Genomic DNA, 114,285 nt, shown 5'->3' on the forward strand with positions numbered 1-114,285 from the left:
ACTGGCGGCTGGCAGATGTGCTGGGTGATGAGGCTGCGTTGGAGCGGGTGGAGGTGCTGCAGCCGGCCTCGTTTGCGGTGATGGTGTCGCTGGCGGAGTTGTGGCGGTCGTTGGGTGTGGTGCCGGATGCGGTGGTCGGGCATTCGCAGGGGGAGATCGCTGCCGCGGTGGTGGCGGGTGGCCTGTCGTTGGAGGACGGGGCCCGTGTCGTTGTGCTGCGTGCACGGTTGATCGGGCGTGAGCTGGCGGGCCATGGCGGGATGGCGTCGGTGGCGTTGCCAGTGGCGGTGGTGGAGGAGCGCCTGGCGCGGTGGGCTGGGCGTTTGGGTGTGGCGGTGGTCAACGGGCCGTCGGCCACTGTGGTCGCCGGTGACACGGACGCGGTGGCGGAGTTCGTGACCACATGTGAGGCGGAGGGTGTGCGGGCGCGGCGTCTGCCGGTGGACTATGCCTCGCACTCGGCGCATGTGGAGACACTGGCAGCCGAGCTGGAGGAGATCCTGGCCGACGTCCGTCCGGTGAACGGCGAGATCCCGTTCTACTCGACGGTAGAGGCTGGCCTCGTGGACACGGCGTCGTTGGATGCGGGGTACTGGTTCGGGAATCTGCGTCGGCCAGTGCGGTTCCAGGAAACGGTCGAGCGTCTCCTCGCTGACGGTTTCCCGGTGTTCGTGGAGGCCAGCGCGCACCCGGTGCTGACAGCTGCGGTCCAGGAGACAGCGGAATCCATGGGCCGGAAGGTATGTGCGGTCGGTTCCCTGCGTCGCGAGGAGGGGGGTCTGCGTCGTTTCCTGACCTCGGTGGCGGAGGCGTTCGTCCAGGGCGTCGACGTCACCTGGCCCGCCCTCTTCGACGACAGCGGCGCGCGTCTCGTCGACCTGCCCACCTACCCCTTCCAGCACCAGCGTTACTGGCTCGAGTCAAGCCCCTCCACGACGGTGACCGAGTCCGCCGCAGCGTCAGGAATCGAGAGCTGGCGTTACCGCGTGGCGTGGAAGGGCCTGTCGTTGCCGGAGCCGGTGCGTCTTGACGGCCGGTGGCTGCTCGTCGTGCCCGAGGACCTGGACGCGGACGGCACACGTGTCGCCCACGACGTCGAGCACGCCCTCACCACCCACGGCGCCACGGTCTCCCGCCTCACGGTCGACGTGACGGCGACGGACCGCACCGACCTGGCGGCGCGGCTCACCACCACCGCGGCCGAAGAGCAGGAACCCCTCGTGGGAATCCTCTCCCTCCTGGGCACCGATGAGCGGCAGCACCCGGATCATCCGGGCGTCGACCGTGCCACGGCAGGCACGATGCTGCTCGCGCAGGCGTGCGCGGATCTGGACGCGGACGTGGCCCGGGGGGTGGAGCCGAAGCTGTGGGTCGTGACCCGTGGGGCGGTCGCGGTGTCCCCCGCCGAGCGCCCGTCGTCAGCGGGCGCCCAGGTCTGGGGCCTGGGCCGCTGTGCGGCGCTCGAACTCCCCACCCGGTGGGGCGGGATGGTGGACCTTCCCCGGGCGGCGCGGGATACCGGACGGCAAGGGCGGCAGCTCGTCCGTGTGCTGTCGGAGACCAGTGCCGAGGACCAGGTGGCGCTGCGCGCGTCGGGCGCGTACGGCCGCAGGCTGCTGCCCGCCTCCAGCCCTTCCGCATCCGCCCGCCGGGCCGCGATGGGCGGCTACCAGCCGCGCGGCACGGTTCTGGTGACCGGCGGAACCGGATCCCTCGGAGGCCATCTGGCACGGTGGCTGGCCCGCAACGGCGCCGAGCACATCATTCTGGCCGGGCGGCGGGGCGAGGGCGCGCCAGGAGCCGCGGAACTGTCAGCGGAGATCAAGGAGCTGGGCGCGGAGGTGACCGTCGCGGCCTGCGACGTGGCAGATCGGAACGCGTTGCGGGACTTGCTGGATGCCCTGCCGGCCGGGCAGCCGCTGTCGGCGGTGTTCCACGCTGCCGGTGTCCCGCACTCGGCGCCGCTCGCCGAGACGGATGTGGCAGGGCTCGCCGCCGTAGTCTCGGGCAAGGTCGTCGGGGCGCGGCATCTGCACGACCTCACCAGGGAGAAGGAGCTGGACGCGTTCGTGCTGTACGCGTCGGGAGCGGGCGTGTGGGGGAGTGGCGGGCAGAGCGCATACGGAGCCGCCAACGCCGCACTGGACGCGCTGGCCGAACAGCGCCGGGCGGAGGGACTGACCGCCACATCGGTCTCCTGGGGGCTGTGGGACGGCGGAGGCATGGCCGGCGAGCAGGGCGAGGAATTCCTCACCGCCCTCGGTCTGCGGGCGATGGAGCCCGAGTCGGCCGTCGCCGCCCTGGGCGAGGCACTGGACCGGGGAGACACCTGTGTGAGCGTGGTCGACGTCGACTGGTCCCGGTTCGCCCAGTCGTTCACCGCTTTCCGGCCCAGCCCGCTGATCGCGGACCTGCCCGGGGTGCGTACCGCGCCGGACGGACCGGCGGGCGGACCGTCGGAGGGCCTCTCGGGCGGCGCACGGCCCGGCGGCGCAGCCGACCATGGAGTGCTGGCACGGCTCGCCCGGGCCACGGGCGACGACCGGCGGGAGATCCTGCTCGATCTCGTACGCCGCCACGCCGCCGCCGTCCTCGGTCACCCGGGGCCGCAGCACATCGAGCCCGACGCCGGGTTCCGAACGCTGGGGTTCAGCTCGGTCACCGCCGTGGAACTGGCGAACAAGCTCGGTGCGACCGTGGGCACCAAGATCCCCGCCACCTTCGCGTTCGACCACCCCAACGCCCGTGCCGCGGCAGCCCGCCTCGACGTCCTGCTGGCGGTGCCGAGCGACGAGGCCACGCGGGAGGCGGAGATCCGGCAGGCACTGCAGAACGTGCCGCTGGCCCGGCTGCGGGCCGCGGGCCTCCTCGACGGTCTGCTCGAACTCGCCGGACTGGAAGCGGAGTCCGGCGGCCGGGCCGACCTGTCGGGCGGCGAGCCGCATCGCGGCGCGGCCACGCCGGACGAGGAGTCCGCCCTGGCGGAAGTCGACGGTCTGGACGCCGAAGCACTGGTCGACCTCGTCCTCAACCAGTCCGACTCCTGACCGCTGCGGGCGCCGCCGGGGCCCGCCGTTCCGTCGCCGCCTTCGGCCGCACGAACCACACAGACCTGACCGGGCCACGGCCCGGAGCTCAGCAAGGAGACCACTCATGGCTCTGTCCCAAGAGAAGGTGCTAGAGGCACTGCGCACCTCCGTCAAGGACGCCGAACGGCTGCGCAAGCGCAACCGCGAACTCCTCGCGGCCCGTCACGAGCCCATCGCGATCGTCGGCATGGCCTGCCGCTATCCCGGAGGGGTCCGTTCGCCCGAGGACCTCTGGGAACTCGTCGTGTCGGGGACCGACGCGGTGGGTCCCTTCCCCGAGGACCGGGGCTGGGACGTGGAGCGGATCTACGACCTGGACCCGTCAGTCCCGGGCACGACCTACTGCCGCGAGGGCGGATTCCTGTACGACGCGGGAGACTTCGACGCGGCGTTCTTCGGGATAGGACCGCGCGAGGCCACCGTGATGGACCCGCAGCAGCGCCAGCTCCTGGAGGCGTCCTGGGAAGCCCTGGAGCAGGCCCGGCTGGACCCGCGCGCGCTGCGCGGCAGCCAGGGCGGTGTGTTCGTCGGCGCGGCGAACCAGGGCTACGTGCCGGGCGACGCGGCCGCGTCGGGACGTCTGCCGGAGGGGGCCGACGGTTACCTGCTCACCGGCAATGCCGACGCGGTCCTGTCGGGCCGGATCAGCTACTTCCTGGGCCTGGAAGGCCCGTCCATGACCGTCGAGACGGCCTGCTCCTCCTCGCTGGTGGCACTGCACCTGGCGGTGCAGGCGCTGCGCCGCGAGGAGTGCGAGTTCGCCCTGGCGGGCGGAGTCGCCGTGCTCGCCAACCCGGCCGCCTACGTGGAGTTCGCCCGGCAGCGGGGGCTCGCCCCGGACGGGCGCTGCAAGGCGTTCGACGACGCGGCGGACGGTACGGGCTGGGCCGAGGGCGTGGGTGTCCTGGTGGTGGAGAGGCTGTCGGACGCGGTACGCAAGGGGCATCGGGTCCTCGCCGTCGTGCGGGGTACGGCGGTGAATCAGGACGGTGCCAGCAGCGGTCTGTCCGTGCCCAATGGGCCCTCCCAGCAGCGGGTCATCCGCCGCGCGCTGGCCGACGCCCGGCTGAAGGCCGGCCAGATCGATGCGGTGGAGGCGCACGGCACCGGTACCCGGCTGGGCGACCCCATCGAGGCACAGGCCCTGCTGCACGCGTACGGTGAGGAGAGGAGCCCCGAACGCCCCTTGTGGGTGGGGTCGTTGAAGTCGAATTTCGGTCACGCGCAGGCGGCAGCCGGAGTGGGCGGCGTCATCAAGACGGTGATGGCGCTGCGGCACGGTGTGCTTCCCCGCACGCTGCATGTGAAGAGCCCGACGCGGCACGTCGACTGGGGCGACGGGCAGGTGCGGCTGCTGACCGAGACGGTGCCGTGGCCGCGGACCGGCGCCCCCCGGCGGGCAGGAGTCTCGGCCTTCGGCGTGAGCGGCACCAACGGTCACGTCATCCTCGAAGAGGCGCCGCCCGCACAGCTCGAAGAGGAGCGGCCGGCCGTGGCGGGGCGGCCGGGCCTGGTCCCGTGGACGCTGTCCGGCCGTACGGGGCCAGCGCTGCGCGAGCAGGCCGCGCGCCTGGCAGCACACCTGGAACAGCACCCGGGCCTCGACCCGCTGGACGTCGGGTTCTCGCTCGCCATGACCCGTACCCACTTCGAGCACCGGACCGTGCTGCTCGCGAATGCCTCCGCCGAGGGCGGATCCCGTGCCGAAACGCTCGGGGCGCTGAAGGCGATGGCGGAAGACCGCGACCCGGGCGGGGCGGTGCGGGACACCGTGCAGGGCGAAGGGCGTACCGCCTTCCTGTTCAGCGGGCAGGGCAGTCAGCGACCCGGCATGGCGCAGCAGCTGTACGCGCAGTACCCGGCGTTCGCACGGGAGCTGGACACGATCGCGGAGCATCTGGACGCCCATCTGGACCGGCCGTTGTCGACGGTGATGTTCGCGGAGGCCGGTTCGCCGGAGGCCGCGCTGCTCGACGGCACGCACTACGCCCAGGCCGCCCTGTTCGCCGTAGAGGTCGCGTTGTTCCGGCTCCTCGAAGGCTGGGGGCTGCGCCCCGACGTGCTTCTGGGGCACTCCGTGGGCGAGCTGGCCGCGGCCCACGTGGCCGGGGTGTTCGGGCTGGCGGACGCCTGCGCACTGGTCGCCGCCCGCGGCCGGCTCATGCAGGAACTGCCGGCCGGCGGCGCGATGCTCTCGGTCCGTGCCGCCGAGCACGAGGTGCGGGACCTGATCGCCGGACAGGAGGACCGCATCGCGGTGGCGGCCGTCAACGGGCCCCGCTCCATCGTCGTCTCCGGGGACGAGGACGCCGTCTCGGCGCTTGCCGAGGAGCTGACCGAGTACGGCGTGCGGACCAAGCGCCTGAACGTGAGCCACGCCTTCCACTCCCCTCGGCTGGACTCCATGCTGGAACCGTTCCGCCGGGTCGCGGACGCCGTGGAGTACCACGAGCCGACGTTCGACGTGATCAGCGGCCTGACCGGCCGCGCGGCCGAGGCCGGGGAACTCACCGCCGCCGACTACTGGGTCCGGCAGGCGAGGGAGACCGTCCGGTTCCACGACGGGGTGCGCGCCGCTCGCGCGCGCGGCGTCAGCACCTTCGTGGAGCTGGGGCCGGACGCCGTGCTCTGCGGCCTGGCCCTGGAGACCCTGGAGGAGGAGCCGGCCGGGGACACGTCCGCCGAGGTGCCCGGCCGGGCGCGGGCCGCGTTGGTGCCCGTGATGCGTCGGGAGCGGCCGGAGGGCAGTACCCTCCTGATGGCGCTCGCCACGGCCCACGCGCGCGGCGTGCAGGTGGACTGGTCCCGGTTCTACGCCGGCACCGGTGCCCGCCACACCACACTGCCCACCTATGCCTTCCAGCGCCAGCGGTTCTGGCTGGAGGCGGCGGCCCCCGTGCCCGCGAGGGACGCCGGGCCCGGCGCGCCCGCGGTGGGCGGGACGGCCGGACCGGCCGACGCGGAGGAGACCACCGGTTCGGCGGCCCGGCCCGCGCTGAGTGCGCAGGACCTGCTCATGCTGGTGCGGACACAAGCGGCGGCCGCACTCGGTCACGCCGAACTGGAAGACGTACCGGCCGACACCCCCTTCGGCGACATCGGTTTCGACTCGCTCGCCGCCATCGAACTGAGCGTCGCCCTGACCGGTGCCACCGGGCTGGAGGTGCCCTCCTCCCTCGTCTTCGAACACCCCACCCCCAGGGAACTGGCCGGGCACCTGGCAGCCGCCCTGACGGCCGCCGACAGCGACGGCACACCTGCCAAAGGCTCGGACACGGCCGGTGAGAGCAGCCTGGTGGCGATGTACCGGCGGGCCGTGCGGCTCGGCCGGGCCGAGCCGTTCATCGGCACACTCGCCGAACTCGCCGCCTTCCGGCCCGCCTTCGCCGCCGATCAGGTCCTCGCGGAAGGAGAAACCCTCGGGCAGGCGGCCGCCGCATGGCAGCCGGCTCCGGTACCCCTGGCCACCGCGGACGGTGCGGGACCGGAGCTGATCTGCTGCGCGGGCACGGCGGTGGCGTCGGGTCCGGAGGAGTTCACCGCACTGGCCGCGGCCCTGGACAACCGGCTGACCGTGTCGGCGCTGCGCCAGCCCGGCTTCCGCGCGGACGAGTTGCTGCCCGGCTCCTTGGACGGGCTGCTCGACGCCCAGGCGGACGCGGTGCTGCGGCACACCGGTGACAGGCCGTACGCCCTCCTCGGCCACTCGGCGGGCGGGGCGCTGGCACACGCGCTGACCTGCCGACTGGAGGAGCGCGGCGCGGGTCCCACGGCGCTGATCCTGGCGGACGTCTATCTCCCCAGCTCGCCGGGGGCGATGGGGGTGTGGCGCAACGAGATGCTCGACTGGGTCATGCAGCGTTCCGTGGTGTCGATCGACGACTCCCGGCTGACGGCGATGGGCGCCTACAACCGGATGCTCCTGGAGTGGGTGCCGAGGCCCACGAAGGCGCCGGTCCTGTTCCTGCGCGCGACGGAGCCGGTAGGGCAGTGGTCCGGGGAACCGGAGAGCTGGCGGGCACGCTGGGACGGCGGCGACCACACCGCCGTCGACGTGCCGGGCACCCACCTGACGCTGATGACCGAGCACGCCCGCCACCTCGCGGCGACCGTCCGCAGCTGGCTCGACACCCTGTGAACCGCCCCGGGGAGGGCTGCGCCGGGCGCCGGACGGCTGCTTCCCCCGTTTCCGTACACCGCGACACCTTGGAGGACTCCCGTGACAGCGCAGTGGACCATCCCGTCCGCACTCGGCCGCAGGCTTCAACGCACCTACGTGGGCTACTGGTTCGCAGGAACGCATGGAGACCCGTACGCGCTGATCCTGCGCGCCCAGCGGGACGACACCACCCCCTACGAGGAGGAGGTCCGCGCACGCGGACCGGTGTTCCGCAGCGAGGTGCTGGACACCTGGGTGATCGCGGACGGCGCCCTCGCCCGGTCCGTCCTGACCGACGCCCGCTTCGGAGCGCTGACCCGCGCGGGAGGACGGCACCGCGCGGAACTTCTCCCGCCGGCAGGCCCCGAGACCGGTCCGGCCCGGGCACGGGAGCACGGCGGCGTGTCGGCCGGCGCCGATCCGGCGGTGTCGGCTGTGTCGGCGCAGGACGAGGTGGCCGTTGAGGCCATCGCCGAGCAGGTGTCACGCACCCTCCTGGGCGGGCTCGGCGCCGGCTTCGATCTCGTCGCCGATTTCACGCGACGCCTGCCGGCGCAGGTCCTGGCGGAATTCCTGGGGCTGCCCGCGGCCCGGCGCGGCCGGTTCGAGGAACTGCTGGCCGGCTGTGCCCGCAGCCTCGACAGCCGGCTGTGCCCGCAGACTCTCGACATCACACGGACCGGCCTGGGGGCAGCGGCCGAGCTTCGGGACCTGCTCGCGCGCCACCTCGGCGACGGCGGACCACGGTCCGCTCAGGCGGCTCTCGCTCTGGCAGTCGAGGTGGCCGCACCCGCCGGTGCGCTCATCTGCAACACGTTCGAGGTGCTGGGCAGCTCTCCCGGGCAATGGGACGCCCTCTGCCGGAACCCGGACGAGGCCGACGCCGTCATCTCCGAGACCTGGTGGCGGCGGCCGCCGGTGCGGGTGGAAAGCAGGATCGCGCAGCAGGACGTCGAACTGGCCGGAGTACCGATCCCCGCAGACGGGCATGTGGCGATCCTCGTCGCCGCCGCCCAGCGCGACCCGGCGGTCACCCCAGGGCCGACGGAGAACGGCACCAGCGTCGCTCTGGGGCTCCTCGGCGAGGCGCACTCCACCTCTGCCGCCCGGACGGTCCGCGCCCTCTCCCGCGGTGCGCTGCGGGTGCTCGCGCAGGAGGCGCCGGACCTGCGGCCGAGCGGGACAGCGGTGCGTCTCAGGCGGGCGCCCGTCACGCTCGGCCACGCCCGCCTCCCCGTCGCCCGGACGGGATCCGGGGCACTGACCCACCCGGGTGCGGCATGAGCACCCGCGACGAACACCGACTGCCGAACGGGGAGACGAGCCGATGCGCGTCCTGATGACGTCGATCGCCCACAACACGCACTACTACCACCTGGTGCCGCTGGCCTGGGCCCTGAAAGCCGCGGGCCACGAGGTGCGAGTGGCCAGCCAGCCCCGCATCACCGACATCATCACCGGGTCCGGCCTCACCGCCGCACCGGTCGGTGACGACAAGGACATGATGGAGCTGTTCGCCGAGATCGGCGGAGACATCACTCCGTACCAGGAGGGACTGGACTTCGCCGAGGAGCGGCCCGAGGCACGGTCCTGGGAGCATCTGCTCGGCCAGCAGACCGTTCTGACCTCAATGTGCTTCGCGCCGCTCAACGGCGAGTCCACGATGGACGACATCGTCGCGCTGGCCCGCTCCTGGCAGCCGGACCTGGTGATCTGGGAAACCTTCACCTACGCGGGAGCGGTCGCCGCCCATGCCGTGGGCGCGGCGCACGCCCGCATCCTGTGGGGCCCCGATGTCATCGGTCAGGCCCGGGAACGGTTCCTGGAGGCCAAGGCAGAGCAGGCTCCCGAGCACCGGGAGGACCCGATGGCCGAGTGGCTCGGCTGGACCCTGGAGAGGCTGGGCCTCCCGGCGGCCGGAGACGGGCTGGAGGAGCTGCTGAACGGCCAGTGGGTCATCGACCCAGGCCCCAAGAGTGTGCGGCTCGACCTTCGCGAGCCGATCCTGCCCATGCGCTTCGTTCCCTACAACGGCCCTGCCGTCGTACCCGACTGGCTGTCCGAGCAGCCGAAGCGACCGCGCGTCTGCCTCACCCAGGGAGTGTCGGGGCGCGAGACCCACGGCAAGGACATCGTCCGCTTCCAGGACCTGCTCACGGCGCTGGGCGACCTCGACATCGAGATCGTCGCCACGCTGGACAGCACCCAGCGGGAGAACCTGACGGAAGTCCCCGACAACGTCCGGATCGTCGACTTCATCTCGATGGACGTGCTGCTGCCGAGTTGCGCCGCGATCATCTACCACGGTGGCGCCGGCACCTCGGCGACAGCCCTCCTGCACGGCGTTCCACAGATCGTCATCGGCGCGCACTGGGACGTGCCGGTCAGGGCCCGGCAACTCGACGAGCTGGGCGCCGGCATCTTCATCCGGCCCGAGGACCTGGACGCGGCCACACTGCGCGCGGCGGTTCGGCGAGTGCTCACCGAGCCTTCCCTCCAGCAGACCGCGGACCGGCTGCGGGCCGAGATGCGGTCCAACCCCACCCCCGCGGAGACCGTACCGGTGTTGGAGCGGCTCACCCGGAGCCACCGGCAGTCCCGCTGACCACCCGGCCGGTGCACGGTGCGGGACCGTGTGCCGGGGCACCACCGTCGCCGGCGGTCGTCGGACCGCCGTCCGGTCGTCTCCCGTAACCAACGGATGGAGCAGAGCAGCACATGGAATTCGAAGGTCAGGTCGCGCTCGTGACGGGGGCCGCCAAGGGCATCGGCCGTGCGACGGTCGTCCGGCTGGCGGAAGCCGGATGCGACATCGCGCTCAACTACCACAGCTCGAAGTCACAGGCTGAGGAAGCCGCCGAGCGCATCGCCGCACTGGGCCGCAAGGTCGAACTGTTCCCGGGTGACATCTCCCGCCCCGAGACCGCACGGCAGCTGGTGGCCGCGGTGCACCAGAAGTTCGACCGGATCGACATTCTGGTGAACAACGCGGGCATGGCGCGGGACAAGCTCCTGTTGACCATGGAGGCGGACGACATCCACCAGGTCATCGCCACCAACCTCGTCGGCCCGATGTTCCTCACCCAGGCCGTCGCACTCACCATGCTGCGTCAGCGTTCCGGACGCATCGTCAACATCACCTCCGCGGCCGCGAGCAAGCCCGGAAAAGGCCAGTCCAACTACGTCGCGTCCAAGGGCGGCCTGGAGGCGTTCACCAAGGCGATGGCGGTGGAACTCGGATCCCGTGGAATCCTCGTCAACGCGGTCGCTCCCGGCATCGTCAAGACCGATCTGACCGAGGCTCTCCGCGACGGGGCGCAGCCGGAACTCCTGGCCCGGCAGGTGATCGGGTCCTTCGCCGAGCCTGAGGCGGTGGCGGAGGCAGTGGCCTACCTGGCGAGCCCTCGCAACACGCACACGACGGGCACGGTCCTCACCGTCGACGGCGGCCTCAAGATGGTGTGAGCGCCACCGGACACAGGACCGCCGCCCTGGCGACGGCCAGGGCGGCAGAGGCGGGAGGAAGCGGGTGGCATGAGGAAGAAGATCGACCCGTGGACGGGGCTGATGGGCGACGACGCCTGGGGCCGCCAGAGCGGGACCGGTTGGGACTGGCTCGACCAGCACGCGTACCACTCCGAGTCATGGGCACGGGCCGAGGGACTGCAGAACTTCCTGCTGCGCCGCGGCAGCAAGGAGGTGCCGAGGACCGAGGCACAGCCCGGTGACATCGTCTTCTACGAGCAGGTGGCTCCCGGCACGGAAACCGCCCCCGGCGAGACCCACCACGCCGCCGTCGTAACCACGGTCACCCCGGACGGAGACATCAAGCTGACCCAGCACACGAGCTCGTTCCAGAACGTAAGTCTGGACAGCCGGGAACACATCGCGAACAGGAACGGGGGCGAGCAGCGCATCCGCATCGTCCGCCCGGAACCGGATTGGTACTGATGGCCACCACCTCGCCCTCACCCGCCGCGAGCGACGGCACGGTGCGCCCGCGTGCCGTCACGCCGGGCACCGTGACGGCGGCGCTGCTGGTGCCGCTGCTGACCGTGGCCGGTGTGGCCACCTCCCTGCACACGCAGGAGATCGAGCACGGGTGGGCCGACCGGCAGCGCGAAGCCTGCCGGCGCCTGCCCTTCCCGATGGCGGAGTACGTCGCGGGGTGGGCCGGTGTGGGCCTCGGCCTGGCGGCGGTGGCCGTGTGCGTGCTGCTCGCACGGCGGCTGCGCGGACGGTACGGCCGGCGGCTCGGGGAGAACTGGCCGGGTCTCGTCGCCGGTACCACTGTCTGGTTCAACGTTCTGGCGATCCCGATGGAACTGATCCAGCTGTACGTCGTCTACTCGGCCGCCGCGGCGGGGATCAACCTTGGCGACGGGTGCTGACGAGCTCGTGCACGGTGGGCGGGTGAGACGTCGGGGCCAGTGGCCTGTTGCCCGGCGTCAAGCTGAGGGCACGGGGAACGGCGGGGTGGTGCCTCATCGGACGCTGCCCGAGGGGATGGCAGCGGCCGGGAGCCGTGATTCTCAAGCTGCAACCGAGCCGGCCCGATCGAGGGGAAGATCTTCGAATCCCCATCCCGGCCATCACTCCGTTTCCTAGCCTGGTCTGGGGCGGTCACGGGCGAGGCAGCAAAGGTGTGAAGCGTGGCTGGGGGCGACTTGTCGGAGAGGGCCGACGGCCTTGCCGTGGTCCTTTCGATGTGCAGGTGCTCGCAGTCCTGAAGAAGGTGCCCATGCCATGGGCGAGTGACTTCGTCGCCATTCGGTGCGGGGCTCCTCGGGCGCCAACCTTTTGTTGACGCCGGAGGGTCCAATACGTTCCTGACCTGCACGAAAACGGATTTCTCGTGTTACGTTCTGCAACCGGATCGGGCGCAGCAATGAAGAGATCGTCCAAGCCCGCCAGGACTGGATGCAGGGCACCCGCTTCGGCTAGGCAAAGGGCTACGACGGCCCCCGATCCCCGTCCCCAACTCCCGCCGGCCCCCCTGAAGCCCCGCGGCCGGGTGCGCTGAACTGCTGGTTTGTTCAGAAGCCCGCTGGGTGCGGTGCTCGCACCCAGTCTTCCGGTTTTGGTCTGGCGATTGGCTGAAAGTCACCCACACCCGGGTGGGGTCGCGAGTCGCCCCCGCGTGGCGGCGACCATGCTGCGCTGCCCCGCCGCAGCGATCTCGGTCTGCGGCCGCCTCCTCAGGGAGCGCAACGGCCGCAGCCAGCGTTGACGGGCCCATCCCGGTCCGTTGCGCAGCTCGGCGTAGCGGACGACTGCGTTGGGGGTCATCGTTCGGATCCACATCGGTCTTCCGACCATGATGCGTTCGGCGCCGGCCGAATCGCCTTCGAGGTTCCACCGCGTGGGATCGAGTACGACGTCGGTGTAGATCTCGGCGACGAACTCACAGTGTCCCGCGTGGCCGATGGTGAAGCCGCGGGTCTCAGGGTGGTCCGTGTGGCCGGTGGTGCCAGAGAATCCCTGGTCCAAAGCGATCTTCAATGCCTCTACGGATCGGGACTGCGGGTCGTCCCATTGGGAGGTGTTCTGCCTTCCCCTGGTGCGCAGCAGCTCTTCGACCGCCGGCGCCGCTGAGGAGGTCCAGCCGTCGGCGAAGCCGTCGCTCGGCCCGAAGCCGCGTAGGTTGTCCTTGCTTCCGAAGAGGCAGATGTCGACGCGCTGGCCGTGCACATTTCGCAGCCGAGTGTGCATGACTACGGCTTCCCGGGTGTGCCATGCGGCGAACTCGGCGAACTCGACTTTGCCGACACCCTTGACGTAGGAGGCCGCGGGTTCCTGGTCCAGGCTTTCCGTCGCCGCGGTACCGAGGTGACTCTCAATCCGGCGCGCCTCTTCCAGGCGGTTCCGCGTCACACGCTGTCGGGGCCCGATGCCTCCTTGGAGGCCGATGAACGAGAGGCCGAGGGTCCAGGTTTGCCGTCCGGTGAGCTCGATGCCGTTCTCTTCGGCAACTTGTCGGACTGCTCGATCCGACCAGTAGACGTATCGGCCGACCTCGTTGCTGGCTGCCATCCGACCTCGAATTCGTTGGTGCCCCCGTATGCCGGAGTGGGGTCATGCTGGCACGGCAGCACCGGTGCCTGGCGTGGTCGGCGGGTTCCCGCACGGGACAGCCTCCGACCTGCTAGGGAGTCAGGGTTGGCAGTGCCGTGATACCGGTGCATGCGCCGAATCCTGCCTGGAGGGCGGTGTTGGGGCTTAGGGTCGTGGTGACCGGGTGCTTGGTCCGGCGCTTTGGAAGGGCTGTCAGGATCCGTGACGTCGTCAACCGCCGCTGACCATGGGATCGCGCTTACCGAGCGCGTCATCTCCGCTGTGGAGGCTGACCCGCAGCGGCTCGTCCTCGACTACGACCGGTTCGTGGGGCCGTGGGTCGAGGGGGAGGCGGAGCCGGTGCCCGGCGAGGTGCTTGACGGGGCGGTCTTCCCCAGCGGGCGGCCGCTGCCGCCCAGCCTGCGGCGTTGGCTGGCGTACGACAGCAGCCTGCTGCGCCGCTCCGGCTGGTTCCGGCCGGCCGAGGAGTCGGTTCGGTCCTGGGAGTTCGCGCCCCTGCCGCTCGGCGAGCTGGCCGTGGTGGCGCTCGGCGAGGGCTGGGGCGCGCCGTTCGGGGCGCTGTCGGAGCGCTTCGACGAGTGCTCCCTGCTGCCCGGCGGATCGGACTCCCGGCGCGTGCTGGCCACGGGCGAACCCGACGCGTACGGCGAGTACCCGGTGTTCGCGCTCGACGTGGACGACCTGCCGTGCATCGAGTTGATGTACCCGGGGCTGGACGTCTACCTGGCGGACACCGCCGGGGTGATCGGCCGTTCGGGGAACGGCTATTCCGCGCTGGCCGGGGATCCGCGCTACAGCCGGCGGATGCTCACCCAAGCGCGGCGCTACCTGGCGGGTGAGCTGCACGAACTCTGCCTGGACTGGCCGGAGTAGGGCGGTAGAGCGGTCCGATGTTGTTGTGTGCCGGGGGCCCGGCCCGGCCCATGGCGGCAGGTGGGCCACGGGCGCCTTCGGGACCCGGCCACGAGTAGAACTAGCCGGGGACGGCCGGGCCTAGGACGCGGGCCAGGGCGGTGCGGGAGGAGACGCCCAACTTGCGGTAGGCGCTGCCCAGATGGGAGTCGACCGTGCGGTGGCTGAGGAAGAGGCGCTCGGCGATCTGCCGGGAGCGCAGTCCCGCGGCGGCCAGATCGGCGACCTCCCGCTCGCGCTCGCTCAGCGCGGACCAGAGGTCCGCGACCCGGGAGCCCGCGCTCGGATGGGGGCTCAGGGCCGGCCGAGTGTCGGCGGAGAGGCGGGCTCGGACGCGTTCGGCTTCCTCCACGGCCAGGGCCGCCCCGCAGGCCCGGGCCATGGACTCGGCCCGGGCCAGAACGTCCAGTGCGGCGCCCGGACCGCGTACCAGCGCGGTCGCCGGTGCCGAGGCGATGAGCGTCCACGCGTGCTGCACGGGCAGGCCTCCACCACGGAAGGCCTCCGCCGCCCGCTCGAACAGCTCCAGCGCCCCGGCGTGCTCCCCGCGCGCCGACCGCAGCTGGGCGCCGGCCCGGTGGACGCACGCCCACTGCAACGGCAGACCGAGCCGGCCGGCGTCCGCCTCCGCGTCGGCGAGCAACCGCTCGGCGCCCACGGCGTCACCGCCGGCCAGCGCGGCGGTCGCCATCAGGGCGAGGAGCGAGGGCCGGAAGGCGGGCTGCACCTGCGGCAGGCCATCACCGCCGCCGCCGTCCCGCAGCGTCCGCAGGCAGCCGGTGGCGTCCCCGCCGAGCAGCTGTGCGTGCGCCAGCAGGCTGATCGCGGAAGTGGCCCACCAGCCCCGGCCGAGAGCTACGACGTCCACCGCCCGCGCCGCGAGCGCGACCGCCTCGCCCGCGTACCGCCGCCCCCGGGCCCAGACCAGCGTCATGGCGCGCATCGCCGTCGCCAGCGTCACCACGTCGGGCGCGCCGACCGCGCGGGCCAGCTCTCCCGCCTCGACGGCCCGGCGCTCCGCCCCGTCGAGCCGGCCGGCCCACTGGTCGATCATGGTCAGGCCCAGCAGCTGGTGGGCGCGGATGTGCTTCTGCGCCCCGCCGGTCGCGGCATCCAGACCCCGCTGGAGGTGGCGGCGGGCGTCCGGGAACCGCTCCAGGTACAGCTCCGCGCAGCCGAGGAGGGCGAGGACGTCCGGGGTGTGGCCGGCCACCCCGTCCGGCAACGCGTCCACCAGAGCGGCGCAGCGGGTCACTTCGGGCGCTCCCCGCGCGATGTCGCCGGAGAACACGTCGCAGAAGGCGATGAGGACGCCCAGGGCCGCCGAGGCGGAGGGCCCGGCCTCGGTCCGCGCCCGGGCGGCCTCCCGCAGCAGCGGCCGGATCCGGTCGTGGGTGCCGCGCAGGACGTGCACCAGCCCGTACTCGTAGATCAGCTCGGTGGCCTCGGGGGACAGTACGGCGGGCAGCGGCCGGGGCAGCAGCGCCATCCCGGTGCGGGCGATGGCCTCCGCCTCCTCGTAGCGGCACAGCAGCCGCTCCGCGTCGGCGCAGACCGCGTACGCCCGCAGCAGCAGCCGCGGGGTCAGCCGAGCGCCCCCGTCGTCGGCCCGCCCGGCGGGCCGGGGGTCAGCAGGCCGGGAACCGCCCTCGGCGAGCAGGTCATGGGCGAGGGCGCGGGCCTCCCGGATGTGTCCGGAGGCGATGAGCGCCCGGCAGTGCGCGAGCTCCCAGGCCGCCCGCTCCTCGACCTCCCGGCCACGGGCGGGCAGCGCGTCCAGGGCGAGCCGCAGCCAGCGGGCCGCGATCGCGGGTGCCCGGGTGACCGTCTCCGCGGCCCCTTCGGCGAGGACGCGAGCCGCGGCGGCCCCATCGGTGTGCACTAAGTGCTCCGCGTGCCGGGCCCGCTCCACGGCCGGGGCGCCCCGCTCGGCGGCCATCCGCAAGGCCCGCCGGTGGGCGTCCAGCAGGAAGGGAAGCTCGCAGTCGGCGTGGGCGACCTGCCCGACGACCGGATGACGGAACGCCAGCCGCTGGCCGTGGCCCGCCGGACGCACCAGATCCGCGCGGACCAGCTCCGCGCACGCCGCCAGGCCGTCCCGCGCGCCGAGCCCGGCGATCCGGGCGGCGTCCGCGGGCCGGAACGTCCCGCCCAGCACGGCCGCCGCCCGCGCGGCGGCCCGCGCCGGTCCGCTCAGCGCGCCGAGCTCGGCGAGCAGCGGCGCCGCCTCCCGCAGCAGACGGTCCTCGTCCCCGCCCGCCCGGTCCGGCCACAGCCCGGCATCGAAGCCGGCCGCGACCAGCAGCCGCAGGTACCCCGGAAGTCCCTTCGACGCGGTGTGCAGGACCGCCGCGGAGGCCCCCGTCCTGCTCGGGAGTGCATACGCGGGGGCCGTGGCCGCATCCGGCGCTCCGGCCCCGTACGCCCCCACCGCGAGCGGTCGGCGCCAGCGGTCGAGCAGGGCCGCCACCGCCGCCACGTCCAGCGGGCCGGCCTCCACCCGGACGATCCCAGCCGTCCGTACGCCCAGGTCAAGCGCCTCCAACAGGGCCGGCGGACTTTGCCGGGGCCGGTGCGCCAGAACCAGCACGAAGGGGGAGGGGGAAGGAGCGGAGGACGAGAGGGAGCGGATCAGCCGGAGCGCCAGCTCCAGCGAGGACGGATCGGCCCGGTGCATCTCGTCGACCAACAGCACGCCACCGGCGGCCCGCTGCCGGATCAGCTCGTACCAGGCGGCCGGGTCGGCCGGGTCGGACCCCTCGGCCAGCCCGGTCCGCCCCGCGGCGTCGCGGAAGACCCGGAACGGGCCCTCGCCCGCGCGGGGCGCGCGGGCCCAGATCACCGGAAGCCCGCGCCGCCCGGCCTGCTCCGCCAGCCAGCAGGCCAACTGCGTTTTGCCGGAACCCGGTTCACCGGCGATCTCGACCACGGCCCCCCGGCCGCGCTCCAATCCGTCCAGGACCTGCGAGAGCCGCGCGCTCTGCGCCTCACGTCCCACCGGCGGACCGTCCGCCATCGGTGACGGCACAACGAACATCACCCCTCCCCCCTGCGGCCGCTGCTCGATCCAGGCATTGCCAAGGCAATGCCAAGGCAATGCCAAGGCAATGCAAGGCGAGGCCGCACGTCAGTCTCGGAAACCTCTCCCCCCGCTCCTCACTTTGTAGCGCGCCGCACTGACAACGACCCGGCGCCGCCGACGGCTCACTTCACCGACGGCGTCCTGCGCTACGTATCCGGTTGCGTAGTTCTACGGCTGTGCGGGGCCGGGCCACCGGGAAGACTGCCGTCCCGTCAGCTCATCACCCCGACCTGGGAGAACCCGTGAAGTTGAGATCCATTGCGGCGACGGCCGTACTCGGCGCCGTCGTCTTCACCGCCGTTCCGGCCGCTGCCGTCCCCTTCAGCGCCTACGCCTGCGGTGGCTCCACCCTCTGCCAGGACGAGGACCCGGGCGACGAGGGCGGCGGCGATGAAGGCGGCGGCGGTGGCAACTGGGGCGGCGGCGACTGGGGCGGCGAAGGAGGCAGTGGCGAGGGAGGCGACGGCGGCGGCGACTGGAGCAACGACCCGGGCGACCCCGGGAACGTCCCCTCCGATCCGGGGGGCTCGGGGGTGGAGATCGTGGACGGGCCGATCGGCCAGCCCATCGACGCGACCCTGCCCGAGGTCGTGGTCACCGGGCACGCCACCCGTCCCTCCGCCCCGGCCAGCCCCGGCATCCCGACGACCCACGGGGGCGGCGTCAGCGGCCCCGGCCCCCTGGTCACCGTGCACAGCCGGGGCAGGGTGTGGGAGGAGCGCGGGAAGTGCTACCGCAACCAGTCCGGCTCCGTCGAGGCCAAGTACAGCCAGGGAGTGACCTACACGGTCGCCACCCAGACCAGCACCAACATCTCGGCGACGGCGCTCCAGATGCTCACCGCCCAGATAGGTACGCAGCTCAACACCACCGTGACCGAGACCTACAACACCGAGCTCACGCTCAAGCCGGGTGAGTCCTGGGCCGTTTACGTCGAGTACCAGACCAATGTCTACGCGATCACCACGTCCGACTTCTGGGGCAACTACTCGACCGAGTTCGTCAACGTCACACAGCCCACCGGCGTCGTGGCGGGTCGCGCCTGCTAGGTCCTGATGTCACATGTCCCGCCCACCTCAGCAGTGACGCGAGGGAGACGGCTGCTGGGTGGAGCGGGGGCGGTGGAAGGGCCTGTCGTGGGGGCCGTCGGGCGGTCACGCGCCGTCCGGCGGCCAGGTGTCGCGGTCGCGGCGGTGGTGGAACTCCGTCAGTTCCGAGGCGAGGACGTCGAAGTGCGGGAGCGGGGCCCACAGGCCGCGCTCGCCGATGACGTAGAGGCGGCGTTTGGCCCGGCTCGCGGCGACGTTGAGCAGGTGCGGGGTGCGGGCCGCCCAGTCGCGGGCGCCGGGCCGACCGCCGCCGAGCACGAGGACGACGACGTCGGCTTCCTTGCCCTGGGCCCGGTGGACGGTGGCGCAGCGCTCCTCGATCAGTTCGGACGTCCAGCCGTCACGGCCGCGGCAGATCTTCTGGCATTCGGCGACGAGGGCCCGGAAGGGGGCGATGACGCGCACGCGCTCGACGCCGACGCCCTGCCGGCGCAGGTGGTCGAGGACGAACTCGAAGGCCCGGCGGTCGCGTTCGCCCCACGGCGCGTCGGACGGGCGGGACGGGTCGTCGGTGGCCAGCCAGCGGCTGGGCAGCAGGCCGTCCCGTTCCGCATCGGGGAACGCCTTGTGTGCGGTGCCGTGGACCATGAGGCCGCCGTACGCGACCTCGTTGCTGACCGTGAACATCGGCTCCTCGCAACGGCGGTGCACGCGCAGCGGCGAGCCCACCCAAACGTGCTCGTCGCCGGTGTCCGGGGCCGGCAGGTAGGTGCCGTAGCGGTTGGTCCGGTCGGCGACGGCCTGGGCCGAGGTGGCCGACGGCAGCCAGTGCTCGTCGACGCCGTAGGCGCGCAGCAGTCGGCGCTGGAGGGCCCCGGGCATGGTGACGACGGGTTCGAGCTGGAGCGGATCGCCGACCAGAACGGCCCTGCGGGCCCGCCACAGCGCGCCGGCGGCGGCCTGCGGGGTGGCCTGCCCGGCCTCGTCGACGAGGACCCAGCCGATGGACTCCCGGCCGAGGCGGGCGAACATGCTCCCCACGGAGGAGAAGGTGGTCGAGACGACGGGCACCAGGAGGAACAGGGTCTGCCAGGCGTGCGCGACCTCCTCGTCGGGGACGGCCCCGTTGGTCCCGGCCATCAGCTCCATGAGGACCTGGAGGTTGCCGCGGACCTTCTTCGCGGCCCCGGCGACGAAGGCCCGGTGCAGGTCGAGGGCGCGCAGGAACAGGTCGCTGCGCGCGGTGGACCACGCCTCGTCGGACCAGGGCGAGCCGAGTTCCTGGTCGGCTTCGCCGAGGTGGGCCCAGCCGAGCGGCAGGGACGGCAGCGTCCGGGCCGCCTCCCGCAGTTCGCGGTGGTGGCCGTCGAGTTCGGCGACGGCGCCCCGCAGGTCGCGGCGGGACGAGTCGGCGCTCTGCCGGGCCTGCCGCAGGGAGGCGGCTGCCGAGGACTCCCGCGCGCTCGCGGCCCGTTCGCCGGCGCGGGCGGCGGTGAGGCCGTCGGCCGCCTCGTCGACCGCGCCGCCGGACCGGGCGTGCCGGCCGGCGGCCAGGGATTCGGCGCGCACGGCTGAGGCGACCTGCTCCAGGGACTCTTCGAGCGCGGCGCGCTGCTGGACGAGCAGGTGCGCGAGCTCGGCCTGGGTGTGCTCCTGCTGCCGTTCGGCGGCCTGCCGGTCGGCCGCGCTCTGCAGCAGCCGGCGCAGCCCGCCGCGCAGGCCCCGCTCGACGGCCGGGGGCGTGTCGTGGCGGGCGGTGAGCGCGGTGACGTACTCGCGGTGGTGCGCGGCCAGTTCACGCGCGGCCGAGAGGTCCGCGCGGGCGGTGGCCAGCTCCTGGCGGGCCCGCGGTACGTATGCGGAGGCCGCCCGGTGTCCGGCCTCGGCCGCCGCGGTGGCCGTCCGGGCGGCGGCGGTGGCGGCCGCGGCCCGGTCCAGGACCGCGGCGGCGGCGGTGACCTGCCGGTCGGCCCGGGACACGGCGGCCTCCAGGTCCGCGATCCGCTGCCCGGCCGACGGGGACTCGACGGCCGCCAGGGCCCCGGCCAGCCGGGTGCGCCCGGCGCGCAGCCGCTCGACCTCGTCCCGGGCGGTACGGAACGCGGCGACGGCTTCGGTCCACGACGGCACGGGCCGGGCGGGCCCGGCCGCCGCGGTCGCGCCCCGGTCCGCCGGGGCGGCGGGACCACGGCCACCGGTCTGAGGCTTGGGCGGGATCCAGTCGCTCAGGACCTCCCGCATGCCGCGCAGCGGCGGCAGCTCCGCGGCCTTGCGGGCGTCGCTCTCCTTCTGCGGCAGCCGGCCCCACCAGAACCGGTCCCCGAACTCCTTGCGGTTGGCCTTGTTGCCGAGCACCGCCGCGACCAGACCCCAGGCCGGCCCGCCGAGGAGCGCGGAGGCGAGGTCGGAGAAGTGGTCGGGGCCGTTGTGCCAGTGCTCGCCGAGCGCACCGATGCCGGGCAGCTCGGCGGTGATGTTCTCCACGGCGCCGTTGTTGGAGGAGGTGACCACGATCTCGAACCCGGTCAGCCGGGGGTCGAGCCGCGACACGAACCGGGGGTGCCCGCCCTGGCGGTCCCTGCCCCGCCACACCGGGCCGGTGAACGCCTGCGCGGGCCGGTCGAGCGTGGCCAGCACCGCCGCCCGCTCGACGACCAGGGCGGCGACCAGGTCGCGCAGCATCGTGGTCTTGCCCGTGCCCGGCGGGCCGTTCACGGAGAACATCCCGCCCTCGGTTCCCGCCCGTCCGGCGAGCATGCGGTCGACCGCGAACTGCTGGCTCAGCGCGAGCGGGAACCGCGCCGGTGCGGGCCAGCGGCCGGCCGGAACCAGGTCCGGGGCCACCCCTTCCAGGACGACCCCGCGCTCCCGGCGCACATCCGTCCGCGCCCCCACGTCGACGGCGTCGAGCTCGGTCAGGTACGCCTCCAGCGCCGGGCCGATCCCCTTCCCGACGGCCGCGGACACCCGGGCCAGATCAGGGGGGAGCAGGCTGTTCAGGAACGGCGCGGCGGCGGCGACCTTCGTCTGCGGGTCCCGCGGCCGGTGGACCAGCCTGCTCCGCACCCGGACCACCCGCGGCCGCAGGTGCTCCTGAACCCCGCACAGGTCGGCGATCTGCGCGGTCAGAGCCACCAGATCGGCGAACCCCAGCGCACGGGGACCGGCCCCGGCCCCGGCCCCGGCCCCGGACTGTGCCGACGTGTCAGGACCGACGGCCGCCGCCTCGGGAACGCTCCCGGCGCGGACCGGCCGCCCGGCCTCCACCTGCTCCTCGGCGTGGCGCCGCGCCGCGACCCAGTCCGCGGCGCGGCGCACCAGGGGTTCCGCCGCGCCCTGCAACGCGGCGCCGGCGACCTCGCCGAACAGGGCCCCGACCGCGCCGACGGCGGCGCCGCCCAGGATCTCGGCGAGCAGCGACTGCCAGCCCCCGCCGCCCGCCGCTCCCGGCGCTCCCGCCGCACCCTCGGAGCCGGGCGACCGCTCGTACGCCGTTCCGGCGGCCGGTGGGGTGGGGCCGTAGGGGATCGCGGTGGCGGTGAGATCGTCGATCGCCCCGCCGAACGCGTCGTCGAGCTCCTCGAATCCGTCCAGCCACCCGGGTGTGGACGGCCCCGGATCGAAGAGGCGGCCGGTCGCCCAGGCGCACGCCGAGATCACGGACGTGTCTTCGAGCGGTCGGCCCTCGTCGTCCAGGACCAGCGCGAACATCGCGCTCTGGCCCGACAGCACCAGCTCGCTCTGCGGCACGCCGGGGTCGGGATCGGTTCCCGCGGGCAGTACCGCGATCATCGCCTGGCGGAGCGACTCCAGGTCGAAGACCCCGCAGTAGACCTCGTGCCGCCACATACGGCCGTACGGTGCCCTCCGGGCCCCCGTCTGAGGATGGTCGGGAGCCCACGGCAGGAGCGGCGGTACCCGGCCCGGCTCCGGCGCCAGGTCGGTTACGTACTCGTCCCTCGGCCCGGAGCGGGCGGCGGGGCGCCGGCGGGGTAGCGCCGGGATGGTCGGCGGGCTGAACAGCTCGATCGCGCGCCAGCACTCCAGCAGGGCCTGCCGTCGACGCTCCTGTGCGTGTCCGTTCCGCACCCACTGCCCCCGTGTCGCCCGCGCGGCATGCTGCCGCTCCCCTGAAGATCAGCCGTACAGCCGAATCTACCGGACCGTCAGCAGGCCGTGCCCCGGCGGCGGCTCAGCTCTCGGGGCGGAGCAGGCCGCGCTCGTACGCCTTCACCAGGCGCTGCGGCACCTGGTACACGGAGCCGTCGACCGTGACCGGGACCAGCTGCGGCGCGGTGGCCTTCCACTGGGCCCGGCGGTGGCGGGTGTTGCTGCGGGACGTCTTCCTCTTGGGGACGGCCATGGGGTCCTCCGTAAGTTGTTAGGTGGCCCGGGAGGGCCGGATGTGGCTTATGGGGTCTTGTCTTCAGTGGCTTCCCAGGAGTGGCCGTCCGGCTCTCCGGGGCGCCCTGGCTGCTGATTGAGATGTGCGCGCTTCGTGCGGTCGCTGATTGCGGAGATGACAGCGGGGTGTTCCTCGGGCCGACGGCTGTTGGTGCGGAACGAGGAGGGGCGAATGAGGGAGCGGAAGGCCCGGGTCTGGACCGGTATCGATGCCGGTAAAGGCCACCACTGGGCGGCTGTGGTCGATGAGACCGGGGCAACGCTGTGGTCGAGGAAGGTCGATAACGACGAGGCGGCGATCTTGACCGCACTCGGTGAAATCCTCGACCTGGCGGACGAGGTCCGTTGGGCGGTGGACATCTCCGGCACATCGTCCGCGCTGCTGCTTGCCCTGCTCGCGGCTCACGGCCAGCGGGCCGTCTACGTGCCCGGCCGCACGGTCAACCGCATGTCGGGTGCCTACCGGGGCGAGGCGAAGACCGATGCCCGCGACGCCTACGTCATCGCCGAGACCGCCCGCCACCGCAACGACTTCGCCGCCATCGACGTGCCCGCCCAACTCGCCGCCGACCTCGCCCTCCTGACTGGCCACCGCTCGGACCTGGTGGCCGACCGCACGAGGATGATCAACCGACTGCGCGACGTACTGACCGGGATCTTCCCCGCCCTGGAGCGTGCCTTCGACTACAGCTCGCAGAAGGGCGCACTGGTCTTGTTGACGGGCTGCCAGACCCCGGGCGCAATCCGCCGCCGCGGCCGGGCACGCCTCACGGCCTGGCTGGCCAACCGCAGCGTGCGAAGTGCGGACAGCGTCGCCGCGACCGCATTGAGGGCGGCCCGGGCCCAGCAGGCTGCGCTGCCCGGTGAGGAGATCGCCGCACAGATCGTGGCCGACCTGGCTGGACAGATCCTGGCCCTGGACGACCGGCTGAAGCGGATCGACAAGCAGATCCGCGAGACGTTCTGCAGCCATCCGCAAGCCGAGATCATCGAGTCCATGCCCGGCATGGGCCCGACACTCGGCGCCGAGTTCGTCGTCGCCGCCGGCGACCTGTCCGCATACGTCGATGCAGGCCATCTGGCCTCGGCGGCAGGGCTCGTGCCCGTGCCGCGTGACTCCGGCCGCCGGACCGGCAACCTCCACCGGCCCAAGCGTTACAGCCGCCGTCTGCGACGGGTGTTCTACCTGTCCGCGCAGACCAGCATCATCCGCGACGGGCCGAACCGGGACTTCTACCTCAAGAAGCGCGGCGAGGGCTGCAAACACGTCCAGGCCGTCATCGCTCTCGCCCGTCGACGGGCCAGCGTTCTGTGGGCGCTGCTGCGTGACGGACGAGTCTTCACCTCCGCTCCGCCGGTCACGCAGGCGGCTTGACTTCGTCATTGAGACTCCTGGGTGAGTCGGGTTGTTGCCGGGGTCTATCGGGTGCCGTACGGGAGCAGGGCCATCTCCCGGGCGGTCTTGACGGCGGCGGCGAGCTCGCGCTGCTGCCGGGCCGTGACGCGGGTGACGCGGCGGCTGCGGATCTTGCCGCGGTCGGAGACGAACTTCCTCAGCAGGTCGGTGTCCTTGTAGTCGATGGAGGTGATCCCCGCCGTGTCCAGCGGGTTGGGGCGGGACCTGAGCGGCTTGTGGGGGTTCTGGCGGCGGGCCATGCGTGTTCCTTTCGGGGGTTGGGTGTACGGGCTTACGAGACGGGGTCGAGCAGCGAGTCGAAGGCGGCGGGAAGGCACTTCCACGCCTCGGGTCCCGCCGCGTATTCGGCGTCGGTGAGGAGGCAGGACTCGAGGAGTTGCTCCAGGCCGGGCCGGTCGAGGCCGGGGGAGGTGAAGACGAGGTGCTGGCAGCAGTCGCCGTGGTCGGGGTGCCAGTCGAGCGAGGCCGCCGCCCGCCGCATCGGCGGGACCAGCTCCCAGGCGGCGTCCGGCAGTGACGCGAGCCAGGGGCCGGTGTTCTCCACGCACAGGGCGCCGCCCGCGGAGTCCCAGGCGAGCAGGGTGTCGGGGCGGTCCGCGAGCCAGAAGCGGCCGCGGCTGCGGGCGGCGGCGCAGCAGAGGTCCTCCAGCGCCTCGTAGAGGCGTTCGGGGTGGAAGGGGCGGCGGCGGTGCCAGACCAGGGTGGTCACTCCGGCCTCGTCCGCCTCCTGGGGGAGGAGGGCGCAGGCCGGGTGCTGGGCGGCGGCCGCGGCCTCCACGTCGAACCCGGCGAGGGCCAGCGCGGCCAGCTCGCCGCTGTCGGCGGCCACCCGGCGGGCGGTCGGATGGAGCTGGGCGAGCAGGGCACGGTCCTCGGCGCCGGCCTCCCCGCTGTCGACGAGGGCGAGCACGGGCGCGTATTCGAGCTGCCGCGCCCAGGTGTCCCCGACGGTGCGCTGATCGGTGGCGGCGGCCGCGAGGCCCGCGTCGGCCAGGTCGTCGCCGTTGACGAGGTACGGCAGGACGAGCGCCGGGTCCACCGCGGTGATCACGCCGGTGAGTTCGAGCGCGCGGGCGCCGTGCGCGGCGACGACCTCGGCCATCGCCTTGGGCTCGACGGAGTCCCACAGTTCGACGACGGCCAGCCGGGTCAGGCCGCTGCCGGCCAGCCGTTCCAGCTCGGGGACGAGGTCCTCGCGCAGTGCGCAGCAGGCGCAGTCGTTGACGAGGGGCGTCTCGCCCCGGGACAGCTCGCCCGAGGCGTCGCGCACCACGCGCAGGACCGTGCCCTGCGCTGCCGTGGCCAGGTCGTGGTGGAGGGCGATGCTGCCGGGGACGGTGTGCAGCAGGCGCTCCACGACTTCCTTGCGGGCGTCCGCATGGAGCCCGCCGACGATGACGACGGGCAGGGTCACGACGTGCTCCCGTACCGGCGCTGGAAGCGCTCGACGCGGCCGGCGGTGTCCAGGACGCGGGCGGTGCCGGTGTAGAAGGGGTGGCTCCGCGAGGAGATCTCCACGTCGATGACGGGGTAGGTGTTGCCGTCCTCCCACTCCACCGTCTTGTCGCTGGTGGCGGTCGAGCGGGTGAGGAAGGCGAAGTCGGCGGCCTTGTCGCGGAAGACGACGGGGCCGTAGGCGGGGTGGATTCCGGGCTTCATGTCGGTGTCCTTCGGGGCGGGGGAGGGGCGGGGGCCGGTCAGCGCTCTTCGCGGAAGTCGACGTGCCGGCGCACCACCGGGTCGAACTTGCGCAGGACCAGGCGGTCCGGGTCGTTCCGCCGGTTCTTGCGGGTGACGTACGTGTAGCCGGTCCCCGCCGTGGAGCGGAGTTTGACGACGGGACGTATCTCGTTGCGTGCCATGCCGCTACTATACGGGAATGGAAATCGTTTCCAATAACCACTTCCGTCCAGAGAGGGGCAGGTAGCACTTTGTCCGCCCACTGCCAGCTGACCGGCGCCCGGCCGGGCTTCGGCAACAACATCTCCCACTCGCACCGGCGTACCTCCCGCCGCTTCGACCCCAACATCCAGAGCAAGCGCTACTGGCTGCCGGGCGAGGGGCGCCACGTGCGCCTGACCCTGAGCGCCAAGGCGGTCAAGACCATCGACGTCATCGGCATCGAGGCCGCGGTGGCCCGGATCCGCGCCCGGGGGGTGAAGGTCTGATGGCCAGGAAGAGCAAGATCGCGCAGAACGAGAAGCGCAAGGCGACGGTCGAGCGGTACGCCGCGCGGCGCGCCGAGCTGAAGGAGGTCCTGCGGCGGCCGTCCGCCACGGCGGCCGAGCGGCGCGCGGCGCTGGCGGAGCTGCGCGGGCAGCCCCGCGACGCGAGCGCCACCCGGGTGCGCAACCGGGACAGCGTGGACGGCCGGCCCCGCGGACACCTGCGGAAGTTCGGGCTCTCGCGCGTCCGGATGCGTGAGCAGGCGCATGCCGGGTTCCTGCCCGGAGTGACCAAGTCCTCCTGGTAGCAGCCGTATCCCGGACGGTCGTCCGCACAGGTGTGGCCCGGCACCTCCTCGTCGTCCGAGGAGGTGCCGGGCCTGTGTCACGGTCTCAGGAGACGGTGACGAAGACGCTGTGCCAGCCGCTCGCGCCGTCGGGGACGGTCCGGGCGCGCTCTTCGGTCTGCACCCGGCCGGCGCCGTCGGTGGCGCGGACGGTGAGCGTGTGCCCGCCGGGGGTGGCGTTCCAGCGGTACGACCACGGGCGCCAGGTGTCGACGGTGTCCTGTACGGCGAGGTCGGCGTCCTGCCACCGGCCGTCGTCGACGCGCACCTCGACGCGGGTGATGCCGCGGCGCTGGGCCCAGGCGACGCCGCCGACGGTGACGGCGCCGGCGGCGGGACGCGCGAAGGGCTTCGGGGTGTCGATCCGCGCCTGGGTCTTGATCGGTGCGCGGCGGGCCCAGCTGCGCTTGACCCAGTAGGGGTCGTAGGCGTCGAAGGTGGTGAGTTCGAGGTCGGTGATCCACTTGCAGGCCGATACGTAGCCGTACAGGCCGGGGACGAGCATGCGGACGGGAAAGCCGTGGTCGAAGGGCAGGGGCTCGCCGTTCATGCCCACCGCGAGCATCGCGTCGCGGCCGTCCATGACGTCCTCGACGGGGGAGCCGAGGGTCATGCCGTCCACGGAGCGGGCCACCAGCTGGTCCGCCTTGCCGCCACGGGAAGGGGGCCGGACGCCCGCCTCCCGGAGGAGTTCGGCGAGGGGGACGCCGAGCCAGCGGGCGTTGCCGATGTAGGGGCCGCCGACCTCGTTGGACACACAGGTGAGGGTGATGTCGCGTTCGATGAGGGGGCGGGCGAGGAGCTGGTCGAGGGTGTGGGTACGGGGACGGGCGACGCCCTTGCCGTGGATCCGCAGCCGCCAGGTGCCGGCATCGACCCTGGGCACGACGAGCGCGGTGTCGACGCGGTAGAAGTCCCGGTTCGGTGTGGTGAACGGGCTGATGCCGGGCACCTTCAGCTCGGCCCCCGCCGGAACGGCGGTCGCCGGGGAGGCGGGTTCCGGCAGTACGAGTGCGTCGCGGGAGGCGACGGCGCCCTGGCCCTTCCGGTCGACGAGGAACCGGCCGAGCGCACCCGAGGCCGTGGCCGCGACGGCGGTGGCGGCCGCCGCGGTCAGGAAGCCCCGCCTGTTCCACCCGGCCCCGCCGCCGCCCTCGCCGCCCGCGGGCTGACGCGCGGCTTTCGACGCCAGGAACCAGAGGGCGAACGCGCCCGCGACTCCTCCGGCGACCGAGGGGAGTGCGTCGCCGACACCGGCGGAGTCCGGACGCGTCAGGGCCGCGAAGGCGCCCACGACCCCGAACAGCAGCACACCTGCGGCGCCGGCACGGCGATGGCGCAGGCTGAGCACGCCCAGCCCCATGGCGATGAAGGCGAGGACGACGAGGATCCCGAGCTGCAGGACGGCCTTGTCGTCCTCCCCGAACGTACGGATCGCGAAGTCCTTCACCGCGGCCGGCGTCCGGTCGATCACCGCCCCGCCCACCACGGTCACCGGCCCCGCGGTCGGCCGCACCAGCCCGGCAACCAGCTCGGCGAGCGCGAGAGCCGTGAACGCGGACAGGAGTCCGGCCAGCGCGCCCGGGGCGGCTCGGGAAAGGGTGCTGCGGAAGGTGGTCACACCCGCCATTCGGCGGCCCCCGCCGGGCGGATTGGCCGCTCACCCGAAAGAGCGGCCGGCCACCCATCGGGCAGGGGCCGCCCCAGGCCGCGGCCCGTGCCTCCGCGACGGGGGCGGACGGAGCGGCCTCCCATCCGCACAGCTGTCCGCTACGAAGAACTGCCGACACCCCACCTGCGTGAACGACGAGGGACAAGGACCGGCATGCATGGACACCCCGCCCCCCGAAGGCCGTTCCGGACGGCCCCTTCGCCCGTACGTCACGGCCGGAGCAGCGCCGGTGAACCCAACCCCTCCCCGCAGGTGCCCGCCACGCCGCCGGCCGGCCAGGGACTCATCTACCGTGAGGTGGTCCTGCGCACGCCGCCTGCCACCATCTGCACGGGGGTGACCACATGAAACACCGCACGTCCGATGCCCACACCCTCGCCGCCGCCCATGCCCTCGGCGCTCTGGAACCCGGTGAACGCACACACTTCGAAGCCCACTTGCGGGCCTGCGCGGCCTGCCGGCAGGAAGCCGCCGAGTTCGAGGCGACCACGGCACGCCTGGCGGCGGCGGTCGCGCAGCCGCCCCCCGCGGCAGCCAAACCGCTGGTCATGGCCGCCATCGAGGAGGTACGTCAGCTGCCTCCGCGGGTCACCGCCACCACCTCCGCCCCCGCACCCACCCGTGGTCTCGCCCTGCGCCGCAGGGCCGTACCCCTGGCTCTGGCCGCGAGCGTGGCGCTCGCCCTGCTCGGCGGCCTCGCCGTGTGGCAGCAGCAGAGCGGGCAGGACCTCAGGCAGCAGGCCCGCCAGGCGCGGGGGCAACTGGACGAGGTCGGCGCCGTCCTGGCGGCGCCCGACGCCCGCACCGTCCACGGACGGGCCGCGAACGGAGCCTTGACCACGGTCGTCGCCTCCGAACGGCAGCACAAGGCCGTCTTCGCCGCGGGCAACCTCCCCGCGCCCGGTGCGGGCAAGACGTACCAGCTGTGGCTCGACCACGACGGCGCCATGCGCCCGGCCGGCTTCATCGACCACGACGGCACGGTCGTCCTCACCGGCGAGCCGGCCGACGCGAGCGCGGTCGGCCTCACCCTCGAACCCGCCGGAGGATCGCCCCGGCCCACCACCGAGCCCCTGCTCCTGATGCCCCTTCCCGCCTGATCCACCAGCCCCCCCGCCGAACAGCGCCGGACACCACCGGCCGACCACGATCGAGGTACCTCATGGCCAGCACCCCCAAGACCGGGGACGTCATCGCCGACTTCACCCTGCCCGGCGGACGCCTGGACGGTGAAACCTTCCGCCGCGCCGACTACGCCCTGAGCGCACAGCGCGGCCGGCCGCTCGTCCTCGCCTTCTACCCCGGAGACGACACCCCGGTGTGCACCGCCCAGCTGTGCTCCTACTCCGACGGCCTGGCCGAACTGGAGTCCGCCGGGGCCACCGTGTGGGGCATCAGCCCCCAAGGGCTCGACAGTCACGAGGAGTTCGCCCGCGGCAGGGGCCTGCGGATGCCGCTGCTGTCCGATGAGGGGCGCACGGTCGCGAAGTCCTTCGGCATCACCGCACCCCTGATCGGGCTGCGCCGCTCGGTGTTCATCGTCGACGGCGCCGGGCGCCTGCACTGGAAGCACGTCACCGCCCTGGGCGCCACCTACCCGCCGCCGGCGGCCCTGGCCGCACAGCTCTCCGCCCTGACCACCGCCTGAACCGGCACGCGTTCCGGCCAATCCGGCCGCCGGGCCGCTGCGAAGTACGGGTGAAACGCAGCAGCCGGGCGGCGTGCCGGGTAGTCACCACCCCGACGCCCGCCCGCCGCTCCCAGCCGAAGGGACCCGCCGATGAGGCACGCCGCCGACCGACTCGAAGAACTCCTGGGCCACTTCCTCCCCGGCCCCCTCCCGGTGCGCGTACGCGTGTGGGACGGCAGCCAGGCAGGTCCGGCCGACGCCCCCCTGGTGCTGATCCGTTCACCCGAGGCCCTGCGCCGCGTGCTGTGGCAGCCGGGCGAGCTCGGTCTCGCCGAGGCCTACGTCACCGGTGACCTCGACATCGACGGCGACCTCGCCGACGCCCTGTCGAGGGCCGGCCGGACCGTCCGCGACCGGCCCCCGGTACGCCCCCGGCCGGCCGCCCTGGCCGCGGCCGCCGCCCTCGCCGTACGGCTGGGCGCTGCCGGACCGCCCCCGCGGCGCCCCGACGGGCGGGCGCGCCTGACCGGCCCCCTGCACAGCGCCTCCCGCGACCGGGCCGCGATCAGCCACCACTACGACCTGTCCAACGACTTCTACGCACTCCTGCTGGACGAGTCGATGGCGTACTCCTGCGCCTACTGGACGCGGCCCGACGACCCCGCGTACACGCTCGCCGACGCCCAGCGCGACAAGCTGGAGCTGATCTGCCGCAAGCTCGGACTGCGCGCCGGTGACCGGCTCCTCGACGTCGGCTGCGGCTGGGGCTCCCTCACCGTGCACGCGGCCCGGGAGCACAAGGTGCGCGTCACCGCCGTCACCCTGTCCCGCGCCCAGCGCGACTTCGTCGCCGAGCGTGCCGTACGGGAGGGAGTGGCCGACCTGGTGGACGTCCAGCTGCGGCACTGGCGCGACATCGACGGCGGGGGCCATGACGCGGCCGCCGCCGTCGAGATGGGCGAACACGTCGGCGACGCCGAGTACCCCGAATTCGCCGCGAAGCTGCACGGCCTCCTGCGTCCCGAGGGCCGGCTCCTGATCCAGCAGATGTCCCGCGGCGCCCACGCGCCCGGCGGGGGCGCCTTCATCGAGACGTACATCGCCCCCGACATGCACATGCGCCCGGTCGGCCGGACCGTGGACCTGCTGGAGGACGCGGGTCTGGAGGTCCGGTCCACCGAATCCCTCCGCGAGCACTACACGGCCACCATCGACGCCTGGCGCGCCACCCTCGAACGCCGCTGGAGCGACATCGAGGGCCTCGTCGGCCGGACCACCGCCCGGGTGTGGCGCCTCTACCTGGCCGGCGCGTCGCTCGCCTTCTCCGAACGCCGCATGGGCGTCGACCACATCCTCGCCGTACGGCCCACCCGCGAAGGGACGTCGGCCATGCCGGCCACCCCCGCCGACTGGTACGCCCGGGTGGTCCCGTCATGATCGCCGCCCGGGGCGCGCCCGTCCGCGGGCCCGGGAACATACAGGAAAACCGCTCCGGACGGGTATCGCGCGGCGCGCTTTGGCGGAAGTTGCTCAACCCGGTCCGCTCCAGCGCGGGCCGCACTATCGTCCACACCCCGTCATGAATTCCAGCCCCGTGACGCTGACACCGCTGACGGCAGCCAACCCGGAGAGCGCCCCTTCATGCACACTGGACCGGCTCGCTCCGTCGGGACGCCACTGACCGCCCTGGCGCTGGTGGTCGCCGTGTTCGCCCTCGTTCTCGGCGGGGCGGGGGCGGCCTTCGCCCATGCGGGTCTGAGCGGCTCCGATCCCGCTGACGGCGCCGTCCTGAAGGCCGCTCCGCAGTACGTCACGCTCACCTTCACCGAGTCGGTCAGCTTCTCCGAGGACTCCCTCAGAGTCCTGTCGCCGCAGAACGAGCGCGTGAACCCGCGTCCCGCGCGGCACGTGGACGGCAAGGACAACACCGCGCGGGTGGAGCTGTCCGGCAAGCTGCCCCAGGGCACCTACACGGTGGCCTGGCGGGTCGTCTCCGCCGACGGCCACCCGATCTCCGGCGCGTTCGTCTTCTCCAACGGCAAGCCCTCCGAGACCGCCGCCGTGGTGGCGACCGGCTCACCGGACGACACGGCGGTCGGCCGCCTGTACGGCGTCTTGCGCTACCTCGCCTACAGCGGTCTGGCCCTCCTCGTCGGAGCTGCCGCGTTCGTCCTCGTGTGCTGGCCCGAGGCCGCGACGGTCCGTCCGGTACGCAGACTGCTGGTACTCGGGTGGGTGGCGCTGACGGCCTCCACGGTGGCCCTGTTGCTGCTGCGGGGCCCGTACGAGACGGCCGGCCAGCTGACGTCGGCCTTCGACCCGGCTCAGCTGGGCCGGACCCTCACCGGGAGGCCCGGTCGTGCGCTGGTTGCACGGCTCGTGCTCCTGGCGGCTGCCGCGGTGTCGCTCAGGTGGGTGGCCCGACGGACCGCCGACCGCACCGGCTTCGGGGGCCGACTCCGCTGGGCGGGCGCTCTGTTCGCCTCGGCCCTGGCGGTGACGTGGGCGGCCGCGGAACACGCCTCCGCCGGCATCCAGGTGGCGCTGGCCGTGCCCGTCGCCGTCCTGCACCTGCTGGCCATGGGGGTCTGGCTGGGCGGCCTGATCACCCTGCTGCTCCTGCTCCGGCGCCGGGGATCCGACGGCCGGGAGATCCCGGCCTCCGCGATCGGCCGCTTCTCGGCGCTGGCCTTCAACGCCGTCGCGGTCCTGGTCGCCACCGGGGTGTACCAGTCGTGGCGGCAGGTCGGCTCCTGGGAGGCGCTGTCCACCACTTCGTACGGCAAGACCCTCCTCGTGAAGATCGCCGCCGTGGTCCTGGTGCTGTGTGCGGCCTCCTTCTCCCGCCGCTGGACCGCCCGCCTCGGCCACGAGGCGTCGCCGGCCACGGCCACGGTCACGGCCGCGCTCATGCCGGCGGTGTCCGCCCCCGAGCGGGTACGGGTCGCCCAAGGCGTGGGCGCGCCCACCCCCGCTGCGGGACAGGAGCCCGGCGGCGCGGCCGAAGCACCCGCCGGGGACGGGCCGGGCGATACGGCCGAGGCGCCCCGCTTCAAGGCCGACGCGTACCGGCGGGGCCTGCGCCGGATGGTGACCGCCGAAGCCGTGCTCGGCGTCGTGGTCCTGGTGGTCACCACCGTGCTCACCGGCACCCAGCCCAGCCGCGCCGCCGGGGAGAGGGTCGCGGTGGCCTCCGCGGCGGAGCCGCAGGCACAGGTGGTCACCGTCCCCTTCGACATGGGCACCGCCAACCACCAGGGCACGGTGCAGATCACGCTGACGCCGGGCCGCGTCGGCGAGAACACCGTCGAAGCCGTCGTCTACACCCCGGACGGCGGCCTCGCCACCGTCCCGGAGCTCCGGCTCTCGCTCACCCAGGACGCGCTCGGAATCGGCCCGCTCGACGCCAAGCTCAAGAATCTGAAGGGGTACTGGGCCGCCTACGACCTGCGGCTCCCCATGCCCGGCGTGTGGACCCTGAACATCACGGTGCGCACCACCGACATCGACCAGGTCACCGTGCGCGACACCGTCCGCATCACGTCGCTGCCGGGGTAGCCGGTGCACGGCGTCCGCCGTGCACCGGCCCCACGGGTCTCGTCAGGCGTGGCCGCGGCCCCGGCGCACCCACCAGAAGGTGCCGCCGGCAGCGAGCAGGAGTACGGCGGCGATCACACCGGCGACGACTCCCGTGGTGCCGCCCGCGTCCTCATCGCTCGCTGCCCTTGCGCTCGTGGACGCGACGGACGCCGAGGACTGCGCGGCGGGAGCGGCGGGAGAGGCGGGGGCGGAGGGGGCGGAGGGGGCGGCGGAGCTCGGGGAGGGGGCGGGGGCGATCAGCTTCGCTCCCGGGGCGGCCGCCTTCAGTTCGAGCAGGGGAGCCGGGTTGTCGACCTTCTCCCCGCCCGCGGGCACCTCGATCCAGCGGTCGATCTTTCCGTCGCCGTAGGTCTCCAGGGTCTTGAAGGCCAGGGACTTCTCGTCGGGCAGCTGGCGCACGGTGACGCTGTACTCGGCGTCCGTGCCGGTCGCCAGAACCGGGCCACCGATCGTGTACCCGTCCGCGGTGGCCGTCAGCTTCCAGTCATTCGGCGCGTCCTTCAGCGTCAGGGCGTCCGGCGCGATGCCCTTCGGCAGCACCACCCGCAGCTCCTTGATGCCGGCGGTCTCCGACTCGGCCTCGGAGGTGAACGACAGCGTCACGTTCTCGGCGAGCGCGCGCGGATCGGAGGCCGTGACCTCGGCGTGTGCGGAGGCCGGTCCGGCGGCCACACCCACGACCACCACGGCGCCGACGGCCGCGATGCACAGCCTGCGCAGCTGGAGGGCCACCCTGCGGAGCCGGCGGCGCGTGCGTGAACTGTTCATGATGGAGAACCCTCTCGGTACGCGGGACGGGCCCCGGCCCGCAGCCGAGGAGCCCGTCAGGATCAGGGGAACGTCTCCCGCCCATCCGTCAGGAGGCCCCCGGCGCACCACCGCGTGACAGAGCACCGTCGCCGCCGCCGGTCGCACGGCCACGCCGTCGAGCGCAACGGGTGCGGTCCGCGGGGCCGGCCGCGCCCCTGGCCGGCACCGGACGCGGAAAGCCGTGAGGGCCGCCGAGGCGGCGGCCTGGACCCATCGGCCCACCGTGTCCGGCAGGCGGCTCAGCGCCTGGTCCGCGCGGTGCATGAGCAGGGCCATCACGCACGCGGCCACGCAGTGCGCCGCCGTCATCGGCCATGTGCCGTGGTGGGCCGTACGGCCGATCCCCAGCACGCCTCCGTGCGCCTCGGCGTGCTGGAGACCTGCCGGCCGGGGCACGGACAGGGCCTGGTGCAGCAGCAGTTGCGCGAGGGCGGTGGCGCCGAGCACGTGCCACCCGGGCCGGCACGGGCGCGCCGCGCACCACGAGAGGGCGAGGACGACCACCGCACCGGCGGCCGCCCGCAGCCAGGACACCGGCTCCTCTGAGGCCAGGTGATGGCCGACGACCGCCAGCGCGGAGCTGATCAGGGTGAACACGGCAGCCCGCAGCCACCGTCCGCCCCACCCCGAAGGTCGCGGACACGAGCGCGTCCCCGCAGTGGCTCCGGCCATGTCGGGCTCATCATCCACCGGGGCCGGCCGCCGTGCCCTCAACTGTCAATTGCGGAGCAGTTTTCGTCCGTCAGCCGCCGACGTAGACGTCCTCCACGTAGCGGCCTTCCGCCTCCAGCTCCCGGAGCCACTCCGAGGCCGTGGAAGCGTCCTGCCCGCTGTACCGGACGTACAGCTGCCGGAAGGCCTCGCGGACGCCCGGGGCCATGCGGGAGCCGTCCCCGCAGACGTGGATGCGGGCGCCCGCCTCGGTCAGCCGCCAGACTTCCTCGCCCTCCGCCTCGATCCGGTGCTGTACGAAGCGGACCCCGCCCTCGGGCGCCAGCGAGAAGGCGGGGCGCATGGACACGGCGCCCTCGCGGTCGGCGTCCTCCAGTTCCGCCCGGTGGAGGTAGTCCACCTCCGGGTGGTCGCAGCCGAAGTAGCACAGCGCGGGCGCCAGCTCGGCTCCCGCCGCACGCAGCGCGCGACGGTCGGCGATCGCCCCCCGGAAGGGCGCGAGGCCGGTACCCGCGCCGATCATGATGACCGGCGTCCGCTCGTCGTGCGGGACGCGGAAGGCCTCCCGGCAGGGCTGTACCCGGGCGAGGACGGTGTCGCCGGGACGTACCCGGTGCAGGTACGAGGAGCCCGTTCCGCGGAACACGCCGTCCCGGCCGGAGCGGTGGGGGGCTTCCAGGAGCGAGATCATCAGGTCTGCCCGCTCCGGACCCGCCGAGGGGGACGAGGAGATGGAGTAGTGGCGGGGCCGCAGCGGCTCCAGCAGTTCCAGCAGTACGGGCCACGGCAGACGGCCCCGCAGCGCGGGGTGCTCCTCGACGAGGTCCACGAGGCTGCCCGGGCGGGTTCCGCCGGCTCCGCCCGCGCCGTCGGCCTCTGCCGCGATCCGTTCCAGCGCGGCCCGCTCCGGCGGGCACGGGTTGTGCGCCGCGAGGACGGCCGCCTGCCCGGCCGTCACCGGCGCCTGGAGCTCGACGTACCGGGCGAGCAGTTCGCGTACGGACACGGGGCGGTCGAGCGGCAGGGCGGTGCGGCCGGATCGGCGGGCCCGGATGTTCAGCACCGACTCCGGGTCGACGCCCAGGACCCGGGCCGCCCGCTCCACCTGGCCGGGGTCGTTGGCCGGGAGGACGGCGAGGTGGTCGGCGGTGCGGTAGCCGACCCCCTCGGGAAGCGCGATGCGCAGGAAGCGCTTCGCCCTGCCCGCCGGGTGGCCGAGGTCGGCGAGGTCCCCGGTGTGCGTGACCGTCATCGGCTGAAGGCCGTGGCGCCGGGCCAGTGCGTCGAGCGGCCCACCCGTGACCTCGACGACCTCGTACACCGGGCCGGGCGCCTCCTCCGCCGGGGAGGTGGCCACGGACGCCGGGTCGCCGTAGCGTTCCAGGAGCGTGCGGCGCAGGGCCGCGGTGAAGCCGCGCACCGCTCCCGCGAGGTCCCCGGAGGCGTCGGCCTCGCCGCGGTCCATCAGCCGCGCCGCACCCGCCGAGGCGAGGCGGCCGTCGATGAGCGCGGGTACCTGCTGGTAGGTGGCGGCCCAGTTGCGGTCCCCGACGCCCAGGACGGCGTAGTGCACCCCTGCCGCGGCGCCGGGGCCCGCCTGCGTCAGCCAGGAGACGAACGCGGCCGCGTCGTCGGTGGGCCGTCCGTTGTACGACGCGGCGACGACGACCACCGGTCCGTCCGTCGGCAGCCCGCCGTCACGGTGGTCGTCGAGCGGTGCGACACGCGTGGCGAAGCCCAGCTCCGCCGCCGCTTCGGCCAGGTCCCGCGCGTACGCGCGGCAGGTGCCGAAGTTGGATCCGTGCAGCAGCGTCAGCGTCGTACCCGCAACGGCCCGGGTGGGGCAGGCCCCGGTGTCCGGCGCCCGGGTGTCCTCCCCGTGGGCGGCGGGGAGGACCGCCCCGAGGGCGGCGCGGTTGCGGGAGCGGTCGGCCGGGGTGCGCCGGCCCAGGGCCATGGTGAACCCGTCGGGCTTGAGCGTGAGCGTCTCCTTGACGCGCAGCTCGTACCGCCCCTGGTCGACGAAGCGGTAGCGGTGCACCAGCATGCCCAGCAGCATCGTTGCCTCGTGGAGGGCGAACTGCCGCCCGATGCAGGCGCGTTCCCCGGTCCCGAACGGCTTGTACGCGTGCGGGGAGCGGGCCGCCTCGGCCTCGGCGGCGAACCGGTCCGGGTCGAACTCCTCCACGTTGTCGCCCCACACCGGATCGCGGTGCAGCATCGGCGTCAGCACCACCATCCGCTGCCCCGCCCTGACCGGGTAGCGGCCGCCGATCACGGTGTCGGCGCGCGCCTCGCGAGCGAACGCGGCGGCGGTCGGCCACAGCCGCAGCGCCTCGCCCAGGACCTGGCGTACGTAGCGCAGCCGGCCGATGTCCTCGAAGGAGGGCTCGGGGTCCGGGTCGTCGCCCCACAGGGCGTCGGTCTCGGCCTGGGCCAGGTGCAGCACCGCCGGGTTCTTCAGGAGGTGGTACAGCGCGAACGAGAGGGCGCCCGAGGTCGTCTCGTGGCCCGCGATCAGGAAGGTGATCACCTGGTTCCTGATGTTCGCCCCGTCGAGCACCTCGCCGGACCGGGGGTGCGGGGAGCCCAGCATCAGTCCCAGCAGATCGTCGGTCGAGGTGTCCCCGGAGGCCTTGCGCCGCTCGATCACCTCGTCGACGACGCGGGCCAGGTAGGCGGCGTCCTCGGCGAACGCCGCGTCCTCGGCGGTGTGGTCCGCGCCGGGCACCCGGCCGAGCTTGGCCTGGCTGTGGGCGAGGGCCCGGACGAGTGCCCGGACGAACGGGTGCGCCCGCTCGCGCTCGAAGGACGCGAAGTCGTAGCCGAAGCCGGACAGGCCGATGGTGTCCAGGGTCATCCGGGTCATGTCCTCGGCGACGTCGACCGGGGCCGATACGCCCGCGCCCGCGGTGAACCGGGCGTCCCAGGAGCCGATGAGCCGCTTGGCGACCCGCAGCATGTGCGGGTGGTAGGTCCGCATCGAGGTGAGGGCGAAGGCCGGGAGCAGGATGTCGTGCGCCTTGGCCCAGTTGGGCTCGTCGTTGTACGCGGTGAACAGCCCGTCGGCGGCGACCTCGCGCACGTTCTCCAGCGCCGGGCCGATGCCCTTGACGAAGCGCTGCTCGTCGGAGAGCTCCTCCACCAGCTCCGCCGAGCTGACGAACACGGTCTCCCGGTCGTGGAAGCGCTGGACGAAGACCGGACCGAGCCGGCGCGCGTGCCCCATGGCCGTCTGCAGCGGGGTGCTCGTCATCCCCGTGTCGCTCACGTCCACGACCGGCGGGTGCGCGCCTTCGTCGTCGAGGGGTCCGGCGGCGGTGCTGTGCGATTCATTCATGGCGTCTGCCTCTTCTGGTCACGTCAGGCGTGGTGTGTCCACGGTGACGCGGCCTCGGGGGCGATCGGGTACGACGACTACCTATTCTTGTAGGGGTGTTTTCCGTTCCGGGCCTTGATCGGGGGCAGCCGGCCGTGGCAGGGGGAGAGTGCGTGACACAGCCGCCAGAGGAGGCTCCGGGCGCGGCGGCGGCCTGGCGGTCACGTTTCGTCAGCCTCTTCGACAGGGCGCCCGTGGCGCTGGCGATCAGCGACGCGTACGGCCTGATCCTCGGCGCGAACCCCGCGTTCGCCTCCGCGTGGCAGCTCCAGCCGGGCAAGCTGGAAGGGCGCCGCCTCCTCGACATCCTCACTCCGACCAACGACCGGCAGCTGCGCAGGCTGGACGAGGCGCTGCGCTCGCGCCGCAGGTCCCGCTACCCGGTCGAGGTGAGCTGGCAGGTCCGGGGGGCGGCCCGCCACGGCCGGGTCACCGTCGAACCGGTCTCCGATCCGCAGGACGACGTCCCCCGCCTGCTGGTCTCGCTGACCGAGGAGCCGGGTGCGGGCCGGTCCGAGCAGCCGCCGGAGGACCCGGCCGACGGCCTCGGCCCCCAGGAGGCGCGCATTCTGCCGCTCGTCGCGGCGGGGGCGTCGGGAGCGGCCATCGCCCGCGAGGTGGGCCTCACCGTCGACGGGGTCAACTACCACGTGACCCGCCTCTGCCGACGGCTCGGCGTACCCAACCGCCCCGCTCTGGTCGCCCGCGCCTACGTCCTGGGCCTGCTGGACCCCACGGCGTGGCCCCCGCGCGCGGCGGCGGCCGGTCCGGAGCGGCCCTGAGGCCGCATCCGCGTGCCGGGCCGTGCGGCTCAGGTGCCGGGGGCGCGGCCCTTGGGCTGGCGGGGTTCGGGGGAGTCGGGCGCGGGCGGGACGGGGAGGTCCGCCGGCGTGTCCTGGGAGAGCGCGACCCGGGCGCCGTGGTGCGCCACGGTGAGGGGCTCTCCCGACAGCAGCGTGTAGCGGGCCGTTGACCGGCTGATGTCGAGCCGGATCAGCCGCTGCCGGACACGGACGTTGAAGGCCAGCCGTGTCAGCGAGGACGGCAGGCGCGGCGCGAAGCGCACCGGGGGCCATTCCTGTTCCTCGGCCCGCGGGGTCCCGGACGGCTGCTCGCCCGGGAGCCCGGCCGGGTCCGCACGGAAGCGGCGCAGGCCGCCGAGGCCCTGGACCAGGGCGATCCAGGTGCCGGCGAGCGAGGCCATGTGGAGGCCGTCCCGCGTGTTGTGTTCGAGGTCGTCCAGGTCCATCAGCGCCGCCTCGCGCGTATACGCCCAGGCGAGGCGCAGATGGCCGGTCTCGGCGGCGAGCACGGCCTGGCAGCAGGCGGAGAGGGAGGAGTCCCTGACCGTCAGCGGCTCGTAGTACGCGAAGTTGCGGGCCTTCTCCTCGGCGGTGAACTCGTCCGGGCACGTGAACATGGCCAGGATCAGGTCCGCCTGCTTGACGACCTGCTTGCGGTACAGCTGGAAGTACGGGAAGTGCAGCAGCAGCGGGTACTGGTCCTCGGAGGTGGCGTCGAAGTCCCAGGGCTCCTGGTCGGTGAAGCCGTCGGACTGCTCGTGCACCTGCAGCCGCTCGTTGTACGGGATGGCCGTCCGCGCGGCGGTGTTGCGCCAGTCCGCGATCTCCTCGGCGCTGACGCCGAGGTCCGGTGCCCGGTCGGGGTGGCGCGAGACGGCGTCCGCCGCGGCGAGGAGGTTCCGCCGGGCCATGGCGTTGGTGTAGAGGTTGTCGCGCGCGATGGCGCTGTACTCGTCGGGGCCGGTGACCCCGTCGATGTGGAAGACGCCGTCGGCGTCGAAGTGGCCGAGCGAGCGCCAGAGCCGGGCGGTGTGCACCAGCAGGTCGAGGCCGGGACCGCCGTAGAACTCCCGGTCGCCGGTGGAGAACACGTACCGCTCGACGGCCGCGGCGATGTCGGCGTTGACGTGGAAGGCGACCGTTCCGGCGGGCCAGTAGGCGGAGCACTCGGCGCCGTTGATCGTGCGCCAGGGGAAGGCCGCTCCCTCCAGGCCGAGTTGACGGGCGCGCTCCAGCGCGCCGGGCAGCGTGGAATGCCGCCACGCGAGGGCGGAGGCGACGGTGTACGGCGCGGTGTGGGTGAGGACGGGCAGGACGAAGGACTCGGTGTCCCAGAAGGCGTGGCCGTCATAACCGGTGCCCGTGAGGCCCTTGGCGGGGATGGGGCGCCGCTCGCCTCGCGCGGAGGCCTGGTAGAGGTGGAAGAGGGCGAACCGGACGGCCTGCTGGACCTCTTCGTCGCCCTCCACCTCGACGTCGGCACTGGACCAGAACTCGTCCAGGCAGGCCCGCTGTGCGTCGAGCAGCCCCTGCCACCCGGTGGTGCGGGCGCCCGCCAGCCCGCCTTCCACCTGGTCGCGCACGGCGGGCAGGGAGCGCTCCGCCGACCAGCCGTAGGCCACGAACTTGACGAGTTCGAGCCGCTGTCCGGGCTCCAGGGTGGCGGTCACCGTCAGGCGGGCCACGTCCGGTTCGCTCTCGGCGGCCCACGCGGTGCCGGCCGGGCCGTTCACGATGTGGTCGGCCGCCACCGCGACGCGCTGCCCGCTGGTGGCCGTGCAGTGGACCAGGCGCAGCCGGGTGTCGTGCGCGTAGTGCTCCTCGGGGAGCAGCGGGCGGTCGATGACGGCGGCCATGCGCGGGTCGCCGGAGGCGGTGGGCAACTGCTCGTTGGCGACGAGCTCGGACTGCACGGCGATGGTGGCCGGACCGCCCACGGTCTCCACGCTGTACGAGATGGCCGCGACGGCCCGCTGTGCGAGGGAGACCAAGCGGTGCGAGGTCAGGCGTACCGTCCGGCCGGAGGGCGTCGTCCACTCGGCGGACCGGCTGAGGACGCCGGTACGGAAGTCCAGGACCCGTTCGTGCGAGAGGAGCTCGCCGTAGCGCAGGTCGAAGGGGTGGTCGTCGACGAGCAGCCGGATGACCTTGCCGTCGGTGACGTTGACGGTCGTCTGCCCGGACTCCGGATACCCGTACCCGGCCTCGGCGTAGGGGAGGGGGTGGCTCGCGTAGACGCTGTTGAGGTAGGAGCCCGGCAGGCCGTGGGGCTCGCCCTCGTCGAGGTTGCCGCGCCAGCCCAGATGGCCGTTGGACTGGGCGAACACGGATTCGCTCTGCGCGAGGACGCCGAGGTCGAGGGCCGTCTCCCGCAGCCGCCAGGGCTCGGTCGCGAAGTTCTCGTGAGTGATCATCCGCGGTCCAGCAGTTCGGAGAGGTCGCTGACCACGACATCGGCCCCGTGCGCGCGCAGTTCGGCCGCCTGGCCGGTGCGGTCGACGCCGACGACGAAACCGAAGCCGCCCGCCTTGCCGGCGGCCACCCCGGCCAGCGCGTCCTCGAACACGGCGGCGTCGCGCGGGTCGGTGGCGAAGAGGCGGGCGGCCGCCAGGTAGCTGTCGGGGGAGGGCTTGCCGCGCAGTCCGCGCTCGGCGATGGTGATGCCGTCGACACGGTCTTCGAAGAGGTCCTCGATACGGGCCGCCACCAGCACGTCCCGGCAGTTGGCGCTGGAGGAGACGACGGCGCGGCGCAGACCCGCGTCGCGTGCGGCGCGCACGTAGGCCACGGAGCCCTCGTAGGCCTCCACGCCCTGCTCGCGGATCGCGCGGAGCACCAGGTCGTTCTTGCGGGTGCCCAGGCCGTGGACCGTCTCCCGGTCCGGGCCGTCGCTCGCGGCGCCCTCGGGCAGGGTGATGTCCCGGGAGGCGAGGAAGGTGCGCACGCCGTCCTCGCGGGGGCGGCCGTCCACGTACTCGTCGTAGTCGTGCACGGCGTCGAAGGGCACGAAGGGCGGACCGTCGCGGTCGGCCCGCCGGCGCAGGTAGTCGTCGAACATCTCTTTCCAGGCGGCCGCGTGGACGTTCGCGGTCCGGGTGAGCACCCCGTCGAGGTCGAAGAGGCAGGCGCTGACGTGGTCGGGGAGTCCCAGCATGCCGTCGAGGCTAGGAGGACGCGGCGGCCGAAGGGCAGAGCGGCGCCCGCGGAACGGGCGCGGTACCCCGTACGGCGCGGGGCGTGTGGCGTTCGGAGCAACGCGCCCGTCGCCTCACCGCCCGGCGGGCCGGTGCCTTTCGGGCAGGTGCCACCGGTGGGGCGCGACGAGGGAGGTGATGGCCTCGGGCCCCCAGGATCCGGGGGCGTACGGGGCGACGGGCGGCGGCGCGTCCAGCAGCGGCGCGGAGATCTCCCACAGGCGTTCGATGCCGTCGGAGCGGGTGAAGAGGGACTGGTCGCCGAGCATGGCCTGGAGGATGAGGTGCTCGTACGCCTCCAGGGCGTTCTCGGTGGTGAAGGAGCCTCGGTAGCCGAAGACCATGTCGGCCTCCGCGAGCTGCATCGTGGGGCCGGGCTCCTTGGCGAGGAAGCGGGCGGTGATGGAGCCGGGGTCGGCGAAGTCGATGACGAGTTCGTTGGCGCGGCCGTCCGCCGCCTCCCGGGCGTCCAGCGGGAACATGCCGAGCACGGGCTCGCGCAGGCCGAGGGTGACGACGTGCCGGCCCTCGGCCAGCGCCTTGCCCGAGCGCAGGTGGAAGGGGACGCCGGCCCAGCGCCAGTTGTCGATGTCGACGCGCAGCGCGACGAAGGTCTCGGTGTCCGAGGCCGGATCGACCCCCGCCTCGGCGCGGTAGCCGGTGTACTGGCCGCGTACGACGTGGGCGGGGTCCAGGGGCCGCATGCTGCGGAAGACCTTGACCTGCTCGTCGCGCAGGGACTGCGCTTCGAGGGCGACCGGCGGTTCCATCGCGACGAATCCGAGCAGCTGGAACAGGTGCGTGACCACCATGTCGCGGAAGGTGCCGGTGCCCTCGAAGAAGTGGGCGCGGCCCTGGATGTCGATCTGCTCGGGTACGTCGATCTGTACGTGGCTGATGTGCTCGCGGTTCCAGAGCGGCTCGAAGAGGCCGTTCGCGAACCGCAGGGCGAGGATGTTGTCCACCGCCTCCTTGCCGAGGAAGTGGTCGATGCGGAACACCCGGGACTCGTCGAAGACGGCGTGGACGGCCGCGTTGAGCGCGCGGGCGGACGCGAGGTCCGTCCCGAAGGGCTTCTCGACGATGACCCGCGCGTCACGGGCCAGCCCCGTGGCGCCGAGCAGCTCGATGACGGAAGTGAAAGCCACGGGCGGGACGGCGAGGTGGAACAACCGCCGCGGAGTGCCGCCGACGGCCCGCTCGGCCTCGTCCACCGCCTTCACCAGCGGCTCGGTCGCGCCCGTGTCGGCCGAGCCGAACGACAGGGCGGCCTCGAACTCCTGCCACTCGGGGCCCTCGGGGCGGGAGCGGCCGAACTCCGCCACGGCCTGGCGCGCGTGGGCGCGGAACTCCTCGTCGCTCAGGGCCTCGGCCGCCGGGGCCGAGCCGACGATGCGGTAGCGCCGCGGCAGGAGCCCCGCCTTGGCGAGGTGGAAGAGGCCCGGCAGCAGTTTGCGCCTGGCCAGGTCACCCGTCGCGCCGAAGAGCACGACGACGTGGTCCTCGGGGTGCGGCTGGGCCTGGCTCTGGCTCTGGGTCTGGGTCTGCGTCCGGGAAGCGTCGGAGTTCCTGTCCATGGCGGGCCCCCTCACGCGTCCGCGCCGGGGCGCTTCTCGGCATGGCCGCCGAACTCGCTGCGCATGGCGGACAGCACCTTGGCGGTGAACTCGCCGAGCCCCCTGGACTCGTAGCGCTGGTAGAGGGCGGCGCTGATGACCGGCGCGGGCACGCTCTCCTCGATGGCCGCCAGCACGGTCCAGCGCCCCTCGCCGGAGTCGGACACGCGGCCCGTGAAATCGTCCAGCCGCGGGGAGCGGGCCAGGGCGTCGGCGGTGAGGTCGACCAGCCACGAGCCGACGACCGACCCGCGGCGCCACACCTCGGCGACCTCGGCCACGTCGATCTCGTACCGGTAGGCCTCGGGATCGGACAGCGGAGCGGTCTCGGCGTCGGCGGTGCGCGAGCGCAGGCCGGCGTCGGCGTGCTCGATGATGGCGAGGCCCTCGGCGATGGCGGCCATCATCCCGTACTCCACGCCGTTGTGGACCATCTTCACGAAGTGACCGGCGCCGCTGGGCCCGCAGTGGAGGTAGCCGTGCGGTGCGGTGCCCCCGGTCCGGGTCCGGCCGGGGGTGGGCTCGGCGCTGCCGGTGCCGGGCGCGATGGTGCGGAAGAGGGGGCCGAGCCGTTCCACGGGACCCCGCTCGCCGCCGATCATGAGGCAGTAGCCGCGTTCCAGGCCCCACACACCGCCCGAGGTGCCGCAGTCGACGTAGTGGATGCCGCGGTCGGTCAGGGCCCGGGCCCGGGCGATGTCGTCCCGGTAGTAGGAGTTGCCGCCGTCGATGACGGTGTCGTCGGGCTCCAGGAGCCCGGCCAGCCGGTCCAGGGTGTCCTGGACCACGGCCGCCGGCACCATGAGCCACACGGCGCGCGGCCGCTCCAGCCGCTCGACGAGCTCCTCCAGCGAGAACGCCGGCGTCGCGCCCTCAGCCTCCAGCGCCCGTACGGCGTCGGGGCTGACGTCGTTGACGACGCACCGGTGGCCGTCCCGCACGAGCCGGCGCACCAGGTTGGCGCCCATCCGGCCGAGTCCGACCATTCCGAGCTGCATGGGTGCGTCCGATGTCATCGCCGTGCTCCCGTTCTCCCGTTCCCGGCCGCGGGCCGGGTCACGCGGCGCGCGCCGCGCCGCCTTCCCGCTCGGCGCCCACTGTGCCCGCCCACCACGGCCCCGGCACCCGGGGCTGCGCCACTCGGCCCTGCCGGCGTTCCCGGCAGGCGGCCGCCGGGGCGTCCGTGCATGCTGGGGAAAGCGGCGTCCGGAGTCGGCCGACGACCCGTGAGAGAGCGACGACGGAGGCGGAAACATGAGCCGAGCGATGCTCCGGCAGATCATCGACTACGCCAACCGGGCCGACCCGTACCCGCTGTACGAGGAGCTGCGCAAGACACCGGTGTTCCACGACGAGGACGGGCCGTACGTCGTCAGCACCTACCACGAGATCCAGAGCCTGCTGCACGATCCGCGCATCAGCTCCGACCCCCGCAATCTGACGCTGTCGGCGAGCGACCCGCTGATGAGCGGCGAAGGCGACGAATCGACCCTGCCGCCGGTCTTCCTGAGGCTCGACCCGCCGGACCACGACCGGCTGCGCCGCATCACGAACCGGCCCTTCGGACCGCCGCACTCCCCGCACCGGGTCGACGACATGCGCGGCGAGCTCGCCGGCATCGTCTCCGGCCTCATCGACGGCATCGCCGCCACGGGCTCCCCGGAACGCATCGACCTCGTCGAGCAGTTCTCCTACCCCTTCCCGGTGACGGTGATCTGCCGGCTGCTGGGCGTGCCGCACGAGGACGAGCCGCGCTTCCACGGCTGGGCGGACACCATCGCCGCCAGCCTGGACCCCGATCCGGACGCCGACCCCGCCGAGAAGTCCAAGGGCGCGGCCGACGCGCAGATCGAGCTCGGCATGTACCTGGCCGGGCTGATCGAGGAGCGCCGCAAGAACCCGGGCGAGGACATGCTGTCCCAGCTGGCGGCCGCCCCCGAGGGACCGGACGGGTCCATGAGCACCGTGGAGATCATCAGCACCGCGGCGCTGCTGCTGATCGCGGGCCACGAGACCACGGTCAACCTGATCACCAACGGCATGCTCACCCTGCTGCGCCACCCGGAAGTGCTCCAGCGGCTGCGCGAGGACCCGCGGCTGTCCGTACCGATCGTCGAGGAACTGCTGCGGTACGAGCCGCCCGTGCAGCTGCTGCCCCGGCGCAGCACGCTCACCGACATCGAGGTCGCCGGGGTGAACATCCCCAAGGGCGCCACGGTTTCGCTGATCCTCGCCTCCGGGAACCGCGACCCCAGGCGCTTCGAGAACCCGGACCGCTTCGACCCCGACCGGGGGGACATCCAGCACCTCGGCCTGGGCAGCGGCATCCACAGCTGCTTCGGCGCCCCGCTGGCCCGCCTGGAGGCCCAGCTGGCACTGAGCGAACTGGCCCGCCGGCTGGAGAACCCCCGGCTGCTGGAGGACCCGCCCCCGTACCGCCAGAACGCGGTGCTGCGCGGCCCCCGCCACCTGCCCATCGCCTGCGACGGCATCCGCCCCTGAGCCCGCCCGATCCGACCGGCCCGTCAGAAGTGCGTGAAGAGCGGGCCGGCCGGCGTATGGATCCCGCCAAGGAAGCCGGTCGTACCGGATTTCCGCCCCGAGGCTGTCCCTCGTCCGCGCTCGATCGGAGGGACCGGCATCATGGCCACGCACACAGGAAATCCGGACACGGCCGTCAAGGAGGCCGGCGCGCAGGAGCCCCCTGACACGGGGGCCGACGCGCGTCACAAACTCACCGCCCTCCAGGGGCTGGCCGCGCTGTCGCTCGACGCGATGGCGTCCGTGGCGTACGGGCCCGAATCGGTCGTCCTGGTGCTGGCGGCGGCCGGGGCGTACGGCATGGGGTTCACCCTGCCCGTCACCCTCGCCATCGCCGCCCTGCTGGCGGTGCTGGTGGCCTCGTACCGGCAGGTCATCGCCGCCTTCCCGGACGGCGGCGGCTCGTACGCGGTCGCCAGGCGGCACCTGGGGCGGCGGACCGGCCTGGTCGCGGCCGCCTCGCTGATCCTCGACTACGTGCTGAACGTCGCGGTGTCGGTCACCGCCGGCGTGGCCGCCCTGACCTCGGCGTTCCCGGAGGCGTACGGGCAGCGGACATGGATCTGCCTCGGCGTCCTCGTCCTGGTCACCGCCGTGAACCTGCGGGGCGTCGTCGACTCGGCGAAGCTGTTCCTGCTGCCGACGGCCCTGTTCGTCGGCGCGGTCCTCGCCATGATCACCGTCGGCCTGTTCCGGGACGGGCCGCTCAGCACGGCCTCCGCCGCGGGACACGCGCCCGTACTCGGCGAGGGCGCCACCACCGTCGGCGCGCTGCTCCTGCTGAAGGCGTTCGCGGCGGGCTGCTCCGCCCTCACCGGGGTCGAGGCCGTCGCCAACGCGGTGCCCTCCTTCCGCGCCCCCGCCGCCCGGCGCGCGCAGCGCACCGAGGTCGCGCTCGGCGCGCTGCTCGGCGTGATGCTGATCGGCCTGTCCGTCCTGATCGGCCGCTTCCACCTCCAGCCGGTCGAGGGCGTGACGGTCCTCGCCCAGCTCGCCGACGCGTCCTTCGGACACGGCCCCGCCTTCTACGTGACGCAGTGCGCGACCATGGTGCTGCTGGCGCTCGCGGCGAACACCTCCTTCGGCGGGCTGCCCGTCCTGATGAGCCTGCTGGCTCGCGACAACCACCTGCCGCACCTGTTCGCGCTCAAGGCCGACCGCCAGGTGCACCGGCACGGTGTCCTCGCGCTGGCCGCGGTGTCAGCCGCCCTGCTGGTGTTCTCCGGCGGCGACACCAACACCCTCGTCCCCCTCTTCGCGATCGGCGTCTTCGTCGGCTTCACGATCTGTCAGGTCGGCATGGTCCGGCACTGGTCCGGTGAACGCCCCACGGGCTGGCGGGCCAAGGCCGCCCTTAACGGATGCGGGGCGCTGCTCACCGGGGTCGCGGCCGTCGTGGTCACCGCCACCAAGTTCACCGAGGGCGCGTGGCTCATCGTCCTCGCGCTGCCGCTGCTGGTCCTCGGCTTCGAAAAGGTCGACCGCACCTACACCCGGATCGGGGAACGGCTGGAGCTCGGCCGGGTCCCGCAGGCCCCGACGCGGGCCCGCTCGCTGGTCGTCGTCCCCGTCTCCGGACTGTCGAAGCTGACCTGCCGGGCGCTGACCGCCGCCCGCTCGCTGGGCGACGAGGTGCTCGCCGTCACCGTCACCCACCCCGCGCCGGAGGACCGCCGGGCGGCCGAAGCCCTGCGCCGCGACTGGGAGCTGTGGAGCCCGGGGGTCGAACTCGTCGAGGTCACCTCGCCGACCCGGGCCCTGGGCCGACCGGTCTCCGGCTACGTCCGCGAGCTGACCGCCACGAACCCGGACGCCCAGGTCACCGTACTGATCCCGGAGACCGAGCCCGCCCGCCTGTGGCAGCGGATCCTCCAGAACCAGCGCGGAGCGGTCGTCGCCCACGCCGTACGACGCGACACCGACGCCGTCATCTGCCGGCTGCGCTTCCGCATCACGGACGAGGTGAAGTGAGACCGCGCTCCCGCCTCGCGGCCCTCGCCTTCTCAGGTGACGGCGGAGGGCGGCAGTTCCCCGTTGGCGGGTGGGGTGCCGGCCGGGGTGCGGAGGGTCAGGACCATGGTGAGGCCGCCGCCGGGGGTGTCCTCGGCCGTGAGGGTGCCGCCGATGGCCTCCGTGAAGCCGCGGGCGACCGCGAGGCCGAGCCCCACGCCCGCGCCGCGGGGCGCGTCGCCGTGCCGTTGGAAGGGTTCGAAGATCCTCTCCTTGGCCTCGTCGGGGACACCGGGCCCGCGGTCCACGACCCGGAGCTCGACGCGGTCGAGGAGGGAACTCGCGCAGACGTGGACGGGCCGCCCGTGCGGGCTGTACTTGACGGCGTTCTCGACGACGTTGGCCACGACGCGTTCGAGGAGGCCGCGGTCGACGGCGACCATCGGGAGGGTCTCCGGGATGTCGAGTTCGACGCTGTCGTCGGGCAGGCCGCCCAGCGCGACGGGGACGATCTCGTCGAGGTCGGTCTCGCGGATGAGCGGGACGACGGAGCCCGTGTTCAGCCGGGACATGTCGAGGAGGTTCCCGATGAGCGCGGCGAGGCGGTCCGCGCCCTCCTCGATGCCTTCGAGGAGACCGGCCCTGTCCTCCTCGGACCAGTCGACGTCGTCGGAGCGCAGTGAGGTCACCGATGCCTTGATGCCGGCCAGCGGTGTGCGCAGGTCGTGGCTGACGGCGGCGAGCAGGGCCGTACGGATGCGGTTGCCCTCGGCGAGTTCCCGGGCCCGGCCGGCCTCGTCGACCAGGCGCTGGCGGTCGAGCACGACGGCTGCCTGGGCGGCGAACGCGCCGAGGACACGGCGGTCCTCGGCGGGCAGGACCCGCCCGGAGAGGGCCAGCGCCATGTTCTCGCCGATCGGCATGTCGACGTCGGCCTCCTCGGGCCGGGTCACCGGGTGGGCGCCGACGGCGGCGGCCGTGGTCCAGGGCTCGACCTCACCGGCCCGCTCCAGGAGGGCGACGGACCGCATGGTGAAGGTCTCGCGGAGGCGTTCGAGGAGCGCGTCGAGGGAGTTCTCGCCGCGCAGGACGCTGCCCGCGAGGAAGGAGAGGATCTCGGACTCGGCGCGCAGCCGGGCGGCCTGGTGGGTGCGGCGGGCGGCCAGGTCGACGACGGAGGCCACGGAAACGGCCACCCCGACGAAGATCGAGATGGCGACGATGTTGCGGGGGTCGGAGATGGTGAGCTTGTAGAGCGGCGGCGTGAAGAAGTAGTTCAGCAGCAGGGAGCCGAACGCGGCCGACGCGAGCGCGGGCAGCAGTCCGCCGAGCAGCGCGGCGGCGACGGTGAAGGTGAGGAACAGCAGCATGTCGTTCGCGAGCCCGAGCTCGGGAAGGACCTGGCTGAGCAGCAGGGTCAGCAGGGCGGGTCCGGCCACGCCGGTCGCCCAGCCCCAGATGATCCGGGAGCGGCCCAGCCGGGCACCGCGCGCGAGCGGCAGGCGGCGGCCCTTGGCCGCGGCGTCGTGCGTGACCATGTGGACGTCGATGTCCGGTCCGGACTCGACGGCCACGGTGGCGCTGACGCCCCGCCCGAACACGTACTGCCAGGGCTTGCGGCGGCTGACGCCGAGGACGATCTGAGTGGCGTTGACGCCGCGCGCGAACTCCAGCAGGGCGTGCGGGACGTTGTCGCCTATGACGTGGTGGAAGGTGCCGCCGAGGTCCTCGACCAGGGAGCGCTGGACGGCGAGTTCCTTCGGCGAGGCGCTGGAGAGGCCGTCGCTGCGGGCGATGTAGACGGCGAGGACCTCGCCGCCCGCGCCCTTCTCGGCGAGCCGGGCTGCGCGCCGGATCAGCGTCCGGCCTTCGGGGCCGCCGGTGAGGCCGACGACGATCCGCTCCCGGGCCTGCCAGGTGGAGCGGATGCCGTGCTCCCCGCGGTACTCCTGGAGGTACTCGTCCACGCGGTCGGCGACCCACAGCAGCGCGAGCTCGCGCAGCGCGGTCAGGTTGCCGGGGCGGAAGTAGTTCGACAGCGCCGCGTCGACCTTGTCGGGCTTGTATATGTTCCCGTGCGCCATCCGCCGGCGCAGGGCCTGCGGGGACATGTCGACCAGCTCGATCTGGTCGGCCCGCCGGACCACCTCGTCGGGCACGGTCTCGCGCTGGCGCACCCCGGTGATGGTTTCCACGACGTCGCCGAGGGACTCCAGGTGCTGGATGTTGACCGTCGTGACGACGTCGATGCCGGCCTGGAGGAGCTCTTCGACGTCCTGCCAGCGCTTGGTGTTGCGCGAGCCGGGGACGTTGGTGTGCGCGAGCTCGTCCACGAGGACGACGGCCGGCCGGCGCGCGAGCACGGCGTCCACGTCCATCTCGGTGAAGACGGTGTCCCGGTACTCGACCCCGCGCCGGGGGATCATCTCCAGGCCGTGCAGCATCACCTCGGTGCGCGGCCGGTGGTGGTGCTCGACGAAGCCGACGACGCAGTCGGTGCCGCGTTCGGTCCTGCGGTGGGCCTCGGAGAGCATCGCGTACGTCTTGCCGACGCCCGGGGCCGAGCCGAGGTAGATCCGGAGCTTTCCGCGTCTCATGTGATGCCGGCTTCTCGTTCTGCTCGATGTGCTGTGTTGGTGTTGGCGTTGGCGGCTGTCAGGGCTCGAAGCGGTAGCCCATGCCCGGTTCCGTGATCAGGTATCGGGGGTGGGAGGGATTCGCCTCCAGCTTGCGCCGCAGCTGGGCCATGTAGACCCGCAGGTAGTTGGTGTGCTCCGAGTAGGTCGGCCCCCAGACCTCCAGGAGCAGCCTGCGCTGGGAGACGAGGTGCCCGGGCTTGGCGATCAGCAGCTCCAGCAGGTGCCATTCGGTCGGGGTCAGCCGTACGGTGCGCTCACCGCGCACCACCTTCCTGGCGGCCAGGTCGATGGTGAACTCGTCGGTCACGATCCCCGGGATCCCGGCCGGGGAAGCGGGCGCTTCCTGTCGGCGGGTGGCGGCACGCAGGCGCGCCAGCAGCTCGTCCATGCTGAACGGCTTGGTCACGTAGTCGTCCGCGCCGGCGTCCAGGGCCCGGATCTTCTCCTCGGAGGTGTGCCGCGCGGAGAGGACCAGGATCGGGACGTGGCTCCAGCCGCGCACCCCCCTGATCACCTCCACGCCGTCCATGTCCGGCAGACCGAGGTCCAGGAGGATGGCATCCGGTGTGCGGGCCGCCGCGAGCCGGAGCGCCATGGCGCCGTCCCCGGCCTCTAAGACCTCGAACTTCCGGGCCTGGAGATTGATCTTCAGCGCGCGTACGAGCTGCGGATCGTCCTCCACCACGAGCACGCGTGTCATCGGTGTGGAGCCTTCCTTTCGTGACGTGCGGGCGGCCGGAGCCGGCGGGACGACGCCCCGGGTCCCACCCGGCGCCAGCCGGGGGCCCGTCGCGTCCCGCCGGCTCCGGATCCGCGCGGCGGCGGCCATCAGCTCTTGGCCAGGGCCTTGATCGCGATGTTGAGCCCCAGGACGTTGACGCGGGGTTCGCCCATGAAGCCGAGCGTGCGGCCTTCGGTGTTCTGCTCCACGAGCTTCTCGACCTGCCCGACGTCGAGGCCGTTGCGCTCGGCGACCCGGTGGACCTGGATCTTCGCGTACTCCGGGGAGATGCCCGGGTCGAGCCCGGAGCCGGAGGAGGTGACGGCGTCGGCCGGGACGTCCCGCGGGTCCACCGTGTACGAGGCCGTGGAGTTGTCCGCGACGACCGCGGCCTTGGCGTCCTCGACCGTCTTGACCAGGTCCGGGTTGTCGGCGGCCTTGTTGGTGGCGCCGGAGAGGATCAGCGCGTACCGGGTGTTGACGCTGTTGGACCCGAGGCCGCCCGAGGGGCGCGGCTGGAACCACTTCAGGTCCGGCCTGGCGCTCTCCTCGGGGTCGTCCGGGTTCCGCTTGGGGAGGTCGTAGGTCTGTCCGATGAGGGAGGACCCGACGACGGCGCCGCTCTCGTCCTTGATCTCGGAGCCGTTGGCGTTGCCGTGGAAGGCGACCTGGGCGATGCCGGTCACGGCCAGCGGGTAGAGGACGCCGCACAGGACCGTCAGGACCAGGAGTGCCCGCAGGCCCGCGCCGATCAGCCGTGCGGTGTTGCCGACAGAGTTGTTCATGGCGGGTATCAGCCGATTCCGGGAATGAGGGTGATGAGCATGTCGATGAGCTTGATGCCGATGAACGGGGCGATGAGGCCGCCGAGTCCGTAGATCCCGAGGTTGCGGCGGAGCATCCTGTCGGCGCTCGTCGGCTTGTACTGGACGCCCTTCAGGGCGAGCGGCACGAGCGCGATGATGATGAGCGCGTTGAAGACGACCGCGGAGAGGATCGCGGAGTTCGGTGAGTGCAGGCCCATGACGTTGAGCTTGTCGAGGCCCGGGTAGACCACGGCGAACATGGCCGGGATGATCGCGAAGTACTTCGCGACGTCGTTGGCGATCGAGAAGGTGGTCAGGGCCCCTCGGGTGATGAGGAGCTGCTTGCCGATCTCGACGATCTCGATGAGTTTGGTGGGGTTGGAGTCCAGGTCCACCATGTTCCCGGCCTCCTTCGCGGCCGAGGTGCCCGTGTTCATCGCCACGCCCACGTCCGCCTGGGCCAGGGCCGGGGCGTCGTTCGTACCGTCTCCGGTCATCGCGACGAGTTTGCCGCCCGCCTGCTCCCGCTTGATGAGGGCCATCTTGTCCTCGGGGGTGGCCTCGGCGAGGAAGTCGTCGACACCGGCCTCCTCCGCGATCGCCTTCGCGGTCAGCGGGTTGTCGCCCGTGATCATGACGGTCTTGATGCCCATGCGGCGCAGTTCGTCGAACCGCTCGCGCATGCCCTCCTTGACCACGTCCTTGAGGTGGATGACGCCCAGGATCCGGGCGCCCTTCTCGTCCTCGACGGCGACCAGCAGCGGCGTGCCGCCGGCCTCGGAGATCCGGTCGGCCAGGACGTCGGCGTCGGCGGCGACCTGACCGCCCCGCTCCGTCACCCACGCGATGACCGAACCGGCAGCTCCCTTACGGGTCTTCCTGCCGTCCACGTCGACGCCCGACATCCGGGTCTGGGCGGTGAACGCCACCCAGGTGGCCCGCGCGAGTTCGCCCTGGTGGCGTTCGCGCAGCCCGTACTTCTCCTTCGCGAGGACCACGATCGACCGGCCCTCGGGGGTCTCGTCCGCCAGGGAGGAAAGCTGTGCGGCGTCGGCCAGTTCGGCAGCGGTGGTGCCCTTGACGGCCACGAACTCCGAAGCCTGCCGGTTGCCCAGGGTGATCGTGCCCGTCTTGTCGAGCAGCAGCGTGGAGACGTCGCCCGCAGCCTCGACGGCCCGGCCGCTCATCGCGAGGACGTTGCGCTGGACGAGCCGGTCCATGCCGGCGATGCCGATGGCGGAGAGCAGGGCGCCGATGGTGGTCGGGATCAGGCAGACCAGGAGCGCGGTCAGGACGATCATCGACTGCTTGGCGTCGGCGTAGATCGCGAACGGCTGGAGGGTGACGACGGCCAGCAGGAAGACGATGGTGAGGGACGCCAGCAGGATGTTGAGGGCGATCTCGTTGGGCGTCTTCTGCCGGGCCGCGCCCTCCACGAGCGCGATCATGCGGTCGATGAAGGTCTCGCCCGGCTTTGTCGTGATCTTCACGACGATCCGGTCGGAGAGGACCTTCGTACCGCCGGTGACGGCCGAGCGGTCGCCGCCCGACTCCCGGATGACCGGGGCCGATTCACCCGTGATCGCGGACTCGTCGACGGAGGCGACGCCTTCGATGACGTCCCCGTCGCCCGGGATGATGTCGCCCGCCTCGCAGACGACCAGGTCACCGATCCCGAGGTCGGTGCCGGGCACCTGCTCCTCGCTCTTGCCGTCCTGGGCCAGCCGGCGGGCGACGGTGTCGGTCTTGGCCTTGCGCAGGGTGTCGGCCTGCGCCTTGCCGCGGCCCTCGGCCACGGCCTCGGCGAGGTTGGCGAAGACCGTGGTCAGCCACAGCCAGGCGGTGATCGCCCAGCCGAACCAGTCCGTCGGGTCCGAGACCGCCAGGAAGGTGGTGACCACCGAACCGACGAGGACCACGAACATGACCGGGGACTTGACCATGATGCGCGGGTCGAGCTTCCTCACCGCGTCGGGGAAGGACCTCAGCAGGGCCTTGGGGTCGAACAGGCCGCCCCCGACGCGCCCTGCCGCGGGCTTGTGTCCGGTGGGCTGGTCCTCGTGCGGAGCGCGGGTTGGGGTGATGGTGCTCATGAGGCGAGCCCTTCGGCAAGCGGACCCAGCGCGAGCGCCGGGAAGTAGGTCAGACCGGTGATGATGAGGATCGTGCCGACGAGCAGGCCCGCGTAGAGCGGCTTGTCGGTACGCAGGGTGCCTGCGGTTTCGGGCACCGGCTTCTGCTCGGCCAGCGAGCCGGCGAGGGCGAGGACGAACACCATGGGCAGGAAGCGGCCGAGCAGCATGGCGATGCCGATGGTGCTGTTGAACCACTGGGTGTCAGCGTTCAGACCCGCGAAGGCGGAGCCGTTGTTGTTGGCGCCCGAGGTGTAGGCGTAGAGGATCTCGGAGAAGCCGTGCGCGCCCGGGTTGGCCATCGAGTCGCCCGGGGTGGGCAGGGCCATCGCGGCGGCGGTGAAGCAGAGGACCAGGGCCGGGGTGATGAGGATGTAGCAGGCCGCGAGCTTGATCTCGCGGGTGCTGATCTTCTTGCCGAGGTACTCGGGGGTGCGGCCGACCATCAGGCCGGCGATGAACACCGCGATGATCGCCATGATCAGCATGCCGTAGAGGCCGGAGCCCACACCGCCGGGTGCGATCTCGCCGAGCTGCATGCCCAGCAGCTGGATGCCGCCGCCCAGACCGGTGTAGGAGGAGTGGAAGGAGTTGACCGCACCCGTCGAGGTGAGGGTGGTGGCGACCGAGAAGATCGCGGAGGCGCCGATGCCGAAGCGGGTCTCCTTGCCCTCCATCGCTCCGCCCGCGGCCTGGAGGGCCGGGCCGTGGTGGGCGAACTCGGTCCACATCATCAGCGCGGTGAAGCCGACCCAGATGACGCCCATGGTGGCGAGGATCGCGTAACCCTGGCGCAGGTTGCCGACCATCCGGCCGAAGGTACGGGTCATCGCGAACGGGATGAGCAGGATCAGGAAGATCTCGAACAGGTTCGAGAAGGGGGTCGGGTTCTCGAAGGGGTGGGCCGAGTTGGCGTTGAAGTAGCCGCCACCGTTGGTGCCCAGCTCCTTGATGACCTCCTGCGAGGCGACCGCCCCGCCGTTCCACTGCTGGGTCCCGCCCATGAACTGGCCGACCTCGTGGATGCCGGCGAAGTTCTGGATCGCACCGCAGGCGACCAGCACGATCGCGCCGATCACCGAGATCGGCAGCAGGATGCGGACGGTGCCGCGCACCAGGTCCGCCCAGAAGTTGCCGAGTTCCCCGGTGCGGGAGCGCGCGAAGCCCCGTACCAGGGCCACCGCGACGGCCATGCCGACGGCGGCGGAGACGAAGTTCTGGACCGCCAGCCCGCCGGTCTGTACGACGTGGCCCATGGCCTGCTCGCCGTAGTACGACTGCCAGTTGGTGTTGGCCACGAACGACGCGGCGGTGTTGAAGGCCTGGTCCGGGTCTATCGCGGAGAACCCGAGCGACCCGGGCAGGATCCCCTGCGCCCGCTGGAGGGCGTAGAGGAACAGGACGCTCACGGCGGAGAACGCCAGGACGCCGCGCAGATAGGCGGGCCAGCGCATCTCGGCCGAGGGATTGGCGCCGACGGCCTTGTAGATCCACTTCTCCGGTCCGTAGTGCTTCTCGGAGGAGTAGACGCGGGCCATGTAGTCGCCCAGCGGACGGTAGGCCAGCGCGAGCGCGGCGATCAGCGCGAGCAGCTGGAGCACACCAGCGGTTACGGGGCTCATGTCGGTACTCAGAACCTCTCCGGATACACAAGGGCGAGGATGAGATAACCCAGCAGGGAGACCGCGACCAGCAGGCCGACGATGTTCTCGATGCTCACAGCTTGGTCACCCCCTTGGCGATGAGAGCCACCAGCGCGAAGACCGCGACCGTGGTGACGACGAAGGCCAGATCGGCCACCGTGAGCTCCTGAATGAAGTGATGAAATGGGTTTCGGCCAAGTCGGCCGAACATGAGCAAACCGTGGGCCGGGCCGGTCGTTAAGACCCCTTGACGGACTCCATACGGGTCCGGCGGAACTCTTGACGCCGCCCATACGGGGACCTCCGGGAGCGCTTCCATTACGCCACCGGAGGGGTCCGCGTTAAGGACACGTCAGGATTCGCTCAGCTGCGGGTATGAGGGATCAGCCTGCGTACGCTTGCTCAGCCGTCGGTGTCGATGGCTGATTCTTTGCCGTACGACAGGAGCACCCCACGATGGCCACCCCTGCCCGCTCCTCGCGCCTGCGCGCGTGGATGCTGGAAGGCTTGACCGCCCAGACGAGTTCACCCGCAGCCAAGGAGGCGGCTGCCCAGCCCCACGGCCGGCCGTGGTGGCGGGTCATGTGCCTGACGGGCCTGGACTACTTCTCCACCCTCGGCTACCAGCCCGGCATCGCGTTCCTGGCCGCGGGTCTGCTGTCGCCGCTGGCGACCATCGTGCTCGTGCTGCTGACCCTGTTCGGCGCGCTGCCCGTGTACCGGCGGGTGGCCGAGGAGAGCCCGCACGGCGAGGGTTCCATCGCCATGCTGGAGCGGCTGCTCACGTTCTGGAAGGGGAAGCTGTTCGTCCTGACCCTGCTCGGGTTCGCGGCGACCGACTTCCTCATCACCATCACCCTCTCGGCGGCGGACGCCACCGCGCACATGGTGGAGAACCCGCACCTCACCAGCACCCTGCACGGCCACGAGGTGCTGATCACCCTGATCCTGATCGCCCTCCTGGGCGGGGTGTTCCTGAAGGGGTTCAGCGAGGCCATCGGAGTGGCGGTGGTCCTGGTCTTCACGTATCTCGGCCTGAACGTCGTCGTGGTGGCGGTCGGGCTGTGGAACGTGTTCAGCGAGCCGCAGGTCATCACCGACTGGACCACCGCGCTGACCGCCGAGCACGGCAACCCCTTCATGATGATCGCCATCGCCCTCGTCGTGTTCCCGAAGCTCGCGCTCGGCCTGTCGGGGTTCGAGACGGGCGTGGCGGTCATGCCGCACGTGAAGGGCGGTCCCGAAGACACCGAGGCGAAGCCCGCCGGCCGGATCCGCGGCGCCAAGAAGCTGCTGACCACGGCCGCCGTGATCATGAGCATCTTCCTGATCTGCTCCAGCCTGATCACGACCCTGCTGATCCCCGCCGATCAGTTCCAGCCAGGCGGCGAGGCCAACGGCCGCGCGCTCGCCTACCTGGCCCACGAATACCTCGGCTCCGCCTTCGGCACCGTCTACGACATCTCCACGATCCTCATCCTCTGGTTCGCGGGCTCCTCCGCGATGGCCGGCCTGCTCAACCTGATGCCGCGCTACCTGCCCCGCTACGGCATGGCCCCGCAGTGGGCCCGCGCCCTGCGCCCGATGGTGATCGTGTTCACCCTCATCGCGTTCCTCGTCACCTGGATCTTCGACGCCGACGTGGACGCCCAGGGCGGCGCCTACGCCACCGGTGTCCTCGTACTGATCACCTCGGCGGCCGTCGCCGTCACCATCGCCGCCCGCCGGGCCGGGGAACGCGGCTGGACGATCGGCTTCGGCGTCATCTCCGCCGTCTTCGTCTACACCACCGCCGTCAACGTGGCCGAACGCCCGGACGGCGTGAAGATCGGCGCCTGCTTCATCGCGGGCATCATGGCGCTCTCCCTCCTCTCCCGCCTGGCCCGCGTCTTCGAGCTGCGCGTGACCCACCTCGAATTCGACGACATGGCCGCGAGGTTCGTCCGGGACACCGCCAACCGCACCATCCGCCTCATCGCCAACGAGCCCGACAACCGTGACAAGGCCGAGTACCGCGACAAGGTCGAGCAGATCAGGGCCGACAACGACATCCCGGCCGGCGACGACCTCCTGTTCGTCGAAGTCACCGTCCTGGACCCCTCCGAGTTCGAATCCGGGCTGCGGGTACGGGGCGAGGTGCTGCACGGCCGCTACCGCGTCCTGACCCTGGAGAGCTCCACGGTCCCCAACGCCCTCGCCGCGCTCCTCCTCCACATCAGGGACGAGACGGGCCAGCGCCCCCACATCTACTTCGAGTGGACCGAGGGCAACCCGATGGCCAACTTCTTCCGCTTCTTCCTCTTCGGACAGGGAGAGGTAGCCCCCGTCACCCGCGAGGTCATCCGCGAGGCCGAACCGGACCGCAGCCGCCGCCCCCACGTCCACGCCGGCTGACGCCGCCCCGGCCTAGTCGCCGATGTCCCGGCGGCGGAAGTCGGCGAGGGTCTCGCGGCGCATGAGCAGGCGGGCCGCGCCGTTGTCGACCGCGACGACCGGCGGCCGTCCGACCAGGTTGTAGCCGGATGCCATCGACAGCTGGTAGGCGCCCGCGACCGGTACGGCGAGCAGGTCGCCGGGGCGGACGTCCCCGGGCAGTTCCACATCGGCGGCCAGGACGTCCCCGGCTTCGCAGTGCCGGCCGACCACCGTGGCGACGCACGCCTGCGCGGCCGGGCGGCGGCCGACGAGGCGGGGCGCGTACCGGACCCCGTACAGGGCTGGGCGGGGGTTGTCGCTCATCCCGCCGTCGACGGCGACGAACACGCGGTCGCAGGTGCGCTTCACGGCGAGGACCCGGTACAGCGCCACCCCGGCGGGACCGGCGACGGCCCGGCCGGGCTCGATGGTGAGCCGGGGCACGGCCAGTCCGGCCGCCGCGCAGCTCTCCACGAGCGCGGTGCGCAGCCGGCGGGCCAGGGCCGTGAGGTCCAGCGCGGGCTCGCCGGGGCGGTAGGCGATGCCGTGGCCCCCGCCCATGTCCAGCTCGGGCAGGACGACTCCGTGGGCGTCGCGGACGCGGGCCATCAGGCCGACCATGCGGCGCACGGCCGCGAGGTACGGCTTGACGTCGGTGATCTGGGAGCCGATGTGGCAGTGCAGACCGGTCAGTTCGAGCTGCGGCTGGCCCAGGACGCGGGCGATGGCGTGCTGGGCCGAGCCGTCGGTGAGGGACAGGCCGAACTTCTGGCCGTCCGTACCGGTGCGGATCTTCTCGTGGCCGCCGGCCGTGATGCCCGGCACCACCCGGACCATCACCTTCTGCGAGCCGCCCGTACCCACCATCGCGGCCAGCCGGGCTATCTCGGACGGGCCGTCGATGACGATGCGGCCCACTCCGAGCCGCAGCGCCGCCTCGATGTCGTGCGGTGACTTCGCGTTGCCGTGCAGGACCATGCGCTCCGGCGGGAAGCCGGCGGTGACGGCGAGTTCGAGTTCGCCCGCCGAGCACACGTCCAGCCCGAGGCCCTCCTCGTCGACCCAGCGGACCATCGCCCGGGACAGGAACGCCTTGGCGGCGTAGAGGACGTCGGCGTCGGGGAAGGCGTCGCGGTACGTGCGGCAGCGGGCCCGTACCTCGCCCTCGTCCAGCACGTACACCGGCGTGTCGAAACGGTCGGCTATCTCGGCGAGCGGCACCCCGCCGACGGAGAGGCCCCCGTGCGGCAGCCGGCCGGTGGAGGCCGGCCAGACGGACAGGTCGTCCGCGTCCGCGGCGGCCTCGGACAGTGCGGTGATGGTCATGGCGTTCCCCTCAGGCGACGCGGGCCGCGACGCGGTCCGGCCGGCGGGTGGTGGCGGTGGCCGCGGGCGCCGAGAGCGTCGGGTCGACGGTGATCACGGCGGCGCCGAGCGGACCGCACAGCTCCCGCAGCACGGACTCGGACAGCCGGATGTACGCCTGCCCCGCGCCGAGGGTGGAGACCAGCCGCTCCCTGCGGGTGAAGCCCACGGCCGTCCGCGCCCCCAGCGGGGTGCGGAACAGCCGGATCACCGTCGCGGCCGTGTCACCCGGCCGGACGGGCACGTACAGGAGTCCGGCCGGGATCCGTTCTTCGGGCTCGGGGTCTTCTTCGTACTGAAACAGGCACATGGCGCTCTCCCTGGGGGAACCACGGACGACGGATGACGCCCCGGGTGCGGGGAGGCAGCCCGGGGCACGCGATCGAAGCTATCCCCGCTCCGGCGGCTCCCGCGTCGCTCCCTGACGCCACCTTGACGGGCGACGGCCCACTCCATACACGTCACTGACGGACGCGGGGCGCGGCGTCAAAGGCGCGTACGGGTTTCCGGCTCCGGCGTCAGGGAGGCATCAGCGAAGCCGCCGCGCGGCCCGCCGCGGCCGTTCCATGGAGGGCGAAGGACGAAGTGGAAAGCAGGAGGGGTGGGGCGACGGTGCGAGGACGAGTGGTGGCGGGTACGTGCGGATCCCTCGGGAGCCTGACGGCGCTGCACCGGGCGGCCGCCGAGGCCCGGGCGCGGGACGCGGAGCTGTGGGTCGTACTGGCCTGGCAGGCGCCCCTCGGCGGACCGGCCTCCCGGACCGCCGCCGGCGGAACGCCGCTGCTCGCGGGCTGCCGCGACGCGGCGGTCGAACGGCTGCGGGACGTCCTCGCCGCCGCCTTCGGTGACGGCCCGCCGGGGGTGACCCTGGCCGGCCTGACGGTCCGGGGGACCCCGGGTGCGGCCCTGGTCGACACCGTCCGCGACGCCGGGGACCTCCTCGTCGTCGGTACGGGCTCGCGCACCCCGCTGCTGCGCGCCCTGCGCCCGTCGGTCTCCCGCTACTGCCTGGCCCACGCCCCCTGCCCGGTCCTCGCGGTGCCGCCCAGCCCCCTCCAGGCCGACCTGGACGCGGTGCACCGGCGCATCGCCTGGCGCCGGCCCCTGCACGCCGAGGACCTGGCCGGCTGAGCGCCCCGTCGGCGCGGACCCCCGCCTCTTTCGTGATACCGCCGTATCAATATCGTGGTACGGTCGTATTACGAACAACGGATCCCTCCGGAGGTGCCCCGTGCCCGAGAAGACGGCCCGCGTACGACGCGACATCGGCCACTACGTGAACGACGAGCTGCGCGACCGCTACTTCGCCGCCGGCGACGTGCTCTTCGCGATGGGCGCGCCGATCCGCTCCGAGAGGGACGTCGAGACGAGCTTCGGCACCACACACGTCTACCGCTACGGCCCCACCGACCCCGCCGCGGAGTCCCGTACCCCGGTCGTGCTGATCCACGGCTCCGGCGGATCCTCCGCCCAGTGGTACCCCAACACCCGCGCGCTCAGCGCCGAACGCCCCGTGTACGCCCTCGACACCCCAGGCGACCCCGGACGCAGCGTCCAGCGCGAGCCCATGTGGCAGCCGGAGCGGGCCGCCCAGTGGATGGACGAGGCCCTCGACGCGCTCGGCCTCGACCACGTCCACCTCGTCGGCTCCTCCTACGGCGGCTGGCTGGTCATCAACCAGGCGCACCTGCGGCCCGGGCGACTCGCCTCCGTCACCGCGCTCGACCCGGGCGGCCTGGAGAAGGTGGGGCTGCGGTTCTTCGTCTGGATCTTCGCCAGCCTCTTCGCCACCTACGCCCCGAAGTCCTGGCGGCCCCGCCTCGCGGCCTGGCTGGAGCAGCCGGTCATCGTCGTGCCCGAGCTGCGCACGTGGATCCAGGCCGGTGTGCGCGCCTTCCGGATCCGCCGCCCCGCGCCCCTGCCGCTGTCGGACGCGGAACTGGGCTCCATCCGGACGCCGTTCTACCTGATCATGGGCAAGCGCAGCCTGCTCGTTCACCCGAAGCGCCAGCTGGAGCGCGTACCGCGCCTGATGGCGGGGGCTCGCGCCGAGATCGTCTCCGCGACCGGGCACGGACCGCAGATCGACCACCCCGAACTGGTCAACGCCCGGATGCTGGGCTTCATGGAGGACGTGGACTCCCTCGCCCCGGCCGCCGGCCCGGGCGCCTGAAGGAAAGGGGACGACAACATGGTGATAGCCGAAGAGGTCGCCTTCGATCCCGAGGAAGTCCTGGGCCTCTACAGGTCGGTCGCACGGGAGGGCTACGCCTGCGACGTCGACCGGCTGTGCCGCGGTCTGGCCAACTCACACCTGGTCATCACGGCGCGGGACGCTTCGGGAACGCTCTGCGGCCTGGCGCGGACGATCTCCGATGACGAGAACATCTGTTACGTCCAGGACGTCGTGGTCAACCCCGCGCACCACCGGCAGGGCATCGGCCGGGCCTTGGTCGAGCACCTCATGCGGCGCTACTCGCACTGCCGCTTCTTCCTCCTGTCCACGGATCACGAGTCCTCCCCGGAGGGCGAGCGCAACCACGCGTTCTTCCGCAGCCTGGGATTCCTGTCCTACGAGGAGAAGGAGATGGCGGCGGGCTTCGGTCCCCCCAGGAACCGCCCCGACCTGCGCGACAGCACGCCGTGAACCACACCGTGAACCACACCGCGAACCCCGATGAGGCGCGTTGCCAGGGTGTGGTGCGACCTGGCTGACCGGCCGGGGGGCGGCCAGACTCGGTCGGGCGGAGCCATCCGCTCGAACGAGGAGTAGGCAGGCATGAGGAACGAAGCCAAGGTCGTGGCCATTACCGGAGCCAGCAGCGGGATCGGGGAGGAGACGGCCCGGCGGCTGGCCGGCGACGGCCACCGGCTGTTGCTGGGCGCGCGGCGCACCGATCGGCTCGACGCGCTCACCCGGGAGATCAACGCGGCCGGCGGCACCGCGGCGTTCCGGCACCTGGACGTCACCGACGCCGCCGACGTACGGGACTTCGTGGCCGCCGCACAGGAGCGCTACGGCCGGGTGGACGTGATGGTCAACAACGCCGGGGTGATGCCGCTCTCGCCGCTGGACGCCCTCAAGGTCGACGAGTGGGACCGGATGATCGACGTCAACGTACGGGGCGTGCTGCACGGGATCGCCGCCGCCCTGCCCGTGATGCGCGCCCAGGGCGGCGGGCACTTCGTCAACGTCGCCTCCGTCGGCGCCTACGAGGTCTCACCCACGGCGGCCGTCTACTGCGCCACCAAGTTCGCCGTCCGCGCCATCTCCGAGGGGCTGCGCCAGGAGTCGGACGGCTCCGTCCGGGTCACCCTGGTCTCCCCGGGGGTGACCGAGTCCGAGCTGGCCGAGGGGATCTCCGACCCCGCCGCGAGGGAGGCGATGAAGGCCTATCGCGCCGTGGCGCTGCCGGCGTCCGCGATCGCCGGGGCCATCGCCTACGCCGTCGCCCAGCCGGCCGGGGTCGACGTCAACGAGATCGTCGTACGTCCCGCCGCGAGCGCGCAGTGACCGCGGGCGGCGACGCGGCGACGTGGCGGCCGGCCGGCGTCAGTGGTCGCCGCCGTGGAAGACGCAGCCGACCGTGGCGCCGCCGGCCATGCTGACCACGCCCACCGCCGGATTGGTGCTGCCCCGTACGAAACCTCCGGCGTACCCGTCGTCGTCGGCGCCGCGCGCGCCCAGGTAGACGCCCCAGTTGAGGAAGAGCTCCTGAGAGCCGCCGGCGCTGTCGGGGAACGGCTCGGAGGCGGGGCGCACCCGGCGCTGGAGCACGAACGGGCCGTCCATCGCCGAGGCGACCTTGCGCTCCCACTGCGCCGCGTCCGCCGTCCAGCCGGCGACGATGCCCTTGCCGCCGTGCAGCAGCGTCGGCTTCAGGATCAGCTCGTGCTGGTGGGCCAGGGCGTGGGGGAGCGTGTCGACCGGGGAGCCCGCCCGGTCCGTGGTGCGGGGGCGCACGTACCGGGTCCAAGGCAGGAGCCGGTCGATGCAGGCCAGTTCGGCGGCGTCGAAGAGGTCGCGGTGCCGCTCGTCGGAGAGCATCGCCAGGGTGCCCTTGTTTCCGTACAGTTCGGCGTCCAGCCGGCTGAACAGCCCCACCCGGCCCTGCTCGACCGCGACCAGCAGCGGTTCCAGCAGGGCCGCCGAGGCGGGGTCGGTGAGGTCCTCGGGCAGGAAGTACCGGAAGACGACGTCGACGGCCCGGCCCGAGACCGTGGGACGGCCGTTCGGGTACGTGAACTCGCCGAGGTCGCAGGCGATCCCCTCGACCCCGTAGTCGGCCAGCTTCGCGGCGAACACCTTGAGCCGGGGCCCCACCACGGCGAAGTTGTCCACCGTGTCCACCACGGCGACGACGGGCGCCCGGTCGGCGGGGAGGACCGCGGCGCACTCGGCGTACATGGTCCGCACCATGCTGCCCAGCGTGTCCTGGTAGCGGAGCGCGTGCCGCCGTACGAACTCCTCCAGCGGGGGGTACGCCAGCATCGCCCGGTTGATGTCCGCGTTCTCGAAGCCGCCGAGCGCGCTGGTGATGTTGAATTCGAGGAGTTTGAACTCCGTGCCGTCGTGATAGAGGTCGGCCCGTCCCAGCGGGAGGAGCGATCCGGTCCGGGCGCTGCGCGTGATCAGCGCGGACTGCAGGGGATCCATGCCGACCGCCGAGGCCAGCGCGGTCAGGCTGCCGCCGAACACCCGCTCCGGCAGCGAGCGCAGCAGCCCGTAGACCGTGTGGAGGTCTTCGACGACCGTGCGGCGCTCGGGCTCGCTGAGGAAGGCGGGGCCGTTCAGGAACCGGTCCTGGTACGCCAGCGCGAGCGTGACCGACTCCCGGGCGGCGGCCGTCGGGTGGTCCGTCGAGGGGCGCCGCGCGAGCTCCTCCCCGTACGCGCGGCCCAGCCGCGATCTGGGCGCCTTGGGCAGGCTCGTGGTCGTCATTGCGTGTCCTTTCGAAGCGGAACGCGCCGCCGGGTCAGTCCGTGTCCGCCGGCTGCGGGGCCTGTGCGGTGCTCTGCTCGGTGCTCTGCTCGGCGCGGGTGATCCACTGGCGGCGCGCGCCCACGAGGAGCGCCACCGCGACGAGGGCCATGGCGACCGCCCCGACGCCGAACACGGCGCGAGTGCCGACCTCGGCGGCGACGATGCCGCCCGCCGCCGCACCGACGGGCAGCCCGCCCCAGGCGACGAGCCGGTACACGCTGTTGGCCCGCCCGAGCAGGTGCTGCGGCACCAGGGTCTGCCGCAGGACGACCACGACGACGTTCCACGTCACCGTCCCGCACGCGAAGATCGCGAGGGCCGCGCCGGCCGCGTACACCGAGGGCACGGCGGCCAGGATCGTCTCGCTCGTGGCGATCAGCACGGCGGTGGCGACCAACGCGCCCTCCCGGCCCAGGCGTTCGGTGAGGGCGGGGGCGAACCGTGAGGACACGACGGCCCCGACGGCCTGGCAGGCGAGCAGGGCGCCGTACCCGAACGGGCCCAGGTGGAGTTCCTTGACGCTGTACACCACGAGCACGGCGAGCATCGCGTTCCCGGCCAGGTTGATCAGGCAGGAGATCAGGGCGAGGCTGCGCAACAGGTGGTGCGAGAAGAGCCACTTGGCGCCGGCCAGCATCTCCGACAGCACGCCGGCCCTGACCGGTGCGGGCTCGATCGGCCGGGTGCCGCGGATGCGGCTGACCAGTACGGCGGAGCACAGGAAGGTGGCGGCGTCCACGCCGAACGGCAGGGCCACCGCCACACCGAACATCAGCGCGCCGAGGAGCGGGCCGATGAAACCGGTGCCGGCCTCCTGCGCGGCCATGATGCGGGCGTTGGCGGTGGCGAGCCCGGCCTGCGGGGTGATGAAGGGGACGAGCACCTGGGCGGCGTTGCGGGAGAGGACCTCGCCGACGCCGAGCAGGAACATGCACACGTAGAGCAGGGGCAGCCCGCCCCAGCCGCCGAGGATCCCGAGGGCGAGCACCGCGAGCAGGACGGCCCGGGCGATGTCGACCCGCACCATCATGGTCCGGATGTCGAGGCGGTCGACCAGCAGCCCCGCCGGGATGCCGAACAGGATGAACGGAATGGTGACGGCGACCGATGCCGCGCCGATCAGGCGGGGGTCGTCGGTCAGCCGGGTGGCGAGCAGGGGGGCGGCGGCGATCGTGGCTCCGTCGCCGAGCGAGGAGACCGCGGCGGACCACCACAGCTGGGAGAAGTCGCGCCCCAGGCGCGGCCGTTGTGAAGCGGCCCGGTCGGTCGTCGATGCGCTCATGACGCCACGTGGCAGTGCAGCAGGCAGTGCATTGCCTCCCCCTTCGATATGCGGTCCCGTTGCCGACGCGCCATCGGCCCGTCGTCGCTCGCCGAGGACCGTACGGTCAGGAGCCCGGGATTGCCGAGAATAGTCGGCGTCCGCGGCGGCGTCGAGGGAAAGATCAGCTCCGTCCGGAGACGGTGCGCCCGTCGCATCCGGTGTCCCGGGGTGGACAGGCCGTTCGCCTCCGAGGATGATCAAACTCCTTACGGGTGAGGGGGGTTGTGCCCGCGCCTGGCCGTCGAGCTCTCCGTGGCCGCCGGGGCACGTGGCCCGGCCTTTTCAGAAGGTGGAGAAACGATATGGCAGCACCGGACGCCGTGTCCGATCCGGACGGGACGGCGGGTGTCGAGGTCACCCGCATGTCGTTCGACGACTTCCTGGCCGTCGGCCCCCGGGGGCTGTACGAGGCCGACCGGCCCGTGGTCATCAAGCTGCCGGGCAGCGCGCAGGGACTCGGCCGGGACGAAGTGGCGGCGCGCCTGGCGGAGTTGACCGTCACCCTGTTCACCGAGCCGGGCGACAAGAACCACCCGGGGCGCTGGGAGACGCGGGACATCAAGCTCCGCGAGTTCTTCGCGGACGAGGGGCTCCTGACCAGCGCGGACACCTGGCACCGGGTCGTGTCGAACATACGCGCCAATCCGGCCGACGTGAACGCCGTCATCGGCTTCGACGCCGAGGAGTTCTTCGGCTACGGCAAGTCCCTGTACGCGGCCAACCTGTGGATCAGCCACCGCGGCGTGTTCACCAAGAACCACTTCGACGAGTTCGAGAACTTCAACATCGCACTTGAGGGACGCAAGCGGTTCATCATCGCTCCGCCCGGAGTGCGAGCTTATTACCCGAGGTCGGTCCTGCGCGGGTTCGGCGACAAGTCCGAGGTGGTCGACCTCGACGACGTCGACCTGAAGCGCTACCCGAGGCTGGCGGCGAAGCTCGCCCAGCGCCGTGACTTCGTCCTTGAGCCGGGCCACATGCTCTACCTGCCGCTCGGCTGGTGGCACCAGGCCGAATCGCTGGACGAGATGAACATCAACGTCAATTTCTGGCTCAAGTCCAAGAAGATCCTCCACCGGCCGCACGTGCTCGGCGTCGCCCTGTACACGTACGCCTACCGGAGACTCAAGGGCGTCTACAGCTACCGGCCCACCGAGGTGAACTCCTGATGAGCGAGCGCAAGACCATCACTCCCGCCCACCGGTACCGCAACAACGACCGGCTCATCGGGATCGGCAACACCTTCTGGAACACGTCCTACGAGCACGGGGTCGCCGGCATCGTCGGCGACCTCGAAGACGGCGTGTTCCACACGCCCGACGGACACGAGTTCGTCAACTTCACGGTCTGCTCCTACCTGGACCTGGACACCCACCCCAAGGTCATCGACGGCGCCGTCGCCTCACTGCGCCGCTTCGGCGTACTGGACCACTGCATCCCTCGCACCCGGGTCCAGACACCGGTCCTGCTGGAGCTGGAGGAGTCGCTGGGCGAGCTGTTCGGCGCGATGGTGATCAGCGCGATCTCCACCGCGGCGGCCAGCACCGGCCTGCTCCCCGTGATCGCATCGGGGCACCTCGGCAACGGCACCCGGCCGCTGATGGTCTTCGACAAGAACGCCCACGTCTCGATGGCCAACGCCAAGCCGAGCTGCGCCGACGAGACCGAGGTGGTGAGCTGCGGCCACCACGACCTCGACTTCCTCAAGGACATGTGCCGCACCTACGAGCGCGTCTGCTACGTGGTGGACGGCTCCGACAGCCTCGGCGGCTACGCGCCCGTCCACGAGCTGGCCGAACTGCAAGAGAAGTACAACCTCCTGGTCTTCTACGACGACTCGCACTCGCTGTCCGCCTACGGCGAGCGCGGCATCGGCTACGTACGCTCCCACTCCCCGGTGCTGGACGAGCGGACCATCACCGTGGCGACGCTGAGCAAGGGCTTCGGGGCCGGCGGCACGGCGATCCTGCTCGACGGCTACCCCGAGCAGACCCGGCGGCTCATCGAGCGGTTCGCCGGACCGCTGGGCTACTCGCAGAAGATGAACGCCGCCGCGGTCGGTGCGGCGCTCGCCTCGGCCGAGATCCACCGCACCGAGGAACTCACCCTGCTTCAGGGGCGGCTGCGGTCCAACATCGCGCTGTTCGACTCGCTGGTCGCGACCGAGCAGTCCGACAGCACCTACCCGATCAGGGTGGTGCCGATGACCGACGAGACGGTCATCGACGCCGCCAAGCAGGTCTTCGCGGCCGGGTTCTACACCTCGCCGGTGTTCTTCCCGATCGTCGCCCGGGGCACCGCCGGACTGCGCGTGATGCTCCGGGCCGGCCAGAGCGAGGAGCAGATCAGGCGGCTCTGCGCGGCGCTGGTCCGGGCCGGAGCCCGCCCGGCGGCCGCGGCACCCGCGCCGGGAACGGGCGGCGAACACCTCGCCGCGACGACAGGGGAAGGAGCGCCGGATGGACACGCATGAGGACCTCGGCACGGGAAGCGGGCACCCGTGGTTCGGCCGTCACCGGCTGCGGCCCGCAGCGCCCGCGGACACCATCCGGCGGATGCTGCGGCACGAGCTCCGGGACACCGGCTGGCCGTACCAGCGGGTCCTGCCCGCGGCGCCGATGGCGATCCCGCGGGCGTCCTACGCCGAGATCTTCCGGGTGAGCGTCGCGCTGATCGAGCTGCTGCGCCGTACCGCCCTGGAGAGCGGACCCACCACCGCCGACCGGCTGAGCGCCTACGACATGCCCGCCACCGAGGACCGGCTGTGGATGGGCGACCCCTTCATCGAGGAGCGGTACGCCGACTCCGTGGTCCGTCCGGACCTGGTCATCGGTCCGGACGGGCCGCGGTTCCTGGAGTTCAACGTCAGCGGCGCGCTCGGTGGCGTGGTGGAGACGCGGAGCCGGCTGGCGGTGTGGCGCGGGCTCCACGCCGACGAGGACGGCCGGACGCCGTTCCGCTCCCCGGACCCGTTCGACGTCCGCGCGGACATGTTCCGGTCGCTCGGCGCGGAGCTCGGGCTGGCGCCGCGGGTGGCCGTCGTCGGCAGCGCCCGGGTGATCGGCGTGGAGCGGCGGTACTTCGAAATGGAGGCCGACCACTACAACAGCCACGGCCTGACCGCCCGCTTCTTCGAGCCGGAGGAGCTGCCCGAGGCGTGGGACTGCGCCCCGCACCTGCGCCATCAGGTCGGGCTGCGCAACTTCACCATCCCGGACTGGCTGGAGGTGGGCATCGACACCACGCCGGTCCAGGACGCCCTGGACAACGGATGCCTGCTGGTGGGCACCCAGACCTCGACCTTCATGCACAGCAAGCTGACCATGGGGCTGCTGTCGGAGGGACGACCCTGGATGACCGCGGCCGACCGCGGGCTCGTCGAGCGGTACCTGCCGTGGACGCGGATCCTCTCGGAGCGCAAGACCGACCGGGAGGGGCAGCAGGTCGACCTGCTCCCGTTCGTGCTGGGCAACCGGGAGCTGCTGGTGCTCAAGGCGGGCCTGGGGGAGAGCGGGAAGCAGGTCGTCATCGGCCGCGAGGTCGACCAGGCCGGGTGGGAGTCCGCCGTCGGCGCGGCCGTCGCCGGCGGTACCAGCGTGGTGCAGGCCTTCGTGGAGCCGCAGACCTGCCGGGTCTCGCTGATCGCCGACGGCTGCGACGAGCCGTACGACGCGGATGTCGCTCCGGTCCTCGGCCCCCTGGTGTTCGGCGGCCGCCCGGCCGGACTGTTCTGCCGGTTCTTCGGCGACGGCAGCGCGGGGATCGTCAGCGTCCGGGGAGGGACGAGCAGCTCCGACAACGTGATGGTGGCCATCTGACGGCGCCGCCCCCGCCCGGACGCCCCGGTTTCCCGCGCCGCCGGTGCGACACTGATGGTGTGACGCACGGCGACCGGGAGACTGAGCGACGTTTGGAGCGGGCCATCCTGGAGCTGCTGGAGGGTCGCGGCCCCACCGCGACGATCTGCCCGTCAGACGCCGCGCGGGCCGTGTACGCGGGCAGCGACGACGGCTGGCGCGTGCTCATGGAACCGGCCCGCCGGGCGGCCCGGAGGCTGGTCGGCGCGGGCGAGGTGGAGATCACCCAGGCCGGCCGCCCCGTCGACCCCGCTACGGCCCGCGGACCGGTCCGTATCCGGACCGCCCGCCGACGGCCGTAATCAGCCGGCCGGCGGGCTCAGCGGCGGGCCGCGACCGCCGCCAGGGCGTCCTTGACCTCCTGCGCCACGCGGGCCGCGTCCTCGGGGTTGTTCACCACGTCGGTGCGGTTCATGTCGATGACGAGGACGTCACTGGCCGAGTAGTGCTTGTGCACCCAGTCGTCGTAGCCGGACCACAGCGTCCGGTAGTACTCGACGAGGGCCTCGTCCTGCTCGAAATCGCGGCCGCGCAGGCCGATGCGGTACATGACCGTCTCGAAGTCCGCCTTGAGGTAGACCATGAGGTCGGGCGCCTTGCGGTACGGCAGGCCCTCGATCTCGCGCATCATCTCGCCCAGCAGCCCCTCGTACACCTGCATCTCAAGGGAGCTGATCCGGCCCAGGCCGTGGTTGACCTTGGCGAAGTACCAGTCTTCGTAGATGGACCGGTCGAGGACGTTGTCGGCCCGGTGGTACGCGTCCTTGATCGCGGCGAACCGCGTCTGGAGGAAGTAGAGCTGGAGCAGGAAGGGGTAGCGCTTGGCCTGGATCTCCTCGGGGCTCGCCGTGTAGAAGAGCGGAAGGATCGGGTTGTCTTCCACGCTCTCGAAGAAGACCTCGCTGCCCAGCTCCTTGGCGATCAGTTCGGCGACGCTCGTCTTGCCGATTCCGATCATGCCTCCGACGCAGATCACTAGCATACCTCACTTCTCCCTGGGGGTCTTCTGTTCCTGGGCCGGCGCGCGGGGCGTCCCACGTCAATGAGACGCACGCCGGCGGTCACGCGATTCCCCGGGATCTTCGTGATCAGCGCCATGTGGTCCTCGTCCGGACCACGGCTCTGACCCAGGCCGCTCTCCTCGACGCGCACGGCGACGAGCCGCAGGTCCGCGGCCGTCCTGAATCTTAAGTGATGATCCGCCCCGCGCGGGCCAGAGCGGGGGCGGCCAAGACCGGGCGTCAGCGCCGCCCGCCGAACTCCCACGGGTGGATCTCGATGTCCGCGTAGCGCTCCACGGCCAGGACGCCGCGCGCCGCGTCGGCGTCCGGGGCCCGGACCAGCGCCGCCGTACCCAGCCAGGTGGTGGCGTCGTCGGACAGCAGCGGGCCGTACGCGATCAGGTCGTCCCGGCAGCCGGGCGCCGCGGTGAGGTCGGCGGCCCCGCCCGCGCCGAGCCCGAGGACCAGGTACCGGTTGCCCCCGGTCCGGCCGCCGGGGAAGTCCCACATGGTGCGCCCCAGCATGTCGCGCCAGCGCAGCAGCAGCACGTCCCGGTACACGCCGGCCTGGTAGCCGGGCTCGTCGAAGGCGAACGCGCGCGCGGCGGCCGGATCGGGGAGGTCGACGATGTGCACGCTGCCGCTGGGGGCGTCGCCGCCGGGGGCGAAGGTCGGGCCCCGGGCGATCAGCTCCTTCTCGTACTGGTCCATGTAGGACCAGTGGCGTTCCAGCAGTTCCATGCGCAGGGCCGTGGAGCCGGGGCGATCGCGGTGGTAGCAGAAGAATTCCATGCTGCTGGACTCTCTCCGAGAACCGGCCGAAGATCAACGGTCCGGGGCCGGTGAATGCCGCCCGGATGCCGGGGTAGGGGGATCCGCACCAGCCCGATCGAGGAGGTCGAAGTGAGCGTCGAGGACCCGTCCGGCAAACGAGCTCAGGAGATGCGCGACAAGGCGCAGGAGCTGGAGCAGGCCGCCCAGTACGCCGCCGATCCCGCGGAGCGGCAGCGGCTCACGCAGAAGGCGCTGCACATCCGCGAGAAGAGCGAGCAGGTGTACGGCTTCGGCGCCGGGACCATGGACCCCATGTAGCCCGGACGCGGCCGGCGGTTCAGGTGGTCGCGGGAGGCTGAGCGTTGACCACTCCGAAAGGGACGTGCACGCTCGGGGTGCCGTGCGCCGTGCCGTTCAGGTGGGAGACCTGGTCGTCGAAGAAGATGTGCGGGTCGAGGGTGCGCATCACCGCCGCCTTTTCGATGCCGCCGAGGAAGAAGGCGTCGTTGACCCGTAGCCCCCAGTCCTTGAGGCTCCGTATGGCGCGCTCATGGGTGGGGGCGTCCCGAGCGGTGACCAGGGACACCCGAAGGCGCGGCTGATACGCGGGATCGCCGCGCCGGCGCTCCTCCTCCCGGCGCTGGATGCGGTTGACGCCCGCGAGGAAGGGGCGCAGCGGTCCCGGATCGTGGGGGGTGGCGGCCTCGCGGACCTCGTGCGCGCGGAACTCGTCGAGTCCGAGGCTCTGGAAGACCCGCTCGGAGGCGTCGCCCGCCAGCACTCCGTCGAAGTCGAAGGCCATGCGGAGTTCGGGGTCGCTCTCGTCGTCGATGCGCGCCGTGTGGAGCACGTGGCCGGCGGGCAGTCCCGCCGCGACCGCGTCCCGGACGTCGGGTCCGTTGGCCGACAGGAACAGCGACATGTTCAGCGCGCGCATGAAGGAGTGCGAGGGGCGGCCCTGCCGGAACACCGCCCGGCTGATCGGCAGGTGGTGCGCCGTGATCGACCGCATGACCCGCAGCCCGGTGTCGGGGTCGTTGCGGGAGAGGATGATGACCTCGACCAGGGGGTCGGACCGGTCCGAGAGGTCGTTCAGCGACAGCAGGCGTCTGACGAAGGGGAAGGCCACCCCCTTGGCCAGGGCGTGGTCCGCGTGCGCCTCCTGGTAGGCCCGGTAGGCGTCCTCTCCTTGCTCCCGGAACACCGCGTCGCAGTCGGTCAGGTCGAACAGGGCGCTGGAGGCGATCCCCACCACCAGGCGACCGGACAGGTCGTACCGCATGAAGCCCCCCGTTGAACGCGATCGGAACGATGGGGGGCTTATCGCCCTCCGGCATATGCGGAAAACGTCCGCCGGGGTGATTCTGAGGTCCCGGACGGGCCCTCGGCGGCCCCCGGGCGGTGTGCGGAGCCGCACCCATGCGGGCGGAATCAGCCCATCCGGTTGTTGGGTCCGCGCTCCGGCGGGCGGGGGTTTCGCGATGCCTGCCGAGGTCGGGCGGCCGTGGGCTGCGCGGGAGCGGCGGGAGGCGGGCGTCAGGCTTCGGCCACCCGCTCCCGCGCGCCGCATGCCGTGACGTTCCCGCACGGCACTGGCTGGGCAGCCGGTTGGTGCTGATTGATCGTCACGTGAGGGGAACCGCGATGACCAAGGTTCTGGTGCTGCACAGCGTGTGTCTGGTGAGGTCCGCCCTCGCCGCGCTGCTGAGAACCGAGGGTGACTTCGATGTCACCTCCTGCGGCTGGCGCGCCGCCGGGCGCCAGGCGGCGTCCTTACGGCCCGACGTGGCCGTGGTGGACCTCGACTGTCCGGGGGCGTCGGCGGCCCTGCTCGCGGACGCCGACGCCGCTCGTCCGCTCCCGCGCTCCACGCCGCTGCTCGTCCTCGCCCGCGCCGACACCCCCGGCTCGCTGCGGCGCGCCTTCCTGACCCAGGCGCAGGGTTACGTCGACAAGGACGGCTCGCCCGCCCGGCTGGTCCGGGCCATCGGCAGGGTCGCGGCCGGGGAACGCTCCATCGACGCCACGCTCGCCTCGGCCTTCATGGAGGCCGACCCCATGCCGCTCAGCCCGCGCGAGCTGAGCGTGCTGGCCCGGGCCGCCGAGGGCGACTCGATCGCGGAGATAGCCCGCGCCCTGCACCTCGCCAGCGGAACCGTACGGAACTACATGGCCGCCGTGACGCGGAAGACCGGCGCCCGAAACCGGATCGATGCCATCCGGATTTCCCGGCGGGCCGGCTGGGTCTGAGACCCCGGCGCCGGTTCCCCCGAAGCCCGCTTCACCCCCGCGCGTTCCACAGACCCACCAGATCCCGGTACAGGGGCGACCTGGCCGGGAGCTCCGCATGCGTGCCGCACACCGCCCGGGTCCCGTCGAGTACGAGGACCCGGTCGGCCCTGGCGGCGGAGGAGATGCGGTGGGCGACCACCACCAGGGTCCCGGGGCGCGCGGCGAGCGCCCGCTCGGCGCGTTCCTCCGTCCGCAGGTCGAGGTGGCAGGTGGCCTCGTCCAGCAGGAGCAGCGGGGCGGGGGAGAGGTAGGCGGCGGTGAGGGCGAGGTGCTGGCGCTCGCCCGGCGAGAGCCGGGCCGGGTCGACGGCCCCGTCCAGCCCGCCGAGCCGGTCCACGAGCCCGTCCGAGCCGAGGGCGGCCGTGGCCCGCTCCACCTCGGCCCCGGATACCGGGCCGGGGCACAGGTGGGTCAGGTTCTCGCGGACCGTCCCCGTGAACACGTACGCCTGCTGGGGCAACAGGGTCCGCCGAAGATCGGGCCCGGGCCCGGTGACGCCCTGCGCGGGGGCACCCGCCACCCGTACGGTTCCCCCGCCGGGCGGCAGCAGGCCGGCGATCAGGGCGGTGAGCGTGGACTTGCCGATGCCGCTCGGCCCCACCACGGCCAGGTGCTCGCCCGCCCCGACCGTCAGGTCGAGCCCGTCGATCACCGGCTGCGCGCGGGGCCCGTAGGCGAACCACACCCCCCGCAGCTCAACGGCGACACCCGGCCCGGCCCCCACGCCGGGGGCCGCCTCCGGGGCCGTGGTCGCGGCGGGGGAGTCCGATTGGGGGGTGCAGAAGCGGTCCAGTACCACCAGGAGCCGGGTGCCCGCCGCGCCCACCGCCGTCATCAGGGCGTCCAGGGCGGGCAGCAGCGACTGCACGAGGTAGGTGAGGGCCCCGGCCACCGCCCCCGCGCTCACCCCGCGCCCGAGCAGCCACGGCGTCCCGGCCAGCAGCGCGACGACCGGCAACCGGCCGGCGACGCCCAGGGCCAGCGTGCGCAGGGCGGTCCAGCGCGCGAGGCGCCCGGTCAGCCGCTCCTGCTCGGCGATCAGCCGCTCCACCGGGGCTCCGGCGCTCGCCCCGCCGCCGCAGGCGACGACGTCGCGCAGCCCCGCCGCCAGTTCGCCGGCGCGCCCGGACAGCGCCTCGTCGGCGTCGAGCGCCGCCCGCTGCACGCGCGCCATCGGGCGCAACGTGGCCAGGAACCCTGCCGTACCCAGGAGCAGCGCGGGCAGTACGAGGACCAGCAGGACGGGATCCAGCGCGGCCAGCCCCAGCAGCGCTCCCAGGGCGGTGAAGACGAACGACCGGGCGACCAGGACCAGTCCGGCGAAGGAGTCCCGGGCCATCTCGGTCTGCTGCGTGAGCCGGGAGACGGCGCCCGCGTCACCGGCCCGCCCGGGGTCGGCGACGGCCCGCCCGATCGCCTGGCGTACGGAACGCCGCACCAGGCCGTCCCGCAGGGGCTCGACCAGGTCGGCGAGCCCGCCGAACACTCCGCGCAGGGCGAGGGCACCGAGCAGGGCCCCCGCGCCGGCCACGGCCAGCCAGCCGAGTCCGGTGCCGGTGCGCCCGGCGAGGAAGCCGTCGTCGAGGGCGCGGGCGACCGCGTAGCCGCCGAGGAAGGTGTGCGCGGACTCCAGCAGGGACCAGAGCGCGAGCCGCCGCAGCGACCGGTACCGCCCGCGCAGGAAGCGGCGGCCCTCGCGGGACACCCGGCGCCAGGAGCCGTCCCCGCTCATCGGACCGTCTTCCGGCCGGGCGCCCGCCGCCCGCCGCCGCCCGCCGCGGCCGACCCCGTTCCGGCACTCGCTCCCGCGTCCGGCCCCTCGCCCGGCGCCGCACCCGTTCGCGGGCCCGCTGCCGCCGCCGGCCCCGTGTCTAGTTCCGAGCCCGTTCCTTGGGCCCGTGCCGGGGCCGCGCCCGTTGCCGCGTCGGAGCCCGTGTTCCGCTGCGCGCCTGGTCTTCCGGCGGCAGGCGGTGCCGGTGCCGCCGCCAGTGCCGAGGCCGCCGCTGGCTTCGTGTCCGGTTCCGAGCCCGTTCCCTCGGCCCGTGCCGCCGCCGGGTCCGTGCCGGTGGCGAACACCGCGCGGTAGGCCGGGTCTCGCCAGAGCTCCGTGTGGGGGCCGGTCGCGCGGACGCGTCCCGCGTCGAGCCAGACGACGAGGTCCGCGCGGGCGGCCGAGGAGATGCGGTGGGCGACGACGAGGCGGGTGCCCGGGCGGACGTCGTGGGTCAGGGCGCGCTCCACCTCCCGGGCGGTGAGGGTGTCCAGGCTCGACGTCGCGTCGTCCAGGACGAGCAGCCGCCCGGCGCGGCAGAACGCCCGCGCCAGGCCCAGGCGTTGCAGCTCCCCGCCGGACAGTGGCGCGTCCGGCAGCGCCGTGTCGTAGCCGTCGGGCAGGCGGCGTACGAAGGCGTCCGCCCCGGCCGCCCGCGCCGCGGCGCGTACGTTCTCCGGGGTCGGCGCCGGCCCGCTGCCGAATGCGATGGCGGCCGCGACGTCCTCCCCGAACAGGGCGGGCCGCTCGAAGGCGTGGCCGACCTCCCGGCGCAGCTCCCCGGCGGACAGTTCGTCCAGCGGTACGCCGTCCAGCAGGACCCGCCCCGCGTTGCAGGCGGTGAGCCGCCCCGCCACCGCGGCCAGCGTCGTCTTGCCGGAGCCCGAGCGGCCGACGACGGCCGCGGTCGTCCCGCCGGGGATCCGCAGGTCGATGTCGCGCAGCACCGCGGTGCCCCCGCGGAGGACCCGCACCCCGCGCAGCTCCAGCGCGCCCGGCCCGCCCGGTGGCAACCGGCGTACCCCCTGGGGGAGTTCCGGCAGTTCGAAGAGGGCCGCCGTGCGGCGCGCGGCGGCGCGGCCGCGCACCACCGCCGCCAGCCGCCCCGTCACGGCGCCGACCCCGGCCGCGAGTCCCGCGTAGCGGACCGCGGCGAGGAGCCCGCCGACGCCGAGGGCCCCCTCGGCGAGGCGGACCCCGCCCACGCCGAGGACGACGTACAGCAGCAGCGGCATCAGGGCGCCCGTGCGCGCCATGGTCGTGCCGTAGATCCGCCAGGTCTCCCGCCCCTCGGCGCCGAGTTCCGACAACCGGCTCAGCACGCGCGCCTGTTCGCGCTCGGCGGTGCCGGCGGCGGCGATGGTACGGGCGCCCGCGAGGGCCTCCACGAGGCGGCCGGCCATCGCGAGCTGTACTTCCTGGTAACGGCCCACACTCGCCCCCGAGTCGCGGGCGAACGCCCTCAACAGCAGCGCCAACAAGGGGAGTCCGGCGAGGAACGCCAGCGCGGTCCATACGTCGACCAGGACCAGCGCCACGAGTCCGCCGAGCGGCGCCAGCAGGGCCACGGCCGCGCCCACCACGGCCGCCGGTACGGCGCCGGCGGTGGTGGCCTGGGCGGTCAGCCGGGCGGAGAGCTCACCGGGGGAGTGGCGGGCGGCGTGGTGCGGCGCGGCCCGCAGCAGCCGGCCCAGTCCCAGGCGCCGCAGCCAGGCGGTGGAGCGGGCGTCGACGCCGCCGGTGAGGCGGGCCGTCACCGCGTCGAGCAGTACCTCGGCGGCGATCACCGCCGCGCACCACGCGGTCCACCGGGCGCCGCCGGGATCCTGTCGCAGCAGCAGGTCGAGGGTGTGGCCGAGGACCGCCGGTTCGGCCAGGGCCGCGCAGGCGGCGGCCACCGAACAGACGGCGGCGGCGGCGAGACGGCCGCCGCTGTGTCGCGCGGCCGCCCGCAGCGCCCGGTCGGCGCCGCGGGCGGCCTCCGCCTCACGGGTGGGATCGGGTGCGGTCATGGGCGACGGCTCCAGGGGTGTGGTGCGGGCCCGGGCGGAGAACCGCCCGGGCCCGATAGGACCTGACTAGTTACAGGTCGTGATGCTCAGGCTGCTGTCGCCGCAGAGGAGCAGGCTGGCGCGGCTGCCGCCACCGCCACCGTGCGCGGCCTCGGTGGTCTCTTCCTTCGGGGTTTCCATCGACTGCAGGTCGAGAAGCGTCATGTCTGATTCCTCTTCACTGTGGTGTTCCGATGGGACACGGCCCCCACGAGGGGGACCGGCTCTGGGGCCGCCGCGGCCGACCGCGGCGGCGGGAGGAACGGCAGCTGTGCGCGCCCGCCGGGCGCGGCGCTGCCGAGGGCGAGGAGCGCGCCGGCCGTGCCCGTGGACAAGTCCATGGACAGGCGCATCATCTGCTCGCCGGGGAAGGCCAGGAAGCCTTGGTACGGGACCGCGTGCCGGGCCAGGGCCTCCACCTGCCGGGCGATGTCCTCCGGGCCGGAGCCCGGGCCCGGGGTGGTGGTGCGCGCCAGGTGGAGGATCATTCCGGCGGCGCCGCGGAACAGGCTCGGCTGCGCGTAGAAGGTGGCCTGCGCGGCGCGGACGATCTCCGGCCGGGCCCGTTCGAAGCGCTCGTCCGGGGTGTGGGCCGGCCAGTCGTCCAGCACCATGCCGATCCCCACGCTGCCGGCCCCGAGGTAGGGCATCGTGCGCCACCCCTCGTCGACCTGGAGGGTGCCGAAGACGCTGGTCACACAGCGGTCGAGATCGCGGTGCAGGGCCCGGCCGGCCCGGAGCAGTGACTCCCGGTCGCCGGTGCGTTCGTAGAGCCGCAGGTGGAGCAGCGCGGGTCCGCTGTGACCGTGGAGCAGACCGGCCCGTTTCGAGCCGGCGGCGGCCTCGGACTCCGCGAGCAGATCGGCGCAGCGCAGGGCCGCGGCGTGCAGTGCGCTCTCGCCGGTGGCCGTGCCCAGGGAGTCCAGGGCCAGCCCGATGCCCGCGAGTCCGCCGTGCAGGTCGGGGCCGGCCGACTGCCAGGGATGGCCCAGCAGTTGTTCGGCGAGGGCGAGCGCGCGGTCGCGGTGGCCGAGCCGCTCCAGGGTCCACGCGATACCGGCGAGGCCGTCGTAGAAGCCCAGCGGCATGCCGGAGGCCGGTTCCTTCGTCCGGGCCAGCAGCCATTCCTCGGCTTCGGGCCACGGGTCGGCGCCGGTCTCGGCGAGCGCGTACAGCACACCGGCGGCCCCGTAGCCGAAACCGGTGCCGCCGCCGGCGTTCGCGAACTGGGCGGTGTCCCCGGGGAAGAGGCGGTCGTCGCGGTCGAAGGTGGCGCTGGCCCTGATCGCCGCCGTCATCGAGGCGCGGGCCGCCTCCCAGTCGCCCGGCTCGACCGGCAGATAGGGGCGGCGGGGCACCACCGCGGGTGGGGCGCCCTCCGCCCCGGCGAGTATCTCCCGTACCGCCTCGTCGAGGAACTCGCGGGGTACGGGAAACTGCTCGGCGGCGATGTCGGCCAGGTGCGCGGCCTTGCCCCGGTCCAGCACCAGCAGGCTGGTCAGCGGCAGGAACAGGGCCAGGCGCAGGCAGGCCAGGGCGTACCGGTCGACGGCGACGCCGCGCCGGTCCGCCGGGGCGACGAACGCCGGGTTGGCGACGGTCTGGCGCAGCCCCTCGTCGACGTGCGCGGCGGCCTCGAAGTCGAGGAGCGACACCGACGGCTCGCCGGTCTCCTCGTCCTCCGCGACCATGATGTTGAACAGGTGCAGGTCGTTGAAGACGATGCCGCGGGCGTGCACCGCCTCCACGGCCTCCGTCACCCGCCGGTGGATCTCCAGCGCCCACCGCGTGTACTCCGCGAGCTCCGCGGGGTCGGGGTCCGCCTCGATCAGCGGGTGCCGGCGGGCGAAGTAGGTGTTGAGGGGTTTGCCCTCCAAGTACCGCATCACCAGGAAGTGGTGGTCCCCGACGGTGAAGGTGCCGTGCACCGCGGGCACGCAGTCCAGCCCGGCCAGCTGCTCCAGGGCCCGGCGTTCGCGGTCCAGCCGGGTCACGGCGTCCGCCCCGTCGGCCGCGAGCCCCGCGAAGGGGCGCGCTTCCTTGAGGACGACCGGCTCGCCGGTGCGGACGTCACGGCCGGCGTAGACGCCGCCCCCGTTGGAGAAGTGCAGGGCCCGCTCGACGGTGTAGGGCAGGCCTTCGAGGGTGACGGCCGCCCGCTCGGCCAGGTGGGGCGCCAGGAAGGCGGGTAACTCGACCCATTCCGGCGTCTGGAACACCGGCCCCCGCGGGTCCGGAACCAGCCGGCCGTCCGGGGCCTCGATCGCGGGAACGAGCTCGCCGCGGTCGTCGTAGCAGTGCCGCAGCGTGAAACTGCCGTACCGCAGGTGCACGGGACCGCCGTTCCAGCGCAGGTCGCTCAGGATGTACGGGCCGGGCTCGCCGGCCAGCAGCGCGTCGAGCTCCTCGGCGATGCGCCCGCACTGCTCCTCGTCCGCCGGGTAGACGGTGAGGAACTTGCCGCTCGCGGCGCGGTCCGCGTACTTCGCGTTGCGCAGGTGCAACAGGTACCGGCTCGGAACGAACTTGAAGGCGATCCGCCGCTCCACGCAGTACCGGTAGACCCGTTCGAGGACCGACTCGGCGTTGTCGAGGCAGGCCGAGACATGGATCTTCCAGCCCTGCGAGGGCAGTCGGGCGTCCAGGGGGCGCAGCGCCAGCCAGTCCCCGCTGCGGTGCGTCTGCCACCCCGCCGGTACGGGGGCGAGCGCGGCCGGGTAGTTCTCCTCGGCCCGCCGGTACGGCGCGTCGTAGAACCAGCGGTCGGCGTCGCAGAAGGCCGCGTACCCCTTGTTCACTCCTGCTCCCTTGGTCGGTGACGTGCTCACGCTGTCACGCGGCCCGAGGGCCGCGACAGTCACGGCTGTCACTTCCGGGGTGTGCAGTACGCACGAGTCACAACGGGTCGCCCATGCTCTCGATCGGCGCGATCGCCGCGACCGGGCGGAAACAAACCGGGCCCGGACCGCCGGGTCCCGCGGGCCGGGTGGGGGTGGCGCTCGTAGGCTGAAGAGGGTGTACGGCTCCTGTCCGGCAGCCGGTGGGCCGCGGGAAGGTGAGGCATGGGAAGGCGCTGGGCCGCACGTCTGTCACTGGCCGCGGGCGTGGCGGCGCTGCTGGTGCTGGTGGTCTTCGGCGGGCTCGTCAGCCTCGTGCTCATGGGCGTGGGCTGGGCGGGGCTGGCGCTCTCGGCTGCGGGCGTGTGGTGGATGCTCACCCATACCGGCCGGATCCGGGTGCTGGCCGTGCTGCTGCTGGTGGCCGTGCCGCTCGCCGTGCTCGCCCTGTACGCCGCCGCAGGGCTGCTGTGGGTCGTGCTGGTCTCGCTCGGCCTGTGGGCGCTGGCCGTCTTCGCGGGCCGGGCCGCGCTGGTCGAGGACGCCCCGCCGGCCATGCCCGAGCACCCCGCCCGCAGGCCCGAGCGGCCGTTCCTGATCATGAACCCGCGCTCGGGAGGCGGGAAGGTCACCAAGTTCCGGCTCGCCGAGCGGGCCAGGGCCCTGGGGGCCGAGGTCGTCGTACTGGATCCGGACCGGCCGCAGGACGTGGCCCAGCTGGCGCGGGAGGCCGTCCGGCGCGGCGCCGACCTGCTCGGCGTCGCGGGCGGTGACGGGACCCAGGCCCTGGTCGCCGGGGTGGCCGTGGCGCACGACCTGCCCTTCGTGGTGATCAGCGCCGGCACCCGCAACCACTTCGCCCTGGACCTGGGCCTGGACCGCAAGAACCCCGCCCGGTGCCTGGAGGCGCTGACCGACGGCGTCGAACTGCGCGTCGACCTCGGATACCTCCGGGCGGGGGGTCCTGAGGAGCCCGAGGAGCCGGCGGAGCCCGGTACGGAGGTCGTCTTCGTCAACAGTGCCTCGTTCGGCGTGTACGCGGAGGTGGTGCAGAGCCCCGCCTACCGCGACGACAAGGTCCGCACCATCCTGGAGATGCTGCCCGACCTGCTGGCCCAGGAGAGCGGCGCGCGGCTGAGCGTGCGTGGCGACGGGCCGGTCCTGGAGGCCCCCCAGGCCGTCCTGGTGAGCAACAACCCCTATCAGCGGGGCGACTCGGCGGGACTCGGGCGCCGGGAGCGGCTGGACACCGGCGAGCTGGGGGTGCTGGGCGTCCACGTCGGCAGCGCCGCCGAGGCGGCGGAGCTCCTGCTGCGCGGCGGGCAGCAGGGCCGCGGGCTGACCGAGACCACCGCCCGGGAGGTCGTCGTCGACGCCGACGCCCCCGTCATCCCGGTCGGTGTCGACGGGGAGGCCCTGACGCTGCCCACTCCGGTCCGCTGCCGCCTCGCGCCCGGCGCCCTGCGCGTCCGCGTGCCCCGGCACCGGCCGGGCGTACGGCTGGGCGCGCCGCCGATGGACTGGCGCCGGGTGCGGCGGCTGGCGCTGACCATGGGCCGGGCCGCTGCGGGCCGCGGTCCCGCCTGACCGGGCGAGAGCGGGGGAGGGGCGGTCACCGCGCCGGAGTCCGCGGCAGGAGCAGCGCGGCCGCGAGCCCGACGAGCCCGATCACGGCCAGCGCGATCATCGCGGCGGCGTAGGCGCCGGTGGAGAGGCCTGCGACGAGGATGGTGCCCGCGACCGCCGTGCCGAGGGAGGAACCGAGGTTCGACACGCTGCGGGAGAGCCCGGAGATCTCGCCCTGCTGCTCTTCGGGGAAGCTCGACTGGACGACGTTGACCGAGGGGGTCAGCATCACGCCGAGACCCAGTCCGATCAGCAGGAGGCCGGGCGTGAGCGCCCACGGGTTCGGGGAGCTGCCGGCCAGCGCGATCAGGACGACGATGCCGGCGAGGGTGGCGAGGAAACCCGTCACGATCAGGGTCCGCTGGGGCCACCGCTGGGCGAGGCGTTCGGCGGCGAGCGAGGACACGAGCAGGCCGAGCGTGGCGGCGGTGAAGATGACACCGGTCTGGACGGCGTCGTAGCCGCGTACGACCTGGAGGTAGGCCGCCACGGTGAACGAGGACCCCATCAGCAGCAGCCACTGGACGTTCTGCGTGACCAGGCCCAGGTTGGACGTCCGGTCCCGGAACAGGGCCGTGGACAGCAGCGGTTCCTTGCCCGCCCGCTCCTTGGCCCGCACGGAGCGGAAGAACCCGAGGAGCACGAGGGCGCCCAGGGCGAGCAGGGCGAGGGTGAGCCACAGGCTGTCGTCGGCCGCGAGGATGCCCATGACGACGAGGATCAGGCCGGCGGCGGAGAGGACCGCGCCCGTGGTGTCGAAGGAGCGGGTCGGATCGGGCGGGAGCGGATCCTCCAGGCGGCGGCTCAGCAGGATGATCACGGCGATGACCAGGGCCTGGAAGACGAAGGCGGCCCGCCAGCTCAGCGCCGAGGTGATCAGCCCGCCGATGAGCGGCCCGGCGGCCGCGCCGATGCCGCCCAGCGCCATGATGACGCCGAAGGCCCGGGCCCGGGAGGCGAGGTCCGTGAAGATCAGCGTCGTGAGGATGTAGACGGGCGGGATGAGCAGGGCCGTCCCGATGCCCTCCAGGATCGAGTTCCCGAGGATCAGTACGCCCAGGCCCGGGGCGGCGGCGCTCAGCAGCGCGCCGATGCCGTAGACGACGAGGCCGACCAGGAGGCAGCGCTTGCGGCCGTAGCGGTCGGTCAGTTTGCCGCCGGGGATCATCAGCGCGGCCATGACCAGCAGGAAGATCGTGATGGCTGTCTGTACTCCCTGGACGGTCGTGTCCAGGTCCTCGCTGATGTCGTTGATCATCACGTTCATGTTGGAGCCGGCGAAGCTGCAGATGAACTGCGCGAGCGCCAGCGGCGCGAGGACCCGCCGTTGCGCGCCGGACGGCCGGCGCGGGGTTCGGGTGTCGGACACCGGTGTCGCCTCCGCATCTCGGGCCGCCGGGCCTGCTGCGCGGCGGTTCGTACGCGGTGCCGCCCTTGGCGGTACGCACCCACGCTCACAGCGTGCGCCGTGCCGGGGCGGGGCGCACGCCGAGTGCTCCGCAGGCGTCCGGAACGGTCAGCTCGTCGTACCGGCCTTGACCCAGCCGTCGCCGCCGAGGGGGAACTCGTAGCCCGGGCGACCGCCCAGTCCGCTGGTACGGAAGGGCTTGCCGTTGTGGTCGATCGTGAGGGTGCCGTGGCGGGAGCCGCTGGACCAGGACAGCTCCAGGTACCAGCTCACGTCGTACTTGGAGGCGTCGGCCTTGACGTAGAACACCTCCGGTTCGGACTCGCTGACCTTGAACGGGAAGTCCGGCTGGTCGGGCGCGGGCACGACGGCCGGGCGCGCGGCGTCGAGGGCCACGGTGAACGACCGGGTCGGTACGCCGGCGCCGCAGCCGACACCCGGGTAGCCCATGGCGTAGTCGTTCCAGGCGAGGGGCGCGTGCTTGCCGACCGTACGGACGGTCAGGCCGTCCAGGACCACCGTCTCCTTGCCGGAGCCCTGGAGGGTGAGCGTGACGTACTGCTCACCCGCGGAGACGGCCCGGGACGCCGCCACCCAGGCGGGCGCGTCCCGTTCCAGGGGCGGCGGGCCCACCTCGGACGGGGGCTTCTCGATCAGGTAGTGCTGGCCGCAGGGCGACTCCCAGGTGTACGGCTGGGCGGTCACCCTCACCGGGCTCCCGGACACGGCGCCGTCGCCGGCGGGGGCCCCGGGCGCGGACCCCGACCCCGGCGTGGGCCCGGATCCGGACCCGGACGGGGCCGGGGGTGCGGAGGTGCCGGCCCCGGCGGGCGCGGAGGCCGACGGGGAGGGCGCCGAGGGCGCGGGGGAGGCCGTCCGGCCGTCCGCTCGCTTCCCCGCGCCGGGTGCGGGGGACGCGGCCGCGGCGGGCCGGTCGCGGACGTCGGCGTCCCGTGACGTGAGGTGCGCGGTGAGGGCTACGGCCCCGATCGTCCCGGCCACGACGACCGCCGCGATCCCGGCGAGAGCGGCCGCGCGCGGACGGCGCCGCCGCTCCGCCGCGGCCGCCGCGGGCGCGGTGTCGGCGGGCGCGGACTCCTGCGTCGCACCCGGCCCGCTCTCCTGCGGAGATGGCGACGGCGGAGACGACGGCGGTGTCGGGGCGGCGGCGGCCCGTGCCGGGCCCTCCGCTTCACCGGCGCCCCGGCGCGGGCGGTTCGTGTCCGCCAGCACCCAGTTCCGGTGCAGTTCGAGGAGTTCCTCGGGCGAGGCCTTGCAGAGGCGGGCGAACCGCTCGACCGGTGCGTACTCCGTCGGGACGACATCGCCCGTGCAGTAGCGGTGCAGGGTCGACGTACTCATGTGGAGCCGTTTGGCGAGCGTTCCGTAGCTGAGGCCGGACCGGTCCTTCAACTCCCGCAGCAGCCGGGCGAACCCGGACCCGGCAGTGTCCTCCGGCACCGATCCTCCTACCCCCGTGTCCCGTCCGGCGTCCCAGGAACGGGTTGTTCCAGCAGCTCAGAGCCCGTTTCGGCGTCCCACCGTCCCTGACTGCCCCCGGCGGGTGGCGGCTGGGACGGATCACCGCACAGGCTGGGGCCATCCAAGCACACCGCTCACGGCGACCGGTCCTGACCGTCCGCCGCGGCCACGTCACATGAGGGGTCCTCAGTCATGTCCGCCTTCCGCAGCACCCCGCCCACGAGCACCTCCCGCGCCACCCTTCCCCGCGCCGGCCGCCGGCTCGGCGGCGCGGCCGCACTCGCCCTCGCGGCCCTCGCCCTGACCGCGTGCCAGGACGGCAAGGGCCTCCAGGACGAGGGGGCCGCGACCTTCTCGGACTCCGCCGTCGCCACTCCCTCGGCGACGGCCACCCCGGGGGCCGGCTCCGGATCGGCCTCCGGATCGGCCTCCGGCTCGGCCACGAAGACCGGTTCCGCCACGAAGTCCGGCGGGGCGAAGGCGACCGGCGGCGACGCGAAGGGCTCCTCCGACCCCTCCGCCGAGGGCGACCGCGTCACCTGCAACGGGTCCAACACCGCCGTCACCGTCCAGGCGGTCTCCCGTCCGCTCAACCACATGCTGATCACGGTGAAGAACACCGGCAAGAAGAACTGCGACCTCACGTACTACCCCGTGCTCCGCTTCGACGAGATGCAGTGGGCGCCGGCCGCGCGGAAGGACACCCAGCCCCAGGCCGTGGTCACCCTCGCACCCGGCCAGTCCGGCTACGCGGGGGCCCTGCTGTCGGCGGCCGACGGCAGCGGCGAGGGCGGGGTGACCGGACACCGGCTCACGATCGCCTTCCAGGGCCGGACGCCCCACAGCGACGGCGGCGCGTCCGCCGTCCCGTCGCTGCCGGCGGCGGGCGTCTACTACGACAGCTCCTTGACGGTCACCTACTGGCAGCAGAGCGCCTCGGACGCACTCGGTTCATGAGCCGCCGCCCGGCAGGGTCTCCTGGAGCCAGTCGAAGACGACCTCGCAGTGCAGCTGCGGGGCCATGGGGGAGCAGTGGAGCTGGGCGCCCTGGGCCGCGGTCAGCTTCAGGTAGTCCTTGGGCGAGGTGAGCGCGTCGTACAACTGGCGCGGCTGGCCGGGGTAGAACTGCTCGTCCTCGTAGTCCAGGACGAGGGTGGGCGCCTTGATCCGGCTGACGACGGAGGCGATCGAGAGTGCCTGGATACGGGTGGCGGGGGTGTAGAAGTCGGTGAAGAGCTTGCCCTGCCGGGCCTGGAGCATCGCCGGGATGGAGAAGGGCTCGAAGCGCTTCTTCAGCACGGCGGCGGCCTCCGGCGGCAGTTCGGGAACGACCTTCGTGTTCCAGATGTCGTTCGTCTCCTCCTTGCTGGGGGTGAGGATCTCCCGGATCTCGGGCGGGAAGCCCAGCCAGGGCTCGACGCAGCCGGGCATGGCCACCAGCGCGGCGATCCGGCTCTCGAAGGCCGCCGCCCTCGGCGCGAGGTCACCCGCCATGCTCAGACCGGTCAGGGCGATCCTGTCCTGGTCCACGTCCGGGCGGGCGGACAGCCAGTCGACGAGGGGGCTGACGACCTTCTCCCAGGTGGGGGTGAACACCACCCGGTCGACGAAGAGCAGCTGCCCCTGCCCCGGACCGTCGTAGACGAGCGCGTTCCAGCCGCGTTCGAGCGCGGCGGGGACCCCGTAGGTCCACATGTCGACGTTCTGGCCGTCGCTGCCGTTGGTCAGGATCACGGTGGGCCGGGGCGTGTTCGACGTGTCGGGCCGGAAGAACCACACCGGCAACGGCGTCGTGCCGTACGGGACGGCGGCCTTGACCGGGGCGGGCTCGCACAGGTCGCAGAAGGCGTCCCAGGCGTCCCGTCCCGCCTTGTACAGCTGCTCCTCGCTGCCCGGGTCCTTGGAACCGAGGACGAAGAACAGCGCCTGGCCGTAGTACTGGGCGGCGCGCAGCGCCCGGAACCGTTTGGTCTGGGCGTCGGCCGGTGAGCCCGGCGGCGGCCCCAGGAGCTGGTCGCCGAGCTTGCGGAAGGTCTCGACGTACGTCTGCGCGGAGAGGCCGGCCCCGTTGATCGCGTTCACGGCGGTGAGGACCTCGCCGACCTCGGCGGCGCCGGCGCCGGAGGCCCCGAGCGCGAGGAGGCCGTTGAAGTTGTACCCCGGGTCCTTGAAGAGCGTCATCGCACCGGGGGTGGGGCCGGTCGCGGACGCGAGGCCGGAGGGAGCGGAGCCGCTGGGGGTGGGCGCCGGGGCGCCGGGGGTGCCTCCGGGAGCGCAGCCGGCGGCGAGTGCCGCCCCGGCGCCGGCGACGAGCAGGGCGCGGCGGGTGGGACCGGACTCCCGGTCGCCTGATATGTACGTCATATCAGTGGAACGTAGCCCTGGTCCGGTACACCCACATTCCGACCTGCTCCGAACGGCTTACGGCTCTTACGGCCTACGGCTTGTGGCTTGCCGTCGGCGGCGGCGGTCAGTAGCGGGGCTCGTCCGGTGGGCGGGGGTGGAGCCGGTCGCGCTCCCGGCCGGAGCGGTCCGCGTCCCCGGCGGCGCGGATGTGGCTCAGGTGCCACCGGCTCTGCTGGGTCATCAGCGAGCCGAGCGGGTGGGCCGCGGTGGCCGGGTTCGCCAGACACAGCTCGTAGCAGCGGGCCGCCGGGTCGGGCGCCGCGAAGTCGGTCCGGTATAGCTCGGCGCTGCGGAACTGGGCGTACGGGTGGCCGAGTTCCGCGGCGGCGGCGAACAGCTCCAGGGCGTGCGCCACGGGAGCCCCGGTGAGCGGCAGCAGCCGTTCCAGGTACATCTCGCCGAGCGCCAGCATGGCCTCCGGCTCGCCGAGCCGGGCGGCCTCGCGGTACCAGTGCGCGGCGTCCGCGTAGGAGGCGGTGATGCCGGCCGGCGGGCAGCCGTCGTAGGAGAGCCGGCCGAGGTAGTGGGCGGCCCGCCGGGAGGTGCCGGCGCTGCCGCGCAGCCAGGGCGCCGCCGCGGCGTACTCGCCCCGGGAGAACAGGACGTGCCCGAGGAGTTCGGCCGCCTCGGTGTGACCGGCGCGGGCCGCGGGTTCGAGGAAGAACGCGGCGGCCTCCCGGTGCCGCGGATCCTGCCAGCAGTGGAGCCCGATCCGGTGGAACTCCTCCGCCGTGGTGGGCTCCCGCCCGTCCACGGTGAAGTCGACGCCGTTCCACCTCACCCCGTCCCGCCCCCGTCCCCGCGGCGCGCGCCGCTCCGTACCCGTGGTCCCCGCCGCCGGTTCGCGGGCCCGACCCCGTTTACCGTACGCGGCAGCGGCCACATGCGGTCCATGACCGAACCGGAGAAGAGGGCCCCCGACCGGCCTTCCGCGCCGGCGAAGCGGCCTCGTGCGGTGGCCGCGCGGCTCGACTGGACGGGCAGGCGAACGTTTTGTCCGGGACCCTCAGGGTAGGCGCCGTTTCGTCCGCAGTCATCCAGTCGAACAATCAAGCAACACCGAGGAATGGAGACGTCGTGTCCGTCGTCAAGAACGCCCTCCCGGAAGCCGACCTGAAGGTCGTCGGCGAAGCGCTCCAGGGCGCTCTGGTGGACCTGGTGGACCTGGGCCTCGTCGCCAAGCAGGTCCACTGGAACGTGGTCGGCCCCCGCTTCCGGTCCGTGCACCTCCAGCTGGACGAGGTCGTCACCTCGGCGCGCACCCACTCCGACGTGGTCGCCGAACGCGCCTCCGCCCTCGGGATCACCCCGGACGGCCGGGCCGCGACGGTGGCGTCGTCGAGCGCGATCAGCGGGGTGCCGGAGGGCTGGGTGAAGGACGTGGACGCGGTACGCATCCTCGTCGACGGCCTCAGCGCGGTGATCACCCGCATGCGCGAACGCATCCATGCCACCGCGGACCCCGACCCGGTCACCCAGGACATCCTCATCGCGGTGACCGGCGACCTCGAAAAGCACCACTGGATGTTCGCCGCCGAGAGCGCCTGAGCGGGCGCCGGGGGTGGGCGCGGGCGGCTACGGGAGGATGGAGTCCACGTAGCCGCCGTCCACTCGCAGGGCGCCGCCCGTGGTCGCGGAGGCGAAGGGGGAGGACAGGTAGACCACCATGTGGGCGATCTCCTCCGGCTCGATCAGCCGCTGGAGCAGCGACTGGGGGCGGTGCGTGCGCATGAACGCGCGTTGCGCCTCGTCCCACGGCAGGTCCCGGTCGACCAGTTCGTAGACGAAGTCCTCGACGCCGCGGGTGTGCGTCGGGCCGGCGATGACGGAGTTCACGGTCACGCCCGTGCCCGCGGCCTCCTTGGCGAAGCCCCGGGACACGGCGAGCAGGGCCGTCTTGGACATCCCGTAATGGATCATCTCGGCGGGGACGGCCACCGCCGAGTCGCTGGCGATGTTCTGGACGCGGCCCCAGGAGCGCTCCATCATGCCCGGGAGGTACCGCCGGATCATCCGGACGGCGGTGAGCACGTTCGTGTCGAAGTAGCGGCGCCATTCGTCGTCTTCGATCTCCAGCGCCTTCGCCGGTCCGAAGACCCCGAGGCTGTTGACGAGGATGTCGGTCCGGGGGACCGCCTCGAAGACGGACCGCGCGCCCTCGTCCGTCGTGATGTCGCCGGGCGCCGCGACGAACTCGCCGCCCGACGCGCGGAGGCGGGCCAGCGCCTCCTCCACGGATGCGCGGCTGCGGCCGTTGACGGCCACCCGGGCGCCCGCGGCGGCCAGGCCGGCGGCGATGGCCGCGCCGATCCCCTGTGTGGAGCCGGTGACCAGGGCCGTCCTGCCGGAGAGGTCGATGAGCACGCGATACCCGCCTCGTCTGCCGCCGCGCGGCCCGTCGGGTCCGCCGTCCTCGTCACGGGTTCCCCGTATCGGCGGATTCCTCACCTTCCGCCCGGGAGACGGCCCTCACCGCGGCTGCCCTTGCCGGGCCCGGCTCCGTCACTATGGGGGCGTGCACCGCTTCCGCTTCCCGCGCTACCTGCTCATATGGGTGTCCTGTACGGCCGCCAGCGTGACCGCCGTCATGGCCACCGTCGACTTCGTGGCGGGCTCGACACGGCCGAAACCGCCGGTCGCGCGGTCGGCGCCGACCGTGTTCCTCTCACCCAGTGCCTCGGCTTCTCCTTCGGCTTCCGTTTCCGGTTCCGGCTCGCCCTCCGCTTCCGCGAGCCCTTCCGCGTCGCCCTCGGCCTCCAGCCCGCAGGTCTCCACTCCCGCGGCCGCCTCCCGCCCGCCTTCGCGGGCGCCCGGCCCCCTCCCCTCACCGGCCGGCACACCCCGTACCACCCCGGTCCAGGGCTGCGGGGGCGGCGGGGCAGGGTCGCACACCGTCCCGTCGACGGGCGGCAAGGCGACCGTGCGGTACGGGAGCGACAAGGTGTGCCTGATCTCCGCGGTCCCGGCGCTCGGGTTCAAGGTGAGCACCGCCCAGAACGCGGACCACACGCTCACCGTCACGTTCACCGGCAGCGGTCACACCTCGCAGATCACGGCGACGATCGTGCCGTCGGCGCGGGCCGCCGTCCGCGAGACCTCCTTCTGACCTCCGACCCCTGTCCTCTGAGCGCGGCCCCAGGGCCCCGGCCAACCGAGTTGTCCGGGTTCCGTGCCGCTTCGGCGAAGCGGAGCCTGAGCGCTTCCTTAACGGCACCTCAAGATCGTGCCCAATGGCTTTCGGCCACCCCGGGCCGCCCTAAGCTCGCGGTCACCGACGGGCGGGCGGCGGCCGGACGCCCCGCCGCCCGGGCCGTTTCGGCCACCGGTGTCCGAACCCGTACGTCCCAGGGGTGGCCTCACCATGTCTTCTCGCGCTCACCGCTCAGCCCGCCACGGCCGCCGCTCCCGGCGCGGCCTGCGGATACCCGTCATCGCCGCGGGGGTGGCGACCGTGGCCGCCCTCGGCGCCGCCTGGGCGGGTACGCAGGCGCTGCGGTCGCCGGGCTCGACCGCCGCCTCGGCCTCCGCTACCGCCTCCGCTTCCGTTGAAGCGCAGTCGCGGACCGAGCTGGCGCCCGGCACCGTCTTCGTCCCGCCCGCCGACCCCTCCTCCGCCCCGGCGACGCCCTCCGCGTCCGCCCCGGCCCCGGCCCCGCCCGCCGAGGCGCGGGGTTCCGCCGGCGCGAGCCCCTCCCCGGCCGGCTCGAAGCCGGGGCCCGTCGCGGCGGCCCCCGCCGCCAAGCGGGAGCCGGCGGCCTCCGCCCCGAAGACCACGGCCAAGGCCGCCTTCGCCCCCGGCTACGACTCCGCGGCCGACGGGCAGCAGGCCCTCGACGCCGCGCTGCGCGCCGCGGCGGCCGACGGGAAGCAGGTCCTGCTCGACTTCGGCGCCAACTGGTGCGGCAACTGCAAGGCGGCGGACAAGGTGTTCGGCCAGCCGGCGACGAACGCGCTCCTCAACGACTCCTATCACCTCGTCAAGATCGACATCGGCAGCCAGAACTCGGCGAACTTCTCGATCCTGCGCAAGTACTCCTCGGGCGGCGGCAGTTACAAGATGCCGGTACTGATCGTGCTCAGCCCGCCCGGGACGGTCCGCACCGACACCCACCAGAGCGGCAACCCCGCGCTGACGGCGGACGGACTGGGCTCCTTCCTGCGCCAGTGGTCGTGACGCCCGCCCCCGCCCGACTCCCCGCCCCACGGAAGGACCGGACCGCCATGGCCCGCACCACGACCCGCACCCGCACCAGCACCAGCACTCGCACCCGTGCCGCGTTCGCCCCGCGCGGCGGGAGGCTGGCCGGTGCGGCCCTCGCGCTGTTCGTCACGGCCGGGCTGACCTCGTGCTCCGCCGCGAAGGCGGAGCAGAGCGCCCCGGCGGTCACCCGCTTCACGCAGAACGGGGTGACGGTGACGCTCGCGGTCGCCGGCTGGAAGGACGACAAGGGCAGCCTGAAGGCCACCTTCACCCCGACCGAGGCGGGTTACCACCTCTACAGCACCGATCTGCCGGCCGACGGCGTCGAAGGGGTGGGCCGGCCCACCTCGGTCACGGTCGCCGGGGGCCTCTCGGCGGACGGGCCGGCCTCGGTCGACGCCGAGGTGCTGCGGATCAACCTGCCCGGCGTCGAGAGCAAGGTCCCGGTGTACCCGGACGGCCCGGTCACGCTCACCCTGCCCGTCCGCGCCGAGGGCGAGGGCGGCGCGAGCACCGGCACCGCGAAGGCCCTCATCAGTTACGCGAGCTGCAACGCGGAGGAAGGCTGCAACATCCCGGTGCTGGACCGTCCGGTCATTCTCAACGTCACCGGAAAAACCCTGACTTTCCCGTGACCGACATCCACTGGAATGCCGGAAAAGGCCCTGGGGAATGACGCCGGACTCGTCGGTTCCGGTCAATTGCGCCGCTGGATATGGTGTCCCGCATGCCCCGTGTACTCGTCGTCGAGGACGACCCCCGAATTCGCGCGTTCCTGATCGAGATCCTGACGGAGCACGGATTCGCCGTACACAACTCCGGCGACGGATTCGGCGCTTTGCGGGAAATCACCCGGATGTCGTTCGACGCCGTCGTGCTCGACCTCGGACTTCCGGACCTGGACGGAGCCGATGCGCTCCGCATGATCAGAGGACTCTCCCCGGTGCCCGTCGTGGTGGCCACCGCCCGGGACGACGAGGCGGAAATCATCCGGCTGCTGAACGCGGGAGCCGACGACTACCTCGTCAAACCGTTCTCGGGCGGCCAGCTCGTCGCCCGGCTGTCCGCGGTGCTGCGCCGCACGGCCGGCTCGCACACCCCGGAACCGGGCGGCGGCCCCTGGTCCGCGGCGCCCGCCGATCTGATGCGCCCGGTCTCCGTCGGCCGGCTGACCGTGGACCCCGGGGCGCGGACGGCCGTCCTCGAAGGCCGTGAACTCCGCTTCACCCGAAGGGAATTCGACCTCCTCGCGTTCCTCGCCCACCACGCCGGACAGGTCGTGTCCAAGCGCCGGCTCCTGAGCGAGGTGTGGCGCGAACCCTACGTGGACGACCAGACGGTCGACGTGCACCTGTCGGCCCTGCGCCGCAAGCTCGGGGAGAGCGCCGCCGCGCCCCGCTACCTGCGTACGGTCCGGGGCGTCGGCATCAAGCTGGTGGAGCCCCGTTGAGGCGGTCCCTGGCGGGCGTGGCCCTCGCCGTCACCTCGATGGTCGCCCTCTCCTTCCTGATACCGCTCGCCGTCCTGGTCATGTCGCTGGCCAGGGAACAGAGCATCACGGCGGCCGAACAGCCCGCCGCCGCCATGGCCCCCATCCTGACCCTCACCACCGACCCCGACGACCTGCGCGAATCCATGGCGGGCCTGGACCGGGCGGAACACCTGGCGATCCACCTGCCCGACTCCCGCCCCATCGGCACCAGCCACGCGCCGGCCGATCTGCTGGAGCGGGCCAAGCGGGGCCGGGAGTCCATCTCGCAGGACGTGCCCGGCGGCGGCTGGATCTACCTCCAGCCGGTCGTGCTCCCGCAGGACCGGGTCGCCGTCGTCGAGAACTACGTGCCCGAGTCGGACCTGACCCGGGGCGTCGCCGCCTCGTGGACGGTCATGGTGGTCCTGGCGATCGGGCTGCTCATCGGATCGGTGCTCGTCGCCGACCGCCTCGGCGCGAAGGTCGTCCGGTCCTCGAAGCAACTCGCGCAGGCCTCGTACGTACTGGGGGAGGGCAACCTCAGCACCCGGGTCGTCCCGATGGGCCCGAGCGAACTGCGGGACGCCGGCGTCGCCTTCAACGCCATGGCCGACCGGATGACGGAGCTGCTCGCCATCGAGCGCGAACTCGTCGCGGACCTCTCGCACCGGCTGCGGACCCCGCTGACGGCCCTGCACCTCGCCACCGAACGCATGGGTGCGAGCCCGGAATCGGGCAGGGTCGAGGCCGCGGTCGGCGCGCTGGAGGCAGAACTCCAGGCGATCATCACCGCCGCCCGCACCCCGCTGGCGATGGGGCCGATGGGACGCGCCCTGCGCGACGCGGGATCGCCGTCGCCCTCGCCGTCGGGGCCGTCCTCCCCGTCGTCCGCCGCCCCGGATCAGACACCCGGCGAGCGGTGCGAGGCGGGCGAGGTGATCCGCCGCCGGGCGGGATTCTGGGCCGTGCTGGCCGCACAGCAGGACCGGAGCTGCACCCTGGACATCGCCGAGGAGGCCACCACCGTCGACCTCGCGCACGACGACATCGCCGCCGTAGTCGACGCGCTGGTCGGCAACGTCTTCCGGTACACCGCGGACGGCACGGCCTTCGCCATCGCCGTGGACCGCACCGCGCAGGCCGTGGAACTACGGGTGGAGGACGCGGGTCCCGGCATTCCGGATCCGGACGCGGCGCTGGCGCGCGGGAGCAGCACCAGCTCCACGGGGCTCGGGCTGGACATCGTACGGCGGGCGGCCTCGGCGACCGGGGGTACCGTGCACATCGCGCGGGCCGCGCTGGGGGGCGCCTCGGTACGGGTCACCTTCGGGCTCTCCACGGACATCGCGCGGAGCACCCTGCGGGGGCGCCGCCGGCGCGGCGGCAAGCGGCGAGTCTGAGCGGTTCCTTAACAGTACCTGCGGGCTCCCTGAGGGCTCCCTTCAGAGACGGTCCGGCGGCCGGTGCGCCTCGTACAGTCACATCCAGCCGCCCGTTCCGGCGCGGCACCCCTCCTCGTAGCGCGGCCCGGCCTGCGAGTCACCCGTCCCAACGGAGGCCCCCCGCCATGCAGACCCCCCACCCCCGCATACCCGCCGGCCACCGCGCCGCGCGCCACCCGCGGACCCGGCGCGTGGTCCTGACCGCCCTCGGGACCCTCGCCGCCGGCGCCGTGGGCGTGCTCGCGGTGAACGTCGCCGCCGCGCCCTCGGGGAAGTCCCGCGCGGCCGACTTCGTCTCCCCGGCGACGGACGGCCGCGCGAACGGGGCCGCCACCGGGACGGCCACGCCGAGCGAGCAGCCGTCGGAGTCCGCCTCGCCCTCCGCTTCGGGCGAGCCGAGCCCCGGCACCTCCTCCGCGTCGGCCTCCGCCTCCGCACCGGCCCCGGCCTCCGCGAGCGCCACCGCTTCCGCGCCGGGCGACCCGGTCGCCAAGGCGGCCGCCCCCGCCGCGCCCCCCAAGCCCAAGCCGGCGGCCACGACGAAGAAGCCCGCGCCCCCGGCCCCGGTCGGCGCCCCGGCCGGTGAGGCCGCCGAGGTCATCAGGCTGGTGAACATCGAGCGCGGTCAGGCGGGCTGCGGAGCGCTGACGGCGAACGCCAGGCTCACTCAGGCGGCCCAGTCCTACACCGAGGTGATGGCGCGGTCCGGGGAGCTCTCCCACACCGGACCGGACGGCTCCACCATGTCGGGACGCATCAGCGCGACCGGCTACAAGTGGTCGGCGACGGGCGAGAACATCGCCAAGGGGCAGGCGGACGCGGCCGCGGTCGTCGACGCCTGGATGAAGAGCCCCGGGCACCGGGCGAACATCCTCAACTGCAACTTCACCGAGATAGGCGTCGGCGTCCAGAAGGCCGGCGGCCCCTGGTGGACCCAGGACTTCGCCCGCCCCCAGTGAGCGCGGCCCGACGGTAGTCACACCGCCGGGGTCCGGAAGGACTGACTGGTCCCGGCGCGGGGTACTCCCTCGGGCAACCGACGTCGGGGGGCGCTGATGGGCCGGGCATTGCGGATCGGGATACCCGTCATTCTGGTGGGTCTGTTTCTCTGGTGGGCCTCGTACTTCACCACGATCGTGGCCTGGGAGCTGCGCAAGATCTTCGCCTGGCTGGCGGCGCCACTGCTGGCGGCCCTCCTGGCGGTACTGGTGTGGCTGGTGCTGCGGTTGATCAGGGGCAAGGGGCGCGGCCGGTTCGCCGGGCGGCTGCCGGTGGCGGCCCTCGGCTGGCTGGGCGGGCTGCTCGGGCTCGGCCTCGCGGTCGGCTGGCTGGTGTACGGGGCGTACCTCCAGGACCGGGCGTACATGGGCAACGTGCGGATCGTGTCCGAGCCGGTGCCCGAACTGTCCGCCCGCGCGCCGTACCTGGTCGGAAAGGCGCAGGCCGCCCCGCACCTGGGCGATGTCACCGGTGAGATCTCCGACATCACCTATCTGCCGGACTCGGACCGGTTCGCCACCCTGGTCGAACGGCGGGGCTGGCTGGCCGGGTACGAGGTCGGCCTCGTGCAGGACATCCCGCTCGGCGGCAGCAGCCGCAGCCAGCAGCGCTGTTCCTTCGACCTGGACACGGCGGACGCCCGGATCGGCGGCTGGTTCAACCACAACCTCGGCCGCAAGATCTCGGCGCACAAGCGCTGGGTGCGCTTCGAGGCCAGCGACGCCTACGTGACCTGCTCGGGCGACACCCCGATCGTGGTCGTCCCCCTCAAACGCCAGACCGGGATCCTGGTCGTGACCGAACGGCCCGCCGGAGTCGCGCTCTACGACGGGCGGACGGGGAAGCTCACCATCACCACCGATACCGCCGCGGTGCCCGGGCCGTCCTATCCGCTCAGTCTCGCGGGCCGGCAGCGCGAGGGCACGGCAGCGATCGGCAGCTTCAGCGACTGGTGGTTCGAACGCAGCGGCTGGGACGCCTCCGAGGACGGCGCCAACGCGGGCAACGAGTCGGAGTTCACGCTCCAGTACCACGACGGCAGCGGCCGCGGCGCGTACGTCACCCCGCTCACCCCGCAGGGGGAGGCCAGTTCGGTCGTCGCCGTGTCCACCGTGCCGACCCGGCAGGAGGGCGGCGCGCTCGCCCCGATCACCGTCCACCGGCTCGATCCGACGTGGTCCTCGCCGAAGTCCCTCGTCGCGCTGATCAAGGCCGAGTACCGGGACGTCTGTTGCTACAACGACGACCAGGTGTTCGAGGTCGTGCCCACCGGCGGCAGCACCTGGACGGCGACGGTCGGCAGCGACCAGAACCTCCGGTACCGGGTGGAGGGCCGCGGCCTGCCGGACGGCCGCGAGGCGAGCTGCCTGAAGACCGCCGACGGAGTGCTCATCCGGTGTGCGTACGCGGCGCCCGGCTCGCCGGAGGAGAAGGAACTCAAACGCCGGGAAGAGGAGAAACAGAAGGCCGCGGGCACGCCGAAACCCGGCGAGGCCGGTGACCTGACGGCGTACACCCCCGAGCAACTCGCCGAACTGCAAAGGCGGGTGTCCGAGGAGGTCGTCCGGCGGCTGAAGGGAAGCTAGGCCCCGCGGCGCCGCGGGTCAGGGCTCGATCAGACCGACCCGGATCGCGTAGCGGGTCAGTTCGAGGCGGTCGCGCAGGCCGAGCTTCTGGAGGAGGTTGGCCCGGTGGCGTTCGACGGTCTTGGCGCTGATGACGAGGAAGTCGCCGATCTCCTTCGAGGTGTGGCCCTCGGCGACGAGTTTGAGTATCTCCTCCTCGCGCTCGGTGATGGGCCGGGCGGGCAGCGCCCCGCCCGTCCGCGCGCGGTCCAGGTAGGTGCGGATCAGGGTGGTCTCGGCGCCCGGGTAGATGAACGGCTCGTCGCGCAGGGCGGCGCGGCAGGCCTCGACGAGGTCGCGGTCGGCGACCGACTTGGGGACGTAGCCGCTCGCTCCGGCCTTGAGGGCCTCGAAGAAGTACTGCTCGTTGTCGTACATGGTCAGCATCAGGATCCGCAGGCCCGGCCGCAGCCGGGAGAGCTCCCGGGCCGCCTGCAGCCCGGTCTGGCGGGGCATCGCGATGTCGAGGATGGCCAGATCGAGGCCGGGATCCCGGCGGGCGAGGGCGACCGCGTCGGCGCCGTCGGCGGCCTCGGCCACCACGGACAGGTCCGGTTCGGCGTCGAGGATGAGACGTACGCCGCTGCGGACGAGCGCGTGGTCGTCCGCGAGCAGTACGCGTGCCGGGGCGGGTGGTCTCATCGCGCGGTTCCTCCGGTCCGGTCCGCGGTGACGTTGAGGCACACCCGCGTGCCGCGGCCGCCGGGCCCGGCGCCGACGAGCAGTTCGGCGCCGATCAGCAGGGCGCGCTCCCGCATGCCCTGGATCCCGGCGCCCTCCGGCGCGGCCCCGATCCCGCCGCCGTCGTCGCTCACCACGAGCCCCACGCCGGCGCCGCCCGGCAGCGGCATCAGGTGGACCTCGACCCGGCCGGCGCCGGAGTGGCGGGCCGCGTTGGTCAGGCTCTCCTGCGCGACGCGGTAGAGGACGAGCTCGGCGGCCGGTTCCAGCGCGGGCAGCCCGGGGGTGATGTGGGCGGTCACCCCGAGGCGGGTGGTGGTGAACTCGGAGGCCAGGGCGCGGACCGCGCTGTGCAGACCGAGTTCCTCCAGCACGCCGGGGCGCAGCCGGCGGGCGATGCGGCGGATCTCGTCCAGGCTGGCGCGGGTGGTCTCCTGCGCCTGGTGCAGCTCGGCCCGTACGGGTTCGGGGACCCGGTCGGCGGCGTGCTTGAGCTGGAGCAGCACGGCGGTGAGCGTCTGGCCGATCTCGTCGTGGAGCTCCCGGGCGATCCGACGGCGTTCGGCTTCGAGCGCGGACAGCACCCGGCCGCTGCTGGTGGCCCGCTCCGCTTCGAGGCGGTCGAGCATGGTGTTGAACGTGGCGGTGAGCCCGGCGATCTCGCCCTGGCCGGTGACCGCGGGCCGGGCGTCGGGCCTCAGGAGGTCGGCGGTGGCCATGGCCCGGTTCAGGCGCGCGAGCGGCGCGAGGCCGATCCGCAATAGCACCGCGTTCGCGACGAGCATGGCGCCGAGTCCGCCGAGCAGGACGAGGGCCTCGCCGAGCAGGATGGGCGTGGAGACCGTGACCGGGCCGAGCAGCAGTGCCACCGCGACGACGAGCACGACCGCGTTCAGCAGGAAGATGCGCCCGTACAGCGACATGGCCCCACGTCCTTTCCCGAGCCGTCGCCCGCCGCGCCGCCGGTCCCCCTCGGTCATCTGCCGCGAGCCCGCATCCTCGGCGCGCATACGGTCTGACCTGCGGAGGAACCTACTTCCCCGCTCCATCCTCACCGCCCGCGACCCTTCCTGTCCATCCGTGCCGACACCCATATTCCGGACACGCCGAACGTGGCACCATGGCCCCCGCCGCACCGCACGAAGAACGAGGGGGATGGGCCGTGCCCGCACCACGGACACGTACGACACCACTGCCGGGCATCGGCGTCCAGTACGACCTCACCACCCGGGAAAGACGCCACCTGTCGGTCATCGCGCACCGGGACGGCTCCCGCACCGTGAACCTGTACCGGGCCGACGACCCCGATGCCTGCGCCCAGTCGCTGCACCTGACCGGGGCGGAGGCGGCCTCGCTGATCGACGCGCTGATGCCCGCCCACCACAGCCCGAACCTCCTGCACACCACCGACCTCGGCCTCGTCGCCGAGCGGATCGAGCTGTCGGCGTACTCGTACTGGAACGGCCGGGTGCTGGGGGAGACCCGGATGCGCACCGAGACCGGGGTCTCCGTGGTCGCCGTACTGCGCCGCGCGGAGGCCCGCCCGTCCCCGGCTCCGGACTTCCGGCTGGCCGGCGGGGACACCCTCATCGTCATCGGCACCCGCGAGGGCGTGGACGCCGCCGCCGCGATACTCGGGCGGGAGTGAGCGGATGCACTCTGCCGTCTTCCTCATCGAGTTCGGGGCGATCATCCTGGGCCTCGGCCTGCTGGGCCGGGTCGCGGGCCGCCTCAAGTTCTCACCGATACCCCTCTACCTCCTCGCCGGACTCGCCTTCGGCACCGGCGGCCTGCTCCCGCTCGGCGCGAGCGAGGAGTTCGTCGCGATCGGCGCCGAGATCGGCGTCATCCTGCTGCTGTTGATGCTCGGCCTGGAGTACACGGCCACCGATCTCGTCTCCAACCTCAAGACCCAGTACCCCGCCGGGCTCGTCGACTTCACCCTCAACGCCCTGCCCGGCGCCGCCGCCGCGCTGCTGATGGGGTGGGGGCCGGTGGCCGCCGTGGTGCTGGCCGGGGTCACCTGGATCTCCTCCTCCGGCGTCATCGCCAAGGTCATGGGCGACCTCGGCCGCGTCGGCAACCGCGAGACCCCGGTCATCCTCAGCATCCTGGTCCTCGAAGACCTGGCCATGGCCGTCTACCTGCCCATCATCACCGCGCTGCTCGCCGGGGTGAGCCTGGCCGCCGGCAGCCTCACGCTCGCCATCGCGCTCTTCGTCGCCGGGGCCGTGCTCTTCGTCGCCGTCCGGTACGGGCGCGTGATCTCCCGCTTCGTCTCCAGCGACGACCCCGAGAAGCTGCTGCTGGTCGTCCTCGGGCTGACCCTGCTCGTCGCGGGCATCGCCCAGCAGCTCCAGGTCTCGGCGGCCGTCGGCGCCTTCCTCGTCGGCATCGCGCTCTCCGGGGAGGTCGCCGAGGGCACGCACACCCTGCTGAGCCCGCTGCGGGACCTGTTCGCGGCCGTGTTCTTCGTCTTCTTCGGCCTGCACACCGACCCGGCCAGCATCCCGCCGGTCCTGCTGCCGGCCCTGGCGCTGGCCGTCGTCACCGCCGGTACGAAGATCGCCACCGGGTACTGGGCCGCCCGGCGCGCCGGGATCGGCGTGAAGGGCCGCTGGCGGGCGGGCGGAACCCTCGTCGCGCGCGGGGAGTTCTCCATCGTCATCGCGGGCCTCGCCGTCACCGCCGGAATCGAACCGGCCCTGGGTCCGCTGGCCACCGCGTACGTACTGATCCTCGTGATCGTCGGCCCGCTGACCGCCCGCTACACCCAGCCCCTGGCGGCATGGACCGCGACCCGCCTCGCGGCCCGGCGCATGCCGACCCGTGTTCCGGCGGCGCCGCCGGAACACGAGTCCGTTCCCACGCAGCCGGCGTCGGACCGAGGCTGACCCGAGCGCCGGGGCCGCTATCCGAGGAGGCGGCGCTTCTGCTCCGCGAACTCCTCCTCGGTCAGCACGCCCTGCTCCTTGAGGGTGCTCAGCTGCTTCAGCTGCTCGATCTTGGCGGTCATGTCGTCGGCCAGCGGCGCGGCGGCGGCCGGGGGAGCCGCGGCGGGCGGGGGAGCGGCCGCCTCCTGCTGTTCGGCCTCCTGCTGCGCCCACCGGCCGCTCTGGCGTCGGGACACGCGGTTGGACACCGCGGTGGCGGTGCCGGCGATGACGGCGGTGCGGGCGACCCCGCGAAGAAGTCCGGGCATGATGCTCATCTCCAGGCTGAGTGGGCCTCACTCGTCGGGGGGCAGGTCCTCCAGGGCGTCCAGCGAGGCCAGCAGGGCCTGGACGGGAATGCGTCCGGCCGCCACGAGCTGAGCTCCGCCGCGGCGCAGGGCCCGGGCGAAGGGCGCCGCCCAGGTGTTCTCGTACACGATGATCCCGGCCGAGCTCCCGGCTTCCAGGGCGGCGGCGGCCTCCTGGATGTCGTCGTGGTCGAGCAGGCCGGAGGAAGCGCCCTCGAAGACGGTGAGGTCGACCTCGCCGCCGCCGAAGTCCTGGAGCTCCACCGCCGTCACCGTGCCGTCCACTTCCTTGCGGACGAAGGCGAAGTCGAAGATGCGGATGATGCCCCGGTCGACGAGATCGACGAGAAGGGGGAAGCCCTCGCCGGTCATGCGGTTGCCCGGGAACTCGACGACGATGTAGTCGACGGGGCCCAGGTCCTCGACGCCGGTTCGGTCCTCGGCCTCGCTGCTCATGGCCGCTCCTGTCGGAGAAGGGGGGGGAAGGTCTTTTTCATTCCAGCACGCTGCCCGCGCCTCCGCACGTCTGGCGGTCGCCGGGTGGTCCGGCCAGCCGGTCAGCCCGTCAGCTGGTAGATGCTCTGCCCCGTCAGCCACAGACCGAGCAGCAGGCAGACGAACACGATGGCCTCGTCCTTGTGCCCCTCCATCCACCTCCGCATCCGCAGCAGCCGCGCCTGGGCGGCCTCGGGCGCGAACACCATGTACAGCTCGGCGGCCAGCAGCCCCGAGCTGGCGAGCAGGCAGAAGCCGAACAGCGCGAGATAGGTGGTGGCGTGCGAGGCGTCGGCCTGGATCACGGTCGTGGCACCCGCCGCGACCATGCCCCACGGCTGGATCAGTACGGCCAGGCCGGCCGCGGCCCACGGCGAGCCGACGTCCATCCGGGAGGGCGGCGAAGGGGGCTCCGAGGCGGCCCCGCGGGCGGCCGCCCGCGCCTGCCTGCGGCGGTAGCGGCGTACTCCGTACAGCACCAGCCACACACCGATGGCCAGCTTGACGGCCAGCGCGATCACGCTGGGCGGGGAGCGGGGCGCCGGCGGCTGGCCGCCGGTCAGCGCCAGCACGATCGCGATCACGGCGACGAGGCACCCGAGCCACGCCAGGAGGAAGGCCAGCCCCTTCCACACGCCTCTGGGGGACGAGACCACGAGGATCAAGGCCATCAGCGGGAGCGGGTAGAGGGCGATGGCCAACGCGATGAGCACGAGGTCGAGGACCATGACGCCCCCAATCGTGTGACGACATACGACACTACGCACCGGGCCGGGGCCCGACACCTTTTGCCTTTCCCCCGCTCCTTCGCGGTCCGCCGCTCCGGGATGCCGCCCCCGGCCGCGTCCCCCAACCTGGACGCACACGAAGGAGACCGCCATGACGACGACCCGGCGCCCGCCGCCCGCGCCGCGCGACTCCGCGGGCCGCTGATGCCGTCGGAGCGCAAGGCCCGGTGGCGCGAGCGTTCCCGGGAGCTGGCGGCGGCCGGCAAGCGGCTCCAGGGGAGGGCAGAGACCCGGTTCCCGGTGATCACCCACGCCACCGAGCGGATGGTCGGGGTCAACATCTTCGACTCCGCCACCCGGCTGGCCGCCCAGTGTTTCCTGACCGCCGTGCCCCTGCTCTTCGTCCTCGCCTCGTTCGCCCCGGAGGCCGTACGGATGCAGCTCGTCGACTCCATACGGGCGATGTTCGGGCTCACCGGCCAGGCGAGCAGCCAGCTGAGCGACGTCCTCGACGGCTCCGCGGAGGACGACCTGCGCAACGCCGTGGGCGTGACGGGCGCCGTGATCGTGCTGCTGTCGGCGACGGCCGTGAGCCGCGCCATGCAGCGGCTGTGCCGGCGCGCCTGGGAGATCCCGCGCACCGGGACGCGGATCGCGATCTGGCGCTGGTTCGCCTGGATCGCCGCGTGGATGGTCCTGCTGATCATCCAGGGGCCGGTGCGCGACGGCTTCGGGCTCGGCCTGTGGCTCGGCATCCCCCTCACCTTCCTCTTCCAGACGGCGGTGTGGTGGTGGAGCCAGCACCTGCTGCTGGGCGGGGTGATCCCGTGGCTCCCGCTGCTGCCCGGCGCCGTGCTCACGGCCATCGCGATCACCGCGCTGTCGCTTGGGGCGCGCGTCTACATGCCGATCGCGCTCAACCGCTCGCTCGCCGCGTACGGGTCCACCGGCTCGGTGTTCGTCATCCTCTCGTGGCTGATCGTGCTGTGCGTGGCGGTCGCCATCGGCATCAGCACGGGCGCCGCCGTGGCGCAGGAGCCGTACCTGGCCCGGCGGCTGGGCAGCCCGCTCCCGAACCGGCTGCGGCAGCCGCCGCCCTGACCGCGGCCCGCGCCCCCGCCCCTCCGGGCGCCCGCAGCGCAGGGGTGTGGCGCGAGTGCCATGCTGGGAGGCGGAAGCGGGGGCCCTGGTGGCCGGGAGGTTCACTGCGATGACGAAGCGCGCGAAGACCGCGAACGCGAAGCCGACCGCCAAGCCGACCGGGGCTGCGGCCAAGAAGGGCGGCGGCGAGCCCCGGCTCCCGGCCAAGGACCGGGCCGCGGCCGGCCGGGCCGCCCGGGCGCGGACACCGCGGTCCGCCCACGGGGACTTCGAGCCGTCGGCCCGGCGGCCGGATCCGGTGGACGTCATCGAGCGCCAGTCCGCCACCCGGGTGCAGGAGCTCATCCCGATCCGCTACGGCCGGATGGCCCAGTCACCGTTCCGCTTCTACCGCGGCGCCGCCGCGATCATGGCCGGGGACCTGGCCGGCACACCCGACTCGGGCATCCGCGTCCAGCTGTGCGGCGACGCGCACCTGCTGAACTTCCGGCTGCTCGGCTCCCCCGAGCGCAACCTCCTCTTCGACATCAACGACTTCGACGAGACGCTGCCCGGGCCCTGGGAGTGGGACGTCAAACGGCTCGCGACGAGCCTGGTCATCGCCGGGCGCGAGAACGGCTTCTCCACGCAGGAGCGCGCGGGCGTCGTACGGTCGGGCGTGAGCGCCTACCGCGAGCAGATGCGCCGCTTCGCCGGGATGAACACCCTCGACGTCTGGTACGCGAAGGTCGACGAGACGGACCTCCAGGCGGTGGCGGCGGACGCGCTGCACACCCGCGGCCGCAAGAACGTCTCCGAGGCGCTCAGCAAGGCCCGCGGGCGCGACAGCCTCCAGGCCTTCGAGAAGCTCACCGAGCTGGTCGACGGCGAACGCCGCTTCGCCGCCGCCCCGCAGCTGATCACGCCGATCTCCCAGCTGCTGCCCGACCGGGAACGGGACGGGCTCGAAGGCGAGATCCACGACCTCGTCGAGCGGTACGGGCGCAGCCTCCAGTCGGACCGCCTGCACCTGCTGCGCCAGTTCTCGGTGGTCGACATGGCGCGCAAGGTGGTGGGCGTCGGCAGTGTCGGCATGCGCTGCTGGGTCATCCTGCTGCTGGGCCGGGACGACCAGGACCCGCTGATCCTCCAGGCGAAGGAGGCCGGCGAGTCCGTCCTGGCCGCGCACACCGGCGCCAGCGAGTTCGCCACCGAGGGCGAGCGGGTCGTCGCCGGACAGCGCGTGATGCAGGCCGCCAGCGACATCTTCCTCGGCTGGCACCGCATGCACGGGGTCGACGGCCGCGAACGGGACTTCTACGTACGCCAGTTGCGCGACTGGAAGGGCATCGCCGAACCCTCCCGAATGGTGCCGCGCGGCATGCGGGCCTTCGCCGGACTGTGCGGGGTGACCCTGGCGCGGGCACACGCCCGCTCCGGGGACCGGATCGCCATCGCCGCGTACCTGGGCCGCCGCGAGGTCTTCGACGACGCGCTCGTACGGTTCGCGGAGAGCTACGCCGACCAGAACGAGCGCGACCACCGGCGCCTGGTGGAGGCGATCGCCTCCGGCCGGGTGAGCGCCGTCGCGGCCTGAGCCGGACCGGGCCGCGCCCACCGCCAGTCGACTGAACCCCCGGGCGAGGCGCCGTGCCACCTCTCCCCGGCGTGGCACGCTGCGCCCATGACGGCAGCGAAGGCGGCCCCGGCCGGGAACGAGGGAAAGGCCGGGAAGGCGAGACTCATCCTGCTGACCCTGGCGGCCGGGCAGTTCCTGATGGCCCTGGACAGCTCGGTGATGAACGTCTCGATCGCCACGGTGGCCGATGACATCGGCACCTCGGTGAGCGGCATGCAGGGCGCGATCACGGCGTACACGCTGGTCATGGCGATGCTCATGATCAGCGGCGGCAAGGTCGGCGCGCTCATCGGCCGCAAACGGGCGTTCATGATCGGCTGCGTCATCTACGGCTGCGGATCTCTCACGACCTCCCTCGCCCCGAACCTGACGGTGCTGATGCTGGGCTGGTCGTTCCTGGAGGGCGTGGGAGCGGCGCTCATCCTGCCGGCGATCGTGGCGCTCGTCGCCTCCAACTTCGGCAAGGAGCAGCGTCCGGCCGCCTACGGCCTGGTCGCGGCCGCCGGCGCGATCGCCATCGCCCTCGGCCCGCTCATCGGCGGCGTGGCGACCACCTATTTCTCCTGGCGCTGGGTGTTCGCCGGAGAGGTCGTGGTGGTGCTGGTCATCCTGATGCTCGCCCGCCGGGTCGCCGACGCGCCTCCGGAGCACCGGCCGCGCGTCGACGTGCTCGGCGCGATCGTGTCCGCCGCCGGCATCGGGCTGTTCGTCTTCGGCGTGCTGCGGACGAGCGAATGGGGCTGGTTCCGGCCCAAGGCCGGCGGCCCCGCCTGGTTCTCGCTCTCGCCCGTCGTCTGGCTGATGCTGGCCGGCATCCTGCTGGTCTGGCTGTTCTTCCGCTGGGAGGCACGCCTGGTGGCGCGGGGGAGCGAACCGCTCGTCGACCCGGCCCTGCTGGACAACCGCCAGTTCTCCGGCGGCCTGACGATGTTCTTCTTCCAGTACCTCGTCCAGATGGGCGTGTTCTTCGTCGTCCCGCTCTACCTGTCCGTGGCGCTCGGCCTGTCCGCGCTCGATACGGGCGTACGGATCCTGCCGCTCTCCCTGACCCTCCTCGCCGCCGCGATCGGGATCCCCCGGCTGTGGCCGGACGTCTCACCGCGGCGCGTCGTACGCATCGGGGTGCTGGCGATGCTCGTCGGCGCCGTCGTCCTGATGGCCGGTCTGACCCCCGACTCCAGCGCGGCCGTCGTCACCGTTCCGCTGCTGCTGATCGGCCTCGGGATGGGGGCGCTCGCCTCCCAGCTCGGAGCCGTCACCGTGTCGGCCGTACCGGACGAGCGGAGCTCCGAGGTCGGAGGCATCCAGAACACCTCCACCAACCTCGGCGCCTCGATCGGCACCGCCCTCGCCGGGTCCATCATGATCGCGGTGCTGACGAGCTCGTTCCTCGCCACCATCGACCAGAACCCGGCGATCCCGGCCGACGTCAAGAGCCAGGCGCACACCAACCTCGCGGGCAGCGCCCCCTTCCTGTCGGACGAGCAGCTCGGCGCCGCCCTCGACGAGGCGGGCACGGACCCCGCGGTGGCCCAGGCGGCCCTCGACGCCAACGACAGCGCCCGGATCGACGGCCTGCGGGCCGCGCTCGGCATCCTCGCCCTCACCGCGCTGCTCGCGCTGTTCTTCACCCAGCGCATCCCCGCGACCCAGCCGTCCGCGACGCGCGGACCGGCCGACGCACCGTCATGACGGGTGCGGGCCCGCGACCTTGTCGGCGGCCGGGTGCTCTCCCGTGTCCTCGGCGAGGAAATCCGTCACCGCGAGCGCGAAGAGCAGGGCGAGGGCCAGACCCACGACCACCCAGCCGGTGGGGTAGGACCACAGGAGGTACACGAGGGCGGCGACCGCCACCAGCCCCCAGGTGAACCAGGGGCGGTGGCGCCGGATGAACGGGCCGACCGGTCCGGTGCGCAGACCCAGGCGGTCGGCCGAGGCGCGGGTGGCGGCGATGCCGGAGTGCCAGATCTGGCGGGCCGCGACGGCGTACCGGCCGGGGCCGGAGAGCCAGGCGGCGAGGGCGACCACCACGCCGAGGACCACGACCATCCGGACCGTCGTGCGCAGCAGGCGGATCAGCGCGTCGTAGACGGAGCCGGCCGCGGCCTGCGAGACGGTGTCGGGCAGGGCATTGAGGTAGACGGTGCGGAACACGGTCAGGGCCAGACCGAGGACGAGGGCCGCGAAGGCGACCGCGAGGGCCGAGGCCACCACGGCCCGGCGCCGGCGGGCGGAGAGCAGGATGCCGGCGACGATCAGGATCAGGGCGAGGACCGGCAGCCACACGCCGAGGATCTGCAGGAGCCGGAAGCCCGTCTTGACCCTGCCGATGTCATTGGACTGCACGACGGTGAAATCGGTGTGGATCTCGGGGATCTTGCCGGCGACGCTCATCCCGGAGTCCACGAGCCGCGTCTTGACCTGGTCGATCACCGGGGCGAGGTCGATGGTCACCGCGTCGTTCTTGATCTGGACGGCGCCGTCACCACTGCCGGTCAGGGCCTTGACCAGAGCGGTGTGGATGGTGCGGTTGGCGTCGGTCCAGATCGTCTCGAAGGACTTCGAGGCGATGACGTCCTGCGCCTTGTCCTTCACGAAACTGCTGACGGCGCTCTCCAGCGAGCCGCCGAGCTTGCCGAGCGCCTTCTGGAGCAGCGGCCGTTGGTCGGGGGCCACGTCCTCCAGCAGGGCGGTGAGGTCGAGGTGCTGCATCAGGGCGGCCGTGACGCGGTTCGCGGCGGCTTCCTGGACGTCGGGGTCGGAGGCCAGCGGGGCGACCGTGGAAACGTAGCGGTCGGTGTTCCCCACGATGCCGGAGGTCCACGCGGCGACGATGCCCAGCGGGGCCAGCACACAGCCGACGATGATCAGCAGCGCGGCCAGCAGCGACCGTGCCCGGTGCCGCGGCGGGGTGCGCTTCCCGGCCGCGGCCTCCGACTCCAGGGCGGCGACCCTGGCCCGCAGTGCCGCGAGTTCGGCCGCGCTTTCGTCACCCTGCATGGCTGACCTCCTACGGGGTCGGGTGCCTGGACCGTCGAGGATCAGTGGATGACGCTGAAGCTGCGCCACGGCAGGCTGGCGGGGGCCGTCACGTTCGACAGGGTGGTGGCGACGTAGATGCCGTCGGCCCGGTCGGTCTTCTGGCAGTCCGGCGTCCGGTAGAGGACGACGTCGACGAGGGTGTTGTTCTGGACGTGGGTGGCGCCCCGCGGCAGGCCGATCTTGTGGCAGCCCGTCACCAGGGTGTTGGAGTAGCTCAGCTCGCTCACCGAGTCCTGGGCGCGGAAGCTGAGCATCCCGACGGTCGTCCGGCCCAGGCCCGAGCACGCGGTGGCGGTCAGCAGCAGCGCTGCGACCCCGGTGATGACGCCGATACGCCGGCTGTGGGACATGGCGCGGTCCTCGTCTGTGCGGTGGTGTGGCTCTCCTTGTCCCACAGCCTGCCCCGGCGCGCGGCGGGCGGCATCCGCTGCTCGGCCGGGCGGATGAACGGGGCGTATGAACGGGGCGTATGAACGGGGTGGACGAACGGCGCGGATGGACGGGCATGGCGGCGGGGCGCTGCGGCCACGGGTGGCCGGGCCGTCCGGACGGCCCGGCCACCCGTGGCGCGGCCGCTTACGGGGCGGGCTGCTGCTGGGTGACGCAGTGGATGCCGCCGCCGCCCGAACCGAGGGCGTCGATGTCGAGCTGCTCGACGGTCCGGCCGGGGAAGGCCCGCTGGAGCGTCGCCCTGGCCGCGGCGTCCGCCCGGCCGTCGCCGAACTGCGGCGCGATGACGGCGCCGTTGCACACGTAGTAGTTGGCGTAGGCGCCGACGAAGTTCGGGTCGGTGGACCTGATCAGGTCGTAGTCGGGGCCCTGGAGCCGGGTGACCGCGACCGGACCGCCCTGGGCGCTCGTGGAGGTGGACAGGATCTGGTACTGCTGGCGCGCGTCGTTCGACCAGGCGTCGGTGTCCTTCGGGAGCGGCATCTGGACCAGCCCCTGGCCGGGGGCGAGGAACCGTGACGTCGCGTCGACGTGGTCGTCGGTGATGTCCCGGCCGAGGACCCCCTTGAACCAGATCACCTTGGAGGCGCCGAACGCGGCGCACATCGCCGCCTCGATCCGGTCCTGGCTCAGACCGGGGTTGCGGTCCGGGTTGATGATGCTGCTGCGGGTGGCCATGAGCGTGCCCGCGCCGTCCGTCTCCACCGCGCCGCCCTCGCCGACGAATCCGGCCGTGGTGAAGGGCACGCCGACGTGGGCCGCGATCCGGCCGGCCACCAGGGAGTCCTTGGCGTGGGTCTGCTGGTTGCCCCAGCCGTTGAAGTTCAGGCCGACGGCGTCGAGGCCGCCCGCGCCGTTGGTGCGGAACACCGGGCCGCTGTCGCGCATCCAGCAGTCGTCGACCGGGATCGAGGTGATCACCGTGACGGCGGATCCGCAGGCGCCGCGCGCCTTCGCGGCACTGGCGGGGTTGGCGCACATCACGACCGGCTCGTACTTCGCGACGGTCTTCGCGATGAGCGCGATGTTCGCCTGGACGCCCGCCAGTTTCCGTCCCCAGACGGCCGAGCTGTCGGGCCAGGCCATCCAGGTCCGGGTGTGCCGGACTGTGTCGAGCGGGACCGCGAAGCCCCCGGCGGCCGCCGCCGCCCGCGCCGCGGGCCGGGCGGCCGCGAAGGCCTCGCCTCCGACGGCCGCCAGTGCGGCCCCGGCGGCCGTGAGGCCGGCGGCCGTCAGGAACCCTCTTCGGTCCAGCGTCCGGCGCTCGTTGATCTCTGTCATCTCTGATCTCCGATCGGGAGGGAGGTGGATCGCTCCACCGGGTGGGGCGGAACGTATTACTGACCGAGCGCTCGGTCAATATTTGAGACGCATGAACTGGCCCTGAAATGAAGGAAGTTGAAGCCTCTTGATCACTTCCGGCGGTGCGGGGGACACCGGGTCGTTAAAGTGGCGCCGTGGCAGCGAACCTGGCAGCAGAAGCCGAGGGCGGCCGGCCGGCCGGGACCGCCCCCACCCCCCGTGGCCCCCGAGCCTCCCGCACCTCGGCCAAGGGCGAGCAGACCCGCGCCCGGCTGATCGCCGCGGCCCGGACACTGCTGGCCGGCGACGGCCTGGCGCGCTTCAGCACCCGCAACGTCGCCGCGCTCTGCGGCATCTCGCACGGGATGTGCCACTACCACTTCCAGGACCGGACCGACCTGATCGTGGCCGTCGCCCACGACATCGGGCCCGAATGGATCGGCCCGATGGAAGCCGCGGTCGACCGCCCCGGCCCCTTCTCCGAGCGCGCCGAGCGGGTCATCGGACTGCTGACCCAGCCCGAGGGCCCCGACCTGTCCCGCCTGCACTCCGCGCTCCACTGGTTCGCGCTGAGCGACGACCGGGTCCGGGCCGCCGTGGACGGCGAGTACCGGCGCTGGCGGGAGTGCTTCGTCCGCCTCTTCCGGGTACTGGCCGACGAACACGACGGCGCGTTCGACCCCGTACCGCTGGGCACCGCGCTCGCGGCCGCCGCCGACGGGCTCGCCGCCATCCAGTCCCTGGACGCCCGGGTGGAGACCGAGGCGAGCGTACGTGCACTCGTCTCCGGCCTCGCCGCGGCCGCCGTACGACCGTGAACGGCGCGGCCCGAACACCGCCCGAACACCGCCTGAGCGCCGCCGTTACAGCGCCCGGCGCGCCTCCGCGATCCGCCGCGGGTCCCAGCCCGGGCGGGGTACGGATTCCAGCAGCAGCCGGGTGTACGGGTGCTCCGGCGCGGCCAGCACCCGCGCCGTGGGACCCGACTCCACGATCCGGCCGTGCCGCATGACGATGACCTCGTCGGTGACGCACCGTACGACACCCAGGTCATGGGTGATGAACAGGTAGCCGATGCCGGTCTCCGCACGGATCTCGCCCAGCAGGTTCAGGATCTGCGCCTGCACCGAGACGTCCAGCGCCGCCACCGCCTCGTCGAGCACCAGCACCGCCGGCTCGACCGCCAGCGCCCGGGCGATCGCCACGCGTTGGCGCTGCCCGCCCGACAACTGCCGCGGCAGCGCATCCGACTCCCGGGCCCCCAGTCCCACCTGGTCCAGCAGCTCGGTGATCCGCCGGCCGTGATCGGCGCCCGGGAAGTGCAGCCGCAGCGTCTCGCGGAGCGCCCCGCCCACCGTGGTGCGCGGGTCCAGGGACAGGAACGGGTCCTGGAAGACCATCTGCACCTCCCGCGCCCGTGCCAGGCGTTCGGCCCGGCCGCGCCGGCGATCGCCGCGGTCCCGGCCGTGGATCACGACCCGGCCGCTGTCCGCGTGCTCCAGGCCCACGACGATCCGGGCGGTCGTCGTCTTGCCCGAACCCGACTCGCCGACGATGCCCAGGGAGCCGCCCTCGGACAGCCGGAACGACACGTCGTCCACCGCCCGGACGCTCCCGTAGCTCCGGTGCAGCCCGGCGGCCTCCAGGACGGTCTTCCTCATCGGTGGTTCTCCTTGACCAGGTCGCCGTGATGGCAGGAGGCGAGGCGGGCCGGCCCGTCCGCGAGCGGCAGCAGGGCCGGCGCCTGCCGGGTGCACACGTCCGTCGCGTACAGGCAGCGCGCGGCGAAGGGGCAGCCGGCCAGCTCCTCGCGCAGGCTCGGCGGCCGGCCCTCGATGGCGGCGAGCCGGCCCCGGGGGGCGTCCAGCCGCGGGGTCGAGTCGAGGAGCGCGGCCGTGTACGGATGGCGCGGCCGGGCGAACAGCTCGTCGGCGGGGCCCGTTTCGACGATCCGGCCCGCGTACATCACGTACACCCGGTCGCTGATCGCGGCGGCGAGCCCGAGGTCGTGGGTGACGAACAGCAGCCCCGTGCCGAAGCTCTCGCGCAGCTCGCCGAGGAGGGCCACCACCTCCGCCTGCGTGGTGACGTCGAGGGCCGTGGTGGGTTCGTCGGCGAGGATCAGCGCGGGATCGCCCATCAACGCGGCCGCGATCACGACCCGTTGCAGCATGCCGCCGGAGAGCTGCCCCGGGTACGCGCGCAGCGCGGCGGCCGTCAGACCGACCGCCTCCAGCATCCTCACCGCCCGCTCCTCGGCGGCCTCCTTGCGCATCCGGGCGTTCAGCCGCAGGCTCTCGGTGAGGAAGTCGCCGACGCGGCGCATCGGATTGACGGCCGCCCGGGGGTCCTGGAAGATCATCGCCGCCGTGCCGGTGCGCAGCACCCGCAGCTGCCCGGGGCTCATGGCGAGGACGTCGTCGCCGACGACGCGCACCGTCCCCCGGGCGCTCGCTCCCGGCGGCAGCAGCCCCAGCACGCTGCGGGAGGTGAGGCTCTTCCCGGAACCGGACTCGCCGACCAGCGCGACCGTCTCGCGGGCCCCGACGGTGAGGTCGACGCCGTCGAGGACGGGCCGGGCGGTACCCGGCAGCCGCAACCGCAGCGCCTGGATGTCGAGGGTGTTCATCCGTCCCTCCTGGAGACCTTGTCGGCCCAGCGTTCGCCGACGACGTTGAAGGCGACCACGGTCAGCACGATGGCCGCGCACGGCACGATCGCCGACAGCGGGTAGCCGTACTGGACGGCGGTCTTGCCGTCGAAGACCATGCGGCCCCAGTCGGGGGTCAGGGCGGGCACGCCCAGGCCGAGGAAGGACAGGCCGGCCAGGTCGATGAGGGCGTACCCGAAGTTGATCGTGGACTGCGCGAGGACGACGGGCGCCACCCCGGGGACCACGTGGCGCAGGCAGATCTGCAGGCCGGAGTGGCCCTGCACCCGGTAGGCCTCCACGTACGGGCGTTCGCGTTCGGCGAGGACGAGGGAGCGGGTGAGCCGGCTGACGTACGGGAGGTAGGCGATGGCCAGGGCGATGACCGGGGCCAGCAGGCCTTCGCCGTGGACCGACACGATCAGGATGGCCAGCAGCATCCCGGGGAAGGCGAAGACCAGCTCGGCGCCGCGGGACAGGACGGAGTCCAGCCAGCCGCCCCGCCAGGCGGCGGCCGTGCCGATGGCGACCCCGGCCAGGGTGGAGAAGACGACCACCCCGAGCGGGCCGAGGAGGGAGGTACGGGCGCCCAGGACCAGCCGGGACAGGGTGTCGCGCCCGGAGGCGTCGACCCCGAGGAGGTGCTCGGCGGACGGCCCCGCCAGGGCGTTGCCCAGGTCCACGGTGTTCGCGTCGTACGGGGCGATCCAGGGGGCGAGTACGGCGAGGGCGACGACGAGGGCCACGAAACCCAGGCAGAGCAGGGACAGGGGGGCGCGGGAGGTCCGGATCCGGGCGAGGCCGGGCCGGCGGAGCAGGGTGGCTGCGGTCATGCGGCCGACCTCCTGGGGCCGAGGGCGACCCGGGGGTCGACCAGCGGGTGCAGCAGGTCGACGAGGAGGTTCACCGTCATGAACAGCGCGACCATGATGAGGGAGATGGCCTGCACGGTGGGGAAGTCCTTGGTGGTGGTGGACAGTTCGAGGAGCTGGCCGATGCCGCCCACGCTGAACGCGGACTCCACCAGGACGGTGGTGACCAGCAGGGTGGAGACGATCAGCCCGCTCGTGGTGAGCACGGTGCCCAGCGCGTTGCGGAACACGTGCCGCCGGATCACCCGATGGTCCGAGACGCCCCTG

The 114,285-nt window shown here is 73.0% G+C and carries 97 protein-coding genes (1 of these 97 only partly in view); 46 read left to right on the top strand and 51 right to left on the bottom strand.

Going from position 1 to position 114,285, the window contains the following annotated elements:
- The first annotated feature begins 53 nt into the window (after positions 1 to 53).
- The 7 genes from IE248_RS10130 to IE248_RS10160 all read left to right on the top strand — a co-directional run bounded on the left by IE248_RS10130 (position 54) and on the right by IE248_RS10160 (position 11,639).
- A complete protein-coding gene (locus tag IE248_RS10130) occupies positions 54 to 3,047 on the top strand; it encodes a type I polyketide synthase (protein ID WP_229895287.1) in 2,994 nt (997 codons plus the stop codon).
- Positions 3,048 to 3,153: 106 nt separating this feature from the next.
- Positions 3,154 to 7,227 carry a type I polyketide synthase gene (locus IE248_RS10135; RefSeq protein ID WP_190030527.1) on the top strand — a complete coding sequence of 1,358 codons (4,074 nt, stop codon included), beginning with the start codon at positions 3,154 to 3,156 and terminating at the stop codon, positions 7,225 to 7,227.
- An 81-nt stretch (positions 7,228 to 7,308) separates the two neighbouring features.
- Positions 7,309 to 8,532 carry a cytochrome P450 family protein gene (locus IE248_RS10140; RefSeq protein WP_190030528.1) on the top strand — a complete coding sequence of 408 codons (1,224 nt, stop codon included), beginning with the start codon at positions 7,309 to 7,311 and terminating at the stop codon, positions 8,530 to 8,532.
- A gap of 43 nt (positions 8,533 to 8,575) precedes the next feature.
- Complete coding sequence (locus IE248_RS10145) at positions 8,576 to 9,853, top strand: activator-dependent family glycosyltransferase (protein ID WP_190030529.1); 1,278 nt, start codon at positions 8,576 to 8,578, stop codon at positions 9,851 to 9,853.
- A gap of 113 nt (positions 9,854 to 9,966) precedes the next feature.
- Positions 9,967 to 10,713, top strand: coding sequence for a 3-oxoacyl-ACP reductase family protein (locus IE248_RS10150; RefSeq protein WP_190030530.1), 747 nt, complete (start codon positions 9,967 to 9,969; stop codon positions 10,711 to 10,713).
- A gap of 69 nt (positions 10,714 to 10,782) precedes the next feature.
- Positions 10,783 to 11,199: an amidase domain-containing protein gene (locus tag IE248_RS10155; protein ID WP_190030531.1), complete on the top strand. Its 417-nt coding sequence runs from the start codon at positions 10,783 to 10,785 to the stop codon at positions 11,197 to 11,199.
- The gene (locus IE248_RS10160) at positions 11,199 to 11,639 is read left to right on the top strand and encodes a hypothetical protein (protein ID WP_190030532.1); all 441 of its coding nucleotides are present in this window, start codon (positions 11,199 to 11,201) and stop codon (positions 11,637 to 11,639) included. Before IE248_RS10155 ends, IE248_RS10160 begins: the two co-directional genes overlap by 1 nt.
- Positions 11,640 to 12,351: 712 nt before the next feature.
- On the opposite strand, the gene IE248_RS10165 is transcribed toward IE248_RS10160, so the two are convergent.
- Positions 12,352 to 13,281 (bottom strand): hypothetical protein, encoded by a 930-nt coding sequence (locus IE248_RS10165; RefSeq protein WP_190030533.1) that lies wholly within the window; start codon positions 13,279 to 13,281, stop codon positions 12,352 to 12,354.
- Between the two features lie 303 nt (positions 13,282 to 13,584).
- On the opposite strand from IE248_RS10165, the gene IE248_RS10170 reads away from it, so the two are divergent.
- Complete coding sequence (locus IE248_RS10170) at positions 13,585 to 14,196, top strand: hypothetical protein (protein WP_190030534.1); 612 nt, start codon at positions 13,585 to 13,587, stop codon at positions 14,194 to 14,196.
- 100 nt (positions 14,197 to 14,296) lie between these two features.
- Here IE248_RS10170 and IE248_RS10175 read toward each other — a convergent pair whose 3' ends face one another.
- Positions 14,297 to 17,233 (bottom strand): helix-turn-helix transcriptional regulator, encoded by a 2,937-nt coding sequence (locus tag IE248_RS10175; RefSeq protein ID WP_190030535.1) that lies wholly within the window; start codon positions 17,231 to 17,233, stop codon positions 14,297 to 14,299.
- Between the two features lie 326 nt (positions 17,234 to 17,559).
- On the opposite strand from IE248_RS10175, the gene IE248_RS10180 reads away from it, so the two are divergent.
- Positions 17,560 to 18,366 carry a DUF6426 family protein gene (locus IE248_RS10180; protein ID WP_100581019.1) on the top strand — a complete coding sequence of 269 codons (807 nt, stop codon included), beginning with the start codon at positions 17,560 to 17,562 and terminating at the stop codon, positions 18,364 to 18,366.
- 105 nt (positions 18,367 to 18,471) lie between these two features.
- Here IE248_RS10180 and IE248_RS10185 read toward each other — a convergent pair whose 3' ends face one another.
- Positions 18,472 to 22,455 carry a DEAD/DEAH box helicase gene (locus IE248_RS10185; protein WP_190030536.1) on the bottom strand — a complete coding sequence of 1,328 codons (3,984 nt, stop codon included), beginning with the start codon at positions 22,453 to 22,455 and terminating at the stop codon, positions 18,472 to 18,474.
- A gap of 103 nt (positions 22,456 to 22,558) precedes the next feature.
- Complete coding sequence (rpmF, locus tag IE248_RS10190) at positions 22,559 to 22,729, bottom strand: 50S ribosomal protein L32 (RefSeq protein ID WP_190030537.1); 171 nt, start codon at positions 22,727 to 22,729, stop codon at positions 22,559 to 22,561.
- Between the two features lie 213 nt (positions 22,730 to 22,942).
- On the opposite strand from rpmF, the gene IE248_RS10195 reads away from it, so the two are divergent.
- Positions 22,943 to 24,145: an IS110 family RNA-guided transposase gene (locus IE248_RS10195; protein WP_190030538.1), complete on the top strand. Its 1,203-nt coding sequence runs from the start codon at positions 22,943 to 22,945 to the stop codon at positions 24,143 to 24,145.
- A 44-nt stretch (positions 24,146 to 24,189) separates the two neighbouring features.
- Here IE248_RS10195 and rpsR read toward each other — a convergent pair whose 3' ends face one another.
- Genes rpsR through rpmG form a run of 4 tightly spaced genes read right to left on the bottom strand, consistent with a single transcriptional unit; the run spans position 24,190 to position 26,049 of the window.
- Positions 24,190 to 24,426, bottom strand: coding sequence for a 30S ribosomal protein S18 (rpsR, locus tag IE248_RS10200; RefSeq protein ID WP_073798032.1), 237 nt, complete (start codon positions 24,424 to 24,426; stop codon positions 24,190 to 24,192).
- 32 nt (positions 24,427 to 24,458) lie between these two features.
- Entirely contained in the window at positions 24,459 to 25,601 is a 1,143-nt protein-coding gene (locus IE248_RS10205; protein ID WP_190030539.1) for a CobW family GTP-binding protein, read from the bottom strand.
- Positions 25,598 to 25,846 (bottom strand): type B 50S ribosomal protein L31, encoded by a 249-nt coding sequence (locus tag IE248_RS10210; RefSeq protein ID WP_037798679.1) that lies wholly within the window; start codon positions 25,844 to 25,846, stop codon positions 25,598 to 25,600. Before IE248_RS10210 ends, IE248_RS10205 begins: the two co-directional genes overlap by 4 nt.
- 38 nt (positions 25,847 to 25,884) lie before the next feature.
- Positions 25,885 to 26,049: a 50S ribosomal protein L33 gene (rpmG, locus tag IE248_RS10215; protein ID WP_037798680.1), complete on the bottom strand. Its 165-nt coding sequence runs from the start codon at positions 26,047 to 26,049 to the stop codon at positions 25,885 to 25,887.
- A gap of 69 nt (positions 26,050 to 26,118) precedes the next feature.
- On the opposite strand from rpmG, the gene rpmB reads away from it, so the two are divergent.
- Together rpmB and rpsN are read left to right on the top strand one after the other, a co-directional pair.
- Positions 26,119 to 26,355, top strand: coding sequence for a 50S ribosomal protein L28 (gene rpmB / locus IE248_RS10220; protein ID WP_073798035.1), 237 nt, complete (start codon positions 26,119 to 26,121; stop codon positions 26,353 to 26,355).
- Positions 26,355 to 26,660 (top strand): 30S ribosomal protein S14, encoded by a 306-nt coding sequence (rpsN, locus tag IE248_RS10225; protein ID WP_037798683.1) that lies wholly within the window; start codon positions 26,355 to 26,357, stop codon positions 26,658 to 26,660. The genes rpmB and rpsN overlap by 1 nt, the downstream gene beginning before the upstream one ends.
- Positions 26,661 to 26,745: 85 nt before the next feature.
- Here rpsN and IE248_RS10230 read toward each other — a convergent pair whose 3' ends face one another.
- The gene (locus IE248_RS10230) at positions 26,746 to 28,329 is read right to left on the bottom strand and encodes a molybdopterin-dependent oxidoreductase (protein ID WP_190030540.1); all 1,584 of its coding nucleotides are present in this window, start codon (positions 28,327 to 28,329) and stop codon (positions 26,746 to 26,748) included.
- 386 nt (positions 28,330 to 28,715) lie between these two features.
- Between IE248_RS10230 and IE248_RS10235 the strand changes: the two genes are divergently transcribed.
- From IE248_RS10235 to IE248_RS10250, 4 genes are all read left to right on the top strand, one after another.
- Positions 28,716 to 29,471 carry an anti-sigma factor gene (locus tag IE248_RS10235; RefSeq protein ID WP_190030541.1) on the top strand — a complete coding sequence of 252 codons (756 nt, stop codon included), beginning with the start codon at positions 28,716 to 28,718 and terminating at the stop codon, positions 29,469 to 29,471.
- A 62-nt stretch (positions 29,472 to 29,533) separates the two neighbouring features.
- Positions 29,534 to 30,019 carry a peroxiredoxin gene (locus IE248_RS10240; RefSeq protein WP_190030542.1) on the top strand — a complete coding sequence of 162 codons (486 nt, stop codon included), beginning with the start codon at positions 29,534 to 29,536 and terminating at the stop codon, positions 30,017 to 30,019.
- A 132-nt stretch (positions 30,020 to 30,151) separates the two neighbouring features.
- Positions 30,152 to 31,438, top strand: coding sequence for a class I SAM-dependent methyltransferase (locus IE248_RS10245; protein WP_190030543.1), 1,287 nt, complete (start codon positions 30,152 to 30,154; stop codon positions 31,436 to 31,438).
- A 204-nt stretch (positions 31,439 to 31,642) separates the two neighbouring features.
- Positions 31,643 to 33,559 carry a copper resistance CopC/CopD family protein gene (locus IE248_RS10250; protein ID WP_190030544.1) on the top strand — a complete coding sequence of 639 codons (1,917 nt, stop codon included), beginning with the start codon at positions 31,643 to 31,645 and terminating at the stop codon, positions 33,557 to 33,559.
- 42 nt (positions 33,560 to 33,601) lie between these two features.
- Here IE248_RS10250 and IE248_RS37265 read toward each other — a convergent pair whose 3' ends face one another.
- Positions 33,602 to 35,008 carry a DUF1775 domain-containing protein gene (locus IE248_RS37265; protein WP_229895234.1) on the bottom strand — a complete coding sequence of 469 codons (1,407 nt, stop codon included), beginning with the start codon at positions 35,006 to 35,008 and terminating at the stop codon, positions 33,602 to 33,604.
- Positions 35,009 to 35,153: 145 nt separating this feature from the next.
- Positions 35,154 to 38,423, bottom strand: a complete 3,270-nt coding sequence (locus IE248_RS10260; protein ID WP_190030545.1) for a bifunctional cytochrome P450/NADPH--P450 reductase — start codon at positions 38,421 to 38,423, stop codon at positions 35,154 to 35,156.
- A 152-nt stretch (positions 38,424 to 38,575) separates the two neighbouring features.
- Here IE248_RS10260 and IE248_RS10265 point away from each other — a divergent pair, with 152 nt between their 5' ends.
- Positions 38,576 to 39,244, top strand: coding sequence for a PAS domain-containing protein (locus tag IE248_RS10265; RefSeq protein WP_190030546.1), 669 nt, complete (start codon positions 38,576 to 38,578; stop codon positions 39,242 to 39,244).
- 29 nt (positions 39,245 to 39,273) lie between these two features.
- Here the strand turns inward: IE248_RS10265 and IE248_RS10270 are convergent, their stop codons facing one another.
- From IE248_RS10270 to gnd, 4 genes are all read right to left on the bottom strand, one after another.
- The gene (locus IE248_RS10270; protein ID WP_190030547.1) at positions 39,274 to 41,679 is read right to left on the bottom strand and encodes a glycoside hydrolase family 65 protein; all 2,406 of its coding nucleotides are present in this window, start codon (positions 41,677 to 41,679) and stop codon (positions 39,274 to 39,276) included.
- Complete coding sequence (locus IE248_RS10275; RefSeq protein WP_190030548.1) at positions 41,676 to 42,419, bottom strand: beta-phosphoglucomutase family hydrolase; 744 nt, start codon at positions 42,417 to 42,419, stop codon at positions 41,676 to 41,678. Before IE248_RS10275 ends, IE248_RS10270 begins: the two co-directional genes overlap by 4 nt.
- A gap of 114 nt (positions 42,420 to 42,533) precedes the next feature.
- Positions 42,534 to 44,036, bottom strand: coding sequence for a glucose-6-phosphate dehydrogenase (gene zwf / locus IE248_RS10280; RefSeq protein ID WP_229895235.1), 1,503 nt, complete (start codon positions 44,034 to 44,036; stop codon positions 42,534 to 42,536).
- Between the two features lie 11 nt (positions 44,037 to 44,047).
- Complete coding sequence (gnd, locus tag IE248_RS10285; protein ID WP_073798044.1) at positions 44,048 to 45,091, bottom strand: phosphogluconate dehydrogenase (NAD(+)-dependent, decarboxylating); 1,044 nt, start codon at positions 45,089 to 45,091, stop codon at positions 44,048 to 44,050.
- A 238-nt stretch (positions 45,092 to 45,329) separates the two neighbouring features.
- Here gnd and IE248_RS10290 point away from each other — a divergent pair, with 238 nt between their 5' ends.
- Together IE248_RS10290 and IE248_RS10295 are read left to right on the top strand one after the other, a co-directional pair.
- Positions 45,330 to 46,577, top strand: a complete 1,248-nt coding sequence (locus tag IE248_RS10290) for a cytochrome P450 (protein WP_073798045.1) — start codon at positions 45,330 to 45,332, stop codon at positions 46,575 to 46,577.
- Between the two features lie 141 nt (positions 46,578 to 46,718).
- The gene (locus tag IE248_RS10295) at positions 46,719 to 48,587 is read left to right on the top strand and encodes an APC family permease (RefSeq protein ID WP_073798046.1); all 1,869 of its coding nucleotides are present in this window, start codon (positions 46,719 to 46,721) and stop codon (positions 48,585 to 48,587) included.
- Between the two features lie 32 nt (positions 48,588 to 48,619).
- On the opposite strand, the gene IE248_RS10300 is transcribed toward IE248_RS10295, so the two are convergent.
- The 7 genes from IE248_RS10300 to IE248_RS10330 form a co-directional block, all read right to left on the bottom strand.
- Positions 48,620 to 51,163: a DUF4118 domain-containing protein gene (locus IE248_RS10300; protein ID WP_190030549.1), complete on the bottom strand. Its 2,544-nt coding sequence runs from the start codon at positions 51,161 to 51,163 to the stop codon at positions 48,620 to 48,622.
- 58 nt (positions 51,164 to 51,221) lie between these two features.
- Positions 51,222 to 51,905, bottom strand: a complete 684-nt coding sequence (locus IE248_RS10305; RefSeq protein ID WP_008743214.1) for a response regulator — start codon at positions 51,903 to 51,905, stop codon at positions 51,222 to 51,224.
- A gap of 128 nt (positions 51,906 to 52,033) precedes the next feature.
- Positions 52,034 to 52,711 carry a potassium-transporting ATPase subunit C gene (locus IE248_RS10310; protein WP_008743213.1) on the bottom strand — a complete coding sequence of 226 codons (678 nt, stop codon included), beginning with the start codon at positions 52,709 to 52,711 and terminating at the stop codon, positions 52,034 to 52,036.
- An 8-nt stretch (positions 52,712 to 52,719) separates the two neighbouring features.
- A complete protein-coding gene (kdpB, locus tag IE248_RS10315) occupies positions 52,720 to 54,825 on the bottom strand; it encodes a potassium-transporting ATPase subunit KdpB (RefSeq protein WP_190030550.1) in 2,106 nt (701 codons plus the stop codon).
- Positions 54,822 to 56,486, bottom strand: coding sequence for a potassium-transporting ATPase subunit KdpA (kdpA, locus tag IE248_RS10320; protein WP_190030551.1), 1,665 nt, complete (start codon positions 56,484 to 56,486; stop codon positions 54,822 to 54,824). The genes kdpB and kdpA overlap by 4 nt, the downstream gene beginning before the upstream one ends.
- Positions 56,487 to 56,494: 8 nt before the next feature.
- The gene (gene kdpF, locus IE248_RS10325; protein WP_079196248.1) at positions 56,495 to 56,584 is read right to left on the bottom strand and encodes a K(+)-transporting ATPase subunit F; all 90 of its coding nucleotides are present in this window, start codon (positions 56,582 to 56,584) and stop codon (positions 56,495 to 56,497) included.
- Complete coding sequence (locus IE248_RS10330; RefSeq protein WP_190030552.1) at positions 56,581 to 56,718, bottom strand: hypothetical protein; 138 nt, start codon at positions 56,716 to 56,718, stop codon at positions 56,581 to 56,583. Before IE248_RS10330 ends, kdpF begins: the two co-directional genes overlap by 4 nt.
- 245 nt (positions 56,719 to 56,963) lie before the next feature.
- On the opposite strand from IE248_RS10330, the gene IE248_RS10335 reads away from it, so the two are divergent.
- The gene (locus IE248_RS10335; protein WP_073772886.1) at positions 56,964 to 58,901 is read left to right on the top strand and encodes an APC family permease; all 1,938 of its coding nucleotides are present in this window, start codon (positions 56,964 to 56,966) and stop codon (positions 58,899 to 58,901) included.
- Between the two features lie 12 nt (positions 58,902 to 58,913).
- Here the strand turns inward: IE248_RS10335 and lysA are convergent, their stop codons facing one another.
- Complete coding sequence (gene lysA / locus IE248_RS10340; protein WP_190030553.1) at positions 58,914 to 60,248, bottom strand: diaminopimelate decarboxylase; 1,335 nt, start codon at positions 60,246 to 60,248, stop codon at positions 58,914 to 58,916.
- Between the two features lie 10 nt (positions 60,249 to 60,258).
- Complete coding sequence (locus IE248_RS10345; protein WP_073798471.1) at positions 60,259 to 60,597, bottom strand: SAV_915 family protein; 339 nt, start codon at positions 60,595 to 60,597, stop codon at positions 60,259 to 60,261.
- 317 nt (positions 60,598 to 60,914) lie between these two features.
- Between IE248_RS10345 and IE248_RS10350 the strand changes: the two genes are divergently transcribed.
- From IE248_RS10350 to IE248_RS10365, 4 genes are all read left to right on the top strand, one after another.
- Positions 60,915 to 61,418, top strand: a complete 504-nt coding sequence (locus IE248_RS10350) for a universal stress protein (protein WP_229895236.1) — start codon at positions 60,915 to 60,917, stop codon at positions 61,416 to 61,418.
- Between the two features lie 100 nt (positions 61,419 to 61,518).
- Complete coding sequence (locus tag IE248_RS10355) at positions 61,519 to 62,460, top strand: alpha/beta fold hydrolase (protein ID WP_190030555.1); 942 nt, start codon at positions 61,519 to 61,521, stop codon at positions 62,458 to 62,460.
- 18 nt (positions 62,461 to 62,478) lie between these two features.
- Positions 62,479 to 62,934 (top strand): GNAT family N-acetyltransferase, encoded by a 456-nt coding sequence (locus tag IE248_RS10360; protein ID WP_100580998.1) that lies wholly within the window; start codon positions 62,479 to 62,481, stop codon positions 62,932 to 62,934.
- Between the two features lie 132 nt (positions 62,935 to 63,066).
- Entirely contained in the window at positions 63,067 to 63,801 is a 735-nt protein-coding gene (locus IE248_RS10365; protein WP_190030556.1) for an SDR family oxidoreductase, read from the top strand.
- 39 nt (positions 63,802 to 63,840) lie between these two features.
- Here the strand turns inward: IE248_RS10365 and IE248_RS10370 are convergent, their stop codons facing one another.
- Positions 63,841 to 65,229: a hypothetical protein gene (locus IE248_RS10370; protein WP_190030557.1), complete on the bottom strand. Its 1,389-nt coding sequence runs from the start codon at positions 65,227 to 65,229 to the stop codon at positions 63,841 to 63,843.
- Between the two features lie 34 nt (positions 65,230 to 65,263).
- Positions 65,264 to 66,553: an MFS transporter gene (locus tag IE248_RS10375; protein ID WP_190030558.1), complete on the bottom strand. Its 1,290-nt coding sequence runs from the start codon at positions 66,551 to 66,553 to the stop codon at positions 65,264 to 65,266.
- 344 nt (positions 66,554 to 66,897) lie between these two features.
- On the opposite strand from IE248_RS10375, the gene IE248_RS10380 reads away from it, so the two are divergent.
- From IE248_RS10380 to IE248_RS10395, 4 genes are read left to right on the top strand one after another with little or no spacing between them, the layout of a single operon-like run.
- On the top strand, positions 66,898 to 67,764 hold the full coding sequence (locus IE248_RS10380) for a cupin-like domain-containing protein (protein WP_158074327.1): 867 nt from the start codon (positions 66,898 to 66,900) through the stop codon (positions 67,762 to 67,764).
- Entirely contained in the window at positions 67,764 to 69,068 is a 1,305-nt protein-coding gene (locus IE248_RS10385) for an 8-amino-7-oxononanoate synthase family protein (RefSeq protein ID WP_100580994.1), read from the top strand. The genes IE248_RS10380 and IE248_RS10385 overlap by 1 nt, the downstream gene beginning before the upstream one ends.
- Positions 69,055 to 70,413: a hypothetical protein gene (locus IE248_RS10390; protein WP_073798477.1), complete on the top strand. Its 1,359-nt coding sequence runs from the start codon at positions 69,055 to 69,057 to the stop codon at positions 70,411 to 70,413. Before IE248_RS10385 ends, IE248_RS10390 begins: the two co-directional genes overlap by 14 nt.
- A 59-nt stretch (positions 70,414 to 70,472) precedes the next feature.
- Entirely contained in the window at positions 70,473 to 70,754 is a 282-nt protein-coding gene (locus IE248_RS10395; RefSeq protein ID WP_008743196.1) for a DUF3253 domain-containing protein, read from the top strand.
- Positions 70,755 to 70,771: 17 nt separating this feature from the next.
- On the opposite strand, the gene IE248_RS10400 is transcribed toward IE248_RS10395, so the two are convergent.
- Positions 70,772 to 71,434 (bottom strand): deoxynucleoside kinase, encoded by a 663-nt coding sequence (locus tag IE248_RS10400; protein WP_190030559.1) that lies wholly within the window; start codon positions 71,432 to 71,434, stop codon positions 70,772 to 70,774.
- A 259-nt stretch (positions 71,435 to 71,693) separates the two neighbouring features.
- Positions 71,694 to 72,245, bottom strand: a complete 552-nt coding sequence (locus IE248_RS10405) for a YciI family protein (RefSeq protein WP_073798479.1) — start codon at positions 72,243 to 72,245, stop codon at positions 71,694 to 71,696.
- Between the two features lie 111 nt (positions 72,246 to 72,356).
- Here IE248_RS10405 and IE248_RS10410 point away from each other — a divergent pair, with 111 nt between their 5' ends.
- The gene (locus tag IE248_RS10410) at positions 72,357 to 72,545 is read left to right on the top strand and encodes a DUF6381 family protein (RefSeq protein WP_037794818.1); all 189 of its coding nucleotides are present in this window, start codon (positions 72,357 to 72,359) and stop codon (positions 72,543 to 72,545) included.
- A gap of 19 nt (positions 72,546 to 72,564) precedes the next feature.
- Here the strand turns inward: IE248_RS10410 and IE248_RS10415 are convergent, their stop codons facing one another.
- Positions 72,565 to 73,509, bottom strand: coding sequence for a 5'-nucleotidase (locus IE248_RS10415; protein WP_073798480.1), 945 nt, complete (start codon positions 73,507 to 73,509; stop codon positions 72,565 to 72,567).
- A gap of 362 nt (positions 73,510 to 73,871) precedes the next feature.
- Between IE248_RS10415 and IE248_RS10420 the strand changes: the two genes are divergently transcribed.
- Complete coding sequence (locus IE248_RS10420) at positions 73,872 to 74,477, top strand: response regulator transcription factor (RefSeq protein ID WP_190030560.1); 606 nt, start codon at positions 73,872 to 73,874, stop codon at positions 74,475 to 74,477.
- A gap of 31 nt (positions 74,478 to 74,508) precedes the next feature.
- On the opposite strand, the gene IE248_RS10425 is transcribed toward IE248_RS10420, so the two are convergent.
- From IE248_RS10425 to lanKC, 4 genes are all read right to left on the bottom strand, one after another.
- Positions 74,509 to 76,251 carry an ATP-binding cassette domain-containing protein gene (locus IE248_RS10425; protein ID WP_190030561.1) on the bottom strand — a complete coding sequence of 581 codons (1,743 nt, stop codon included), beginning with the start codon at positions 76,249 to 76,251 and terminating at the stop codon, positions 74,509 to 74,511.
- Positions 76,248 to 78,302, bottom strand: a complete 2,055-nt coding sequence (locus tag IE248_RS10430; protein ID WP_229895237.1) for an ATP-binding cassette domain-containing protein — start codon at positions 78,300 to 78,302, stop codon at positions 76,248 to 76,250. The genes IE248_RS10425 and IE248_RS10430 overlap by 4 nt, the downstream gene beginning before the upstream one ends.
- A 66-nt stretch (positions 78,303 to 78,368) precedes the next feature.
- Positions 78,369 to 78,506 carry a SapB/AmfS family lanthipeptide gene (locus tag IE248_RS10435; RefSeq protein WP_030723876.1) on the bottom strand — a complete coding sequence of 46 codons (138 nt, stop codon included), beginning with the start codon at positions 78,504 to 78,506 and terminating at the stop codon, positions 78,369 to 78,371.
- Positions 78,503 to 81,139 carry a class III lanthionine synthetase LanKC gene (lanKC, locus tag IE248_RS10440; RefSeq protein WP_190030562.1) on the bottom strand — a complete coding sequence of 879 codons (2,637 nt, stop codon included), beginning with the start codon at positions 81,137 to 81,139 and terminating at the stop codon, positions 78,503 to 78,505. The genes IE248_RS10435 and lanKC overlap by 4 nt, the downstream gene beginning before the upstream one ends.
- A gap of 264 nt (positions 81,140 to 81,403) precedes the next feature.
- Here lanKC and IE248_RS10445 point away from each other — a divergent pair, with 264 nt between their 5' ends.
- Positions 81,404 to 82,765 carry a diacylglycerol/lipid kinase family protein gene (locus tag IE248_RS10445; RefSeq protein WP_190030563.1) on the top strand — a complete coding sequence of 454 codons (1,362 nt, stop codon included), beginning with the start codon at positions 81,404 to 81,406 and terminating at the stop codon, positions 82,763 to 82,765.
- A 25-nt stretch (positions 82,766 to 82,790) separates the two neighbouring features.
- Here IE248_RS10445 and IE248_RS10450 read toward each other — a convergent pair whose 3' ends face one another.
- Together IE248_RS10450 and IE248_RS10455 are read right to left on the bottom strand one after the other, a co-directional pair.
- On the bottom strand, positions 82,791 to 84,173 hold the full coding sequence (locus IE248_RS10450; protein ID WP_073798485.1) for an MFS transporter: 1,383 nt from the start codon (positions 84,171 to 84,173) through the stop codon (positions 82,791 to 82,793).
- A gap of 147 nt (positions 84,174 to 84,320) precedes the next feature.
- The gene (locus IE248_RS10455; protein WP_190030564.1) at positions 84,321 to 85,673 is read right to left on the bottom strand and encodes a helix-turn-helix domain-containing protein; all 1,353 of its coding nucleotides are present in this window, start codon (positions 85,671 to 85,673) and stop codon (positions 84,321 to 84,323) included.
- A gap of 213 nt (positions 85,674 to 85,886) precedes the next feature.
- On the opposite strand from IE248_RS10455, the gene IE248_RS10460 reads away from it, so the two are divergent.
- Positions 85,887 to 86,651 carry a DUF4232 domain-containing protein gene (locus tag IE248_RS10460; RefSeq protein WP_190030565.1) on the top strand — a complete coding sequence of 255 codons (765 nt, stop codon included), beginning with the start codon at positions 85,887 to 85,889 and terminating at the stop codon, positions 86,649 to 86,651.
- Here the strand turns inward: IE248_RS10460 and IE248_RS10465 are convergent.
- Both IE248_RS10465 and IE248_RS10470 read right to left on the bottom strand, forming a co-directional pair.
- Positions 86,646 to 88,058 (bottom strand): alpha/beta hydrolase family protein, encoded by a 1,413-nt coding sequence (locus IE248_RS10465; RefSeq protein WP_190030566.1) that lies wholly within the window; start codon positions 88,056 to 88,058, stop codon positions 86,646 to 86,648. The genes IE248_RS10460 and IE248_RS10465 overlap by 6 nt on opposite strands.
- A 106-nt stretch (positions 88,059 to 88,164) precedes the next feature.
- Positions 88,165 to 88,881: a tetratricopeptide repeat protein gene (locus IE248_RS10470; RefSeq protein ID WP_190030567.1), complete on the bottom strand. Its 717-nt coding sequence runs from the start codon at positions 88,879 to 88,881 to the stop codon at positions 88,165 to 88,167.
- Between the two features lie 296 nt (positions 88,882 to 89,177).
- Between IE248_RS10470 and IE248_RS10475 the strand changes: the two genes are divergently transcribed.
- Complete coding sequence (locus IE248_RS10475; RefSeq protein WP_100580988.1) at positions 89,178 to 89,648, top strand: Dps family protein; 471 nt, start codon at positions 89,178 to 89,180, stop codon at positions 89,646 to 89,648.
- A 27-nt stretch (positions 89,649 to 89,675) separates the two neighbouring features.
- Here IE248_RS10475 and IE248_RS10480 read toward each other — a convergent pair whose 3' ends face one another.
- A complete protein-coding gene (locus IE248_RS10480; protein WP_190030568.1) occupies positions 89,676 to 90,464 on the bottom strand; it encodes an SDR family NAD(P)-dependent oxidoreductase in 789 nt (262 codons plus the stop codon).
- A gap of 174 nt (positions 90,465 to 90,638) precedes the next feature.
- Positions 90,639 to 91,040: a hypothetical protein gene (locus tag IE248_RS10485; protein WP_229895238.1), complete on the bottom strand. Its 402-nt coding sequence runs from the start codon at positions 91,038 to 91,040 to the stop codon at positions 90,639 to 90,641.
- Position 91,041: 1 nt separating this feature from the next.
- On the opposite strand from IE248_RS10485, the gene IE248_RS37270 reads away from it, so the two are divergent.
- From IE248_RS37270 to IE248_RS10515, 7 genes are all read left to right on the top strand, one after another.
- Positions 91,042 to 91,206 carry a hypothetical protein gene (locus tag IE248_RS37270; protein ID WP_229895239.1) on the top strand — a complete coding sequence of 55 codons (165 nt, stop codon included), beginning with the start codon at positions 91,042 to 91,044 and terminating at the stop codon, positions 91,204 to 91,206.
- A 255-nt stretch (positions 91,207 to 91,461) separates the two neighbouring features.
- The gene (locus tag IE248_RS38150; RefSeq protein ID WP_190030570.1) at positions 91,462 to 92,274 is read left to right on the top strand and encodes a thioredoxin family protein; all 813 of its coding nucleotides are present in this window, start codon (positions 91,462 to 91,464) and stop codon (positions 92,272 to 92,274) included.
- A 47-nt stretch (positions 92,275 to 92,321) separates the two neighbouring features.
- Positions 92,322 to 92,936 (top strand): hypothetical protein, encoded by a 615-nt coding sequence (locus tag IE248_RS10495; RefSeq protein ID WP_190030571.1) that lies wholly within the window; start codon positions 92,322 to 92,324, stop codon positions 92,934 to 92,936.
- 92 nt (positions 92,937 to 93,028) lie between these two features.
- Positions 93,029 to 93,751 carry a response regulator transcription factor gene (locus IE248_RS10500; protein ID WP_008743769.1) on the top strand — a complete coding sequence of 241 codons (723 nt, stop codon included), beginning with the start codon at positions 93,029 to 93,031 and terminating at the stop codon, positions 93,749 to 93,751.
- Positions 93,748 to 95,172 carry a HAMP domain-containing sensor histidine kinase gene (locus IE248_RS10505; RefSeq protein WP_073798496.1) on the top strand — a complete coding sequence of 475 codons (1,425 nt, stop codon included), beginning with the start codon at positions 93,748 to 93,750 and terminating at the stop codon, positions 95,170 to 95,172. Before IE248_RS10500 ends, IE248_RS10505 begins: the two co-directional genes overlap by 4 nt.
- A gap of 167 nt (positions 95,173 to 95,339) precedes the next feature.
- On the top strand, positions 95,340 to 96,173 hold the full coding sequence (locus tag IE248_RS10510) for a CAP domain-containing protein (RefSeq protein ID WP_008743767.1): 834 nt from the start codon (positions 95,340 to 95,342) through the stop codon (positions 96,171 to 96,173).
- 135 nt (positions 96,174 to 96,308) lie between these two features.
- Complete coding sequence (locus IE248_RS10515) at positions 96,309 to 97,799, top strand: hypothetical protein (RefSeq protein WP_229895240.1); 1,491 nt, start codon at positions 96,309 to 96,311, stop codon at positions 97,797 to 97,799.
- Between the two features lie 18 nt (positions 97,800 to 97,817).
- Here the strand turns inward: IE248_RS10515 and IE248_RS10520 are convergent, their stop codons facing one another.
- Together IE248_RS10520 and IE248_RS10525 are read right to left on the bottom strand one after the other, a co-directional pair.
- A complete protein-coding gene (locus tag IE248_RS10520; RefSeq protein WP_073798498.1) occupies positions 97,818 to 98,480 on the bottom strand; it encodes a response regulator in 663 nt (220 codons plus the stop codon).
- The gene (locus tag IE248_RS10525; protein WP_190030572.1) at positions 98,477 to 99,442 is read right to left on the bottom strand and encodes a sensor histidine kinase; all 966 of its coding nucleotides are present in this window, start codon (positions 99,440 to 99,442) and stop codon (positions 98,477 to 98,479) included. The genes IE248_RS10520 and IE248_RS10525 overlap by 4 nt, the downstream gene beginning before the upstream one ends.
- Before the next feature lie 239 nt (positions 99,443 to 99,681).
- Between IE248_RS10525 and IE248_RS10530 the strand changes: the two genes are divergently transcribed.
- Positions 99,682 to 100,167 carry a cation:proton antiporter regulatory subunit gene (locus IE248_RS10530; RefSeq protein ID WP_008743763.1) on the top strand — a complete coding sequence of 162 codons (486 nt, stop codon included), beginning with the start codon at positions 99,682 to 99,684 and terminating at the stop codon, positions 100,165 to 100,167.
- Between the two features lie 4 nt (positions 100,168 to 100,171).
- Entirely contained in the window at positions 100,172 to 101,413 is a 1,242-nt protein-coding gene (locus IE248_RS10535; protein WP_190030573.1) for a cation:proton antiporter, read from the top strand.
- A 17-nt stretch (positions 101,414 to 101,430) separates the two neighbouring features.
- Here IE248_RS10535 and IE248_RS10540 read toward each other — a convergent pair whose 3' ends face one another.
- The 3 genes from IE248_RS10540 to IE248_RS10550 form a co-directional block, all read right to left on the bottom strand.
- Positions 101,431 to 101,721 (bottom strand): SHOCT domain-containing protein, encoded by a 291-nt coding sequence (locus tag IE248_RS10540; protein ID WP_073779339.1) that lies wholly within the window; start codon positions 101,719 to 101,721, stop codon positions 101,431 to 101,433.
- Positions 101,722 to 101,748: 27 nt separating this feature from the next.
- Entirely contained in the window at positions 101,749 to 102,216 is a 468-nt protein-coding gene (locus tag IE248_RS10545; protein WP_190030574.1) for a DUF6325 family protein, read from the bottom strand.
- A 101-nt stretch (positions 102,217 to 102,317) separates the two neighbouring features.
- Entirely contained in the window at positions 102,318 to 102,983 is a 666-nt protein-coding gene (locus IE248_RS10550; protein ID WP_073798501.1) for a GAP family protein, read from the bottom strand.
- Positions 102,984 to 103,043: 60 nt separating this feature from the next.
- On the opposite strand from IE248_RS10550, the gene IE248_RS10555 reads away from it, so the two are divergent.
- The 3 genes from IE248_RS10555 (at position 103,044) to IE248_RS10565 (ending at position 107,394) form a co-directional block, all read left to right on the top strand.
- Positions 103,044 to 104,084: a YhjD/YihY/BrkB family envelope integrity protein gene (locus IE248_RS10555; RefSeq protein WP_229895241.1), complete on the top strand. Its 1,041-nt coding sequence runs from the start codon at positions 103,044 to 103,046 to the stop codon at positions 104,082 to 104,084.
- Positions 104,085 to 104,193: 109 nt separating this feature from the next.
- Positions 104,194 to 105,660, top strand: a complete 1,467-nt coding sequence (locus IE248_RS10560) for a DUF2252 domain-containing protein (RefSeq protein WP_190030576.1) — start codon at positions 104,194 to 104,196, stop codon at positions 105,658 to 105,660.
- Between the two features lie 87 nt (positions 105,661 to 105,747).
- Positions 105,748 to 107,394 carry an MFS transporter gene (locus IE248_RS10565; protein WP_190030577.1) on the top strand — a complete coding sequence of 549 codons (1,647 nt, stop codon included), beginning with the start codon at positions 105,748 to 105,750 and terminating at the stop codon, positions 107,392 to 107,394.
- Here the strand turns inward: IE248_RS10565 and IE248_RS10570 are convergent.
- The 3 genes from IE248_RS10570 to IE248_RS10580 all read right to left on the bottom strand — a co-directional run bounded on the left by IE248_RS10570 (position 107,389) and on the right by IE248_RS10580 (position 110,475).
- Complete coding sequence (locus IE248_RS10570) at positions 107,389 to 108,702, bottom strand: hypothetical protein (protein WP_229895242.1); 1,314 nt, start codon at positions 108,700 to 108,702, stop codon at positions 107,389 to 107,391. The two genes, IE248_RS10565 and IE248_RS10570, sit on opposite strands and share 6 nt — an antisense overlap.
- A gap of 41 nt (positions 108,703 to 108,743) precedes the next feature.
- Positions 108,744 to 109,094 carry a hypothetical protein gene (locus IE248_RS10575; protein ID WP_037795321.1) on the bottom strand — a complete coding sequence of 117 codons (351 nt, stop codon included), beginning with the start codon at positions 109,092 to 109,094 and terminating at the stop codon, positions 108,744 to 108,746.
- Between the two features lie 226 nt (positions 109,095 to 109,320).
- Positions 109,321 to 110,475, bottom strand: a complete 1,155-nt coding sequence (locus tag IE248_RS10580) for an agmatine deiminase family protein (protein WP_190030579.1) — start codon at positions 110,473 to 110,475, stop codon at positions 109,321 to 109,323.
- A gap of 176 nt (positions 110,476 to 110,651) precedes the next feature.
- Here IE248_RS10580 and IE248_RS10585 point away from each other — a divergent pair, with 176 nt between their 5' ends.
- Positions 110,652 to 111,314: a TetR/AcrR family transcriptional regulator gene (locus tag IE248_RS10585; protein ID WP_100580972.1), complete on the top strand. Its 663-nt coding sequence runs from the start codon at positions 110,652 to 110,654 to the stop codon at positions 111,312 to 111,314.
- Positions 111,315 to 111,359: 45 nt separating this feature from the next.
- Here the strand turns inward: IE248_RS10585 and IE248_RS10590 are convergent, their stop codons facing one another.
- The 4 genes in view from IE248_RS10590 to IE248_RS10605 are tightly spaced (each overlapping or abutting the next) and all read right to left on the bottom strand, a layout consistent with a single transcriptional unit that may run on beyond the window.
- The gene (locus tag IE248_RS10590) at positions 111,360 to 112,157 is read right to left on the bottom strand and encodes an ABC transporter ATP-binding protein (protein WP_100580971.1); all 798 of its coding nucleotides are present in this window, start codon (positions 112,155 to 112,157) and stop codon (positions 111,360 to 111,362) included.
- Positions 112,154 to 113,125 carry an ABC transporter ATP-binding protein gene (locus tag IE248_RS10595; RefSeq protein WP_190030580.1) on the bottom strand — a complete coding sequence of 324 codons (972 nt, stop codon included), beginning with the start codon at positions 113,123 to 113,125 and terminating at the stop codon, positions 112,154 to 112,156. The genes IE248_RS10590 and IE248_RS10595 overlap by 4 nt, the downstream gene beginning before the upstream one ends.
- Positions 113,122 to 113,979, bottom strand: coding sequence for an ABC transporter permease (locus IE248_RS10600; RefSeq protein WP_190030581.1), 858 nt, complete (start codon positions 113,977 to 113,979; stop codon positions 113,122 to 113,124). The genes IE248_RS10595 and IE248_RS10600 overlap by 4 nt, the downstream gene beginning before the upstream one ends.
- Positions 113,976 to 114,285, bottom strand: partial view of an ABC transporter permease gene (locus IE248_RS10605; RefSeq protein WP_100581091.1) — the 3' portion only. The gene runs 650 nt beyond the window's last position; 310 of the gene's 960 nt are visible here — the last part of the coding sequence; the start codon falls outside the window, past its right edge — the gene reads right to left on this strand; it ends in the stop codon at positions 113,976 to 113,978. Before IE248_RS10605 ends, IE248_RS10600 begins: the two co-directional genes overlap by 4 nt.

It is taken from the genome of Streptomyces goshikiensis (assembly GCF_014650555.1).
GTDB lineage: Bacteria > Actinomycetota > Actinomycetes > Streptomycetales > Streptomycetaceae > Streptomyces > Streptomyces goshikiensis.

Coding starts and splice junctions, on each gene's coding strand:
- IE248_RS10135 (WP_190030527.1), top strand. CDS start 3,154: ATGGCTCTGTCCCAAGAGAAGGTGCTAGAGGCACTGCGCACCTCCGTC.
- IE248_RS10145 (WP_190030529.1), top strand. CDS start 8,576: ATGCGCGTCCTGATGACGTCGATCGCCCACAACACGCACTACTACCAC.
- IE248_RS10150 (WP_190030530.1), top strand. CDS start 9,967: ATGGAATTCGAAGGTCAGGTCGCGCTCGTGACGGGGGCCGCCAAGGGC.
- IE248_RS10155 (WP_190030531.1), top strand. CDS start 10,783: ATGAGGAAGAAGATCGACCCGTGGACGGGGCTGATGGGCGACGACGCC.
- IE248_RS10160 (WP_190030532.1), top strand. CDS start 11,199: ATGGCCACCACCTCGCCCTCACCCGCCGCGAGCGACGGCACGGTGCGC.
- IE248_RS10165 (WP_190030533.1), bottom strand. CDS start 13,281: ATGGCAGCCAGCAACGAGGTCGGCCGATACGTCTACTGGTCGGATCGA.
- rpmF (WP_190030537.1), bottom strand. CDS start 22,729: ATGGCCGTCCCCAAGAGGAAGACGTCCCGCAGCAACACCCGCCACCGC.
- IE248_RS10195 (WP_190030538.1), top strand. CDS start 22,943: ATGAGGGAGCGGAAGGCCCGGGTCTGGACCGGTATCGATGCCGGTAAA.
- rpsR (WP_073798032.1), bottom strand. CDS start 24,426: ATGGCCCGCCGCCAGAACCCCCACAAGCCGCTCAGGTCCCGCCCCAAC.
- IE248_RS10210 (WP_037798679.1), bottom strand. CDS start 25,846: ATGAAGCCCGGAATCCACCCCGCCTACGGCCCCGTCGTCTTCCGCGAC.
- rpmG (WP_037798680.1), bottom strand. CDS start 26,049: ATGGCACGCAACGAGATACGTCCCGTCGTCAAACTCCGCTCCACGGCG.
- rpsN (WP_037798683.1), top strand. CDS start 26,355: ATGGCCAGGAAGAGCAAGATCGCGCAGAACGAGAAGCGCAAGGCGACG.
- IE248_RS10230 (WP_190030540.1), bottom strand. CDS start 28,329: ATGGCGGGTGTGACCACCTTCCGCAGCACCCTTTCCCGAGCCGCCCCG.
- IE248_RS10235 (WP_190030541.1), top strand. CDS start 28,716: ATGAAACACCGCACGTCCGATGCCCACACCCTCGCCGCCGCCCATGCC.
- IE248_RS10240 (WP_190030542.1), top strand. CDS start 29,534: ATGGCCAGCACCCCCAAGACCGGGGACGTCATCGCCGACTTCACCCTG.
- IE248_RS10245 (WP_190030543.1), top strand. CDS start 30,152: ATGAGGCACGCCGCCGACCGACTCGAAGAACTCCTGGGCCACTTCCTC.
- IE248_RS10250 (WP_190030544.1), top strand. CDS start 31,643: ATGCACACTGGACCGGCTCGCTCCGTCGGGACGCCACTGACCGCCCTG.
- IE248_RS10260 (WP_190030545.1), bottom strand. CDS start 38,423: ATGAATGAATCGCACAGCACCGCCGCCGGACCCCTCGACGACGAAGGC.
- IE248_RS10270 (WP_190030547.1), bottom strand. CDS start 41,679: ATGATCACTCACGAGAACTTCGCGACCGAGCCCTGGCGGCTGCGGGAG.
- IE248_RS10275 (WP_190030548.1), bottom strand. CDS start 42,419: ATGCTGGGACTCCCCGACCACGTCAGCGCCTGCCTCTTCGACCTCGAC.
- zwf (WP_229895235.1), bottom strand. CDS start 44,036: ATGGACAGGAACTCCGACGCTTCCCGGACGCAGACCCAGACCCAGAGC.
- gnd (WP_073798044.1), bottom strand. CDS start 45,091: ATGACATCGGACGCACCCATGCAGCTCGGAATGGTCGGACTCGGCCGG.
- IE248_RS10290 (WP_073798045.1), top strand. CDS start 45,330: ATGAGCCGAGCGATGCTCCGGCAGATCATCGACTACGCCAACCGGGCC.
- IE248_RS10295 (WP_073798046.1), top strand. CDS start 46,719: ATGGCCACGCACACAGGAAATCCGGACACGGCCGTCAAGGAGGCCGGC.
- IE248_RS10300 (WP_190030549.1), bottom strand. CDS start 51,163: ATGAGACGCGGAAAGCTCCGGATCTACCTCGGCTCGGCCCCGGGCGTC.
- IE248_RS10305 (WP_008743214.1), bottom strand. CDS start 51,905: ATGACACGCGTGCTCGTGGTGGAGGACGATCCGCAGCTCGTACGCGCG.
- IE248_RS10310 (WP_008743213.1), bottom strand. CDS start 52,711: ATGAACAACTCTGTCGGCAACACCGCACGGCTGATCGGCGCGGGCCTG.
- kdpB (WP_190030550.1), bottom strand. CDS start 54,825: ATGAGCACCATCACCCCAACCCGCGCTCCGCACGAGGACCAGCCCACC.
- kdpA (WP_190030551.1), bottom strand. CDS start 56,486: ATGAGCCCCGTAACCGCTGGTGTGCTCCAGCTGCTCGCGCTGATCGCC.
- IE248_RS10330 (WP_190030552.1), bottom strand. CDS start 56,718: ATGTTCGGCCGACTTGGCCGAAACCCATTTCATCACTTCATTCAGGAG.
- IE248_RS10335 (WP_073772886.1), top strand. CDS start 56,964: ATGGCCACCCCTGCCCGCTCCTCGCGCCTGCGCGCGTGGATGCTGGAA.
- lysA (WP_190030553.1), bottom strand. CDS start 60,248: ATGACCATCACCGCACTGTCCGAGGCCGCCGCGGACGCGGACGACCTG.
- IE248_RS10345 (WP_073798471.1), bottom strand. CDS start 60,597: ATGTGCCTGTTTCAGTACGAAGAAGACCCCGAGCCCGAAGAACGGATC.
- IE248_RS10360 (WP_100580998.1), top strand. CDS start 62,479: ATGGTGATAGCCGAAGAGGTCGCCTTCGATCCCGAGGAAGTCCTGGGC.
- IE248_RS10365 (WP_190030556.1), top strand. CDS start 63,067: ATGAGGAACGAAGCCAAGGTCGTGGCCATTACCGGAGCCAGCAGCGGG.
- IE248_RS10370 (WP_190030557.1), bottom strand. CDS start 65,229: ATGACGACCACGAGCCTGCCCAAGGCGCCCAGATCGCGGCTGGGCCGC.
- IE248_RS10375 (WP_190030558.1), bottom strand. CDS start 66,553: ATGAGCGCATCGACGACCGACCGGGCCGCTTCACAACGGCCGCGCCTG.
- IE248_RS10380 (WP_158074327.1), top strand. CDS start 66,898: ATGGCAGCACCGGACGCCGTGTCCGATCCGGACGGGACGGCGGGTGTC.
- IE248_RS10385 (WP_100580994.1), top strand. CDS start 67,764: ATGAGCGAGCGCAAGACCATCACTCCCGCCCACCGGTACCGCAACAAC.
- IE248_RS10390 (WP_073798477.1), top strand. CDS start 69,055: ATGGACACGCATGAGGACCTCGGCACGGGAAGCGGGCACCCGTGGTTC.
- IE248_RS10400 (WP_190030559.1), bottom strand. CDS start 71,434: ATGCTAGTGATCTGCGTCGGAGGCATGATCGGAATCGGCAAGACGAGC.
- IE248_RS10405 (WP_073798479.1), bottom strand. CDS start 72,245: ATGGAATTCTTCTGCTACCACCGCGATCGCCCCGGCTCCACGGCCCTG.
- IE248_RS10415 (WP_073798480.1), bottom strand. CDS start 73,509: ATGCGGTACGACCTGTCCGGTCGCCTGGTGGTGGGGATCGCCTCCAGC.
- IE248_RS10420 (WP_190030560.1), top strand. CDS start 73,872: ATGACCAAGGTTCTGGTGCTGCACAGCGTGTGTCTGGTGAGGTCCGCC.
- IE248_RS10425 (WP_190030561.1), bottom strand. CDS start 76,251: ATGAGCGGGGACGGCTCCTGGCGCCGGGTGTCCCGCGAGGGCCGCCGC.
- IE248_RS10430 (WP_229895237.1), bottom strand. CDS start 78,302: ATGACCGCACCCGATCCCACCCGTGAGGCGGAGGCCGCCCGCGGCGCC.
- IE248_RS10435 (WP_030723876.1), bottom strand. CDS start 78,506: ATGACGCTTCTCGACCTGCAGTCGATGGAAACCCCGAAGGAAGAGACC.
- IE248_RS10445 (WP_190030563.1), top strand. CDS start 81,404: ATGGGAAGGCGCTGGGCCGCACGTCTGTCACTGGCCGCGGGCGTGGCG.
- IE248_RS10460 (WP_190030565.1), top strand. CDS start 85,887: ATGTCCGCCTTCCGCAGCACCCCGCCCACGAGCACCTCCCGCGCCACC.
- IE248_RS10465 (WP_190030566.1), bottom strand. CDS start 88,058: ATGACGTACATATCAGGCGACCGGGAGTCCGGTCCCACCCGCCGCGCC.
- IE248_RS38150 (WP_190030570.1), top strand. CDS start 91,462: ATGTCTTCTCGCGCTCACCGCTCAGCCCGCCACGGCCGCCGCTCCCGG.
- IE248_RS10495 (WP_190030571.1), top strand. CDS start 92,322: ATGGCCCGCACCACGACCCGCACCCGCACCAGCACCAGCACTCGCACC.
- IE248_RS10500 (WP_008743769.1), top strand. CDS start 93,029: ATGCCCCGTGTACTCGTCGTCGAGGACGACCCCCGAATTCGCGCGTTC.
- IE248_RS10510 (WP_008743767.1), top strand. CDS start 95,340: ATGCAGACCCCCCACCCCCGCATACCCGCCGGCCACCGCGCCGCGCGC.
- IE248_RS10520 (WP_073798498.1), bottom strand. CDS start 98,480: ATGAGACCACCCGCCCCGGCACGCGTACTGCTCGCGGACGACCACGCG.
- IE248_RS10525 (WP_190030572.1), bottom strand. CDS start 99,442: ATGTCGCTGTACGGGCGCATCTTCCTGCTGAACGCGGTCGTGCTCGTC.
- IE248_RS10535 (WP_190030573.1), top strand. CDS start 100,172: ATGCACTCTGCCGTCTTCCTCATCGAGTTCGGGGCGATCATCCTGGGC.
- IE248_RS10540 (WP_073779339.1), bottom strand. CDS start 101,721: ATGCCCGGACTTCTTCGCGGGGTCGCCCGCACCGCCGTCATCGCCGGC.
- IE248_RS10545 (WP_190030574.1), bottom strand. CDS start 102,216: ATGAGCAGCGAGGCCGAGGACCGAACCGGCGTCGAGGACCTGGGCCCC.
- IE248_RS10550 (WP_073798501.1), bottom strand. CDS start 102,983: ATGGTCCTCGACCTCGTGCTCATCGCGTTGGCCATCGCCCTCTACCCG.
- IE248_RS10560 (WP_190030576.1), top strand. CDS start 104,194: ATGACGAAGCGCGCGAAGACCGCGAACGCGAAGCCGACCGCCAAGCCG.
- IE248_RS10565 (WP_190030577.1), top strand. CDS start 105,748: ATGACGGCAGCGAAGGCGGCCCCGGCCGGGAACGAGGGAAAGGCCGGG.
- IE248_RS10570 (WP_229895242.1), bottom strand. CDS start 108,702: ATGCAGGGTGACGAAAGCGCGGCCGAACTCGCGGCACTGCGGGCCAGG.
- IE248_RS10575 (WP_037795321.1), bottom strand. CDS start 109,094: ATGTCCCACAGCCGGCGTATCGGCGTCATCACCGGGGTCGCAGCGCTG.
- IE248_RS10580 (WP_190030579.1), bottom strand. CDS start 110,475: ATGACAGAGATCAACGAGCGCCGGACGCTGGACCGAAGAGGGTTCCTG.
- IE248_RS10590 (WP_100580971.1), bottom strand. CDS start 112,157: ATGAGGAAGACCGTCCTGGAGGCCGCCGGGCTGCACCGGAGCTACGGG.
- IE248_RS10595 (WP_190030580.1), bottom strand. CDS start 113,125: ATGAACACCCTCGACATCCAGGCGCTGCGGTTGCGGCTGCCGGGTACC.
- IE248_RS10600 (WP_190030581.1), bottom strand. CDS start 113,979: ATGACCGCAGCCACCCTGCTCCGCCGGCCCGGCCTCGCCCGGATCCGG.